Below are 95033 nucleotides of genomic sequence, written 5' to 3'. Positions count from 1 at the left end.
GGTCGGTGACCACGCCCGCCACGGCCGAGGCGGCCACGGTGGCGGGCTAAGCCAGGATTATCTGGGCCTCCTTGCAGCCCATCCGCCCCTTGAAGTTCCGGGTGTCCGGTACTCATCTTCGATGGAATGTCATAATCGGCGCCGGATGACGATCCTCATCTATCGGCGGCTCGGGAGTAGAACCATATGATGGTTCCAGGTAGAAATCACGCTTGCATTGATTGCATAAGACAGGGCTTTCATAATGTGATCCAAGACGTCCTTTTTGGTATACAAAGAGAAGTGGAAGACCGCAGTTGGGGCAATTCCAGGTAACTTTGTCGCCGTCGGCGATCACATCCGTTGGCGCACCGTTCCATTGGAAACGGCACACTTTGCCGTTCACCGGCGAAAAGGTCCAGCCCATCTTATCCCCCTTAGTTAAACGTCTCCCGTGGGTCGGTGACCACGCCGGCCACGGCCGAGGCGGCCACGGTGGCGGGCGAGGCCAGGATTATCTGGGCCTCCTTGCAGCCCATGCGCCCCTTGAAGTTGCGGTTGGCGGTGGAGAGGCAGACCTCGCCGGGCGCCAGGGCCCCCTCGTGGGCCCCCAGGCACGGCCCGCAGCCGGGGTTGAGAATCACCGCACCGGCGTCGTGGAGCGCGGCAAGCGTCCCGTCGGCCAGCGCAGCCGCGTAGACCCGCTCGCTGGCGGGCAGGACGAGGAGCCGTATCCCCGGAGCCACCTGTTTCCCCCGGAGAATCCGCGCCGCCTCGCGCAGGTCCGAGAGGCGCCCGTTGGTGCAGGTGCCGATGAGCCCCTGGTTGAAGGGCCGGCCCGCGATTTCAGCCACCGGGTGGACGTTGTCAACTTGGTGGGGCAGGGCGACTACGGGCACGAGAGCGCCGAGGTCCACCCCGTGCCGCGAGTGGTACTGCGCCCCCTCGTCGGCCCACAGGGCGTCCTCCTCCCTCCAGGAAACGCCGTTCTCCGCCATCCAGGCCCGCGCGACGCCGTCCACGGGGAAGGCGGCGTTCTTGGCCCCCATCTCCGCCGCCAGGTTGCAGACGGTCAGCCGGTCGTCCACGGTCAGGCCCGTGAGCCCCGGTCCGTCGAACTCCACCGAGATGTAATTCGCCCCGGCGGCCCCGATCCGCCCGATGAGGGTCAGGATTAAATCCTTGGCGTAAACGCCCTCGGGGAGCGTACCCGCGAGGTCGAAGCGGATGCTCGCCGGCACCTTGAACCAGGTCTCGTCGGCGATCCACAGCCCCGCCGTCTCCGTGCGGTCAATCCCGCAGGCGAAGGCGCCCAGCGCCCCGTGGGTCGGGGTGTGGGAATCGCTGCCCACGATGAGCCGGCCCGGCCTGGCGAACCCCAGCTCGGGGAGCACCTGGTGGCAGACGCCGCCCCGGCCGATGTCGAAGAAGGCGGCGATACCCTGCTCCGCGACGAAGCGGCGGATTTTGTCGTGGTTCGACGCCTCCTTCTCCCCCGGCGCCGGCACGGTGTGGTCCAGGACGACGACGATGCGCTCCGGCCGGTGGACGCGGGCCTCCTCGCCGGCGATGGCCCGGAAGTTGGCGATGATGGCCGCCGTGTTGTCGTGGGAGAGGACCACATCCGGCGAGGCGGTGACGATTTCCCCGCCAGAAACCTCCCGCCCCAGCCGACGCGAGAAAAACTTCTCGGCGAAGGTCAGAACACCCAAGTCAGTTTCCCGTAGGGTCGCCGTCGAAGGCGCCGTAATCGAAGGGCGGTTTGCCCTTCTTGTTCCCGGGGAGCTTGATCTCCCCGAATTTTTCCTCAAAACCGTTCACCGCCTGCTCGAGCCGCAAGCGCAGGGCCTTGGCGGCGATGGGCGGGAGGATTATCCGGCTGTGGACCAGCACCTTGCCCATCCCCGGCAGCGCCCGGGCGAAGTCAATCACGAACTCACCCGGCGTGACGGAGATGTGGACGGCGTTGGCGTACTTCCCGGCGGCCACCTCCGGGGGAAGGTCAATCTGGACCTTCTTCGGCTTTTCCGGTCCTTCCTGCATCTTCGGGCCTCCCTTTTCGCTCGGTTCGGCGCCAGCGTAGCAAAACCCCGGGCGCAAGGCAAGCCGCTGGGAATCGTTCGGTTAACGCCGCGGTAGTTGGACCCCCGGTTTCAAGGTAAACCGCTAAAGGGGGGTCCGCGGCGGACCCCCTTGCGATAAAACCCACCGAAGGCGCGACTCTACACCCGCAGACCCACACCGCCCGGAGAACGCAGCTCGGCTATCCGCTGGACCAGGTGCCGCGGCGGCGCCATCACGAAGAGGCACCGCTCGCCGCCCATCGCCCGGCAGGAGAGCTCCTCCGCCTTGAGGTCCAGTCCGAAGGCCACGGAGCACCACCCCGTCGAGTATCCGGCGCTCATGAAGCAGACCGGGTGGTTCGTCCTTTGGCCGTGGGCCAGGTAGCTCTCGGCCTCGAAGGAGTAGTGGTGGTAGTAGACCAGGGTGTAGTTCTCGTCGGGGGTGGGTCTGGAGATGGGCAGAATCTCCACCTTGGCCATGCCGGTGAAGGCGAAGTACACGGGTCCGGCGGCCAGGCGGTCAATGGGGTCCTTGGCGCCGGTGTTCTCGCAGAAGCGGATGCAGTCCTGTCGCCCCATCTGGTAGGCCAGCTCGTAGAGGATGAACTGGGCCGCGCCGCCGAACTTGTCCTTGAAGCTCTTTTGGAGGTAGAAGCTGAAATCGGCGGCGAAGATGAGGGAGTACCGGTCGGTGCCCTTGAGCGTGATGGTGCTCCGCTCCGGGTCGAGCTTCAGCGTGGCGAAGTACTCCTCCATCATCCGCTCGGCCTTCGCGAACAGAGGCGCGTACTCGTCGGGCGTGATGACGTACTTCAGCTCGGCCATGCGCGGGCGTCCTTTCACGCAGAAGGTGTGGTTCAGTCAAAGGGTCGGCCCGGGGGTGCCCCGAAAAATCATCATCGGGACCCGCCGCGGTTGGCCTCGTCCCTAAATCATGGTAGAAAGTACCAAATCTTACAGTAATTATCAACCACAATATTCACGGAAAAGGGGCGGGTCAGCCCGCCCCATGCCCGTCTTTTTTTAAAAAAACCGGCTAAAGCCGCGCGGCGACGGCCTCGGCCACTTCCAACGAGCCCGCGGCCCTATCCCGACCCACGACGTCGTAGGTCTTGGGCGCACCGGGGTCGGCGTAGAGCGCGAGGACCGCGTTCCAGATGCGCTCCGCCGCCCGCTCCTCGCCCAGCCACTGGAGCATCAACCGCCCGGCCAGAATCGTCGCCGTGGGGTTGACCACGTACCGGCCCGCGTACTTGGGCGCCGAGCCGTGGTTCGGCTCGAAAACGCCGTAGGAGTCGCCGACGTTCGCGCTGGCCCCGAAGCCCAGCCCCCCCACGAGCTGGCACCCCTCGTCGGAGATGATGTCCCCGAACATGTTCGTCGTGACGATGACCTCGTAGAACTGCGGGTTCTTGATGAACCACATCGCCGTGGCGTCCACGTTCTCCTCGCTCGTCTTAATCTCCGGGTACTCCTCGGCCACCTCCCGGAAGACCTCCAGGAAGAGCCCGTCGGTGGCGCGGATGACGTTGGCCTTGTGGACGGCGGTGACGAGCTTGCGGCCGAACTTCCGGGCGTGCTCGAAGGCGGCGCGGACGATCCGCTCGCACCCCCGGCGGCTGAACACCCGGCAGGAAATCGCCACGTCGTCCAGGTCCGCGAAGCGTTCCAGGTTCGGCAGGATGCCCACCAATTCTTTCGGCATGGGCCGCGCCTCGACCGCAGAGTAAAGCCCCTCCGTGTTCTCGCGGAAGATGACCATGTCTATGTCGTCGCGGTAGTTCAGCGGAACGCCGGGGATGGCCTTGACCGGGCGCATGTTGGCGTAGAGGTCCAGGCGTTGGCGAATCTGGAGGATGGCGCTCTTGAAGCCCTTGACGCCGGGCTTCGAGGTGATGGCGCCGAAGTAGCAGGCGTCGGTGGACTCCAGCGCTTCCCAGGTCTCCGGCGGCACCGTGTTCCCCTTGGCCTCCCACATGCACCAGCCGGCGTCCGCGTCCACCCACTCGATGTCCAGGTCCAGGGCGTCGAAGACTATCATGGCGGCCCGCATCACGTCGTGGCCGGTGTCGTCGCCCGGTATGCGGCATATTTTGTGGCCCACTGAAAGCTCCTTGGGTGAAGGGGGGTCGTTCGAGAACGCGCGGATATTAGCACGGGTTTCTCAACCCGGCAACCATGAAAAAGGGGCGGTGAACCCGCCCCGCTGTGCCGTGACAAAGACCTGAACCGGCCTATTACTTCTCGTAGAGAGCCTTTATCTCGCCCCAGGTGCATTCTTCAATACCAGGAAGGCGCATGTTCGCCTTGTCCCACCACTCGGTGATGACCCACCGACCGTCCACCTTCGTGAACTCCATGTCGAGGTAAGCATTGGCCGGGTAGATTATGTCTTCTTCCTCGACGTGCACGCGGACTTCGTACTCAATATTCTCGACCTTATAGGTCTCCACCCCTTCTTCGGGCTCGGTAACCTCGGAGAGGTCCAGTTGCACGTCCACGTTCTCCGCCCCGACGGCGTTGAAAAGGTTGGTCACCGCCGTTATCTCCTCCGTATAACCCCAGGATGGCGGTATATCATGTCCCCCACCCACGTCCTGAGGGTCGAAGTAGAAGGTAAACTCATCCTCGTCCAGCAGGACTCTATAAGTGTCCATGTCCCCGTCATTCCACACGTCCACGAACAAATTCAACACCCCGAGGACCGTTGTCGTGTCGTAACCGTCGCCGTCGCCGTCCGTGCTGGTGGTGCAAGAAAGGCAGATGAGCAGAGCCGCGGCGGCTATCGAAACGTACTTGCCCATTTCCCACTCCTTAGAAACAGGCCTTTATCGCGCCCCAGGTCGTCTCCGCCACCAACAATCTATAAGGAACCTTATCCCACCAGTCGGTGATGACCCACCCGCCGTCCGCATACATGAGCTCCATGTCGAGCAGACCCACGGCCAGGTAAATAATGTGTTCCTCAGCCTCCACATACACACGAACATGGTAAGGAATATCCCTAGCCGTGTATGTAACCACATCCTCCTCGGGCTCGGTGACGCCTTCGAGGTCCAGCTCCACGTCTATGTTCTCCGCTCCGACGTATTCGAATAAATTAGTGACCGCCGTTATCTCCTCCGTATAACCCCAGGAGGGCGGTATATCATGTTCCCCCCCCATGTCCGAGGGATCGAAGTAGAAGGTGAAGGTGTCCTCGTCCAGCAGGCCCTTGTAAGTATCAATGTCGCAGTCGTTCCAAACATCCAGGAAAAGGTTCAGCGTCCCGAGGACCGTGGTCTGGTCGTGCGGGACGCCCTCTTCGCCACCCGTCCCGGTGGAACAGGATACCAGAAACACCACGGCGGCCAGCGCCGCGAAAACAGACGCGCGCATTTATACCTCCACTACTGGGGCGCCTCGGTCTCCCCCTCCGGCGCGGGTTTCTCCGAATCGCCCGCCAGAGCCTCGTTCACCTTGTCCACCTTCTCGCCGACCTTCTCCAGGTTCTCGTCAATGGTCTCCTGGAGCTCGCCGAGCTTCTCCGCCAGGCCGGTGGTGAGCTCGCCGATTCCCTCCTGGAGGGCGGGTATGAGCTCGGTCATGGCCTTGACGCAGACCGTGCCGAACTCCGCGGCCAGCACGGCCATCTGGAGGCCCATCTCCGCCATCCCCCGGCCGAGAGCCTCGCCCCACTGGGCCCAATCCTCGCCCAGCTCGTCCTTGAGGTAACCTGCCACGGCCCGCTGGCGGTCGGCGTCCTTCTCAAGCGCCTTGCCGTAGTCCTCGAACTGCTCGGGGCTGACGCCGTAGTCCTGAAAAACCTTGTCGGCGTCGGCGCCCTTGAAACCGGCCTTCATGAGGTCCACGGTCAACTTGGCGTAGGTTTGGTCGTCGAGCTCGGTCTCCCCCCCGCAGCCGGCGAGGATGACCGCCAGACAGAGGATGGGGAAAAGGTAGCGCAACTTCATGCCGCCCTCCCGTGAAAAAGATGCATCTCCCGATTTCAGTATAACAGAAAGTCAATCCGCCTTCGACGGCGGCGCCGAAACCGCCTCACACTCCAGGAGGTAGCGCTTGACCTTCTTGGTCGAGGTTTTGGGCAGCTCCTCGTCGCGAAGCACCAAGTCCTTGATGCGCTTGAAGGAGGCGAGCTGCTCGTTGACGCGCCCCACCTCGCGACGCAGGGTCTCGCGGATTTTGTGCTGGTCCAGCGTGTAGCCCTTCTCCCGGGCGCCCAGCTCGAAGTGCTCGTAGTCGGGCACGATGACGACCGACACGTCCTCGCGGCCGGTCTTTTCGTTCCGGCGGCCCAGGACCACGCACTCGGCGACGAAGGGGCTGCGCGACAGCTTCTCCTCGATCTCCTCCGGGTAGACGTTCTTGCCGGCGGCGGTGACGATGACGTTCTTCTTCCGCCCGGCGATGTAAACGTAGCCGTCGGCGTCCAGCCAGCCGATGTCCCCGGTGCGGAACCAGTATTTCCGATGCTCGGGGGGAACCAGGTCCACCCCCGGCCCGGCGGCGTAGAGGAGGCGGTCGCGTAAAATCTTCACCGCCGGCGGGTCGGCCTCGAAGAAGACCGCCGCGTCGGCCTCGGGATTGTCCAGATAGCCGGGCATGATCTGGGGCCCGCGGAAACAGAGCTCCCCCCGCCCCTCCTCGTCGGGCTCCAGGACCATCGCCTCCGTGCCCCACAGGCACGGCCCCACGGAGGCGGGCCGGAGGTCCGGTGTCCCGGCGAAATCCACCGCGTCCACGGGGCTGGTCTCGGTGAGGCCGTAGCCCTGGCAGAGCGGGAACCCCAGGTGGCTGAAGCCGCGGGCGACGTCGGGATCCAGGGCGGAGGCGCCGGACATCATGATCCGCATCTTGCCAAAACCCGCCTTCTCGCGCAGGCCCCGGAAGATGCCCCGGCCCCAATTCACTTTGAGCACCGCCCGCCCGGCCTTTACCACCCCCAGGCTTGCGGAGAAGGCCGCCCGCTTGAGCGCCGGCTGCTTTTTAACGGCGTCGTGGATTCCGGCCAGCAGCTTTTCGTAAAGAAGCGGCACGCCGAGGATGAGGGTGCCCTCCCCGTCGCGAACCGCGGCGATGATGTCGCGGCTCTTGAGGCTGGCGGCGTAAATGACCCGGGCGCCGGAATAGAGCGGCATCAGGAAGCCGCAGGTGCTCTCGAAGGTGTGAAAAAGCGGCAGCACGCTGACGAAGGTGTCCCCGGGGCCTGTGTGGACACGCTGGTAAAGCTGCTTGATGTTGGCGACGACGTTGCGGTGCTCCAGGCGCACCGCCTTGCTCTTGCCCGTGGTGCCTGAGGTGTAGAGGATGGAGCAGGTGTCGGTCGGAGAAGGGCGTGTGGTAGGGGATTCGACGTCGGGGACCGGCCGGCCCGGAACCGCCGGGTCCCACGCGTCGAGGACGATGACGTGCTCCAGGTCGGGGTAGTGGTCCCGCTGCTCGTCCACGTCGAGGCAGACCTTCTGTTCGGCGACCAGGACCCGGGCCCGGCTGGCGCGCAGGATGTGGCCGTACTCCGAGGGGGTCAGGAGCGGGTCTATGGGCACGACCACGGCGCCCGAGTAAACCACGCCGCAGAAAGCGACGCCCCAGCCCGGTTTGTTGGAGGAGAGAAGCGCGACGCGGGTACTCTTCTCCACTCCCAGCCCCCGCAGGTGGGCGTTGGCCGCCAGGACCCGCCGGACAAACTCGCGACCGCCGACGGATTTGAGCCCGCCGGCGAAGTAGCCCAGGAGGAAATCCGCGTCGGGATAGCTCTCCCCGCGACGGTCAACCAGCTCGGCCACCGTGGCGGGGTAAGCCAGAAGGTCCGGCGTGCAGGCGCTTTTGGTCATCAATCCTCCGTCGTCGGAGTTGAAATGGAGACGAGGGGTTTTGCCAGAGGCATAGCTCGCTTCGCTCGGTTAAACCCCTTGCCTCTAAACGTTGTGGTTCGTTCAACGCGCCCCGGCCCACTCGGCGCGGAGGGCCTCCGGCGAGGAGAAGACCCGCTCCACCTCGGCCCAGTCGCCGTCCTGGATTTTTCGGGTCGCCTCGCGCAGTTCCTCCCGGTGCCCCTCCCACCAGCGGGCGTACTCGGCGTCCAGCCCGGCCGCCGCCAGTTGGGCCAGCACGGACTGGCCGCTGCACAGGACCGCCTCGGGGTAGTCGCCGAGCAGGCTTTTACCGTAGTAACCCTCTTCTTCGGTCACGCGCCCCAGGAGGTAGTCCCGGTAATCGGCGAGCTCGCCGGGAACGTAGCGCCCGCCGTCATAGACGAAGACCCGGTCAATGAAGCTCGCCCGGTAGGCCCGTCCGACGACGAAGTCGGGCGCGTAGGCGGTGAAGGAGAAGATTTCGGTGACGCCGTCGGAGTCGGCGTCCAGGGCGAGGGGGGCCAGCATCGGCTCGTAGTAGAGCTCCGTCAGTCCCCCGGGCGTGGGCTCCAGGACGACGAGACCGAAACAGATGAGCGCGTCGTTCCCGCCGGTGTTGGTGGGGATGACCACCTCGGGGCGGCCGTCGCCGGTGTAGTCCTCCAGGCTCAGGCTCTCCCCGTAAAAGTCGGTCTCGTCGGAGTCGGGGTAGACGTCCACCGGCACGCGCCCTTCCCGTGTGCTCCCTTCCAGCCGGTAGAGGCGGACCTCCCCGAAGGGATCGAACCAGCCGAACCTGCGCCGCAGCGCCTCGACTGTATACCCGTCGCCGTCCAGCTCCAGGGGAAGGGAGACGAGGTCCTCGTCGAGCCCCCGGACCACGGTGAAGCCGTCGAGGCCGAATCCCAGGACGACCTCGTCGTTGCCGGCGGTCTCGACCCGCCGGAGGGTGACGACGCACTCCGGCCGGTCGTCCCCGTCAACGTCCTCGAAGCGGGCGTCATAGCCCAGCGGCTCTGAGTACCCCGCGGGGTCGTAGACCCACACCCCGTAGGTGTCCTGCAGGTGCCAGTCCACTCCCGGGGAGAGGCTGTCGTCTATGTAGTGGAGCTCCAGGGCGTCGAAGCGGTTGAGGGGATCGGAGGCTTCCCGGACGGCGTCCACGCGGTAATAGCCGCAGTCCTCGAAGACGGTGTCCGTCTCGAAGGTGGAGGTTTCCGGGGGCGGCGGCTCGGGGTCCTTGAACTCATCCGGCACGGGGAGGGGGTTCGCGGCCGCAGCGAGGGAGAAAACGAGAATGACCAACCCGACCGACCGCATCAGACCACCACCAGCACGGAGCAGTCCAGGTCCTCCATGAGCCGGACGGCCAGGTCGCTCTTCATGATGCGGCCGATGCTCCGCCGCCGGTGCCTTCCGAGGACGATGAGGTCCACCGCCTCGTTGTTGGTCAGGTTGACGATCTCGATGTTGGGCCTGCCGGTGAGCACGTGGCCCGTCGTCCCCACGCCGACCTCCGCCCCGAGCCTGAGGACGTACTCCACGTTCCCCTCGGCGGCCAGGCGCATGTCCCGCTCCACCCGCGCGCGCTCCTTCTCCGACTCGCCGCTGAAATCGCCCAGGACGCCCGCGTCTATCACCGAGAGCACGAGGACCCGGGCGTCGGTCTTCTTCGCCAGGTCGAAGGCGACCTCGGCGGCGCGGACGGAATACTCGCTGCCGTCCGTCGCGATGAGGATTTTCTTGAACAAACCCCACCTCAGCTTTCCATGTTCGGATCGGCATCCACCATAGGCACGAAGAGGACGCCGGTGACCCGACTTTCGGACAGTCCACTCCCGGTGACTTTAAAAAGGACGAGTTCCTGAAAAGGGTAACCGCCGATGGGCGCCGCGATGCTCCCGCCCGGGGCGACCTGACCGCCGATGGCCGGGGGCAGTTCCTGGGGGGAGCAGGTGAGAAGGGCCGCGTCGAAGGGAGCCTCCTCGGGCCAGCCGGAATAGCCGTTTCCCAGCCTCTGGTGAACCGCATCGGCGTATCCGGCGGTCTCCAGGTTCACCCGGGACCAGCGGTGGAGCTGGGGGACCAACTCGATGGAGAACACCTCCGCCCCGCACTCCGCCAGAATGGCCGCCTGATAGCCTGAGCCAGTGCCAATCTCCAGGACCCGCTTCCCCGGCCCCGGCTCCACGAGCTCGGTCATCAGCGCCACGATGTAGGGCTGGCTGATGGTCTGGCCGTGGCCGATGCTCAGGGGGCGGTCGTCGTAAGCCGCCCAGACCTCCGATTTCGGGACGAAGAGCTCCCGGGGCACCTCGCCCATCGCGGCGAGAACCCGCTCATCCCGAATGCCCCGGACGCGGAGCTGCCGCTCGACCATGCGGCTCCGAGCGGCGGCGAGGGAGTTCCGTCGCTCCACCCCTACCCCGAATCGTTGAGAGGGCCGTCGTACACCGTACCGAATTTTAGTGTACCAGAGAATCGGTCCGCTTTCCACGCCGCACCGCGGTGTTGACAGTCCGGGTTCCCCTCTCTATACTGCCCTCGACGCCGGAGAGTCACGGGAGGTTCATCTTGGCCGTAGACCTGCGCGGGCGACACATCCTCTCCCTGAGGGACCTCACCCCCGAGGAGATTTTCCAGCTCGTGGAGACCGGCTACCAGCTCAAGCTGGAGCATCACCGGGGGCAACCCCACCCGCTCCTCGCCGGCAAGACCCTGGCCATGATTTTCCAGAAGCCGTCGCTGCGGACCCGGGTCAGCTTCGAGGTCGGCATGGCCCAGCTCGGCGGCCGGGCCATCTACCTCGGTCCCGACGACATCCAGTTGGGGAAGAGGGAGACCACCGAGGACATTGCCCTGGTCCTCTCCCGGTATGTGGACGGCATCATGGCCCGCGTCTTCGGCCACGAGATCGTGACCGGCCTGGCCCTGCACGCCCAGGTCCCCGTTATCAACGGCCTCTCGCAGTGGGCCCATCCCTGCCAGGTGCTGGGAGATTTCCTGACAGTCTGGGAGAAGAAGCGGCGCTTCGCGGGGTTGAAGTTCGTCTTCCTGGGCGACTTCAACAACGTGGCCCGCAGCCTGATTTTCGGCGGCCTGCAGCTCGGGGTGAACGTCCAAATCGCCTGCCCCTCGGAGATTCTGGACGAAAAGCCGCCAGACGAGTACGACGAGGTCATCGAGTGGGCGATGGAGAACGGCCCCAGGCACGGCGCCGTGCTGACCATCTGCAACCGGCCCCGGGACGCCGTCCAGGACGCCGACGTGGTCTACACCGACGTCTGGGAGTCCATGGGCGAGAAGGGCACGAAGACGAAGGACCTCTTCCGCCCCTTCCAGTTGAACGCCGACCTCTTCCACCTGGCCAAGCCCGACGCCGTCATCCTGCACTGCCTGCCGGCCGTCTATGACGAGGAGCTCACCTACGACGTGAGCCGCCTGCCCAACTCGGCCATCTTCGACCAGGCGGAGAACCGGTTACACGCCCAGAAGGCCGTGCTGGCGATGACGATGCGATAGGACGACCGGACGGCGGGAGGGGGGACGGTGCCGCCGTTCCCCTTGTTTTTTAAAAAAACCTATGAAGGAACCGTACTTCACCCCGAAAAACATCGCCGAGAGGGCCGCCGCCCTTCTCCGGGCCGCCGACGGATACCGGCGGGAGCCCCCCCGAAAACTTTCGGCCGACGAGACCGCCCTTTTGATTCTCGACATGCAGCGCTGTTTCCTGGAGGAGGGCTCCCACGCCTTCGTCCCCGGCGCCCCGGCCATCATTCCGCAAATAAACGCCCTGGCCGCCGCATTCAAAAACGTCGTCCTCACCCGGCACACCAACACGCGGGAAAATGCGGGCGCGATGGGCCGCTGGTGGCGGGACCTCATCGAGGACGGCGACCCGATGGGTGAGCTGGACCCCCGGCTGGACGCGCGGGGACTTGTCATCGTAAAAACCCAGTACGACGCCTTTTACGGGACGGACCTGGAGAAAATTCTCCGGGAGCGGGGCGTGTGCAACGTCGTCGTCTCCGGGGTGATGACCCACCTGTGTTGCGGGACCACCGCCCGCTCGGCCTTCGTGAGGGGCTTCGACGTATACCTCCCCGTGGACGCCACCGCCACCTACACCGAGGCGCTCCACCGCGCCAGCCTCCTGACGCTGTCCCACGGCTTCGCGGTTCCGCTGCTGACGTGCGACCTCCTTCGACTGCCGGGGGTTGATTCGTGAGAACCGCTCGGGCGGCCGTCGTGGGGTGCGGGCCGGCGGGGATCGCCGCCGCGATTCAACTGGCCCGGCACGGCGTCGAATTTTTCCTCTTCGAACGGGGGCGCCCGGGCGGCCTGCTCTGGAACGCCCACCGGGTGGAGAACTATGCCGGCTTCCCCGGGGGCATCCCCGGCCCGGACCTCGCCGAAAAATTCCTGTGTCAGCTCGGGGAGGGCGGGATAGTCCCGATTTCCGAGGAGGTATCCGGGGTGGAGAGGCGCGCCGGCGGTTTCCGCCTCCGAACGACCGGCGGCGGGTACGAGGCGGCGCACGTGGTGCTGGCGACCGGCACCCGCCCAAAGCCCTGGGACGGCCCCCCGGTCTCGCCGGAGTGCGCCGACCGGGTCCACACCGAGGTTTATCCCCTCCGCGGCCTCGCCGGGCGGAAGGTTCTGATAATCGGCGCGGGCGACGCCGCCTTCGATTACGCCCTGGGCCTGGCGCAGTCCAACGACGTGACGATTCTGAACCGGGGCCAGCGGACACGCTGCCTCCCGCTGCTGGAGCGCCGGGCGTCCCGGGAGCCCCGGATCAGCTACCGCGCCCAAACCTCCCCGGTGAAGCTCGCCTTCGCCGACGGCCGCCTTCTGGTACAATGCTCCGCGGGGGACGCGACGGTGGACCTCGAGGCCGACCACCTACTCCTGGCCGTCGGTCGGGAGCCGGACCTGGGCCTCCTGACCCCGGACCTTTCCGATGAAAACGGGCGGCCGGTCGCGGGGCTGCACGTTATCGGCGACGCGGCGGGGGGAAGGTGCCGCCAGGCGGCCATCGCCGTGGGGGACGGCGTCCGGGCGGCGATGACGATCGCCTTCGATTTGGACGAATCGCGATGAGGATAATCGCCACCAGCGGATCGGACGAGGTGGCCCGGGTCTTTCTGGCGGACCTGGGCTCAGGAAGGCTCGTCGAATTCGTGGAATCGGTCCAGCCGCCGCTGCCCCGCGAACAGAAGTGGGTTCTCTTGGTCTCGACCCTCCTGGGTTGCCCGGTGGGCTGCCCGATGTGCGACGCCGGGGGCGATTACCGGGGGGTGCTCTGTGCCGACGAGATTTTCTCGCAGATTGATTTTCTAGTCCTCCGGCGTTTTCCCGACGGGCGGGTCCCGGCGGAGAAGTTCAAGGTCCAGTTCGCCCGCGTGGGCGAGCCGGCGCTCAACCCGGCCGTGCTAGACGTGCTGCGCGGACTGCCGGGGAGGTACGAGGCGCCGGGGCTCCTGCCATCGGTCTCCACCGTGGCCCCGCGGGGAACGGGGGACTTCTTCGAGCGGCTGGCCGAAATCAAGGACGAGCACTATGGCGGCGGCCGCTTCCAGCTCCAGTTCTCCATCCACACCACCGACGCCGCGTTGCGCGACCGGCTGATTCCCGTGAAAAAGTGGGGGTTCTCCGAAATCGCCCGGTACGCCGAAAGGTTTCATCGGGAGGGCGACCGCCGCGTGACCCTCAACTTCGCCCTCGGCCGGGACGCGCCCGTGGACCCCGCGGTGATGCTGGACCACTTCGACCCGGAGCTTTTCCTCTTAAAATTCACGCCGCTCAACCCGACCTACGGCGCGCGGCGGCACGGCCTCGCCTCCTACATCGAGCCGGACGAGCCGGGGAAGCGGTACGAGATTCTCGACCGCCTGGAGGAGGCCGGCTACCGGGTGCTTCTGAGCATCGGGGAGCGGGAGGAGGACCGCATCGGCTCGAACTGCGGCCAGCTCCTCCGGCGCCACCTCGACGCCCGCGAGAAGCTCCGCGACGGCTACACCTACCCCCTCCGAAGGATCGTTTAGCGTGGAGGTCATCCTCGCCCGGGCCGCCGGATTCTGCTACGGGGTGAAGCGCGCCTGCCAGGTGGCCTTCGAGGCCACCCAGACCCACCCCGGAGGCGTGTCCAGCCTGGGACCGATAATCCACAACCCGCAGATGGTGGCCCGGCTGGCCGAAGCGGGACTCGGGGTCATCGAGGACCTCGACGCCGCACGGGTCGGGACGGTGCTCATCCGCAGCCACGGCGTCCCGCCCGAAGTTTTAAAAAAACTGCGGGACCGTGGATTCGAGGTCGTGGACGCCACCTGCCCCCTGGTCCAGCGGGCGCAGAAACTGGCGAAGGGCCTCGCCGCCGAGGGATACCGGGTGGTCGTCATCGGCGAGCCGGAGCACCCCGAGGTCGCCGCTCTCGTCGCCTGGGCCGACTCGGGACGCCGCGAGGGCGCCGAGGGGGCCGTGGTGGTCCAGTCCACCGCCGACGTGGCCCGGCTGAAGCGCGGGCAGAGAATAGGCGTCGTGGCCCAGACCACGCAACTCGAGGAGGATTACGTCCGGCTCGTGGGCGAGCTGTTGAAGATTACCGACGAGCTGAAGGCCCACAACACCATCTGCGACGCCACCGCCCGGCGCCAGGCCGCCATGCTCGAGCTTTTAGACACGGTGGACGGCATGGTCGTCATCGGCGGACGCAACTCGGCCAACACCACCCGCCTCTACGAGCGCTGCCGCGAGAGGGGAAGCAAGGCGTGGCACATCGAGACGGCGGAAGAGCTCGAGCCGGAGTGGTTCGCCGGGATGGAGCGGGTCGGGGTCACCGCCGGCGCCAGCACCCCGGACTGGATAATCGAGGAGGTCGTCGAGCGCCTGCGGAGTTTTTAATCCGCAAGAGCTATATTAATAAACGTGCGGGTGTGGATACACCCCTACGCCCAACGAACACCGGACGTAGGGGCCGACCGACGGCGCGTCTTTCAGGTCGGCCCGCGGGCGGGTCAGGACACCCGCCCCTACGTCAATATTCAGCAAACCCGACCCGTAGGGGCGACCGGTAGGACGAGTCCTCCACGGTCGCCCGCGTTTCCCCTCCCCCCTCTGGGGGGAGGCTCGCCTACGGGTTAGGGAGGGGGGTGCAGTTATCCCCTCTCCCTCCCAGGGAGAGGGCTAGGGTGAGGGTCGGGGTTGGGAATACAGAAAACGCGGCGACCCGCAGGGGATTCATCCCACGGGGCCGCCCTACATCATTGCAGCTCGGGAACGAGGGCTGTATTAAAAAAGCGGCGGGGATTGGAATCCCCGCCCTACGAACATCACCAATCACCGCGCAACCCACCACCCGTCGGGCGCCGACGTCGCCGGCAGTTACGACGGGCGGGCCTCGCTCAGGTACTCGCAGATGTCGCGGACGCGGACGTCGGCCCCGGTGGTCTCGGCGGCCTCGGTGAGGTTGAAGAGGCAGATCGGGCACATGACGGCCACGTCCGACCCGCACGCCGCCAACTGACCGATCCGCTCCCGGGCGACCTCCTTGGACCTCGACGGGAAGAGGGATTCGATGGGCCCGCCGCAGCAGAGGGTGATGGTGCGGGAATAATCCGGCTCGCGCACTTCGGCGCCGGTGCTCCTCAACAGCGCCCGGGGCTGCTCGAGCACGTCCTCGTACCGGGCGTAAACGCACGAGTCGTGAATGACGACCGTTTTGCCCGTCGCCCCGTTCGTCTCCATCCCGCGCCGGGCGAGCACCTCGAGGTAGCTCTCGGCCCCGATGTCGAAGCCCTCGATGAGCTTCGGGTACACGTCACGGAACATGTTCAGCGTGTGCGGGTCCACGGTGATGACCCGACGGACGCCGCGGCGTTTGAGCGCGTCGCGGACGCGCCTGGCGTGGCGCCGGAAGACCTCCATCATGCCGTTGTCGTAAACGAGCGCCCCGGAGTAGAGCTCCTCGTCGGCGAGGTAGCCGAACTCGACTCCCGATTCCAGCAGGAGCTCCGCAATCGCGCGCAACCGCACATCGTAGGCCCGGCGTATTTCGGGTCGGCTGCGGGCCATGAAGAAGGACAGGTTGACGACCTTGTTGGCCAACCGACCGAGGCCCATGAGGTGGCGGATCGGTGAGTTTTCGAACCGACCCATCAGGTTAGCCATGGCCACGATGGACGGCATGAGCTGGTACATCAGGCCGGTGTAGAGCACCGTCTCGCCGCCCCGGGGAAGCTCCAGACCCTCCGCCCAACCGGTCATCTTCCGCTTCGACAGCGGGATGACGCTCTTCCTCAGGCGGAGGTTGTCCACCAAAATACCGATTATCGCACCCGTGGGCAGCGCCATGGTCAGTTCCTCGTGAGCTTGAAGACCTTCCGGTTGATGTAGGCGCGCAGGGTCTTGACGTTCTCGGTGATGTGGACCTCGGCCGGGCAGTTTTCCTCGCACATCCGGCACAGAAGGCAGCTAAAGATGGTCTCGGCGTTCTCGATCACTTTGGACTCGAGGCCGACGACGACGTAACGGAAAATCGCACGGGGGAGAAGCTCCAGGCCGATGGGACACACCGAGGTGCAGATCCCGCAGTTCATGCAGTCCCCGGCGTTGAAGTCGGCTGCCCGGACCTCTTCGATGAACTCCGCGCTGACTCTTGCCATGCCGCCCTCTCACTTTCGACCGCAGAGAAACTCGGTAAACCGCCCCCGCGGCCCGCCCACCCTAAAATCACGGTGGAGAGCTACCCCCCGCTCTCCGGCTTGACCTTCACCCGGTACCGGTAATAACCGTCCTGGCCCGCCTTTCCGGTCTCCTCGACGAGCTTGTAGCTCCACATCGCCATCACCCAGCGAACCACCTCATGGGTTGGGTAACCCAGCTTACCGGCGATTTCAGGGATGGTGAGCGGCTCCGCCGAGAGTATCTCGAGGATGCGGTCCCTGATGGCCATCTCGTCGCGCATGACCTCGGCTGGATTCCGCGTGATACGGTCGCTCACCCGACGACCTCCCGGACCAGAGCCTCGATGGACGCCCGAATCTGGCGGTCGGTGAAGCCCTCGATGTCTATGGCGCCCTCGGGGCAGACGGGCACGCAGGGACCGCCGCCCTTGCACAACGCCGCGATGACGTGGGCGACCTCACGGCCCTCGCAGGTTATCCGATCAATGGCCCCGTAGGGACACACCTCGGCGCACTTGCCGCACCACGTGCACTTCTCGGCGTCCACCACCGCCACCAGTGGCTCGAGGTCCACGTAGCCCTTCATCAACAATCCGCCGGCCTTGGACACCGCCGCCAGGGAGGAGGCGGTGCTCTCCGGCAGATTCTTCGGCCCCTGCGCGGTCCCGGCGATGAAGACGCCGTCCACCAGCGTCTCCACCGGGCGCAGTTTGGGGTGTATCTCGTTGAAGAAGCCCTCGCGGCCCACGGGGAGCTTGAGTGTACCGACCAGCCCGTCGTTGGCGCGCGGTACCATCCCGGTGACCAGCACCACCAGGTCGGCGCCCAACTCGAGCTCCTCGTTCCCGGTGAGCTGGTCCCGGACCCTCACCCGCAGCCGGTCGCCGGCGGGCTCCACCATCGGCGGCTCGGCGTCGTCGTAGCGGAGGAAGACGACCCCCTGCCGCCGGGCCTCTTCGTACAGGGTCTCGTACCAACCGTAGGTGCGCATGTCGCGGAAGAGGTGGTAGCGGTGGATTCCGGGCTTCCGCTCGGCCAGTTTCAACGAGGTGTGGACCGCCGCGGTGCAACAATAACGCGAGCAATAGGTGTGGGGGTTCGGCAGGTCCTCGGAGGCCTTCTGCCGACTCCCGACACAGTGGATGAAGACGACGTCCCCGGCGGTTATCTCCGCCGTCGGATCGGCCAGTCGCTCCTCCAGCTCCGGCAGGGTGACCACCCCGGGCGAGCCGTACCCGAATTCGCCATCGCGCGGCGGGTAGGGGTCGAACCCGGTCGTTACGATGATGGCCCCGACCTCGAGAGACAACGTCTCCCCGCCGGCGCGCACCTTGACCGCGAAATCCCCCAGGGTGCCGCCCTTCTCGATCAGCTCGGCGTCGGTGAAGAGGGTCACGTTCTCCCGCTTTTTCACGCCGTCCACCAGCTCCGCGATGAGCTCTCGGCCGTCCCGGTCGTTGGGGGACATGACCCCCCAGCGGGCGGTCCAGCCCCCCGGCTCCCGCTCGCGCTCGACGAGGAACACCTCGAGCCCCAGGTCGGCCAGAAGCGTCGCCGCGCGCAGACCCGCCACCCCGGCCCCTACCACCAGGACTCGGGGCCGCGTCACGATGCGCAGGGTTTCCAGGGGTCGGCTGTGGAGGGTGCGGGCGATTCCGGCGCGGACCAGCCGGATGCCCTTTTCCGTGGCCGCCTCGCGGTCGCCGCGGTGGACCCAGGAGTCCTGCTCCCGCAGGTTGACCTGTGTGTAGCAGTAGGGGTTGAGCCCCGCGCGCCGGGCCATGCCCTGGAAGGTGTAGGTGTGCAACTTGGGCGAGCAGGAGGCGATCACCAGGCCGTCGAGCTTCTCGTTCTTTATATCCTCGATTATCTCCTGTTGGGCGGCGTCGGAGCAGGTGAACATGTGGGTTCGGGCGACCGCAACCCCGGGCTCACCCTCCACGGCCCGGCGGACCTTCTCCACGTCCACGTAGTCGGAGATGTTGCCCCCGCAGTAGCAGACGTAAACGCCGATCCTTCTCTCTTTCGGGCTCATCGTTTCTTCCGTATCCGTTCCACGTGGGCGGCGGCCAGGGCCGATGCCGCGCCGGCGTGGAGTATGCTGTCGGGTATGTCGCGCGGCGCCGAAGCGGCGCCGGCCACATACACGCCCTCGATGCTGGTTCGACCGGGCTCCAGCTCCGCCTCCACCTCCCGGACGAAGGCGAAGTCGTCCGTCTCCAGGCTCCCCTCCTTGAAGATGGACAGCGCCTCGGGGTTGGGCAGCAGCCCCACCGAGAGAACGACGAGATCGTGCTCCGCCGTTTTCGTACCCCCGGCGCCGGCGAAATCCTCGTAGAAAAGCTTCAGGTTTCCGCCATCCAGGGGCTCGATGCGACCGACCTTGCCCTTGACGAAGTACACCCCCATCCCCCGCGCCTGCTCGTAGAACTCGTCGTACCCCTTCCCGAAGGCGCGGATGTCTATGTAATAGATGGTAACGTCGGCCAGGGGGATGGCTCCCATGATGAGCTGGGCCTGCTTGAGCGAGTACATGCAGCAGACACGGGAGCACAGCGGCGTGCCATCCTGGCGGTCCCGCGAGCCGGTGCACATCACGAAGGCGATGTTGTCGGGCTGCTTGCCGTCGGAGGGTCGGATCACGTGGTTGTAGGGGCGGGTGGGTGAAAGCAGGCGGTCCATCTGCATGGCGGTGATGACGTTCGGGTGTTTCCCGAAGCCGTAGGTGAGCTTACGATGGGGGTCGTAGAGGTTAAAGCCGGTGGAAACGATGACCGAGCCCACCTCGAGGGTCTCCAGCCTTCCCTGACGGGACAGGTCCACGGCGTCGGCGGGGCAGGCCTCGACGCACTCCCGGCACTCGCTGCAACCGCCGCAGTCCAGACAACGGTTGGCGCTGTACCGGGCCTGCTCCTCGGTGAAGGTAAACTGGAACTCGTCGAAACTCCTGATGCGTTCTCGGGCGTCCAGCTCGGGATCGAGAACCGGGTCCCGCCGGGAGACGCCCGCCGTGCGGCGCATCACCACGGAGCTCTCCACCACCGGTAGCCGGGTGTCGAAGGGCACGTCCAGGGACTCCCCGCGCAGGTAGCGGGCGATGTAGAAGGCCGCCCTCCTGCCCTGCCCCATCGCCTCGTTGATCATGGAGGGGCCGGTGACCGCGTCGCCGCCGGCGAAGATACAGGGCTCGCCCGTCTGGAGGGTGCGGCGGTTCACCCGGACCGTCTTGTCGGGGTTCAGAACCAGCTCCCCAGCGAAGGGCGTCGTGTTCGGGAGCAGCCCGACGGAAAGGACCGCCAGCACCGCCATGTCTGTGGGGATCACGGTTTTTTGATTTTCGTCGGTGGTGTACCCGGCCACGCCCCCCCGGGGATTGAACTGGATGGAGTCCACCTTGAGGCATTCCAGCCCCAGGCCGCCTTTTTCCAGGGTGACGACGCGGTTGATCGCCGTGGAATGGTAGACCTTGACGCCGTCGGCCTCCGCCTCGGAAACCTCCCAGGAGTGGGCCGGCATCTTCTCGCGGGGCTCCAGGCAGACCGTGGACACCTGGACCGCCCCCAGACGCAGCGCCGTCCGGGCCACGTCCATCGCCACATTGCCGCCGCCGACGACGACGACCTGACGCCCCACCTCCGGACGTTCGCCGGAGGCCGCCTGGCGCAGGAACGTCATGCAGTCCAGGACATTGATGAACTCCTCCCCCTCGATGCCTATCATCTGCGGCGTACCGGCACCCACGGCTACGAACACGGCGTCGTACCCCTCGTTCTTCAAGGACACCGGGGAATCCACGCGGTGGTCGGTCAGAATTTCCACACCCAGGGCGGTGATGTTCTTGATGTCCCGGTCCAGCACCTCCTTGGACAGCCGGTAGGTGGGGATGGCGTAACGGAGCATCCCGCCGGTCTGCTCCTCGGCCTCGAAGATGGTGACGCGGAACCCGGCCCGTGCCAGGTGGTACGCCGCGGTGAGCCCGGCCGGACCGGAACCGATAACCGCCACCTTTTCCTTCCGCATCTCCTCCGGCGGCCCGTACTCCGGCTCCGGGTGGGCGGCGTAATAGCGGTCCACCATGAAGCGCTTGATGGCCCGGATGGGGACCGGGCCCTCGTACCCGCCGCGGGAGCACGCGGTCTCACAGGGCGAGTAGCAGGCGCGGGAAAGGCTTCCCGGCAGCGGAGCGTCCTCCATGTGCAGATGGAAGGCTTCGTCGTATCTCCCGGCACGGACCAGCGAAACGTAGCCGTGTGCCTTGACCCCCGCGGGGCAGATGTAGGTGCACGGCGAGAGCCCGCGGCGGTCTATGACGGCCTTCTTCGGCACCGCCTGGGGATAGGGGATGTAGGCCGCCCGCCGGGGCGCCAGGCCGAAGTTGAACTCGTCCGAAATGGAAACCGTACAAACCGACGCGCATTCACCGCAACCGGTGCAGGCGTCCTGGTCCACGAAGGTGGACTTGTGGTAGAGACGGGCCAGGAAGCGACCGTCGCCGGAGGGAACTATCTCCTCGACCCGGCTGTACGTGGCCAGGGTGACGTTGGGGTGGTGCGCCGTGGCGGCCATCTTGGGCGTGGAGATACAACTCGCGCAGTCCAGGGTGGGGAAAACCTTGCTGAGAAGGACCATCTTCCCGCCGATGCTGGACTCCTTCTCCACCACGAGCACCCGGTAGCCCATATCCCCCAGGGTCAAGGCGGATTCCATCCCGGCGATACCCGCGCCGACGATTAGAACGTCGTAATCCATCAGATTTTCTATCCGCTTTCCAGGGCGTTCAGGGTCTTGGAAAAGTTCTCGATGTGCGAGACGAAGGACTCGGCGCAGACACTACAGATAGCCGCCATCTTCAGGCGCCGGGGGTCGTACCCCTTCCCCTTGAGGAGCTCCTGGGCCTCGGTAAAGACCTTGGCCGTGCGGTTGGTGCAATCGGCGACGAAGGTGCAGTCCGTCCCGTCGGCGGCGATGAAAACGCCGTCGAAACCCGTCTCGACGGCGAAAAGCACCCAGTCCGGCCGGATGCCGCTGGAGCAGGGGACGTTGAGCACCGCCACCTCGGCGGGGTAGTGCATGTGGGAGCCGCCCGCCAGGTCTATTCCCGGGTCGGAGATGTTGACGGTGGAGAAGACCAGAATCCGCGGTCCTGCGCCGTTTTTAGCTTCCTCAGCGGTCACTACTTACCCCGACGGACGAAGATGCGCCAGAAACCGGCATCCTCAACGGTCCCCAGGTACTCGTGACCTACTTTCTTTGCCCAGAGCGGGAGGTCACTATTGGTGCTCTCATCGGACGAAAGAACCTCCATCACGCCCCCCATGGGCACCGAGGGGATGGCCCGCTTGGCTTCTAAAAGCGGCCCCGGGCACGCGGTTCCGCGCGCGTCAACCTCTTTATCAACTTTCAGGTTCTTGAGCTCGCCGGTATCCATAAATCTCCTTGCCAAAGGGTGAATCGCCGACCTCGGGTAGTGGGGTTTAGAACGTGAGGACGACGTCCGCTTCCTCGGCATCGCTGACGAAGGTCGCCACGCCGCCGAACTCGACGCCTTCGATGAAGTCGTCTTTGGTGACGCCGACGATGGGGAAGGCCGCCGAGCAGGCGATGAACTTGGCGCCGCCGTCCTGCAGCACCTTGATGAACTCGAGCAGCGTCTTGGGCGCACCCGAGAGCTTGATCTTCTCCGCACCGCCCTTACGGATGATGTTCAGGCCGCTCATGGTGAAGAACAGGGTCAGTTCCATCTCCATGGCCAGGGCGCCCGAGCCCAGCATGAACGGGGGGAACGCCTTCTGGGGGTCGTCGGACCCGCAAAAAATCAGCATCTTAGCCATTCACAACCTCCCGTGAGTTGACGGCATACGACAAAGGAACACGTGATTGCGCACGTACCCGGACAAAAGATAAACCCGCTGTATTAAGGAGAACGAAATTTGGAAAGACTAACGGGATTAACTCTCGTCAGCAGGTTCATTGTACCATGCCCATATTCGTATGTAAAGAAATACCAACCCGGAAACAGGTTTTTTCAAACACTACCCCCCGCGCGGCGCCGCGTGGATTTCCCTCTCCCCGTGGGAGCGGCGCGCCGACGGGCTAGGGTGAGGGGCCGGGGTGAGGGGCAAATAAACGGGCAGGTGTGGACACACGCCACTACGCCCAACGAACACCAGACGTAGGGGCCGACCGACGGCGCGCCGTTCAGGTCGGCCCGCGGGCGGGTCTAAAGACCCGCCCCTACATCATCGCAACGTAGGGGCGAAAGTCACCTTTAAAGATGGTACTCCCCGCCCTCCGACCGACGAAAACCGATTTCATGTAAAATACCAGGAAAACGGGAGGGTAATGGCGGCGAAAATCCGAAAGGGCGAGGAGTAAGCGTGAAGGCTGAAACGAGCGCCCGCCGGGCTCCTTGCTGGGAATTGTGTTCCTGGGGCCTGTACGACCTCGCTAACACGATTTTCAGTATGTCCATCATCACCTTCTTCCTGCCCCAGTGGCTCATCAGCGACCAGGGCCTGCCCGACCTCGCCTTTCAGATCCCCTTCTCGCTCTCCATGCTCCTGGTCGGCCTGACCACGCCGTACCTGGGGGCGTTAGCCGACGAGCGGGGGGACCACCTGCGGCCCCTGCGCTGGCTGACGATTCTTTCCGTTTCGGCCACGGCCTTGATGGGCGTGGCGGTCAATCTGGGGCTGGCGCTCTGGGCGCGGGTGGGGCTGGTGATGCTTCTTTTGATCCCGGCCAACTACGGCTTCCAGGCGGCCCAGGTCTTTTACAACAGCCTGCTGCCCTCCCTGGCGCCGAGGGAGCTCCAGGGGAAAATCTCCGGCTTCGGGGTGGCGCTGGGCTATCTGGGCTCCATCGTCGCCTTTTTGTCCATCTTCCCGCTGACGCAGAGCGAGGTCATCCCCGGGTTCACCGGGCGCACCGCCGCCTTCATCCCCACCGCGTTACTCTTCGGGGTCCTGGCTATTCCCTGTCTTTTATGGGTCAAGGATCGGAGCAAGCCCAAGCCGCGACCGAGGGAGGGCGTCTGGAGGCGCTACGTCCAGGTCTTCAAAGATACGGCGGATTACCCCGGCCTCCGGCGATACCTGCTGGCGGCGTTTCTTTTCCTCGAGGCGGTCCACACGGTCATCAGCATGATGATGGTCTACATCCAGATGGTGCTGGGCCTGCCCGACGAGGAGAAGAAGCCGATTCTGGTGGCGGGGATTCTGGCGGCCATCGCGGGGGGGCTCGTGTGGGGGTTGCTGACCGACCGGTTCGGACCCCGGCGGGTGATAATCCTCACGCTCGTGGGCTGGATTGCGGCGATCGGAATCGGGGCCTTCGCGGCTAACCTGACCCTGTTCTACGGGGTGGGGGCGCTGACCGGGTTCCTGATGGCGGGCGTGTGGACGGCGATTCGACCGATGCTCCTACGGCTCGTGCCGGAGGAGAAGGCGGGGGAGTTCTTCGGCCTCATGGCTTTGGCGGGCAAGGCGGCGGCCGTCGTCGGTCCGCTCATCTGGGGCGGGATAACCCTTCTGGGGCGGGGAATCGCCCCCTTGAACTACCGCCTGGCCCTGGCGGCCATGGGGCTTCTCGTGACCGCGGGGCTGGTCGTCTTCCTCGGCGTGGAGAGGGCCCGAAAAAAGGGGTGACCTTTCCGGCCACCCCCGCGGCTGATTTGGCAACGTCATTAATCCAGGTCGTGTACCGCCCCGCAGAAGGGGCACTCGACGGTGGTCCAGGCGGAGTCAATCACGAACTCACCCATGCAGGCGTCGCACATGTACCACTGGAGGTGGTGCCCGCAGTTGGGGCAGGTAATCTCCACGTCGTCCGCCGACGCGGGGATGTTCGCGCCGCAGTTGGGGCACTCCCAGATTTCCTCGGCGGCGTTGAGAACGTCGGCGGCGAAGGCCAGGGCGAGGAGCAGGGCCAGGAGGATGAGGCGTTTCATGGGCGCTCCTTTGGCGAACGTATTACGGCAGTATAGCAGGCTTTGAGCCCGATTCCAAGCCGGGTGGGAAACCGAGAAACCGGTGCAATACAACCCCTCGTCTGGTAAAACACATTGAAGTAGCGCCAAATATTACGATGAAATATAAAAAAGGGCGGTAATAACCGCCCTTTCTTCGATATTTCCGGGTGTTACTCCTTTTTCAGAAGGAGAAACACCACCGCGACGAGGAGCATCGCCAGGATGAGCACCAGGAGAACCGGCACTATCTCGTACACGGTCCTGGTGACCCGCTCCAACTCCGCCGCCGCCTCGGGGCCGAAAACCCGCTGCTCCCCGGAGAAGGGGGCGTAGAGGAGCGTGGGAACCAGGAACACGGCGGTCAACAGCAGGGCGGTCAGGGCCAGGAACAGGCGGACCGTGCCGCGGTGGCGGACCCACGCGGCGATGCCCACCGCCGCGGCGACTGCGGAAAGCGCCACCAGCACCCAGTTGAACGATCCGCTGGAGACCATCGAACCCGAGGCTACTTTTCCTTCATCGTCAGGATGAAGCCGACGATGTAGAGGAGCGGCGCACCTATCAAGGTGATGTAGTAGAGAATATCAACGTTGACACCGAAGATGGGCAGGATGAAATAAACCGACAAGAGTAGCGTCGCGATACCTAACAGGGCGACGTTGAGCTTACCCGTCGAGAGCCAGGCGATGAGGCCGAGGATACCGGCCCCGCCGATAAGAATCGCTATCACCCACTGTAGAACGACTGCCAAGTTAATAATTAACATCTACGCCTCCCCGTCGGTAGTGAGTTTGGTCACCAGGTCGTTTTTTATAAAACCTGTACCCTGCGGGCAGTATAGCAAATTGCTATAATGGGGACAAGCAACGTGTCAGCCGCCGGAGGACCCGTGCTCATCCAGTACCTGCCGAAAATCCTCACCTTCCTCATCGCCGTGGCCGCGGCGCTGGTGTGGTCCAGGAGGCGGGAACCGCCGTTCCTGGTCCTGGCCGCCGGCTGCGCGGCCTGGTTCCTTTCGGAGCTCCTGCCCCTCTTCGATCTCACCAGCCCCACCCTCTACGGCATCTCGGTCTACGTGGGGTGGGCCGGCCTCCTGGCCATCCTGGCCGCGTTACTGCTGATGACGCGCAACGACGGGTGAGTCGGGAAAATCGGCCGAGCGCCAGTCGCCGCCGGTCACCGGCAAGGCGTCGGGCGGGATGGGGCGATCCGAGGGGAAGCGGTAGATCCAGACTGGAACGGTATCTCCACCACAGACGACCTCGACCGCGGAGCGTTCGAAGAGGCCGGGGCAGCCCTCGAGCCGGTCCATCTCCCCCAGGGCCGCGCGCGGATCGGCGAAGCGTAAAAGCTCGCCGTGGACCGGCCCCGGTCCGTCCAGGTAGAGGACGGGGTATCCCGCCGGTATCGGTAGGTGATAAAGGCGTCCCTCTAATAAAACGGCCGGCCCGCGGAAGACCGGCACGATTGAAGCGGCGTTGCGTTCGCCAAACGAAAACGCCGTCGGGATCGGTCATCCGCCCGCTACCGCCCCCCGCCGGCGCAGGCGCAGGCGCACCCGGCGCAGGCGCACGCGCAGGCGCATCCGCCACCCCCGCCCCCGCCGCCGGACCAGTGCCCCGACGAGGTGCTCACCGGAACGGGGTTGGTCACCGAGGTTATATTGCCGGTGAAGGAGCCCACGTCGCCCATGATGGACCCGGCGAAACCGGTCGCCCCCTTGGCCATCTCGTTGGCGAAATGGGAACCGGGGAGGGTCGGGAGCCGATCCGGGGCGCCGCTCGGTACACCGCCCGCCCCGCCCGTGGACGGCGCGCCCGAGTAACCCCCGTACCGACCCCACCAGTACGGGGTGTGCACGATGACCACGTCGTCGAAGACGCGGCGGGTCCGCCCGTCGAAATCATCGTCCATCATCACCCACTCCAGGTCCCGGTCCCAGTTCTCCACCTTGAGATTATCGTCGCCGGCCTCCTCCACCTGCCGCCAGGCCTTGGCGATTATCGCGCGGTAGTAGTCCCGGGTCTCACGCCGCGAGAAGCCCTTCATCTTTTTGTTCACGCCGTTGATGAGGTTTATGAACACCTTGCGGACCTCGGCCTGCTTCAGGGTGCCGATGTCGTCAATGCCGGCGAGGAATTCCACCTCGTAGGGGCGGAGCTTCTCCGGCTCGGCGTCGGCGCCCAGCGGCCGGGGCGCGGGGAGAGCCTTGAGTCGCAGGGGATCGCGACTGGTGACCTCCAGCCTCCCCTTCTTCAACAGGCCGAAGATGATGAGGTTCAGGACGCGGTCGAGCTTGAGCTCCAGCACGATTCCCGCCTCGACGGCGGTCAGGCCGCGCTTGATACCCACCCCCTCCACCGAGGCCGTGGGGGGCAGGTACTTGAACCGCCGACGGCGACGGCCGGTAAAGGAGAATATAGCGGAGAGGACGAAGAAGGCGATGGGTACCAGGCACCAGCCCAGAGTGCTGAAGATGCCGATGATGAATCCCCACAGCCACTTGAAGAATTCCTCGAGCGCGCTGGTCTCGTACACCGCGTCCTCGTCGAGGTATTTGCGCGGGAAGCTGACCCCCACGTTTTCGAGCTGCGACCCGGTCGGCGCCGCCGGGTCGTGCCAGACGAAGACGAGCTGCTGACTCTCCCCCTCGCCCAGGACGCCTGTGTAATCGAACTCGCGCTGGTGGTAAACCGTCTCCTCGGGGGTGACCCCCGCCGGGAAGACGATTTTCAGCGTCAGGTCCTCGGTGCCCTGGACGAAGTCGGCTCCGTACCACGTCGGGGCAAACTCCACCGAGGCGTAGTCCTCTTTTTCCGAATCGGGGTACACGAGGTGGTATAGCCTTATTTGGAAGACGAGCGTCGCCAGCTCGCCATCGTAGATGTACGGGTCCAGGTGTACCTCCACCCCGGGGTCCACGTACTCGCTCGTGTAGATGCCGGAGAGGGGGATGAGCGTCCCCTGAGTCGTGCAGGACTGGGTGTAGGCGTTAACGGCGTCGGGGTCCCGGTAATTTATGGAATCGGAGGCGACGGGCGGTGTTATCCAGGCCGCCGCCGTCTCCAGGTCATAGGTGTCCCGGGGCATCCCGATGTCCACGATGTCTATGGGCTGCACCCAGGAGAGGTTGACGAAGGTGACGGCGTAGTAGAGGTCGCAGGTGCCGTCGCGGTTGACGGCGACCGTGGCCTCCATCCGGGGCAGCTCGAAGGAGTACTGGGCAACGGCCGGTACGGCGAGAAAGGCGAGGATGAAAAGGAACGGGCGACGCACGTTGGAACTCCCGCGTGAGTAGGAAAGGTGATTTTAGCCCAAAGGCCCGCCCGGGGCAAGGGGCGTTGACAAGGGGCGCCGGGTCGCGTAAGGTTGCCCACGGACGATAAGGAGGCGGAATGAAGAAAGTCCTTGCGATTGCCGTAATCGGCGCCCTGGTCGTCCTTCCGGGGTGCGGCGTGAACGACGGCGACGGACCCGAGGATTACCCCGAGCTGAGCCTGGGCTGGGCCCGGCTCCTGGCCGAGGAGGTCCGGGACGCGGAGCTGCCCGGCGGGGAGCAGACCTACGTCTTCGCCGGCTTCGTGGATTCCGACGGGCTCATCGTCGGGGACGAGTCCCTCTACCACTTCTTCTTCGCCGAGCCCGGCGTCCTCGCCGACGCCGACGGCCTGTGGGTTACCGTGTACTTCTCCGGTGACACGGAGCACGCGACGGACGGGTGCGAATTCGAAACGCCCCTGCCGAAATTCTCCGACGCGGCTGCGTGGATCGAGGCGGCGGACGGCGCCCTCGAGGATATCGGCGGCGTAGAGTTCACCCACCGCACCTACGAGGTCCGCGAGGGGCACTACGAGTACGAGCCCCCCGACGCCTTCATCGTCCAGGTGGACTACTGGCTGGAGCCTGACGAGCACAAGGCAAAGGTCATCCTCGACGCCGAGACGAGCGAGATAATCCACGTGGAGGATTTCCGCTAGAGGCGTTGGGGGCAAGCGGCGGTTGAAAGAGGATATTCACCGCTAATGGTCGTTAAATATCGCGCCGCCCTCGTAGGGGCCGACCGACGGCGCGCCGTTTAGGTCGGCCCGCAGTTTATTCAAACACCCAGCCATCGTTGACGTACCTTGACGATATAAAAAAGGGCGACCCCCGGGCCGTCCCTTTTTTACGAGATCGGGACATCGCCGCGATAATCAGACGATGAGCACCCCCAGAACCTCGTTGGTGTCGGCGTCCACAAAAACGAAGGCCACCGGGTAGTAATTCTCGTCCGCGTACATGAAGTAGGCCATGTTCTCCGTCCCCGGGTAATCCCCGGAGTCGTTGGTGAAGACCTCCAGGATGCGGTGCACCCATTCCGCGCCGCCCGCGTCGTCGAGGGCGTCCTGGGCGGCCGTCACCCAAGGCTCGGCGTCTCGGTATCCGGGGATCTCCAGGGAATAGTCCCAAACGTCGGGGTCGTAGCCATGATCCCTCATGTTGTTATCGTCGTAAAAGACCGTCGAGCCGTCGTAAGAGACTTGAACGACGAGGTTCTCCTCCGCCGAGCTCACGTCCAACATACCGTAGAACAGCTCCCAGACGCCGTTCTCATCATTCTCCCCCGTGTCGGTGATGTCCCCGTTGGCGATGCCAATCAGGGAACCGCCAGCGAGCTCGGCGTCGCGGACCGGGTCGGCGATGTCCATGGCCCAGCCGAGGCCGTGGTCGTCGCCGTCACCGTCTCCGTCGCCGTCGCCGTCCCCGTCTGTGTTGCTGGTGCAACCCAGGAGCCCCACTCCGAGGACGAGCGCCAAAACCAAAATCAGCCTGTAAACCAACCTCATCGTGCCACCTCCATGGCTGAAAGGGTATTTATAGAATCTAGCGTAAAGTGGGTAAAATTTCAACCGGCGAGCACCAGGTAGGTCACGAACCCCGCGTAGACGGCGAGGAAAACCGCCCCCTCCCAGCGCGCGATGATTTTCCCGCTCCGGGCGAAGGGCAGTAGAAGGAGCGCCAGTAGAAGCCCCACGCCGGCGTCCACCCAGATGCCGTACCCCATCCCGGCCAGGGAAATCGGCGCCAGGCTCACCGCCCCGCCCAGGGCGAAGAGCAGGTTGAAGATGTTGGAGCCGATGACGTTCCCCACGGCGATGTCCGAGTGGCCCCGGATCATCGCCATCACGCTGGTGGCCAGCTCGGGCAGGGAAGTCCCCACGGCGACGACGGTCAGGCCGATGACCCGCTCGCTCATCCCCAGGATGCGCGCCAGCTCCTTCGAGCCGGAGATGAGCCAGTCGGCGCCGTAGAGGAGCCCGGCGATTCCGGCTCCGCAAAAACCGATGGAAAGGAGCCAGACGCCTGGACCGAGCTTGATTTTTTCCGGGGCGTTCTCGCGCCGCCGGGCCGTTTTCAGGCTCCAGACGGTGAAGGCGATTCCGCCGGCTACGGCCAAAAGACCCTCCCAGCGGGCCAGTACGCCGTCCAGAAAGAAGAGGGGGAAGAGGAGGGCGACGCCGATGAGGAGCGGGGCCTCGCGCTTCACCACGGTGCCCTCGACCTCGATGGGCCGGATGAGCGCCGAGAGGCCGAGCACGAGGCCGATGTTGGCCACGTTGGAGCCGAAGGCGTTGCCCAGGGAAAAGGCGCCCACGCCCCGGATTGCGGCGGTGGCGCTGACGGCGAACTCCGGCGCCGAGGTTCCGTAGGCCACCAGGGTCAGCCCGATGACGAAGGGCGGCACCCCGAAGCCCTTGGCGATTTTCGACGCGCCCCGCACCAAAAAATCGGCCCCGACGACGAGGGCGGCGAAACCGACGAGGATTTCCAACCAGAAAGGCATCCGGGTGATTCTACCCGTTCAGGACGGTAAAGGCAACAAAGGCGGCGTAGAGCGCTATGAGCACGCCGCCCTCCCAGCGTTCCAGCCGGCGACCCGATCGGGCGAAGGGCCAGAGAATCGCGGCGAAGACCAGGGCGACGAGAAAATCGGGCCAGACGCCCGGCCAGCGGACGTCGGCGGCGAAGGGCGCCAGGGTCGCCGCCCCGCCCAGCACGAACAGAAGGTTGAAAATGTTGGAGCCCACGATGTTGCCCACGGCGATGTCCGACTCCCCCTTCACCGCCGCCACCATGGAGGTGGCCAGCTCCGGCAGGGAGGTCCCCACGGCGACGATGGTCAGACCTATCACCCGCTCGCTGACGCCCAGGCGCCCCGCCATCTCCACCGCCCCGGAGACCAGCCACCGACCACCGAAAAACAGACCCGCCAACCCGGCTCCCACGAAAAGCAGGTTCAAAAGCCAGTCCCGCGCGACGAGTTTCTCCCGGACCGGTCGGTCGGCGCCCGAGCGGGCGGAGGCCAGGCTCCACCAGGTGAACCCGATCCCGCCGGCGAAGAGCAGTATCCCCGCCCACCGCTCCAGGACTCCCCCGAGAAAGAGGAGGGGGACGCCGAGTGACAGGAGAATCAGCAGCGGCGCCTCACGTTTAACGAGGGTGCTTTCCACCTCCAGGGGACGCACCAGGGACGCCAGGCCCAGGATCAACCCGATGTTGGCGATGTTGGAGCCGGTGACGTTGCCCAGGGCGATGGCTCCCGCGCCCCTGAGGGAGGCCGCGGTGCTGACGGCGAACTCCGGCGCCGACGTCCCGTAGGCCACCAGTGTCAGCCCGATGACCACGGGCGGCACACCGAATCCGGCGGCGATTTTAGACGAGCCCCGGACCAGGAGGTCAGCGCCCACCACCAGGGCGGCGAAGCCAACGAGGATATTCAGCCAGAAGGGCATGGCCTCGTCCCGTTCAGAACGTCGCCGGAAGGCCGACCCGGACGACGTAAATCGCCCCGATGTTATCACAGCCCGCAAAAAAGGCGGGATCGGTCCCGCCCAAGATAATAAATGTGAGGGGACTAACCCGGGCTCTCCAGCGCCAGTCTCACCGCCTCCTCGGCGCGGCTGACGTAGAGTAGCTCCAGGCCCTCCAGGGTCTCGGTCGGCTCGTCCCGGAAGGCGTCCTGGACCATCGTCCGGTTTCTCTCGGGGAGGACGACGGTTTTGATCCCGGCCCGCCGCGCGGCCAGCAGCTTCTCCTTCAGCCCGCCCACGGGGAGCACGTCGCCCCGCAGGCTCAGTTCCCCGGTCATCGCCAGGTCGTTTTTGACCGGTCGTCCGGAGAGGAGGCTCACCAGCGCCGTGGCCATCGTCACCCCGGCCGAGGGACCGTCCTTGGGCACGGCGCCCGCCGGCACGTGGATGTGGATGTCGGAGTCGGCGTTGAAGTCGGGGGGAATCTTGAACCGCTTCGCCCGGCTGCGGACGAAGCTGACCGCGATCCGGGCGCTCTCCTGCATCACCTCGCCGAGCTGGCCGGTGAGCACCAGACCGCCCTTGCCCTCCATCCGGGCCGCCTCGATGAAGATGATGTCGCCGCCGAAGGGCGTCCAGACGAGCCCCGTGGCCACTCCCACCATGTCGGTCCGCTTCCGCCGCTCGCGCTCGAAAACGGTGGAACCGAGGTAATCCACCAGGTCTGTGACCTTGACGGTGACCTTCCCGCTCTCCTCTCCGGTGGCCACCTTCCGGGCCACCTTGCGGCAGACGCCTCCGATGGCGCGCTCCAGGTTGCGCACGCCGGCCTCGCGGGTGTAGCGGTCGGCGATGACGCGCAAGGTCCCCGCGGGGATGGAGAGTTTTTTCCTCGTCAGGCCGTTGGACTCGAGCTGACGCGGCAGCAGGTAGCGCCGGGCAATCTGCACCTTCTCCTCGAGGGTGTACCCGGCGAGGTTCAGGGTCTCCATCCGGTCCAAAAGCGGCCGCGGGATGGTGGTGGCGGTGTTGGCCGTGGTGATGAAAAACACCTTGGACAGGTCGTAGGCCTCCTCGATGTAGTTGTCCCGAAAACTCCAGTTCTGCTCGGGGTCGAGGACCTCCAGGAGCGCCGAGCTGGGGTCGCCGCGGAAGTCGCTGGCCAGCTTGTCCACCTCGTCGAGCATGAAGACGGGATTGGAGGTGCCGGCGGTCTTTATCCCCTGGATGATCCGGCCCGGGAGGGCGCCGACGTAGGTCCGGCGGTGGCCCCGAATCTCGGCCTCGTCGTGGACGCCGCCCAGGGAGACGCGCACGAACTCCCGTGAGAGCGCCCGGGCGATGCTGCGGCCCAGGGAGGTCTTTCCCGTCCCCGGGGGACCGACCAGGCACAGGATAGGCCCCTTCCCGTCGGGGACCAGGCTCCGCACCGCCAGGAACTCCAGGATGCGGTCCTTTATCTGGACGAGGCCGTAGTGGTCCTCGTCGAGGATGCGGGCGGCCCGCTTCACTTCCAGCTTGTCCTGGGAGTAGTGGCCCCAGGGCAGGTCCAGGAGCCAGGTCAGATAAGTGTGGGAAACGACGTACTCCGCCGAGCCGGCGCTCATCTGGCGCAGCCGCCCGAGCTCACGCTCGGCCTTCGTCCGTATCTCCTCGGGCCAGGCCTTGGCGGTGATACGTTCGGCGAGCTCGTCCAGCTCGACGGACGATTCCTCCCCCTCGCCCAGCTCGCGCTGGATGGCCTGTAGCTGCTGGCGCAGGTAAAACTCGCGCTGCGCCTTGGTCATCTCCTCGGAGATTTCCTGCTGGATGGACTGGCCGATGCGGAGCACCTCCAGCTCCCTGCCCGCCTGCTTCAAGACGGCGTCCAGGCGCTTCTCCACGTTGGGGGTGGCGAGGATGCCCTGCCGTTCCGGGACCTCGAGGTTGAGATTGGTGGCGACGAAGTCGGCCAGGCGGGAGTTTTCCTCGAGGTTGAGGGCGGCCACCGTGAGCTCCTCCGCGCGCCCCGAGAGCTTCACCAGGTTACCGAAAACGTCCAGGATGCTCGACCGCAGCGCCTTGACCCTGACCGTGTCCGGTTCCCGCTCCTCCAGGGGCGCGACCTTCGCCCGGAGAAACTCCCCGTCGGTGAGCACCTCGCCCCGTCTGATCCGCTGCACCCCCTGGACCATCAGCCGCATGGAGTCGTCGGGCATGCGGAGCATCTTCAGGATGATGGCCAGTACGCCGACCTTGAAAAGCTCCCCCGTTTTGGGATTCTTGACGGTGAAGAGGGTGACGAGACGGTCGCCCAGCATCACCCGGTCCACCAGCCTCGTGTCCCGGGCGCCCTCCACCCCGATGGGCAGGAGCATGTAGGGGAAGCAGACCAGGTTCGTCAGGGGGAGAACCGGGAAAACCTTCTCCTCACCCGGCTCGAGCTGAACGTCCCCCTCGGAGCTTTTAAACCTTTCTCGCGCCATCACCTAAGTCCTTTTAAGGATGAAAACCGTTCGTCCCCCGGACCGGCCGGGCGACCGGGTCAATCCTCCACCTCGATGTCTATTTTGAAACTCTCGGTCTGCCGCGGAACCATGACCGATAGCATCCCCTTGGTCCACTGGGCGGTTATCCGGGTTGGGTCCGCGTCGAAGGGCATCAACAGCTCGCGGTGGAACCGGCCGTAAACGAGCTCCATGCGGAGGACCTTCTGCGCCCCAGGCGGGTAGCCGGGGGTCCTCGAGCCCTCGATGACCAGGGCGTCGCCCACCACCCTCACGTTGACCGCCGCGGGGTCCACCCCGGCGAGCTCCACCTGGACCAGGTAGCCGTCGGCCAGCTCGATCACGTCGAGGTAGGGGAAGGGGTGGTACTCGGACCAGCGCCCCTCGGTGTAGAAAGAGATCCGCGGCGTCATGCTCACCCGCCTTTGGTTGGTTCACCGCCGGAAAACGAGGTCATGTCTCCGGTGAATTATAGCGCATTACACGGTCGGGCCTCCACCGCCCGGTGTGCTATACTCCGGGCATGCGCCTCGTCGGCTTGGAACTGGACCACTTCCGCCTTTACGAGCGTCTCCGCTTTGCGACCGAGGCCCGCGAGCTGGCCCTGGTCGGTCCCAACGCCAGCGGAAAGACCAGCCTCCTGGAGGCCGTTTATTATTTGGGCACGGCGCGGAGCTTCCGCTTCGCCGACGACCGGGACCTGGTCCGTCACGGGGCCGGGCATTTCTCCATCCGCGCCCGGCTGGAGCGGGAGGGGGAGAACAACGAGCTGGCCCTCCTCCTCGAACCCGAGGGGAAGTCCGCGGCCGTGGACGGCGAGCGGTGTAAACGGCTGTCGGAGCTTCTGGGCCGGCTGGTCGTCTGCTGCTTCACCGTGGAGGACCTGGACACCGTCCGGGGCAGCGCAGGCCGCCGGCGACGCTTCCTGGACCTCCTCCTGGGCCAGGTCTCCCCATCGTACACCGCCGCCTCGGGCGAGTTCGTAAAAGCCCTTCGCCAGCGGAACGCCTCGCTGCGGGCCGAACAGTACGACCCCGCCGAGGTCCGGGCCTGGGAGACGCCCCTGGCCGCCTCGGCCGCCCGGATTACGGCCCTCCGGCAGAGCGCCGCCGACGAGCTGACCGGCTTCCTCCGACCCGTCTTCGCCGAGCTCACCGAGCGGGAGCACGACCTGCGTCTGGGCTACGAATCCAGCCTGGCCGAGGCCCGCCTGGACGCAGAGCGGCTCGTCGAGCTATTCATGGCCATTTTCGAACGGCACCGGGAGAGGGACAGGCGGCGCGGCCACACCACGGCGGGTCCCCACCGGGACGACCTCCGGCTGAGCCTGGACGGCGTGGACCTCCGACGGTTCGCCAGCCGGGGGCAGTTGCGGCTCTCCACGCTGGCCCTGCGCCTGGCCGAAGCGGAATTCCTCACCCGTCATACCGCCACCCGGCCGGTCTTCCTGTTGGACGACGCGGCCTCGGAGCTGGACGAGCTGACGAACCGCCGCCTGCTGCCCGTCCTGAGGCGGCGCGTGGGGCAGCTAATCGTGACGGCCCTGCCCCAGGACGTGGAGCATCTGGGAATCGAGGGGGAGGTGTACGAGCTGGAGGGCGGCGAGATTCGTCCCGCCGGCGCGGGGGATTAGGGGGTTATGCTCGTGCCGATCCGGGGGTCGTCCACCGCCGCGGCCAGATGCGCCGGGTCGGTGATGATGGCCCTCTTCCCGTCGTTTTTCAAGAACTCGAGGGCCGCCTCCACCTTGGGCCCCATGCTGCCGGGGGGGAAGTGGCCCTCGCTAGCGTACCGGGCCATCTCCGCCGCGGTGACCTGACCGATGTCGCGCTGCTCCGTCCGCCCATAGTGGAGGACCGCGTGACTGACGTCGGTGGAGAGGGCCATTATTTCGGCATCCAGGAGGCGGGCCGCCAGGGCGCTGGCCAGGTCCTTGTCAATGACCGCCTCGATCCCGTGGTAGGTGCCGTCGGCCCGGCGGACGACCGGTATCCCGCCGCCGCCGACCCCGACCACCACGTAGCCCCTCTCCAGAAGGTCGCGGATGGCGCCGATCTCGACGATGTCCACCGGGTGCGGGCTCGGCACCCGCCGCCGCCAGCCGCGACCCGAATCTTCGGCCACGCACCAGTCTCTCTCGCGGGCGTAACCGAGCGCGTCCTCTTCGGAGAAGAACGGCCCCACCGGCTTGGTGGGATTTTGGAAGGCCGGGTCTTCGAGGTCCACCACCACCATCGTGGCCAGGGTTATCACACGGCCGGCGATGTCCCGGCGGCTGAGCTCGTTGGTCACCGAGCTCTGCAGGAGGTAGCCTATGCCGCCCTGGGTGTTGGCCCCCCAGTAGTCCAGGCGCAGCTCGGGCAGGACGTCTTTCGTGTTCTCGGCCATCAGGAGCAGGTTGCCGACCTGGGGTCCGTTCCCGTGGGTGACTAAAATCCGGTGGCCGGCCCGGACCAGGTCGGAGATGGCCACCGCGGTGGACAACACGTTCTTCCACTGCTCGGCCATCGTGCCGCGCTGCCCGGCGCGGATGAGCGAATTCCCCCCCACGGCGACGACGATGCGCATCGGGTGATCGGCCTCCGTTTTTAAAGCGAAAATCACCGGCCGGAGCCGGTTTCTTTACGGGACGGATTATACTAAAATGCCCTTGTTTGTGCAAAACCGCACGGCCCGGAGCTTACCGGTCAACCGCCATGACCCGACCCGAACAGCCCCCCCGGTTCTGGCTGGACTTCCTCGCCTGGCAGGCGGACCAGACCAAAAGGACGAGGCGCTACCTGGCCCGCCGCGCCGCGTTGCGCGAGGGGCTGGCCGTCGAGGTCGCCTGCGGCACCGGCCTGGTTCTCTCGGAGCTCAAGTCCACCCGACCGGGGCTGAAGGCCGTCGGGCTGGATGTTGACCCGCTGATTCTGCGCGAGGCCGACCCCGAAATTTCCCGGGTGGCGGGTTTGGCTGAAGCGCTGCCCTTCGCCGACGGGTGCGCCGCGGCGGTCATCTTCCACCTCGGCCTCATGTGGGTCAGGCCCGCCGAGGCGCTCGCCGAGGCCGAGCGGGTCCTGAAAAGGGGGGGGCATCTGATTCTGGCCGCCGAGCCGGATTACGCCGGGATGCTCATCCATCCGGAACCCGACGGTCGGACGCCCATGGCCGAGAAGTTGGCCCGGGGCATCCAGCGCGCCGGCGGCGACCCCTACATCGGGAGGCGGCTACCCGTCCTGGTGGACTCCGCAGGGCTGAAAATTCTCGAGTACGGCCTCGCCTCCCGGCCCTGGCGGTACGGCCGGGAAGACCTGGAGGAGCTGGACCGGGTGTTCGGATTCCGCCGGGAGATTCACCCCCGTTCGGGCGGCGTCTGGTGGACGAACGCCCGCCGGGCGGCCAGGCACGGCTCCTACGTCGAGTTCCTCCCCGTGTTCTACCTCCTGGCGGTCAAGCGATGACCCCCACCCACGAGCGGGATAACGAAAGCGGGCCGGGACCCGCTTTTTTTCATCAGACCTCCGGGTGCCTCCGCTTCGTCAGGTAGACCACCCCGGGGTACGGCTCATAGCCGCAAGCGGCGAAGGCGTCCCGGGATCCCCTGTTCCACCCCTCGACGAGGCAGGCGTAAATTTCCAACCCCTGCGAGGCGAGCCACTCCTCGGCCGCGACGATGAGCCTGCGCGCCAGCCCCTTTCGCCTGTGGGCCGGGGCCACGGCCAGCCGGTTGATCCAGCCCTTCCGCCCGTCGTGACTGGCCAGAACGCTCCCCAGGAGCTCCCCGTCCCGGAACAGACCGAAGTAGGCGACCATGCCCAGCCCCAGCTGCCGCTCGAAGGCGGGGCGAGAGTCACGTCCGCGGGGCTTGTGCTCGAGACCGGCCGCGGTCCACAGGGAAACGAGGCGGTCGTGATCGGCCGCCTCGAGCCTCTCGAGTATCACCCGATCCGTCGGTGAGGGCATCGGAAACCGACCTTGTGCTCACGGGTCACGGCTTCGCCGTCGCAGATTTACGGCTTCGCCGTCGCAGATTTCAGGAAAATGTAGCGCTTGGCGTCGTCCACGGTGATGCAGCCCTTGTCCTTGAGCTCCTTGACGTACCGACAGACGGTCTCCCGGCTGCACCCGGCCATATCCGCCAGTTCCTGGTGGGTGAGGGACACGGCGAGACGGACGCCGCGGTGGTCGGCAACCCCGTGGGCGTCGCGCAATTTGATGAACATGGACTCGATTTTCTCCCGGCTGGATTTGAACGTGAGGTCTTCGATCTGTGAATCGGCCGCCCGCAGGCGCCGGGAGAGGACGCGGATTATCTTGACCGCTATCGGCGGTATCTCCTCCAACAGCCGCAGGAAGTCGTTCTTGTGCAGGGTGAGGATGGAGACCTCGCCCATCGTCTCCACGGTGGCGCTGCGCGGCATCTCGTCCAGGACACTGAGCTCGCCGAAGAAGGACCCGTCGGAGAGGATGTCGAGGATTTTCTCCCTCCCGTCCAGGCTCTGGCGGGTGACCTTGACCTGCCCGCTCTCGATGAGGTAGATGACGTCGCCCCGTTCGCCCTCCTTGATGACGGCGTGGCCTTTGGGGTATCGGCGGCGTTTGAGGAGCGGGTAAATCCGCTCCAATTCAGACTCCGACAGCTCGCTGAACAGTGGAATCCGCTTCAGACTGAACGGGGGCGTCATCTTCGACCTTCCGTTGCTGCTACTGAATATATTCTACCCGGAGTGGGCCGTTTTTCCCAGGTAGGCCCGTATTTTCCGATCTGACGGCCTTGGCTCGGGCGTCCCCGATAAAAAACCGGCGCCCGCGGGCGCCGGTCGTTTCAACTCTGTCCGTCTTACTTCAGATAGTCGAACTGGGCCAGGTTGGCGTCGTCGTCGTTGCCGGGGTCGAACAGGCGCTTGAGCTCGACCGACCAGACGCAGGTGTTCTCGTCCAGGTTCCCCTTGGCCAATACGTCGCCGGTGGAGCCCAGGGTACTGGCGAGGGAGGCGAACGCCGGAATCTCGTCGCCCTGATGCCAGAACATATCGGGATCTTCGGTCCATAACCAACCGAACTTATCGGGCTGCTGGGCACCCCAGTGGATGTAGCCCATGTAAATCCACTCGGGATTCTCGGGGTAGTACATGTACTTGGGCTGTTCCTGGTGCTTGAAGAGCGGGCGCTCGTAGTACAACCTCGGGGCCATGTGAAAAACGTTCCAGTTGTACCGGTAGCAGGGGAAGCCGGCGTCAATGATGGGGCCGTGGTCGTTGTACAGGGAGTCGGAGGTCTGCCAGTAGTCGTCGGCGTAGCCGTACTCCTGCACCTCGGTGGGCCACCAGTTGTTGGTCTGGGCGGACTTCCACCACCAGAGGTCCAACTGGGGCGCGAGATCGAAATCCTCGTTACCCATGTCGGGGGTGAGCTTGCAGGTCCAGTCGTTGCCGTCCTGTTGCCAGCACACGTCCCAGCCGTTCTCCCAGAAATCGGGGATCGAGGGGACGGGCGGCAGTTCGCCCTCCGGCGGGTCAACGTCGGGGTTGTAGGATCCGTCGGGGTCCTGCCAGCAGTCCCAGACCAGGAGCAGTGTATCGGAGGAGAAGCCGTGGTTGTAAAGCTTGTCGCCCCAGAAATCCGGATCCACGGGCGTGCCGCCGGGGCCTCCATGATCAACGATCGGATCCCAGCCGTTCGACACCTGGCGCATATAATTGATCAAATCCACTTCACCGTGGATATCCCGATAGAAGCGCCAGCGCTTGTAGTAGCGGTCGTCGCTGCCGTAGGGGTCGGTCCACTGGAAGGCCATGTAGAGTGTGCCGACGCCGGCGGCCACGTTGAAGCACGCCGCGACATTGATCTCGTCCACCACGCCCGAGGACGGCGCATTCACGTTGAAACCTTCCGAGTCGAGGTCGTCGCCGTAGCCCGAGGCGTATTCCTTGTGCTCCAGGTCGAAGGTGTGCCACGTGACCGTGCCCAGCTCGGGATTCCAGACCTCGTCGGGCGACAGCACACCGTCAATGGTCGGCAGGTTGGTGATGTACTCGGGAATGATGGCGTTGTCAGCGCTCTGACCGCCGTTGAAGTCGAGGATTAGTTGGGTGCCGCACCAGTTGTCGTACGAGTCGTCGGTGACGAACACGCTGAAGGCCTGATCCATGTACTCGGCGATGGGGAAGGTGGTCTCCTGTTCCTCGGGGGCGCAGGAAACAAGACAGAAGAGCGCCCCAATGAGCGCGCATAAGAATAGGTTACGCACTTTCAACCCCTCCTTCTAAAGAGTGGGGGAGTAAAAGTTTCAGGGAAACGAAGTAACGCTTCTGGCGAAACGCGGTAGCCGCTCCGGTGAATCCTAATTGAGTACCTTAATCGGTTAGAGGCTAACACTAAGAACGACGACGTGTCAAGGTTCAATTTTTTCCCGTTCGTACCCGAATAACGGGGGGAGTTCGGATTTGTGTTGTCGGTGCGCGGACCCTTCGTTTATAATGAGTTGTGAATACTTCGAAAAAAGGTCGGTTATGATGGAGATAAAGGGCCGCACCGCTTGGATTATTACCGTCTCCGCCGTCGCCGCCCTGGCGGTGCTGGTCTGGATTCTGGGCTACACCGAAGTGGATTCCGACCCGGCTTACATCTACGTCGCCCAAAGGGGCCTCGGCGGGGCGGAAACGCTCATGCTGGGCTCGACGGTTTGGCTCTTCCCCCTGGTGGACTCGCTGGTCCCGGTTCCCGCGGGGCTGTACGAGCCGTCCGGTTTCGCACCAATCGTAACCTCTGACGGCGGACTGGAGGTGGAGGTCCGCCTCGAGCTGGACCTCGACCCCGCCGGCGCGGTGCAGGTCGTGGATGCGTGGGGCGCCGACTGGGGCGGGGGGCTCATCCGGGAGATCCTGGACGACGTCGTCGGGGAGAGGACCTTCGACGGGACGACCGCGGAGCTCTACACCACCCGCCGGGGGGAGCTGCTCCGAGAACTCGAACCGGAGTTGCGGAATCACCTGAACGAAAGGGCGCCGGCCCTGCGGGTGGGGCGCATCGCGCTCCCCTCGGTCCGCCTCACCGCCGCACCGGCCGAAGACCCTGGGGTTTTCAAGCCGGTGAAGGTGGTCGTGCTGGGGATGGACGCCCTGGAGGACACCCTCCTGAACGACCTCATAGACATGGGCGAGCTGCCGCACTTCGCGAAAATGCGCGACGAGGGCTACCTGGGGACCCTGCAATCCGAGGCGCCCTACTTCTCCCCCATGATCTGGACCACCTTCGCCACCGGCAAACCGGCGCAGGAGCACGGCATAACCGCCTTCACCCGGACCAACCCCGAGACCGGCCGGCTGGAACCCCTGTCGGCGATGGACCGCAAGGTTTCGACCTTCTGGGAATTTTTGGGCGGATGCGGCCTCTCCAGCATCGTCACCAACTGGTACTACTCCTGGCCCACGGGGGAGATTAAGGGCTTCAACCTGACCAACTATGCCTGGAAACCCAAGTTCGGCAAGGGCTTCATCGGCATCCCCCACTACGACGAGCTCCCGGGCAAGGACTGGCCCGAGGGCGTCACGGAAACGGTGAACGAGGCCATCGCCGACCGACCCTACATCTCCGAGGACGACTACGCGCTGGCCTGGGTCCTACCGTACATCCCGGCGGCCACCACCGACGGGACGCCGCTGAAAGGGGGGCCGCCCCTGCCCCACTACCTGGAGCGGGACGTCCTGGCCGCCAATGCCTGCTTCTGGCTCATGGACCACGAGGACTGGAACATCGCGGCGGTGTACCAGGAATTCCCGGACGTGCTCTGCCATCTCATCTGGCCGGCCCACGCCTACCGGTGGGAAAAGCTGACCGGCAAACCGGCCAACCTGCCGCCCATCCCGCCCTACCGCCGGGAGCTGTCCGAGGAAGCCGGCGACACCATCATCGAGGCGTACCGCTTCGAGGACAAACTCCTGGGCGTGGCCATGGACCGCTGGGGCGACGAGGCGGTCATCGTGGTGGTGAGCGACCACGGCTTCAACACCATCTACCCGCCGAAGACCATTCTCATCGGCGACGACCAGATGCAGACGATGATGTACTGGCACGACCCCACCGGCGTCTTCGGGCTCTGGGGCCGCCACGTCCAGCAGGGGGTGTCGGGCGAGATAACCATCTACGACTTCCTCCCCACAGTCCTGGCCCTCCTCGGCGTACCGGCGGCGCAGGACATGCCGGGGCGGGTGGTGGAGGAGGCCCTCGAGCCGGAGTTCCTCGACCGGATGAAGGCCGGCCCGCTGGCCGAAAGGCCGGCGACCTACGACCCACATGAGCGCGAGGTGGACCGCGACATCGTCAACGTCGTGGGCGAGGCGGAGCTTGAGCGACTGCGCGCGCTGGGGTACCTCCAGTGACCCTGAAGAAAAGCGTCAAAACCGTACTGATTGCGGGCGGGGCCGTCGTCGTCATCGCCCTGGCGGTCTGGCTCACCGGCTACACCGAGGCGCCGTCGGAGCCCGGATGCGGCTACCTCGTCCGCGGCGTCTCGGGGGAGTACCGGGCGGTGGGCGCCGGAGAGACGGTCTGGGTCTTCCCCCTCTTCGGGGAGATCAAATCCTACCGACTGGGGAAAAACGTCCTGCGCAGCCCGGTAGAGCTCGAGGCCGCCGACGGCCCGCTCACCCTGGAGCTGGAAACGGAGCTGGACCTGGACCCGACCGTCGCGCCCGGTTTCTACGACCTCGTGGATGGGGACCCGGAATCTGGACTCGGCGGGCTGGCCGGACGACTCCTGGCCGACACGGCGGGCGGGTTCACGACCGGTGAGCTCTGGTGGGGCCGACGCGGCGAGTTCCGGGCCGCCGCCGAAGGCCTCCTCCGAGAAACACTGACCGACGCGGTGCCGGGGCTGGCGGTTCACCGGGTCTTTTTCCCGGCGATTCTCGACGGGGCCCCGGATCCCCCAGCCGAACGCCGGCTGGTCATTCTGGGCGTGGACGCCCTGGACGACAAACTGCTCGCCGACTTCACCGCCCGTGGCTGGCTGCCGAACTTCTCCCGCCTCCTCGACGGCGGATGTTTCTCCGTTTTGCGCTCCGAGGCGCCCTACTTCTCCCCCGTAATCTGGACCACCATCGCCACGGGGCTGCCGCCCGCGGAGCACGGGCTGACGGACTTCACTTTCCCGACGGGTGACGGAGGCCGCCGCCCGATCACCGCCGGTGACCGTCGGGCGCCGACGTTCTGGGAGATAGCCGCCGCCGGGGGGCTGCCCCCGATAACGGTCAACTGGTACGCCACCTGGCCGGCCCGGGAAATTCCGGTCGGGGTGACGCTGACCAGCTACGCCTGGGAGCCTCGCTTCACGCGGGTTTACACGCCGAACGACGATTTCGCGCAGCTACCCCGGCGGACCTGGCCCGAGGGGATCATGGAGGAGGTGGACCCGGCCATCGCTCGTCGGCCGTACATCGGCGAGGACGACTACCCCGACGTCCGGCGCCTGGAAACCGTGGAGCGCCAGCAGGGCAACCCCCTGGTCCACTACCTCACCCGGGACGCGCTCGCCGCCAACGCCCTGGAGTACCTGATGGACACGCGGGACTGGCGGGTGGCGGCCTGCTACATCGAGGCGGGCGACGTGTCCTGTCACCTCCTGTGGCCCGCCCACGCCCTGTGGTGGGAGCGCCTGAGCGGGGACCCGGCCCTCGTACCACCACGGACCCCCGAGTACATGGAAAAGGCGGAGGCGAACGGCTGGGGCACCGTCATCCGGGATTTCTACGTCTGGGCGGATAAATTCGTCGGCACGGTCCTGGAGCGGCTCGAACCGGGCGACATCCTGATAGTCCTCTCCGATCACGGCTTCGCCAGCGTCTACCCTCCGGCGGACATCCCCGTCGGCGGCGGCGCCGTCCAGCGCATGTCCTACTGGCACGACCCGACCGGGGTGCTGATTCTCTACGGGATGGGCGTCAGGCAGGGCGAGAGGGGTCCCGAGGCCAGCGTGTACGACGTCTGCCCCACCTTCCTGGCCCTCCTGGGGCTTTCACCCGCGGGGGACATGCCCGGCCGGGCGCTCACCGGTAACCTGGAGCCGGCCCTGGCGGAGTCGCTGGAGAATGGCCCACTGTCCAACATCGTCCCGACCTACGGCCGAGAAAAAATCGGGGGGCCGGAGCTCTCGCCGGAGCTCTCCGAGACCGAGTTGGAACGCCTCCGCGCCATCGGCTACCTGCAGTGAAGAGAACAGGCTGAACCTGGAGGACCGGCGCCCGTCCGGTCCCTTTTTTTAATTGCCAAATATTCAACTGCGCCATATTCCACCTCGTTTTGGTTGGCGGTGGGTGGACTACCGTATATCATGGGCATTCAATGAATTACGGCGACTTAAATCGGAGGGTTTTTCCTCGGCTCAATCCCTGTAAATCCGCCCCGGCCCCCGTCGAGAAATGGACACAGCCCCCGTCCCCGGACGCGGAGGTCCCCCCTTCCCCGTCGCCCGATAGAGGTGCGAGAGGTCATCCCCCGGCACCGATGACTTTAACGTGGCATGTACAGGGTGCCTTTTGGTATAATAAAGAGGTTAATCAATTCAATCCGAGTCAACCACCGAAGTGCTCACGCGGCGCGCAACCGGGGGAGCCGTCGCTGCGTAACGGAAGGTAAAGCCGAGACATGTCAGACCCAGCCGGACCCCACACCACACCGGGAGCGACCTTGAACGACACCCTGACGAGATTCCGAGAGGAACGGCTAAAATTCCCCATCACCCGGCGGTACGCCTACCTGAACCACGCCGGGCGCGGCCCCCTCTCGCCTCCCGCGCACGCGGTCATGGGACGCATCACCGAGGAGATGCTCTACGTCCACCCGGACCAGCTCCCCGGGATGATCGAGGACTTACGCCGCACCCGGAGCGCCATCGCGGAACTGATCGGTGCTCCGTCTACCTCCATCGGCCTGGTCCCCAACACCTCCTCGGGAATAGCCATGGCCGCCGGCTCGCTGCCCATCCAGTCGGGCGACAACGTCATCTGCGCCCGGGGGGAGTTCCCGGCCAACGTGTACCCCTGGCTGAACCTCACCCGGCGCGGGGTGGAGGTCCGCTTTCTGGAAAGCCGGCCCGGCGGGGTCACCGTGGACCAGGTCCGGGAGGCGGTGGACGGGCGGACCCGGGTCGTCGCCCTCTCCTGGGTCGGCTTCTCCGACGGGACGAGGATTGACACCGCGGCCGTGGGGGCCCTGTGCGCCGAGCGGGGGATTTTCTTCGTCGTGGACGCCATCCAGGGGGTCGGCGCGCTCCGGGTGGACCTCGAGGGGATGGACATCCTGGTATCGGGCGGCGGGAAGTGGACCCTGGCCCCCCAGGGCTCCGGCTTCGTTTATATCCGCCCCTCCCTGGTGGAGAAGCTCCACCCCGACCGGGTGGGCTGGCTCTCCATCGCCGGCCTGGCGGAGCTAGACGACTTGAACGCCCTGACGGCGTACCGGTTCGAGCTCGTCGGCGACGCCCGGCGCGTAGAGACCGGCAGCAACTCCCTCCTCACCCAGACCGCCCTGGGGGAGAGCTGCCGCTATTTAAAAGAGCTGGGGCCGGCGGCCGTCGAGGAACGGATAATCGCACTCGCCGACTACCTCATCGAGGGGCTCCGGAGAAAGGGCCGCCCCATCGTCACCCCGCTGGTGGAGGGGCGCCGGTCGGGAATCGTCTGCTTCGGGGTCGAGGATGCGGTGAACCTCGCCGAGAGGCTCATCGAGAGGGACGTCATCGTCTCGGCGCGCGAGGGGAACGTCCGGGCGGGCATCCATTTCTACAACGACGAGGACGACGTGGACCGCCTGCTGGCGGAGCTTTAGAGTTTGTACAGAATAAGGCCCATCACCCCCGACCGTCCCGGCGATGAGGAGCTACGGGCTCACCTCGCCAAAACCGGGCAGGAGAGGGATTTCCCGGACCTGCGGGGGGAGGGTGTTTTCGCCTTCGGCGCCTTCGACGGGGCTAAACTGGTCGGCGACATCTCGGTGAAGGTGCAGCCCGTCGCAGTTCCGCCGGGCATCCCGGTGCCCGTCCTGGAGCTGCCGCAAAAAACTTTCAGCGAGGCGGCGGGGCGCGACCTCCTCGAGGGTTTCGTCCAGAGCTTCGCGGTGGAGGAGGCCCACCGGCGGCGGGGGCTCGGCCGGCGTCTGCAACTGGCGGCGCTCGGGGAATGCCGCCGCCGCGGTTTTTACCAGATGCGGTCCTGGTCGTCCCTCGACAAGCCCGCCAACTACGCCCTCAAGCTCGCCCTCGGTTTCGCCGTCCACCCGGGTCACGACTACGTGGCCCGGCTCGGAAAATGGGTTCCGGGCGCCTTTTTCGTGAAAAAGCTGTAATTATGCCCCTCTTCGCCGCGGATTACGACTACGAGCTGCCCCGGGAGCTCATCGCCCAGCGCCCGACCGAGCGGCGCGACGGGTCCCGCCTGATGGTCCTGGTGGGCAACCGGCCGCCGGAGCACCGTCCCTTCACCGACCTGCCGAAGATGCTGCGGGAGGGGGACGTGCTGGTGGCCAACGACAGCCGGGTCATCCCGGCGCGCATCCGGGGGGTCAAGCGGGAGGGCGGGGCCGAGGTCGAGGCCCTCCTCCTGCGGGACCTGGGCGACGGCCGCTGGACCGCCCTGGCCAAGCCGGGCAAGCGGCTGAAGCTGGGGACGAGGATTGATTTCCGCGGGGAGCTGGCCGGGGAGGTGCTGGCCAAGCTGGAGGGGGGGCTCGTGGTCCTGGGACTGGCGGGGGCGCGGCCCATCGGAGAGATTCTTGACGAGTTCGGCGAGGCCCCCCTGCCGCCGTACATCGAAAGACCGACCGGAGCCGATTCCCGCGATTCGCGCCGCTACCAGACGGTCTACTCGCGCCGACCCGGCTCCATCGCGGCGCCCACCGCCGGTTTGCATTTCACACCCGACCTCCTGGAACGGCTCCGGGCGCGGGGGATCGAGTGGCTCACCCTAACCCTCCACGTGGGCTACGGCACCTTCGCCCCGCTCCCCGATGGGGACCTGACCGACCACCGGCTCCACACCGAGAGCTTCTCTCTGGGTAAATCCACGGCGCGCGCCGTCAACCGGGCCCGGCTCGAGGGGCGCCGGGTGATAGCCGTCGGCACCACGACCGCCCGGGTCCTGGAGGCGTCGGCCGACGAGACCGGCATCGTTTCGGCGTCCTCCGGCGAGACGGACATCTTCATCCACCCACCCCACAGGTTCCGCGCCGTGGACGGGCTCCTCACCAATTTTCACCTCCCCCGCTCCAGCCTCCTGATGCTGGTCGCGGCCCTCGCCGGGAGGGAGCGGATTCTCGACGCCTACCGGGAGGCGATGGTGGAGGGTTATCGCTTCTACTCCTACGGCGACGCCACCCTCCTCCTGCCCACGGGATGAAAAAAACGGGCGGGTGTGGACACCCGCCCCTACGGCGGCAAGTTGCAAATCCAATCCGTAGGGGCGACCGCCCACGGTCGCCCGCGGGCGGACCTAAAGGTCCGCCCCTACATCATCGCATCGCGGAGGTGAAGGCATGTCCCCTCCCCCCTTTGGGGGGAGGGCTAGGGAGAGGTGTAGATTGCGGCGGGGACTAAAGTCCCCGCCCTACATTTTGGGTACGGAGTTGAATAACCCAACGGGCGGGTGTGGACACCCGCCGCCTCGGATCAATCCCCCGGCCCCCTGTCCACGACCCGCACCTCCGACCGCCAGGGCAGGACGTCCCGGTAGATGACCAGCTTCCGGCTCGCCAGGTTGGCCACCAGCCCGGCCAGGGTGACCGGGATGAGCACCTCGGGCCCGAATATCTCCAGCATCATCACGATAGTCCCGACGGGCGAGTTGGTCAGGGTGACCAGGACCACGGTGATGCCGGTGGCCACGAGGATGGTCTGCTGAACCGGAATCAGATCGGCCACCCCGGCCCCGACCAGGCTGCCCAACATGAGCGCCGGGGCCAGGAGGCCGACGCTGGCGCCGCTCCCCACGGCGAGGGCCACCAGGGTCGCCTTGAGCACCGTCAGGACAAGGGCGTCGGTCCAGGTGACCGGCGCCGACACGCTCACGGTTCGAATCGTCGTCGCCCCCACCGACAGCACCTTGCCCGCCGCCTCCGGGGCGACCAGGACGATGAGGAGGGCGCTCGCCAGGGCGCCCAGGGCCGGCGAGAGCCACCGGGGCAGCCCGGATCGCTCGCGGAGACGCTCGAGCAGGCGGTAGAGGTAGAAGAATCCCGCGGCCACGGCCAGGCCCACGGCGACGACCGACAGGACCGACCCGACCAGCTCCAGGCTGACCGTGGGCGTCCCGGTGGGGTTGAAGGAGAAGAGCGGCTTGTAGAAACCGGTGAGCCGGGTCAACAGGTGCGCCGTCAGAGCGGCCAGGAGAACGGGGAAGAAACGGCGGTATTCGATGTGCTCGTGGTAGAGCACCTCGCAGGTGAAGATGGCCGCCCCCAGCGGAGCCCCGAGGATGGCCGCCAGGGTGGCCGCCATGCCGCAAAGGCCGGCCGTCCTCACACCGTCGGCGTCGAAACGGAAGGCGCGTCCGATCCAGCCGCCCACACCCATCCCGACGTAGGTCATGGGGCCCATCAGCCCCCCGGAGATGCCGCACCCCAGGCCCACCAGGCTCGCGGAGAGCTTGGCCGGCGTATCGAGCGGTTTCTGGCGGGCCCCGTGTTGGTGGTAGCACTGGAGCGTGTCGTCCAGTCCGGCGCCGGAAATCATCTCCCAGTCGTACTTCCCGATGAGACCGACGGCGAGGCCGCCCAGCGTGAGGGGAACGAGAATCCGCCACCAGGCGAGGGTCCCCCAATCCGCCGGCGGCACGCCGCCGTGAATCACCGCGCCGAACCAGACGATGAACTCCCGGGCGCCGATTGCGGCGATTCCGCCCAGGGCGCCCACGAGCAGCCAGACGGTGAAATTTTTAATCCTGCGCACGAGCCTTCACGCACGGTTACGGTCCAGGCGGGCCATCATACACATACGGGGCGGAAAAACCAAGATGGGAGTCCGTGCAAGCTTCGCAATTCCAGTAAAATAAGGCATGGAGGGAATTCAGGCTTGTCAAGGTGCCCCCGTTGGTGTACCCTTTTCGTGGCCGGCGCCCTCTGCGGGGCCCGTAAGCAGAGCGTAAAAAAGAACCAACAATTGTATGAACGGGACCCTGGCTGGATCGAACGCGGCTCGGGCCTTCGCGGCCTACGGCTGACGACGATCCCAAGGCACCCACTTGGTGCAAAGGTTCTGTTAAAGCGAAACTTACGACCACGCGGTACGCCGGCCGCCACTATCGAGACCAGGACCCTAAGGGGTCCTTTTTTTCAGCCGCGGGGCAGGCCCTAGTAGTAGTGGATCTTTAAGTACCGCAGGAGCTCGGCGGCCAGCTTCTCGCTCATCCCCTTCACCTCGGCTATCCGCTCCGGCCTCGCCGCCCGGATTTTTTTCAGCGAGCCGAAGGCGTCCAAAAGCGCCCTCCTCCTCTTCGGTCCGATGCCGGGGATACGTTCCAGTATGGACTGCAACCCCTCGGAGCGGCGCAGTTGCCTGTGGTAGCGCAGGCCGAAGCGGTGGGCCTCGTCCCTGACCCGCTGGACCAGGTGCAGCGCCGGCGAGTCCGGGGGCAGGCGGACCGGCGTCGAGCGCCCCGGGAGGAACAGCAGTTCCTCCTTCTTCGCCAGCCCGGCCACGGCAAAACGGCCCGCCAGGCCGTCTTCCTTCAACTGGACGACCACCGCGCCGAGCTGGCCCTTCCCCCCGTCCACCAGGATAAGGTCCGGCAGCTCGCCACTCTCGGCCAGTTTGGGATAGCGCCGGTGGGCGACCTCGGCCAGCATGGCGCAGTCGTCCGGGCCGGGGGTCTTCAGCTTGTAGCGGCGGTAGAGGTTCTTGGCGGGCCGCCCGCCCCGGAAGCCTACCACCCCGGCCACCGGCTGCTCCGCCCCGAGGTTGGAGATGTCGAGCCCCTCGATGAGGGTGGGGATGACGGGCAGCCGGAGCTTTTCGGCCAGCTCCAGGGCCGCCTCGGCCTGACCGTGCCGACCGAGTTCGGCCAGCAGCTCCTCCTCGAGGTTCTTCTCCGCGTTTTTACGCGCCAGCTCCAGGAGCTCCCGCCGGGCCCCGCGGCGGGGAACGGCGAGGCGGACCCGGACGCGGCCGGGCTTCTGCTCCGGCTCCTCGGACGGCGACGCGCGCAACAGAGCCCGGGCCACCACCATCGGGGAGCTCTCCGAGCGAAGCCGGGACAGTAAAAGTTCCAGATCTTCCCCGTCTGTGGGCTCCTCGGGCAGCACCACCACCCGGGGCACCCAGTCGGCGCCGGTGTAGTACCGAACGGTGAAGGCGGAGAGTACGTCGGCGTCGCTGGAGCCCCGGGTGTGCTCCAGGGAGAAATGCTCGTCGGCGAGCAGAAAGCCCTCCCGGATTTTCAGAAGCTCCACCACCGTCTCCCCGCGGCGGCGGGCCAGGGCCAGCACGTCCAGGTCCTCCTTCCCGGGGCTGACCACGCGCTGCCTGGTCATCACCGATTCCAGGGCCCGCAGGGAATCGCGCAGCTTCGCCGCCCGCTCGTACTCCCGCTTCTGGCTCGCCTGGAGCATCTCGGACCGGAGGGTCTCGACCACGTCGCCCCGGCGGCCCTGGAGGAAGTCTCTGGCCGCCCGCACGTAACCCGCGTAATTCTCCAGGCTCACAAAGCCGACGCAGGGCGCGCTGCAGCGGTCCATGTTGTAGTGGAGGCAGGGCCGCCAGTCGGGCATGGGCGCCGTGCCGCCCTGTTCCCGCCAGACGTGGATTTCCCGACGACAGACGCGCAGCCGGAAGAGCCGCTGGATCGTCCGGATGGTCCGCCGGATGTCCCCGGCGTTGGAGAAGGGACCGAAGAAGAGGCTGCCCCTGGCCCGGGTGTCGCGGGTGACCACGAGCCGGGGGAACTCCTCCTCCGCGGTCACGCGCACGTAGGGGTAGCGCTTGTCGTCTTTGAGGTTGACGTTGTAGGCGGGCTTGTGGAGCTTGATGAGGGACGACTCCAACAGGAGCGCCTCGACGGGATTGGCCGTGATGGTGACCTCGAAGTCCACCACCCGTTTGAGGAGGGAGCGGATGCGGGGGGGATGGTCGGCCGACGGCTGGAAGTATGAGCGGACCCGATTCGCCAGGTCCTTCGCCTTCCCCACGTAGAGCACCCGGCTCCCGCCGCCCAGCAGGCGGTAGACGCCGGGCTCGTGGGTCAGGTTCTTCAGCTTGAGCTCGAGCCCTGCCGCGTAGCCACCCATGGGAGAAATTATACCAGACCCGGGGAGCCCGATAAACAAACACGCCGCATAGGCGCCGAGCGGGACGTGCGCGCCGCCTTCTAGCGGGCTGTGGAGCGATAAAGGGGCGCCCCCGAACACCAGTCACTTACGGCAAGCGATACTCGTAAATCTGCAACGGCGTATCCCCGTAGGGGCGACCGTCCACGGTCGGCCGCGGGCGGGTGTGGACACCCGCCCCTACGGCTAAGGTGTGAATCGCGCCCCCTTGGACGCCCCAGGTACGAATATTTAATGCTACGACTCGACCGACGGAAAGGCCCTCACCTAATCAAAAGGGCGCCCCCTTGGACGCCCCAGGTACGAATATTTAATGCTACGACTCGACCGACGGAAAGGCCCTCGCCTAATCAAAAGGGCGCCCCCTTGGACGCCCTTTTTCGGGAATGAATCGGTTAGAACGAGGTAGCCTTGATGGCACCCCAGGTCGTTTCCAGAGTATTAGCGTCGGGGAGCCTCGTCGGCTCGATCACGTCCAGCCAGTAGTGGTGGTCGGTGCCGCCGGGGGCGGCGGTGTTCGTGGACTCGGTGTAGCCCCAACCGTCGGTGGCGAAGACCGCTATCTGGTAGTGGTCGCACCAAACCGTATATCTCGAGTCTTCGGCAGAAGTTCTCTCGTACGGAACGACTTCGAGAGTGGAGGTGTCTATTGTATGGCTGGTGCTGGTCGTCAGGTTCTCTAGCTTGAGAAACTCCTCCCAGCCCACCACCACATCGGGGTAAATCAGCCGGTCGGCATCGCGCAAGTCTTCCCAAAGCTCGACCGAATAGGCGATCTGCGAAGATCCGTAGGGGTTGTTCTGGGAGCTGGCGGACCAGGAGAAGGGCCCGTAGGGATCACCCTGCTCGACCTCGTAGGCGCCGTCTGAGTCGGGGTCGCTTCCGCCCGGATCGGGGAAGTCGAAGTTGTCGGGCTGGGCGTACACGAAAACCGCCAGCGCCATCTCGTCGGCCGCGGACAGGTTCACGTCGTCCATGTAGGAGTACATGAACCCGAGGAGCCCCCGCTTGTCCTCGGCGCCGACGGTCGCGCTGCCGCCGTTGTCATGCGCCGTTCCCGGCACCTCGGTGTCATCGTAGTTGACCCTTATCTCGTAGGTGGTCATATCGAGGACGACCTGGAGGCTGACCGTGCCGTCCACCAGGTCCTCGTATCCCCGGATGCCCCAGTCGTTCCAGGAGATGATGAAGAGGTTGCCCACCGATTTGTAGTAGCAATGGCTGTTCTCGAGCTTCACCCCGTCGTCCCAGAAGGGGGCGAAGAACGCGTGGGGGTAGTAGGGGGAACCCTCCGAGGGTAGGGGACGGTTCGCGTAATCGTCGTATGAGCCGTCGTCGTAATACGTGCTCTCGAAACCGATGAGGAAGTTCGTGCTGACGTACACGCGGCTGTATGCGCCGCCGCTGCCGAACTTAGCGTTGTTGTAGAACTCAAAATTGCCGGGCAGGGGCACCGAGGCCGCGCTGTCGTCGGCGCCGTCGAAGTCGATCTCTTCACCGTCGCTGATGTCGTACCAGTTGTAGGACGGACCACCGCTCTGGTCGGGGGCGTTGTCTATGTATGCGTAGTACTCGGGATTTCTCATCGTCTCGAGGCTATCTGAATCCCAGTCGCCGTCGTGCTCGGAGCCGATATCGTCCCCGCCCTGTACCTCATCGGGCCGTTCCAGGAAGCGGTCCAGATTCAGACCGATGAAATCGGGGAGGTGGGTCGAAACACACAACGTCTTATCGGCGCAGATGGCGAAGGGGGTTTCGGCGTGCACCATGCACACCAAGACCAACAAAGAGAGAACCAGCAGGAGTTTCCGCATGAGTCTCCTCCATGTATGGCTGAAAGTTAATCCTTATAAGTGCACAAGAGCGTGACCCTTTGCACCGTAAGGGTGTGCTGAAGAGCTATTATACCTTGGAAACCTTACCACGGCCCCCGAGGGGTGTCAAGGGTTTTCCGGCTTCGCCGGCGCATTTATTCAACCGCGCCGGGAACGCCGCCCTCTCTGCAAGGAGGCGGTCAGAAGGGTGAAACGGTTGATCATCCGGTTGTTCAAGTCCTCGGCCCAGTAGCGCCCCGGCGAACGCAGGCCCAATCTGACCGCCAGGGCGTTCACGCCGTCGGTGAGGTACATGCCCGTCCGGGCCACGGCCAGGGGATTTCGACGGCTCCCCCCCGGCGACGATGTCACGGCGATTCCGTAGGTGTAACCGGCCTCCCGGAGGGCGGTCACGACCCGGGCGTCGAAGCGGCCGAAGGGGTAGCTGAAGGCCTCCGGGACCCGACCCAGCTCCCCGGTTATCGCCGCCCGGGACTCGTAGAACTCCCTCTCTAGCGCGGCGTCGTCCAACGCGGTGAGGTCCCGGTGGGTGACGCCGTGGCTTGCGAAACGGACGAGGCCGTCGGCGGCCATCTCCCGCGCCTGTTCCCAACTCAGGTGGCGGAAGGCGCCGCGAGCCAGGGGCTGGTCCCAGTCGTTCGCCCGCCCCATGTAACCGGTCACCAGAAAAACGGTGGCCGGCAGCCCCAATTTCCGCAACACGGGCCACGCCCCCGTGTACACCGATTCGTAGCCGTCGTCGAAGGTGAGCACAACCCCCCTCCCCGCGTCACCGCCACGCCCGAGGGTGTCCAGGTAATCCGTGAGGTGGAGGAACGGGAGCCCGGAGGAACGGACGAACTCCATCTGCCGCCGGAAGGCTCCCACGGTGAGCCAGGTCCCTCCGAGCTCGGGGCGGTTCTGCACCTTGTGGTAGGTCAGGATGACGACCGGCTCGGGGCGCACCGTCCCGTAGCGCCGCCGGTGGTAAAAACGCAGAAAAACGACGAGTAAAAGAAGCCCCGCCCCGAAGGAGAGGATAAGCCAATCGGGGGTCGTCACGGCGCACCGCCGCGGGATAGGGTGAAGCGCGCCCCCATCCGCCTCTCCTCGCCCGGCGCCAGCCGCACCGACCAGGCCCAGACGAGCTGCAGCCCCTGCCAGCTCCTCTTTATCCCCCCCTCGGTGCCCTCGACGGTGATTAAGGGAGATGACCAGAGGTCCGCGACCGGCTCCGCCTCGCTTTTAACGACGAGGCCCGCCCGGCGGTCGGCCAGCGACCAGGAAGCGACGGACCCGCGCCCGTCGCGCCGGGTGATTTTTTGCGGAACCGGCCCCGAACCCCCCGCGCAACGGAGGGTCAACTTGAGATCACGGGGACCGCTGGGCGGCGAGGGGGAGGAATCCAACGCCAGGGTCAGGGCGACCGGCCTCGGCCCGGGGTTGGAGATACGCACCTCGCAACTCCACCCGCCACGGACCGGTGAGTACACGAGCTCGACCTCGACCTTTCCCCGCCCGAGGGGAACCGACCCGGTATAGCCGATCCATCCCCCGTGCACCTCGGGGCCCGTGAGCTCGGGGAAGAGGGCCTCCCCGGTCCCGGCCAGCAGGCGCTCCTTCGCGGCGTTGCCGGGCATGACGACCAGCCGGCAGAATCCGCGTCGGGCCCGGTCCACGGTGAAACCGCGCTCGCCCCCCCGGTGGTACGGCTCGGCGATGCGGGTGAATCCCCCGGCCAGACCGGCGGGCGGGGCCTTGGACAGCCAGTCCAGCACCGCCCCACCGTGATCCAGAACCACCGTCTGCGCCGAGTCGGAAATTACAACCCCGGGCCGGCCGAGCCTCTCGTAGTCGCACAGGGCGACCCGGCGGCGGGAGCCGCGGTCCAGCCGGGCCAGCACCCCGGCCAGGCAACGGTAGCAGTGGTGGCGGAGGAAGTGGTAGTACACCCCTCCGAAGAGGCCGTGCCAGTAGACGTCGTTCACGGCGGCGGCGTCGAGGAGGTCCAGCAGGCGGTCCGCCTCGGCGGGCTCCAGGGTATCTTCCGAGTCGGCGAGGCGGTCACGGGTGTAGAGGTAAGCCAGGTGCAGGCGGCCGGCCGCGGGGTACTTCACCAGAAAGTTGCGCCAGTGGGTTCCCCGGGCAAACCGTTCCACCTCGAGCCGGAGCTCGGGGGCCAGGCCGGCCTCTTCGAGCCGCCCGGGAAGCGACTCCAGACGGGACCGGGCCTCGGTGGGGAGCGCCCAGACCCCCATCCGGTCGTAGGAGGCCGTGGGGAGGTAGACGAGGCGGCGAGGCGGCTCCAGCTCAAGAATATCCGAAAGGAGCGCCGTATCGAGCCAGGGCGGGGCCGAGAGACCATCCAGGAAACGGGCCATCCACCCCTCGCGGTAGCACAGGTCGTAGGTCGTGCCCCGGCGGGCGGGCCAGAGGCCCATCTTCTCGGCGTCGCTCATCACGACCACGACGGCGCGCCCGTCGGCCTCGTTTCGACGGCAACCCGCCAGGTACTCCACGGTCCGCTCCGGCTTCTCCCACGGGATGAGGTACCGGATGGGCTCGTCTATGGGAAAGACCGCCAGGGCCTCCCCGTCGTGCTCCGTGGAGAAGAGGGCGTGCGCCTCCTCCCGTCGCCAGCCCAAATCGAGGAAGTGCCGGTCGTCCAACAGCGTGTAGCGGTACCCGGCGTGGGCCAGGTCGGCGGCCAGTTCCGGCTCCCAGACCCGCTCGGCCAGCCAGGCACCCAGAGGCCGGCGGCCGAAGACTTCCTCCACGCGGGCGGCCAGGCGGGTGAGCTGCCGGTGGCGGTCTCCGGAGGGGATCATGGGCAGAATCGGCTCGTAGTAGCCTCCCCCCAGAATCTCCAACCGACCGGCGGCGACGAGCGAGCGCAGAAGCTCGATGAATGGGCGCCGGGCCGATAGCAGCCACTCCAGGAGCGCCCCGGAGATGTGGAGGTTGAACTTCAACCCGCTCGCCCTGAGCGCACCGACGAGCGGTGAGTAGCTCCGGTCGAAGGCGTGCTCGAAGGTTCCTGGAAAATTACCGGCGGGCTGGTGCAGGTGAAAAAGGACCGGCACCAACAACCGGCCGGACGAGGGGCTTAAGCCCCGTGCCGGGGACTCGCGCGCGAAGGCTCTCCGGTGGTCGGGCATCAGACGGAACCGCCGGGGGGCTCCGGAGGTCTTTCGCCGGGGCTCTTGGGCAGGGTGAAGATGAAGCGGCTGCCCTCGCCGAGCTCCGACTCGACCCAGATGCGGCCGTGGTGGCGTTCGATGATGGCGCGGGTCACCGCGAGGCCAAGGCCCGTTCCGCCGTAGTGGCGGGTGAGCGTCGAATCAACCTGGTAAAGACGCTCGAAGATGCGCTCGAACTCGATCTCGGGGATGCCGATGCCGGTGTCGGCGATCGTGAAGCGGTAGTGGTCCACGGTCTCGACGCAGGAGACGGTCACCGTGCCCTCGCCGATGGTGAACTTGTTGGCGTTCGAGAGAAGATGGGTGAAGACGGTCCGTATTTTGGGAAGGTCAACATCGGCGATGATGGGCTGTTTGGGGAGCTCGAGGACCAGGCTCATCCGCGGGGTGGCGAGGTACGCCGATTGCTCTACGAAGAACTCCTCCAACATTTTGGTCAGGTTGGCGGTTATGAGCTCCGGGGTGTACTGACCGGTTTCGATTTTCAAGAGGTCCAGGAGCTCGATGATGAGGTGGCTCAGGTGGTCGGATTTTTCGATGATGGTTTCCAGGATGTCCTGCTGCTTCTCGTTGATCTCGCCGATGACGCGACCGGCCATGAGCTGGGCGTAGCCTTTGATGACGGTGACCGGGGTGTTGAGCTCGTGGGAAACCATGGAGACGAAGTCTGACTTCATCTTGTCTACCTTCAGGAGCTCCTCGTTGGCCAGGGCGAGTGCCAGGGCGCGCTCGCGCAGCTCCTGGTAGAGGTTGATGTTGTGTATCGCCTGGGAGAGCTGATCGGCGACCGTCTCCAGGGCCGAGATATCCGCCGGATCGAAGGCTTCGGTTTGCGTCGTTTCGAGGTCGAGCACCCCCTTGACCTCCCCCTCGACGAGGAGGGGGATCGCGAGCTCCGCCCCGATTTCGAAAATGCCGGCGGGCATGATGTAGTGGGGATCCTTCGAGGTGTCGGGGACGTAGCGGGTGACGCCGGACCGTGCCGTCCACCCCACGACGCCTTCGGTGGCGGGGGCCCGGTAACCCCGACCGACCAGCACGTCGAAGATGCCCGATTGGGCCTCCAGGACGAGATCGCCCGCCTCGGCGTCCAGTATGAAGAGGGCGACGTTGTCGTAACCCAGGGACTGGTGGATGGCGTTCACGGTTTTACGGAACAGGGGTTCCAAATCGAAGGAGGACAGCGCCAGCCGTCCGAGGGTGTTGATGATTTTCAGCTGCTCCTGTCGCCGCAGGAGCTCACGCTCGGCCTCCTTCGCGGAGGTGATGTCGCGGAGAGACCCCTGGTAGCGGATGTACCCCCCGTCCACCGCCAGGTCGAGGTCCGTCTTGGGGTCCATCACCTCCCGCAGATCACCGTTGCCCCCGTCGTGGATGGATGAAAACCCCAGCTCCTCGCCGGTCATGTGGCGGGGGAAGGCCTTGGCCTCGACGCTCATGGCGACGATGCGCGATGGTCTGGAGCGCGATTGCAGGTGGAACTCCAGCTCCTGACGCCCCAGGCCCGACCTCACCCTTTCAAAGGCGCGCGTCACCGCGGCCCGCCAGTCGGGCATCACGAGGTCCAGAAAGCTCGTCCCGGCGAAGTCCCCCCCCGGCTCGCCGACCAGGGTGGAGAACTGGCGGTTGAAGGTCATGACCTCCAGCTCCTCGTCGAGGACGAAGAGCGCGTCGGTGGCGTCGCGGAAGAGGTTGCGGTAATCGTTCTGCGAGCGCTCCAATTCCCAACGCAGCTTTGACGTGGTAATCGCCTGGGCCGCCAGGTGGGCGAAGGATTCCAGCGGCTGTATCGTCGCCTCGGTGGGCGCGAGCCCGTCCCGGGGGTCGTCCAACGATATGACCCCCAACATCCCCGTGGGCCCTTCGAGAGGCACGAAGAAGAAGTCGTTGGGGTCCCAGTCTATGAACTCCTCCCGAGCGCGCATCGAGGCCAGCCCCTGCTCTCCGATGGTCCCCCGGACCAGCGCCGCGGGCAGGTAGTACGAGCGGCTGATTTTATTGGCGTTCGCCTTAATCCTCTCCAGGTCCTCCAGGCTGAACGGCCGCCTGTCCAGAAGCTCGGCGATTTCCTCCTGCGTCAGCTTCGAGAACGCCACCCTCCTCATCCCCTCCCCCTCGACGAGGGACAGAACCGCCCGCGAGAATGTCGAGTAAGTGGTGATAGCGTCCACAATCGTCTGCCCTATCTTGTAAAAATTCTTCTGGAGGATGATCTCGGCGCCGATGCGCGAGAAGGCCCTCAACCGACCATACGCCTGGTCCAGCTCCTCGAGCGTTTTCTTCTGGTGCTCGATGTCGCGCGCGCCCTGTATTGCCTGGGCAAGGTTCGCGGCGAAGGTCTCGTAGAGCTCCAGGGGAATCCCTCCCCTGGACGGCAGGAACACCGCCACCCCCTCGAAGTGGTCCTTCGACACCAAGGGGGAGACGATGAGCTCCGCTATCCCGACCCCCCGGGCCGACTTGAGGGCATCGTCCCACAGGAGTTTGAGTTCACCGAGGATCTGTGCACCCCCCCCGTTCTCCCCTGCCTCCCGGGTTTCGTGACCCATACGCAGAGAACACCCCGTCGTCTTCATCCGCTCCACAATGTCGTCCATCACCCGCGGGAGCGATTCGGCAGTGAAGAGGGGGTTGCCGCGGGACTCGACGCCCCCGCCTTTCCGCCGGTTCAAAGCCCGCTTGAGCTCGTCCGAGAAGTGGTTCGCCAGCAGGCGGTACGACACTTCCCGCCCTTCGGCGCGCCGTTCCACCGGCGCGAGAACCTGCAGACCGGCCAGCCCGAGAGCCTCGGAGATCTTCCCGCAAAGGAGGTCCAGGAGCTGCGACAGCTCGAGTTCCCGGGTGAGGGACTGGCTTATCTCCCTTATGCTCGTTATGCCGACCATTTCGAGTTCCCGCGCCTCGCGATCACCCTCCTCCCGCTCTTTTTTCAGGCGGATCAGATTGTGGCGCCAGTAGATGACGCCGCCCGCCACCAAGAGGAGGAAGAATCCTACGAACGTGAAAAAGTACCGCCTCTGGGCGTTCTTCGCCGGCGCGATAACCCCTTCGGAGTCTTTGAGGCTCAGGAGCTCAAAGCGGTGCCCACCGAGCTCGAAGGGGCGCAGGACGCCCACCGCCTCGCGGTGCGTGTCGGCCAGGGTCAGCCGGACGGGACCGCCGTAGCCGTTGGTTACGAAGATGGAAGCGAGCGCCGACCGCGGATCCTCCGCTTCCGCTACGCTGCTCAAACTCCGTAGGCCGCGCCTCCCGGACGCCTGCGCGGGGCCCGCCTCTCCGGCGGGCTGAGCCAAAGCGCCGTAGGTCGCGCCGTAGGCCGCACCTTTCCAGCCGGGCGAGTGGTCGAGACCCTGGAGGATCATGCCCGATCCGTTGAGGACGTAACAGGTCGCGCCCGAGTGGATGACCCCGGAGAGGTAACCGCCATCGTTCCGCCCCGCGGAGAAGGCGCGGGAGAGGTCCAGATAGCCTACGATTCGACCCTGAACGGCCCCGCTGCGCACCGGGATGCTCACGGTTACGAAGCAGCCCTCGTCGGTGAGGCAGGGCTCGGACACGCTCACCCCGTCGGGAGACAAGGGGTTTAAACCCCTTGCCTCTGTGGGTTGTTTATCCGCCGGGACGGACGGTGCGGAAGAACCGGGCGGGTAGACGATGACGGCGCCGCCGGCCTCGTCGTAGAAGGCGATGTGGAGGAAGCTCTTGGAGCCGCGCAACTGGGAATGCTCATAAACGGCCGCCATGGCCGCTCGGAGCTCGGCCGTTCCCCGCGCGACCTCGGGGTGGGCCAGAATCGAGATGGAATTGGAAAGGTCGTTGAAGGCCTCGGTGATGCCGTACACCGCCGAGTGCAGGAGATCCTCCTGCTCCACGGCGAAATTCTGCACCGCCTCCCTCCCGGCCCCAATATCGAACAACAGGGTCAGGGTGGTCAGCGCGACCAGAAGCAGCGAGAGGACGATCCAACTGAACTTGAAGAGTTTTGTCCGCATGTAGTTAAACGGGCGCAGTTTAGAATCAGAACCGAATAATACCACAACCCGCGATGGTGAGGCCGCACCACGTTATCCGCGGAAACGAAGGAAGTAAAGCCCCCGGTAAAACGAAGCGAAGCGAAGTAATGCCCCCGGCAAATCCCGACCTCCACCCTCTAACGCCAACGGGCGTCGGCCAGCGCCAGCTCCGCCAGGAGGAATAGGACGGTCAGCGCCAACAGCACGCGCCACAGGGGGAAGGGGACCGGGACGGCCTCCGGGGTCAGCCGCTCCGACATCAGCACCTCGATCGAGGGGCCGAGCAGCCCGTAATCGCCGGGGTCCAGAACGGTGAGGTCGCCCTCGCCGGTCGGGGCGTTGACGGCGAACATCTGTTCGCCCGCATCCGATTCCAGCCTCCACACCCCCAGACGATCGAGCTCGACGCTCCAGGGCCCGTCCCCGTCCAGGATCGTCTCCCCGCCGTCGGGCGCCGTGAGCCTCCCACCCCTCGAAGTCGGAACGGTCAGGACCCGCCCTGCGGTGTACGCAGCCGACTCGGCCTCACCGTAAGCGCAGAACCGGAGCGCCTGGTTGAAAAGGGAGGGGAAGGCCTCCGTGGCGGCGAAGGTCCCGTCCTGGAGCCGATATGGCAGCAGCCAGAGGAGCAGCCTTCCCGTGGAAAATCCCCGGTACGCCAGCGCCGGCTCACCACCCGAGTAGCGGAGGAGAACCCGCCACTCGTCGCTCAGGGCGCAAGCGGCGATGCGGTCGGCGACCGTGCTCCGGGTCAGCTCGCCGAGGGGACCGGCGAGGGGTCGGGTGACCTCGTTCTCGGGAATCCGGCCCAGCCTGTACCCCGCCGCCGCCTCCCGGCGGACCGCCGACCCGATACCCGTCCAGGGGGGGAAGGCGAGCCCGTCCTCGGGCGGTACGGCGATCATCAGGCCGGCGCCCCCATCCAGCCGGGTCTTCACCAACGTTTCCTGCTCCGCGCTCAGTGGTCGCTGGGCGTTCCAGAGTAACACGTCGGCCCCGGCGGCGTCGGTCGTCCCGGCGGCCAGCCCGGGAGCGGTGTCCAGGGCCGTCCCGAGAAGCCCCGCGTCGCCGAGGGTGAAGACGGCCGGCGCCGGATGCACGAGGACCGCCAGCCGCGCGACGTCGTCCACCCCGAAGGCGTCGGACGGCTCGGCGGTGAGTTGGATGACCGTCCAGCCGGGATCGACGGGTACGACACCCATGTCGAACCGGCCTCCGACCGATTCCCGCAGCGACGCCTCCTGGCCGCCGGTGGACAGCCGGTAATCCCGGGGCGGGCCGGTGACCGAGGCGGTCAGTTCCAGCTCGGCCCCGGCCAGGGGCAGGGGATTCCGGGCTCCGAGCTCCTTGATGCCTCCGTTCCGGGCTGAAATACCGGCGGGGTAGACGAGGAGGGGGTAGGGGAATGCGAGCGGCCCGGTGACGCAGGCGGCGGGGAGATCGCTGAACAGCGCCGCGACGCCTTTACCCCCGGAGGTGCCCAGCCTGGAGGCGGCGAACTCCAGGGCCGAGGCGAGATCTGTGCCCCCCAGCCCCGCCTCGACGCCGCCCAGGGCCGCGAGCGCCTCGATAGGCTCCACGGATTCGGCCGCGGGGCGCGGGTGGTCGTCGAAGGCGACTAAATCCACCGGGGTCCCGGCGGGCAGCAGCTTGAGGTACCGCGCGCAGGCGCTCTTGGCCCTCTCGAACCGCTCCCCGCCCGAGTCCACGGCCGTCATGGAGAGCGAGCGGTCCAGCAGGACCACCACCCTCTCGGGGACGCCGCCCAGGATGCCCTCGGAGCGAACGACGGGTCCCGCCGCCGCCAGAACGAGGCACGCCAGGGCCAGGATGCGCAACAGCAGCAGCAGGATTTCCCGGAGCCGCAGACGACGTGCCTGCTCCGCGGCCGTCTGCCGGACGAGCTGTAGGGAGGGGAAGCGGCGCCGATGCCTCTGCCTGCGCTTCCACCAGTACAACAGGAGCGGCAGGAGCGCCGCCGGCAGGGCGAAGAGCAGCCAGGGGGCGGAAAATTGCAGCAAGGCTACCGTCTCAGGGTTCTACGGCCCACCGCGGCCACGAGGTCGGCCCTCCGGGAGAGGAAGCGGCGGAGTGGGCCGGTGAAGGGCTCGTCGGTGGTCAGGCGGAGGTAATCAATGCCCGCCGAGCGTAGCCGACCGGAGATTTTTTCGAAATGCTCCCGGGCGCGCCGGCGGTAGCGCAGGGCGAGCGCCTCACCATCCACCGGCAGGCGGCTGGAATCCTCGGCGTCCTCCAGCAGCAGGGCCCCCTTGAAATCGGGCTCCAGCTCGTCGGGGTCCAGGATGTGCAGGCAGAGGAGCTCGTGCTTGCGGGCGGCCAGGGCGGCCAGGGACGTACCGAGGGCTTCGGGGTCGCCCCAGAGGTCCGAGATGATGACGAACAGGCCGCGGCGGGTGGTCCGGGCGGCGAGCTCCCGGGCCAGGGCGGCGAAATCCGTCCGGCCTCCGGTCTTCAGCCCGCCGAGCGCGGAGAGGACGATGGAGAGTTGCAGGGGCCCCCTCCGCGGCGGCAGGTAGGGCTCTATCCCCTCGCCGAAGCCGGCCAGCGCCAGGCCGTCCCCCTGACGGACGACGATGTAGGCCAGGGCGGCCGCCAGGCTCACCGCGTAGCCCAGTTTCGTCACGCCGCGCGAACGCCCTCCCGCGTAATCCATCGAGGCCGAGGTGTCCACCGCCAACCAGCAGCGCAGATCGGCCTCCTGCCGGAAATTCTTCACGTACAGCCGGTCGGTCTTGGCCCAGACCCGCCAGTCCACCAGGCGCGGCTCGTCACCGGGCCGGTAGGGGCGGTGCTCGACGAACTCCTGGGCCACGCCGCGCAGGGGCGAGCGGTGCAGACCGGTCAGCAGGCCCTCCACCACCAGGCGCGCCCGGAGGCGGAGGTCCCCGATTTCGGCCACGGCGGCCGGATCGAGCGGGTTGAATGCTTCGACCATCGAGTCCTTTTTTATTCAACACAGGATCGTGAGTACACCCGGCGCCGTCAGCCCCAAGGCCGGGCGACCTCAGCGGACCACGGCCAGGCGTGTGGTCACCGTTTCACCGTCGGCGCTCAGGCGCACCAGGTACACGCCCGGCGGTAACTCGGCCGTGTCCAACCCGAAAGAATGACGACCCCGCGGCAGGAACGCGTCCACCGGCGTCGCCACCCGGCGCCCCGCCACGTCGTAAAGCGCGACGGTCACCCGGGCCTCCTCCGGCAGGTTGAAGGCGAGAACCGCCCCCGCGCCCGCCGGGTTGGGGTAGGGCGTCGAGAGCCAAAGCCCATCCCCGTCCCGGACGTACTCCACCTCGATCGGACCCGCCTCGACGTACCCCCCCGTGTCGTCGTAGGCGCGCAGAGTATAGGCGTAGGTCCCAGAGGCCAATCCCGGATCCAAATAAGCGCCCGCGGCCGGGAGCGGCGAGTCCGAGAGCGGCTCTCCGTCCCGCTGAATATCAACCTCGACGGCCCCCTCTACGCACCAGCGCACGAGAACCCCGTCCGCCGCAGGCTCAGCCTCGAAGGAGACGACCGCTACGCCGGCCTCGGGGTCCACGTACCCGGCGAAGATGTCCCCGCCCGAGCCCATCTGGTTGGCGTGCACCCCCTTGCCGGCGCTGACCACGTACTCCCCCCCGGGGGAGATGTCCACCCCGAAGACGGACCCCGGCGTGTAGAAGCCGAACCAGAGGCCGTCGGGCTTGGAATCCCGCAGAATCTGCACCTCGGGGTTGGCCTTGGTTTGGTCGCCCCAGTAACCGACGACGATCCACTCGCCGTCCCGGGAGAGCTCGATCCAGGCGGGGACGTCCTGGTAATCGCCGCCGCCGGGGTGGGTCTCGTACACCCACAGCGGCTCGGAACCGTCGGAGACGTTGAAGCGGGTGACCCAGTTCTGCAGGTATGTGGTCGAGTACCAGACCAGGACTATCTCCTCGTCGTCCGCGGCCACGTCGGCCACACCCGCGTAGTTTGAGCCGGGGTGGTAGTACGTCCAGAGGTGCTCGTAGCTGGACCCGTTCCACCCTAGCACGTTCATCCCGCCGAAGCCGTAGACCACCACCGAGCCGTCGGGGCTGACGCCGAAGCAGTCCGTGGAGGCGCCCAGGTCGTAGGTGTCCTCCAGGGCGCCCGTGGCCACGTCCACGCGGTAGAGAAAAGCGTGGGCCCGGAAGATGCACTTGGTGCCGTCGGCGGTCAGGCGGAGCTGCCGGGGGCTGTAGGCCAGGCTCTCGTCCTCGTAAATCGAGATGGGCTCCGGGGAATTTTCTGCGAAAAACATCACCGCCAGGGAATCGCCGTCGTTGCCCCCCACGGCCAGGACGCCCCCGTCGGCGGAGCAGGCGACGCGCCCCGGACGGTCCACGCTGTAGGGGGCGTAGCCCGCCGCGTCGCCGTCCCAGGTCCAGTCCGGCTCGGGGGATGAGGCGTGGAACTTGTACACCTCGAAGCTGTCGTCCCGGTCGTCGTGCCAGACGCCGTAGAAGACGTCGGCGTCCTCGGCCGCCGCCACCCCGAATTCGCGCTCCCGGTCAAACTCCCAGAGCGGAACGCCGTCGCCGTCCATCTCGAACATCTTACCCCCGCCGTACCAGCCGCCGCTCCACACGTACCCGTCGTCGCAGCCGATGGCGACGCAGTTGCGCTGCGGCCCGCCGTCATCAATGTGGTACTGCCACAGGACGTCGCAGTCGGGCGGCGGCGGGATGGGGCACCCCGCCGCGGATGGGGAGACGCGGGCGCCGTAATCGAGCTCCTCCACGGTCCCCTCCCCGCCGGTCACGAGGATCAGGCCGGTGTCGGTCCCGCCGGCCGCCACCAGCGCCGGCAGCAGAAAAATCAACCAGATAGCTCTTTTCATCGGCACCCCCTGTATGCTGCGATGATTATAGGCAACCCCCGCCCCACGGTCAAACGCGTGAAAAAAGGGGCGAAAAGCCGACCGCCTCCGGAGCCTGACGGCGGACAGGGGCTCAAGCCCCCCGCCTAAAAAAAGGCCGGAGGAAATAATCCGCTCCGGCCTCGTCCTGCGCTTTATCAGGGGTTCGTCTACCCCTGTACGAACACCTGGATCTGGTGATTCGATGTATCCACGATGTAGACGCCGCCCTGGGAGTCAACGATGACGTCCTGGGGCTGGTTGAACTCGCCCTCGGCGTCTCCCTCGACACCGAACTTGAGCTCATAACCTCCATCGGTGTCGAACCGCTGAACACGGTCGTTGTTGGTGTCGGCGACGAAGACCTTATCGTCACCCGAAACCGCGACGCCCTGCGGATAGCGGAAATCGCCGTTGTCCTCGCCCAGCTCGCCCCACGCGGTCAAATACGTCCCGTCGGAGGCGAACTTCTGGATGCGGCAGTTCATCAGATCGGCCACGTAGATGTCGTCCGCGGAGTCAACGGCCACGGCTGCGGGCCGGTCGAACTCGCCGTCGCCCCCGCCCTGCGTTCCCCAGGAGGCGATGAACCCGCCCTCGCCGTCGAAAACCTGGATGCGATGGTTGTAAGTGTCGGCGACGATAACCCGATCCTGGGAATCAACGGCGATGCCGAAGGGGCGATCCAACTCACCGTCGCCGTTACCGCTTTCACCCCAGGTCCTGAGGAAAGTCCCCGAGGCGTCGAAGACCTGGACGCGATCGTTGAAGGTGTCCGCGACGTAAACATTGGCGCCCGAGTCGAGCGCAACGTCGTTGGGGTACAGGAATTCGCCGTCCCCGGTGCCGAAGCTTCCCCAGGCCAGGAGGAAGACGCCCTCCGAATCGAAGACCTGTATCCGGTTGTTCTCCACATCCGCGACGTAGACGTTCGTCTGGTCACCCTGCGCGATACCGCGCGGGCTTTGGAACTGCCCCTCTTCATCGCCCTCGCTCCCCCAGGCGAAGGAGAACTCGTAACCTTTATCGCCGGGGCCCGTTCCCGTGTCACAGGAAATCACCGTGAGAAGCCCGGCGGCTAAAAGGACCGTGAGAGCCTTTTTATTTTTACCCATGTCCCACCTTTCCGTACGGGCTATCGTCAACGGGCGATGACCAGTCTCTTGACAGTGGCGAAATCACCGGCCCGGAAACGGTAGAGGTAAACACCACTGGGGAGCGGAGCTCCTCCTGCATCGAGACCGCGAAAGACGACCTCGTGCACACCCGCTTCCTGTTCGCCGTCCACCAGTGTACCCACCAGCTGGCCCGCGAGGTTGTAGACGTTCAACCGGACGTACCCCCGGTCGGGCAGGCTGTAGCGGATGGTGGACTCATCGGTGAAGGGATTCGGGAAGTTCTGGGAGAGGGTGCACCTGGCCGGCGCGGTTTCTCCACCGGCCACGGCGTAAACGGGACCGAAGGTGGAAACCGACCCGTCGTTGAAAATCGCCTCCAGCTTGTAGGAGTACGACTCCCCGTCCAAAGCGCCCGTGTCGGTAAAGACGAAGGGTGAGTCGCCGGTCAAGAGCAGACCGTTGAGTAGCCGCCAATCACTCGGCGAGGCCGCCGTACGCGGGTCGGACGGTCGCGACGGTGAGGCGGTGGCGGGGACGATGGTGCAGGTATCCGCCGGAATGCGGCTCCGGCGGAGCACGTTCCAGCCCACGAGGCCCGAGAGGGGAGCGGCGGTGCTCCAGTGAACCTCAACGCCCTCCTCGACGCCGCGGGCGTATAAATCCGTCAATACGATGTCCAGGGCATCCTGGTCCACGTAGAGACGGACGGTGACGTCCCCGACCTGGGCGCAGTTGACCTGATCGTAGTTGGAAAAAACCAGATACCACTTGCCGTTGTCGGGAAGCATGAAGGTAAGCGAGCCGGAGCCGGAGTCCTCGGTTATCCCATAGGCCTCGAAGGACTCACCGGAGACGAACGACTGGTAGTTGGCCTCGTCGCAGAAGAACAGCTCGAAGTTGCCTGTACCAACGTTGTCGTAGCTGTAGGTGGTGCCGTAGACGCTCTCGCCGAACTTGTACTCCCAGGGCAGATTGTAATCCACCTCGAACTTGTACTGGTCGGCGGGGTCCGACGGGGGGTCCGCCTCGCTCACCGGCAACAGCGGCATGATCCCGCCGTTCTCCAGCCGCACGTCCAGCGTGTAGTGCTCCTCCGCCTGGGCGTTGTCAATGATCTTCACCGTGCCGCTGCCTTGGGGATAGCCGCCGCCGAGTTCGGCCGAGAAAACCTTGAGGTTGTAGTCCCTGCCGGCTGGGGGCCCGCAATCCGGGTCGTCGTCGCCGAGGACGAAATAGGCCTTTCCCGTCGAATCGGTTGTATCCCAGGCCGTCCAGCCCTGACCACCGTAGAGGCTGTCCGTGGCTATCTTGCAGAAGGCGCCGTCAACCAGGTTGCCGTCCAGGTCCCGCACGGTGAGGTCCAGGGTGCAGTACTCGGAGTAGCCGCTGTCAATCACCTGGTAGTTGTAGTGGTCGTTGCGCCAGTCCCAGATGCCCGACACCTCCTTGCCGCCGCCCACGTCGGGATCGTAGCAGATGCCGTAGTTGTCTATGTGGGTCGGACCGGGTGAGGGTGGGGAGCCGGCGGGGGCGCCCCAGCTCACCTGGTAGGGGTGCCAGCCTTCGTCCCAGAACTCGCACCAGACGTGGTCCTCGACGATGTCCATCGCCGAGATGCAGGGGATGAGCGCGGTCCTGGTGCCGGCGCACAAGAGGTCCTGCAGCTCGCCGCAGTTGCCGTTGTGATCGGTGATGATCAGGTTAGGCTGGATGGGCCGCGGGTTCGAGGCCTGGTTGGCTACGTGGCGCGACACCCAGTTGCCGATGACGTCCAGCGCCATGTCGTCGTCCGAGAAGGGCCGACCGCCGTCCAGGTTATCGTGCGGCTGTCTATCCCAGACGATCTCGGTCTGCGACAGCAAATCGAAGAGCTCGCGGTTCAGGTAGTCGGGATGGGTGTAATCGAAGAGGAACTCGCGCCAGAACTCGTTGTAGACCTCGGAGTCCATCTTGGGCGCCTCGTCGGAGCACCTGGGATGAACGATGTACCAGTAATAAAATTCCCGCGGCATCTCGATCCAGGTTTTTTGCCCCTCGTCCTCCACGCAGTACTCGACGGTGGAGTAGTAATCACCCGGGGGAGCGCCGTAGTCCACGATGTTCACGTAGTTCAGATACTCGTCGTTGGAGTAGCAAAGCCGGGCGTTCACCTCTAAAAGTGCCTCGTCGAGGGGGATGAAGTTGAAGTAGGAGATGTGGGCCACCTGAAAGGCGACTTCGTCCACGTAGGGGGGGCTCGCCGAGAGGATGGCCTGAGCCGCCCTGTCCTGGATGGTGGTGCCGAATCGGCTGAGATTGGTTGCAAGATCGTCGTAAAGCCATTCCGGCGCGTAATCGAGCGCCTGGTGGGCCAGCTCGGTCAGCGGGTCCTCCGGCGGCACCTCGACCAGGGATTCGCTCGCCCGATCGAAGTACAGGGCGAAGTACTCCGACTCCGGCACCATCCGCCGCCCGTGGTAGACGTCAATGAGCTGCCAGTCGTAGGTCGGCTCCATCTCAGGCGACAGTGCTCCCTCTCCCTCCGAGGTTTCCTCCCGGTCCTCGCCGGTTACAACAACGCCGGTGGCCGCCAGGTTGGTCCCGACGACGGGGCCGGGAGGCAGGCTCCCCTCGGGAAGGACGGTCGTGCATCCAGCGTCTTCGGGAACTTGCTCGGCAAACGCAAGAAGAGGAAGCGCCAGGAAGACGACGACACATGAAGTGAACGGGTAACATCCGCTCCTTCTCCAAAACATGATACCTACCTCCTATGATCTCATTTATGCACCTATTAACTTAATACGAAAACAGTCGGTAGTCAACAACGTACAAAGAGATGGGCCGTTTTTCCCCCTTCTTTCACGCCAAAGCAGCGAAGAAACCCGAACCGCGGCATGAAAAAAGGGCGATCCGGCGCAATCGCCCAGCTTCCAGCTGATGGCGTACTTAAAACACCTCGCCCCCCAGCTCCTCGGGCGGGACCATACCCCTGGGATGACGGATCTTCCAGTCGGTGAGGTCGGCGTCGGACTCGAAGCCCGAGCCGGTGAGGGAGATACCCCCCTTCTCATAGCTCACGGCCCGCTCGGTGAACAGGCGCTGCTGGCGGTTGTCCCACCCGAGCACCTCGGTCTCGAGGACGGCCCCGGCGTCGGAAACGACCACCACTCCGGTCCGGGCCTCCATGTCGTTGGTCAGGAGGTTGACCGTGCCCTCCTCGGCGTTGAGGACGGCCACGTGCTCGCCGTTTTTGTAGAAATCCACCCGGGGGTGCTTGGCCACCGCCTGGTGCGTGTCGTCCCAAACGAAGGCCAGCTCGGCCACCAGCTCCCAGGTAAGCTCGCCGCCCTCGCTCTGCCGGAGGGTGAACTTCTCTATCTCCTGGTCGGGGTCTCCCTCCACCGGGAAGAAATCCACCGGGCGCTCCTCCCCGCAGGCCAGGAGCAGAAGGGCGGTGAAGAAAATTGGAATCGTTTTCATATCACTCGCGCGCAATCCTCCGACCGCCCGCCGGGTCAAAGGCTCTCGAAGAGCGCGGCCGTTTCCGCGGCCAGCCTCGACCGTTCGTACGCGCTCACCCGTTCCCGGGGCGGCGGCTGGGGCGGGTCGTCGAGGAGGAGGCGGAGCGCCCCGGCGATTTTTTCCGAATCGTCGGGGTCGGCCGTCGGCCCCGCGCCCAGGGAGCGGACCAGGTCGGCGGCGTCGCCGGGCGGACAGCAGGCCAGAATGGGCTTACCCAGGCGGAGGTACTCGAAGAGCTTCCCCGTAAGTACGGTCTGCGCTCCGGGCTGGTTCCCCACGACAAGAAGGAGCAGGCGGCAGCGGGCCAGCTCTTCCAACGTCCGCCGGTGGGGCAGGTTCCCCAGGCGGGTGATGAGCTCGGGCCTGCGTTCAACGAAGCGACTTAGGGTATCCTCGGCCTCCAGCCCCGACGTGCCGATTTCGAGGAAGCGCAGGCCGGTCTCCGGCCGCTCGTCGGCGACGGTCTCCAGGGCGGCGAGGAAGGCGTCGGGCCGCCGCGCCCCGTAGAAGGTCCCCGCGTGACCGACCACCGTCCCCGGATGGGGCGTCAAGTCGTCCAGACCGGCGAAATCCGCCTCATCGTAGCCGTTGGTGATGACTTTGATTTTGCGGGCGGAGTCGGGATAGAACCGGCGGTAGAGCTCCCCCATCCGCGGCGTGGCGCAGACCAGGGCGTCCGCCGTCTCCACGACGACCCGCTCCAGCCGCCGCTGCAGGATCCGATGGAAGGACGTCGCGGGGTCGAAGAAGGGGCCGAGGGTCCAGGAATCGCGCAGATCGGCCACCCACTTCAACCCCAGCTCCCGCTTGAGCGCCAGGCCCACCAGGTGGCCGCTCACCGGCGGAGAGGTGGTCCAGACGGTGGAATAGCGCCCCTGGCGGGCCAGCTTGAGCCCCAGGGACCGGGCGGCTCGCGACCAGCCCGCCTGCTGGTCGGGCAGGTTCCCCAGGCGGGCCAGGCCCGTGCGCAACCTCCCCCGCCAAGAAGAACCGGCGGAACCCCTTGAACCGGCCGAGGAACCGCCGCCGACGCCCAGAAGCCGGGCCGCGCTGGGAAAACGCCGGGCGGGCGCCCGGTGGACCGGACAGTCCACCTCCCCCAGGGCACCCTCGTCCCGCAGGTGATACCGGGGGTCGTCCGCGCCAAGCACCTCGGGCTCCCACCCCGCGGCGGGGAGGTACTTTCCCAGTTTCAACGCGCGCAGCATCCCCCCGCCCCCCAGCGGCGGGAAGAAGTAGCTGACCAGCAGCACCCGATGTTCAGCGAGCACGGTCGCCGTCCCAGCGGTCGAGGATTTTTGCGAGCTGCTCCGCGCGGGCCGGAGCGGCGAAGAATCGCCGGGCCGCCACGGGAACGGGCCGGCTCAGCGGACCCGTCCCCTCCAGGGCCCCTTTTAGCGAACGGTACACGCCCTCGTCGTCGTCGTCGTCGTGGGCCGCGCCCAGATCGAAGCGCTCCAGCGTCCGGCGGGCGGCCCGGTTGGCCGAGACCAGAAGTACCGGCCGTCCGGCGCCGACGTAATCCGAGGTGCGCCCCGGCAGCCCGTGGGGGTTGTCCCGGGCGGCGGTGAGGAGGAGCACGTCCGCCGCGCGTTGCTGTCGCAGGCTTTCCCGGTAGGGGACCTGACCCAAAACCTCGGTGAAGGCGCCTGCCCCGTTCTCCCGGGCCACGTCCAGGAAGGGTCGCCCGACGCTGGTCCCCACGTGGCGCAGAACTATTCTGCGCGCGGGATTCTCCCCGGCCAGCCGGGCCAGGGCGCGGCAGACCGTAGGCAGCCCCTCGTCGTCCCGGTGGGTGCCGACCATGGAGACCAGGAACCGGGACGGGTCGCGCTCGACGGGGCCGAGGTCGGCGTCCGGCTCCGGGTCGTAGGAGAGCGGCGCCCAGACGATTTTCCGGGCCGCGGCGGGATAGCGCATCCGTAGATCTTCCGTCTCGACGGGGGAAGCGCAGAGAACCGCCCGCGCGCTCTCCACCGCTCGGGCCTCCCCCCGCAGGGCCACGGGTCGGGCCAGCGGACCCGTCGTTTTCGCCACCCAGCCGTCCACCCACCGGTCGGCCAGGTAGGCCACCCAGGGAATATCGAAACTGCGGGCCAGGCGGTCGGCCAGCCGCAGGTGGCTGAAGGGGGGCGCGATGACCAGGAGCGCATCGAAGCGTCCGCCGCGCCCCAGCCGCCGGCCTTTTGCGTAGAAGAAGGGGACCGACAGCACCTTGGGGTCTGGCTTCAACAGGACGTGCTGGAGGCGGGACAGGGCTCCACCGTGGCGGAAACCGCCGGAGCCGAAGCCAGCCCGGCGCACGCCCGCCAGCCATAGGAGCCGCGCCGGGTCCAGCGAGCCCGCCCGTTGGACCTCGGCGAATTTTGCGAAATCGCGCTCCAGCGCGCGGTCGTAGGCGTAGTAGAGAATCGGCTTGACGGTGAGCACCTCGGGCCGCCAGCCGTAATCCGAGAGAAATTTGACGTAGGGCAGCGGCTCTTTCACGCCGCCCATCCCCAGCGGCGGGTAGTAGTAGGCGATGATTAAAAGCCGCTTCATACCGGTCCCGGCGCCCACGGCTCGCCGACGAATGCCTCGCCCCCGACCAGGGCCTGCAACCGCCGTTCGACCAGGGCCAGGTTATCCTCCAGCCGCCCGACGCGGCGGAAGACCTCGAGGTTGACCCGCCTGTCCTCGTCCGACCGCTCCGGTCCGACCAGCCGTGCGATCAGGCGTTCGGCGAGGGCGGAGGCATTGCCTACGGCATCCCCCACGGGGAAGAGGTCCGCCCGCGCCCCGGCAGCGATTATCTCCCGGTCGGCGGGGATGTCGGTGACGACGGGGTAGGCGCCGCAGGCCAGGGCTTCCAGGAGGGAAATGGACATCCCGTCCACCTCGGAGCAGGAGACGTAGACTGCGGCGTTGCGGAGGTAATCCGCCGTCTGCCTGGAGGCGAGCCTCCCGACGAACTCGCACCGGTCCCGAACGCCGAGCTTTTCGGCCAACCGTTCCAGGGAGCCACGCCGCGGCCCGTCGTTGGCGACGACGACGCGCACGTCGGGGATGCGCCTGACGACGTCGGGCAGGGCCTGAATCAGGGTCTCCACGCGGAGGATGCCCTTGTGCTCGCGGTTGGTGAAGACGAGGCGGGGGTCGCGCTCCCCATCGTCGCCCGGATGGAACATGTCCGGGTTCACCCCCACGTAGGTCGCCGCCACCCGGCGCTCCTCGGCCCCCAACCGGCGGGCGTGGTCCAGGAGGTGCCGGCCGCAGACCAGCGTCAGGTCGGCCCGCTTCAGTATCAGGCCCACGCGCCACCGGTCGTAGGGGTGGCGGTCCACGGCGTAGGGGATGTCCGGGCTCCAGGCCGCCACGGCCAGCGGGTGGCGGTCCACCAGGGCGGCCAGGAAGCCGTGGCTCGGAAGGTACTGGCCGAGAACGACGTCGGGGTCAATCTCCCGGACCAGGCGGCGGGCCCGGCCCACCGAACGGAAGACCTTCCACTGGCTGACGCCGTCCGTCCGGGTGAGGGTGTGCTGGTTGGCGCAGAGCTTTTCTCCGCGCTCGATACTGATGAGGTGCACCTCGTGGCCGCGCCCGGTGAAGAAATCCACCCAGCGGGGGGTGTGCACGTTGGCGGCGCTGGAAAAGAGGGCTATGCGCATCGGCGTCGTCCGTTTCAGTCGCCAATTTTAGCACGGATTGCGCCCTCGTAGGGGCCGACCGACGGCGCGCCGTTCAGGTCGGCCCGCGGGTGGGCCCGAAGGCCCGACCCTACGTCAACGCAATCAACGAGACACTGGTCGGGGTGTGGGCTACCCTCATTAAAAGCGGGCGGGTGTAGACACCCGCCCCTACGAGAATGAGAAGCCGTCCACCGGGGACGACTTCAACGTTTTGCTGGGGTATAACTCGCTTCGCTTCGTTTCCCACGCCCTATTACGCCAAGGTGTCGCAGATTTAGTCAGCCTCCCGCCGCTTCCGGCCCGCGAGGACGACGACCAGAACGATGATGATCGCGGCGCCAAGGCCTATCACGAGCCACAACCACCAGGGCAGGCCCCGGGTGATTTCGGTCCGTGGCACCGCCCCGTCCGGCAAGTATGCGCGCGTGGAAACCAGAAGGACCGCCTCGGCGACACCCCTGTCGAGGGCGACGCCCGCTGAGACGAGAGCATAGTGGTCACCCAGAATCTGCACCACCTCGGGCAGCTCCAGCCCCGGCGTCATGGCCAGAAGCTTGACCAGTTTATCCACGCTGACGAAGCTGACCAATCGGTACCCGGGCAACTGACCCTCGACCAGCCGGTAATCCTCGTTGGAGTAAACCCCCTCGGCCCGCCCCAGGTCCACGTCCCGGATTTTGCCCACCATCCCCGAGTCGCTGGTCAGGATGAGATAGCCGTCGTAGAAGGCCAACGCCGGTTTCAACGGCATAGAAATCGGTCCGCCCACGGTCAGCTCGTCCAGCTCCACATCGCCCTCGGTGCGGCGCTCCAGCGAGACGGCTTCCATCTCGCCCTCGAGGGCCGACACCAGGAGCGGCCGGAGCTTGGAGTCGTAGATGAGCTTGAAGAGCGCCGGGTCGTCCAGCTTGAGCCCGAAGGTGACGCCCGGCATCCAGCCGGCGTCGGTGAGGAAGAGGAAGGAGCCCCCGCCGACGCTCTGGATGAGGCTGACCAGGTTCTCCTCACCCACGGCCGCGATGAACTCCGCCGACTCCGGGATCATGTCGAGCGCGTGGACGAGCATCCCGGCGATACCCTCTTTCTCCTCAAGGGGAACCAGGCCCTCGTCCCCGCCGATGAAGGCGAGGCAGTCCCGGGGCACGGGCAGCTTGTTCTCCGGTTCATTCGAATCGGTAAAGTCGCCGCAGGCCACCGCGGAAAAGCGGAGCCCCTCGGGCTGGATTTTGAGCCCCAGCCCGACGCTCTGGACCTTGGTCAACCAATCCCTGACCACCCCGGGGACCTCCGGGGCCTGGGTCAGGGCCAGGGCCAGGAAACCGCGGATGGAGCTCAGGTCAATGAGGACGCAGGCCGAGTAATCCCCGTAATGCTCCGCCAGGGGGCGGACGCCGTCCCCGGCGAAGAACCGCTTCTCGGGATCGCCCAGGGCGTCCAGGCAGCTCTTCACGAGGGGGAGCGACTCGCTCGCGATGAAGAGGCCGCCGGTTTCGGCGCTGTAAACACCGTTGGAGAGCCTGATTTCGGCCTCCGCGTAGTTTTCGATGGGCTCCGGCTTTTCCTCTTTGATGCTGGAGTAGTAGAAATCGGAGAACGAGGCGGGGTCGTTGAGGGAGACCAGGACGACCGGCTGCGGCTCCGGGAATCCGCCCAGGGCGATGCAGAACGGTTTGTCCACGTCAATCCCCAGGTCCCAGAGCCCCTGGAGGGAGTCCGCGGGGGGCTCCTCGCTATCGAACATCTCCCGGACGAGCTCCTCGATTCTACCCACCACCTCGTCCGCCAGGTTCGGGGCCACCCCGCGCAGTTCGTTGATCAGGCTTTCGGCGCCGTCCCAGAGGCCGGCGAGGTCGGGAACGTAGACCACCTGGAAGACTCCCGTCGGGACGGCCTCGGTGGGGTCGCCCCCCTCGGAGGCGCAACCGGCGAGCCCGAGGAAAAGGCAGGCGGTCAACAGGGGGATTAATAAACGGCGCATCTTCAATCCTTCGGTTGGGGTTCGTTTAAAAGGAGAGTAGGTCGTCCCGGCCGCCCTTCCGCTCGAGGACGGTGTAGAGGGATTCGGCCTCGCCCTTCCGCGCGGTTTCGGAAACGCTCTCGATCCGCACCACCAGGGTACGCGAGTGGAGCCTTATCTCGAGCTCGTCCCCCACGGCGACCTGCTTGGCCGCGTCGGCGACCCGGCCGTTCACCTTGATCCGACCGGCGTCGGCGGCCTGCTTGGCCACGGGGCGGCGCTTGATGATCCGCGAGACTTTTAGAAACTTGTCCAGGCGCATGGCAACCTACGGGTTGGAGTACCGGACGCCGAGAAAGATGCGGAGCAGGTTCAGCTCGTGCATGCGGGCCACCCAGTCCGGCGCTCCGGCGTCGGCGTGGTAATCCGAGAGCGGCGCGGCCTCGATCCAGGACCGCGGCGGTTCGTCTTCCACTTCGAGTGGCACGTCCCGCGGCAGCTCCGCCGGGAGCGAAAGAATCCAGCGGAGATAGCCCAGGGCGTACTCGAGGGCCCTCTTGGCGTGCTCCCCGACGAGGGGGACGCCGTGTCCCGGCACGACGAGCTCCGGCGAGAGCGACCGGGCGAGCTCCAGGGCGCCGATCAACCGCCAGGGGTCCCCCCAGTAGAAGTAGGGGATGGCCGGGTCCTCGGGCCGTTCGCCGGCCAGGAGGTTGTCCCCGGCGACGAGGGTCCTTTGCGCCGGGTCCCACACCATCACCAGGTCGGGGCTGTGCCCGGGGGCGTGGAGGAGCTGGACGGTCCTCCCCCCCAGGCGCAGGTCCAGCCGGCGGTCCACCAGAATCCGCGGCCGAGCCAGGCGTTCGAAGGCGATGCGCACCGGGCCCCGGGAGACCATGTTCCGCTCCAGGGAGATGGTCTCGAAATGGCGCCGGTGGGCGATTAACGGCGTCCCGTCGTCCAGGAAACCGGCGTTGCCCCCGCAGTGGTCCGAGTGCCAATGGGTGTTGACCAGGGCGACCGGCCGGAGACCCTCCCCGTCAACCAGATTACGGCGGATCTGACCGGCCTGGGCGACGGTGGCCGTCGAGTCCACCACCACGGCCTCGCCTTCGCCGACCAGCGCCGCGACGTTGACCTTGAGCGGGCTCCCGGTGAAGACCAGCAGGCCCGGATGCGGTGCGTTAACTGTCAGCTCTGCCACGGTCGTCCGCGGGTGCGGAATGAAATCAGGTTCAGTTTATCCCGCCGGCGGACCGCGGTCAAGTGACGCGCACCACGGACCGACGGTCGCCCAGCACGAGCTCTATTTCACCCACGGGGGGATAACCCAACTCCGCCCGCCAGGCAGTGCTGAGCCCCATCACCCCGCCGATGGGCATGAAATCCGGCCGGGTCCGGGAACCGTCGGGCCAGCGCACCTCGAGGCCGCCCGGGCTCTCCAGTTGCACGAAGAGCCGCGTCCCCGCGGAAACCTCCGCGTCCCCCCGGTCGGGGGTCCAGACGAGGTAGTCCAGGATTACCGGGCGGTCGAGCTCTTCGGGAACCGGGAGCCCGGCGGTCCGGTACGCGGCGGCCAGGTGGGCGCGGAACAGGCGGTCGAACTCGCGTTCCGCCTTGGGCGCCGTCGCCTGATCCGTCCCGTACCACCAGAACCAGTCCGACCCCTCGGCGGCGTACACGTGGAGGAAGACGTCGGGCCGCTCTTCGGCGGTCACCCCGGCCCCGTCCAGCGCGCGGCGCAGGGTCGAGAGGAGCTCCCAGGCCCGGTTCTCCTCGGGCTCGCCGATCCAGGTGCCCAGGTCGTTCCCCGGCGCCGAGCCGAACTCGTCTATCCAGCTCGCGTGGGGGAGGTCCTCTATCACGGGCAATCGTACGCCCCGCCCCTCCAGCTCGGTCAGATACGCGCCGGGGGTCGTCAGTGCGATGTCCTCCGCCCGGAGTAGCTCGTCGTAGAGGGCGAGGAGGAAGTCCCGTCCGTCGCGGGGGTAGGCGCCCCAGGCGTTGTCGCCGTCCAGAATCACGGTGGCGCAGCCGCCCTCCAGCCCGGCGTAGCGGTGCCGCAGGCCCCAGAGGAAATCCCCGGCCGCCTCCCGGGGGGCGAGGCGGCTGTAGTGGAACCCCACGGCGTCGGAGAGCGGGTGGTCACGGAAAAAGACGGGCACCCCGGCGTTCCAGGGTACGGCCAGCTCGGCCGGCGCGGGCTCGCGCCCCAGAACGAGCGCCAGGACCCCCTCGTCGGTGGCCAGCCAGCGAGCCCCGGCGCGCTTGAAAATCTCGACGACGTTCCGGCCGACCGCCCCCTCCGCGGGCCACCAGCCCGAGGGAGCGAAGCCGTACGCCTCGCGGAGCACGTCCAGGCCCAGCTCGATCTGCCCACGGGCGTCGGCGGGGTACGAGAAGCGCGGTGGGTGAACGCTGCCGGCGCGGTCAATGAGCGCCGAGTCCGAGTTCACCAGAATCGGCAGGATGGGGTGGGCGAAGGGGGTCGCGGTCAGCTCCACCTGGCCGCGCTCCGCCAGGGCGCGGTGGAGGGGGATGACGGCCGCCAGTGTGCGCCGCCAGGCCCGCCCGAGCTCGGCCACGTCGCCGGAATCGAAGTCCGCCCCCTTGGCCGCGAGACCGGCCACGGTGAGGGTCTCACCCCGGGGAGTCACCCATTCCCCCTCGCGCAGCTCCACGGGGAACCAGGCCAGGTTGCACCAGAAGGCGAGGTCCACCAGGTCCCGCCGGGGCACATCCATCGCCTCCGCCGCGAGTCGGGACGGAACGCCGTCCTCCGGCCAGAGGTCCAGGTCGGCCAGGGATTGACTCAGGAGTGAGTATCGCTCGAAGAGTTCGGCGTAACGCGGGTGGATGCCGATCTGATGCGAAAAGTCGGCGTCGAAGGCGTCCCGGAGGAGCCGGAGCGTCTCCCCGGGGTCCAGGCCGTCCACGGATTTTTCGGAAAACTCCCACAGCCGGTCCGTGGCCCCCGAGAGGTAATCGTTCAACTGCCGGACCAGAATCGGGGTGAGATTTATGGAACAACGCAGTCCGGGGCGTTCCCAGAGCCTCGCCGCCATACCGAAGTAATCGCGCAGCCCGTGGAGCCGAACCCAGGGCAGGCGGTAGCTCCCGCGGGGGCTTCTGGCGGCCGGGTCGCGGTAGAGCGGCTGGTGCTGGTGCCAGACGAGGCAGAGGTTTAACCTACGGTTCAGCTTGTCGGGAGGCATGGGCGGCTCATTCTAGGGGCGATGCAAAAAGCGCGAACCGATGTCCGCGCAAAAAAACGTCACTCCGCGGCCGGCCGGTTCAGCTCAGGCGCTTGTCCCTGATTCGGGCCGCCTTGCCGATTTTCTGGCGCAGGAAGTAGAGCTTCGACCGGCGGACCTTGCCCTGGCGCACGACGACGACGCCGTCCACGTTGGGGGAGTGGAGGGGAAAGATGCGCTCGACGCCGATGTTTCCGGTCCCGGAAACGCGGCGGACGGTGAAGGTCTCGCGCACACCGCCGTGGTTCTTGGCGATGACGATGCCGGTGAATTTCTGGATGCGCGTCTTGGCACCCTCCGTTATGCGGACCGACACCTCGACGGTGTCGCCCACCTCGAACTCGGGGACGGTCTCGCGCATGTCGTTTTTTTCCAAGCGGTGCAGCCGGAGCATACTGACCTGCCGATGGGGTGACCCGGAAAAGTTTCGCCGGGCGGTGGAGTGTAATAAAGAACGAAAAAAAAGGCAAGGGAAAAAGTGAGCGGCGGGCCGGTTTTACGGCTTCGCCGTCGCAGATTCGGAGTATCCGGCGGGACTGGCGGGGGAAGGCATGTTGCCGTGTGGTGAAAAGTGTACTATATTAATGTCGTGAGTATTGTCCACCCGAGCTAAAAAAGCACACTTTACGCGACACCTCGAAGAAGCTGAGGTGGGCCTCAAATCTGGGAGGAGCCATGCGACGTATAACGGTGGTCATTCTGGTGCTGATCCTCGCTTTGGCCGCTTTCGGCAACCTGCGCCGCCAGAACGACTGGACCGGCGGACCGGGGGATACGGAGCCGGACTCGGTTTGGGGCGCGACTTTCTACGCCAGCTCCAGCATCAACTTCTACTACTTCGAGCAGCTCTGGCTCGCCTTCTCGCCGAACCTGACGCCGACGCAGGAGCACATCGGGGACGTCAACGGGGCGTACTACGTCAAGGCGGGTTACATAGACCTGGACAGCTACATGGACGTGGTGGTCTCATCCTCGGACGCGTCCATCTTCGTGTGGTTCAGGAACCTGGGGGACGGGGTGTTCGATTCGACCCCGCGCTCAATCGTCCCCAACCAGTGGGCCGCCTTCAACATCGTGGACTTGAACGACAACGGCTACGGGGACATCATCATCGGCATAGACACCCCCGGACCGGCGCACCTCTCCTGGCTGGAAAACGACGGCAACGGTAACTTCACCGAGCACGTCGTGGACCCGAACTTCCCCCAGGTGGACCTGCCCGTGGCGGTGGACTTCGATCAGGACGGTGACCTCGACCTCTTCGCCGGGGCGTACCAGTCGTCACCCCTGCGCTGGTACGAAAACCTGGGCGACGAGACCTTCGACATCCACACGCTCGTCCCCTCGGGGCACTACGGCGCCGAAAACATCGGCCTCACCACGGGTGATTTCAACGCCGACGGCTGGACTGACGTGGCCTTCAGCTGCCGCGGCAACGGCGAGGTCGTCTGGTGGGAGTACTTGGAGGACTGGACCGATCCGACCCTGGCCTTCACCGAGCACGTCATCTACACCGGGATGACCGAGGCCTACACCTGTGTCGCCTTCGACATGGACTGGGACCAGGACCGCGACCTGGTGACGAGCTCGCGCAACGGTCGCATAGACTGGTTCGAGAACGACGGGACGGGCACTTTCACCAACCATTCCATTACCTCGAGCTACACGGAATGCCGGGAGGTTTACCCCATAGACGCCGATTACGACGGCGACATTGACATCCTCGGCGCCACGGAGACCGGCGACAGCCTGGACTGGTGGGAAAACGACGGCCAGATGAACTTCACCAAGCGGTCGTGGACCACGAGTTACGACGGCGCCCACGGCGTCCGCACCGGCGACATCACCGACACCAAGGCCCCCATCGCCATCTCCACCGCCCGCATCGAGGACACCGTGGATTGGTGGGCGATAACCGATGGTTTCCGCGACCAGGGCACGCTCGACTCGCGCATCCTGGAATGCGAGTTCGAGAATCCCAACTGGCTCTATCTCTACTGGGAGGGGTTCGAGGAGACGGACTCGGACATCGCCTTTTACGTCCGCGGCGGCGACGACGTGTCCGACCTGCTGGGCTCCTCCTGGAGCGGGCCCTTCTACTCCATGTTCGACGTCGGGGACCAGATAGGAGACGGCACCCGCTACTTCCAGTACAGGGTGGAGCTGACCAGCGACGACCCCGACGTCTCGCCCAGCCTGTACCAGGTGGAAGTGTACTACCAGGACGGCGACGTGGCCGCGGATTCTTTGGCCGTAGAGGCCGAGACCCACGACGAGGGGGTGCTGGTGAGCTGGACCTCCGCAGGTGAGTTCAGCACCTTCGACCTCCTCCGCGCTTCGGCCGGGGACGCCGACCGCCGCGAGCTGTACGTCAAGCTGAACGACCTGCCCTTCCCCTCGTCTTCCGTGAGCCGCTACCTGGATTACGAGGTCGAGGCCGGACGGAGCTACGCCTACCTGATCCGGGCGGTGGACTCCGAAGGTCTCGTCTCCGAGTACGGCCCGGTCGTCGCCGTGGCGGGCGGGGACGCGGAGCGGAACCGACTCGTGCTGGAGCAGAGCCACCCGAACCCGACCACGGGCCTCGCCACCATCGGCTTCAGTCTTCCCGCGGAGGGCCCGGTGGAGCTGGCGGTCTACGACCTCTCCGGCCGGAGGGTGACGACCCTGGTCTCCGGCGAGCTCGCCGCCGGCCGCCACGAGGTGGGATTCGACGCGGCCGCCCTGACCGCGGGGGTTTACATCTACCGTCTGACGGCGGGAGACGGAACCCTGACGCGGCGGATGGTGGTCAGCCGGTAGGATTGGAGCGACAGGCGAATCCCGACGGAGGAGCCGGGAGCATCCCCGGCTCTTACCGTAAAAAAGTTAGACGACGTAAAACGGGCGCCCGGACGCCCGTTTTTGTATGGACGAACTCACCATCAGGCCCTGGCGTCCTTCCTTCAGGCGGGCGAACCGAGCGAAGCGAGCTATGCCCCCGGCAAATCCAGCGCCTGTTGGACGGTCTCCCGGATGCCCTCCCGCGGCGCCTCGTAGCCCCAGAAAATTTCCTTCCCGTTGACGTAGATACCGCGGGAGAGCCCGTACCGGTCGCGGACACCCGCGTCGTGGGCCGGGAACTCGTTCAGCAGCACCCGGTCGCCGAACTCCGCCGCCACCTCGCGCACGCGCTGGGCCTCTATCTCCGAGGTCTGGCACAGGCGGTTCCAGTAGAGGTCTATCACGACCTTTCCGGGGACGGGTGCGTGGCGGTAGGCGTTCTCGAAAAACCGCGGCGGCTCGGCGGAAGAATCGAACACCTTCCACAGGAGCGCCCGCTCGCCCCGGCGCTCCACGACGGCGTAACCCAGCTTCTCGTAGAAGCCGCCGGGCAGGAACCAGAAATCCCAATAGTAGGCCTCGGTACAGACGCCCCTGGATTTCCGCTCCCTCGCCTCCCTCTCCGCCTCGGCCACCAGGCCCCGTCCGGCGCCGACGCCGCGCCCCTTCTCCAGAACCCACAGGCAGGGAATCGCCGTCAGGTCGCGGCCCGCCGGGCCCCAGGGGCTGACCTCGATCGGCATCGAGTAGATGAAGCCCACCGGGCCTGAGTCCAGGAGGGCGACGTGCACCCGGAGGCCCCTTTCGCGCATTTCATTGAGCCAGCCCAGACGCCGCCGTCCGCAGGCGTCTATCTCGGCGCTCTCCCCCACGTGAGAGCAGGTGCCCACGAAGTATTCGGTGGAGGGGTCCATCTCCCTGATTTCGAGTTGAGCCACGATATTACCGCCCTTCTGATTCCACGGCGGGTCCGTCTACGGCGGAGGGTGAATCCCTTACTACGTCGGCAGACAGATGAGAAATCGGGAGGAGTGAAAATGCGGGTAGCCCAAATGTAGGGTGAGGATTTTATCACCCACCGCGGCGGCCCGCAGAGGGGCCGCCCTACGTCGGGCATTCGAGCGGTCCTCCACCCGTCAGCGCCGGACCTTGAACCGCAGGAGCGCCCCGACGCCGTCCAGGCCGTCGAGGGTTTCACTCTTCCCGGGCACGTACTCCACGTGGGCGTCGGTGGATTCGGCGAGGTCGGTCAGGCGCTCCCGCGCGTCGGCGGCGATACCGTCACCGATTAAAAGCACGTCCACCGCGCCCATCTGCAGGGCCAGTTCCGCATCTTCAACACCGGCGACGGCCAGGCCGCCGCGCCGCAGCCCGGCCGTCAGGTGCTCGAGGAGGCTCTTCTCCTGCTCCCTCTCCACCGCCTCCACCAGGGGCTCCATCTTCTCCAACAGCTCGGAGTCCCCCTCCTTCAGGTTCCAGGGAATTTCGCCGATGACCTTCTCCACGAGCGACGGGGGAAGCTCCTCCTTCAGGGCGGCGATCATCCGCGCGTGGCCGGCCAGGACGACGCGGTTGATCCCCTCCTCGCGGAAGATTTCTTCGGCCCGGTCGGCCAGCTCCTTGGCCAGGTGCTTCACCTGCTTCTCGCGGCGGCGCTGGTAGCGCATCTGCGACCAGCCGCCCACCTTGGACCGGTGGTGGATTTTCTCGCGCAGGGAATCCTCCGCCTCGGCCGTCTCACCGGCGGTGACGAGAATCCGCGCCCCGGAGGCGTCCACCAGAATAACCCCCACCGGCTCGTACTCGTCGAGCTGGACCGCCAGCGGAAAGAGGACGGCCCCCGAGTCCACGGCCAGTAGCGGCTCCGGGGGAGCGGGCAGCTCCACGCCCCGGACGTAGTCGGCGCCCAGGTCGGCGAAGAAGGCCAGACCGGGACCGGCGAAACCGTGCATCTTCTTTCTTTTTAGAAAATCGGCCAGAAAGGAGACCGACGCCTCCAGGTACTCCCGCTCCTCGCCGGACACCAGGCGCTCAAGGCGGGAGGATTCCCGCGCGACGAACCCGGTCGCCCTGTCCCACCCCTGCGAGAGGTCCAGGTAAACGGACAGGACGGTGCGGTCGCCCTCGGCGAGGAGGGCGAGCTCGCGCATCAGGGCCTCGGTGATCTGCCGGGGCGTAACTCGCTTCGCATCGTTTTCCATTCGCGTCTCCCGTTGAAGTGCGACTCAGATGAAGGAATGATAACTCATTTAACCAGGGGCGTTATCTCTTTCAGCTCGCTTGCGGCGGGGCGTAGAAGCCCCGCCCTACATTTGGATAAAGAGAGGCCCCCGAAGGGGCCGCCCTCGTTAAAAACCGCGACTCAAGGCTCGCCTGACTCCAGGTAGTTGTCGAGGAGAATCTTCGCCTGGCGGTGGTTGGGGTTTATCTCCAGGGCGCGGCGGAGCTTCTCCAGGGCCTTGGGCATCTGGTAGAGGCAGCTGTAGGCGTAGCCCATGTGGTACATGAGCGCCGGGTCATTGGGGTTGCGCTCCTCGACCTCCCGGAAATTCTCGATGGCCTTGGCGTACTCCCCAAGGGCGTTGCAGACGATCCCGAGGTGGTAGTTGGCGATGCGCGACTCGGGGTGGAGCTTGATGAGCTTCTCGTTGTACTCCTTGGCCCGGGGCAGATCGCCCATGTGGTAGCAGGCGATTCCCAGCCAGTAATAGGCCATGGCGAAGTCGGGGTCACAGTCGAGGCAGCGCTTCAGGGCCTCCACGGCCTTGCCGACGTAACCGCTCCGGTAGTACGCGATGCCGAGGGCGTACCAGGTGAAGCTCTGGTTCTCGAGGAGATCCAGGGAGTGCTTGAGCGTCACGATGGCCCTGTCCGGCTCCCCGTGCAGGTAGTACAGGTCGCCGAGGTTCTTGTATAAGGAAGGGTCGTCCTTGACGAGCTTCGCCGCCTTCTCGTAGGCATTGATGGCGTCGACAATCTTGCCCCGAGAGCGCAGGCGGGCTCCCTCCCGGCGGTAGCACTCGCTGTCATCGGCCCCCAGAATCACGCCGCAGTAAGGACAGAATCTGAAGTCCTCCGCTGATTCCCGGCCGCAGCATGAACAGTTCATCGGTCCCCCTAGGGGAGGTTGGCCGCGATGGCCTTGGCGAATTCGCTGGCCTTGACCGGCCGGACGCCGTCCAACTGCCGGGCGAGGTCGTAAGTCACGACGCGGTCGAGGATGGTCTTCTCGAGGGCGGTCTTGATGGCCTCGGCGGCCTCGTTCCAACCCAGGTACTCCAGGAGCATCACCCCGGATAAAAGGAGCGAGCTGGGGTTGACCTTGTCCAGACCGCGGTACTTGGGGGCGGTGCCGTGGGTGGCCTCGAAGAGGGCGACGTAATCGCCGATGTTGGCGCCGGGGGCTATGCCCAGGCCGCCGACCTGGGCCGCGCACGCGTCGGAGAGGTAGTCCCCGTTGAGGTTGGGCGTCGCCAGGACGTCGTACTCGTCGGGACGCAGGAGCACCTGCTGGAACATCTGGTCGGCGATTCGGTCCTTGACCACCACGCGCCCGCCGGGGTCGCCGGCCGGCTTGCCGCCGCGCAGACCGGCGAAGGCGCCATCCTTAATTGTCGGGGTCACGCCGTCCTCGGCCATCACCTGGTCCCAGAGCTCCACCTCGGTGATGACCTCGTCGCGGAACTCGTCCAGCGCCAGCTCGTAGCCCCAGAGCTTGAAGGCGCCCTCCGTGTACTTCATGATGTTGCCCTTGTGCACGAAGGTGACGGAGGCCAGCTCGTGGTCCACGGCATGTTTTATCGCCTTGCGCGCGAGACGCTTGGAGCCGGTGATCGAGATGGGCTTGATGCCGATGCCGGAGTCGGGGCGGATTTTCTTCCCCAGTTCGTCCCCGATGAAAGCGATGAGCTTCTTGGCCTCCGGGGTCCCCTCCTCCCACTCGATGCCGGCGTAAACGTCCTCGGTATTCTCTCGGTAGATGACCACGTCGAGCTTCTCGGGCTCGCGCATGGGCGAGGGGACACCGCGGTAATACTTGACCGGCCGGACGCAGGCGTAGAGGTCGAGAATCTGCCGGAGGCTGACGTTCAGGCTGCGGAAGCCGCCGCCCACCGGGGTGGTCAGCGGCCCCTTGATGGCGACCACGTACTCGGCGATGTCCTCGATGGTCTCGTCGGGGAGGTAGGAGCCGGTCTTCTCGAAGGCCTTGTCGCCGGCGTAGATTTCCTTCCAGTGGATTTTCCGGCGGCCGCCGTAGAGCTTCTCCACGGCCGCGTTCCACACGTGCATCGAGGCCCGCGTGATGTCGGGGCCGATGCCGTCACCCTCGATGAAGGGGATTACGGGCTGGTCGGGAATCTCCAGCCTCCCGTCCCTCACGGTGATCTTCTCGGGACTCATACTCTCCTTACAGTTTAAAGGTTCCGTGCTTGATGATGTGCTCGGTGAGACCGCCGTCGGCCAACAGAGCACGCATGGAGTCCGGGATCGGGGTGAAGCGGAGCTCGGAGCCCTTGGTCAGGTCCCGGATGACGCCCGAGCCGAGGTTCACCTCGAGCTCGTCCCCATCCTCGATACCGTCGGTGTCACACACCAGGGCTGGCAGCCCCACGTTGAACGAGTTGCGGTAGAAGATGCGGGCGAAGGATTTCGCTAAAACCGCCGAAACGCCGCACACCTTTATCACGCGGGGGGCGTGCTCGCGGGAGGAGCCCAGGCCGAAGTTACGGCCGCCCACCACGAAGTCCCCCGGCTTCACCCGGGAGGCGAAGGTGGGGTCGGCGTCCTCCAGGGTGTGCTCGGCCAGCTTCGGCAGGTCGTTGCGGAGGTGGAAGTAGCGCCCCGGGGCGATGTGGTCGGTGGAGATGTCGTCGCCGAACTTGAACGCCCGGCCCTTCAGTACGTCCACGTGCGATCCTCCTTGACCGCCGGTCCTGGTCTTAAATCCGGCGCGGGTCGGTGATTTCCCCGGCGAGCGCCGAGGCTGCCACCGTCGCCGGGGAGGCGAGGTAGATGAACCCCTCGGGGTTGCCCATGCGGCCGTGGAAGTTGCGGTTCTGGGTGGCGATGCAAACCTCGCCGTCGCCCAGCACACCCTGGTGGATGCCCACGCAGGGCCCGCAGCCCGGGGGCAGCACCGTCGCGCCCGAGTCCACGAAGGTTTCCAAAAGGCCCTCGACCAGGGCGGCCCGGTACACCTTCCGCGAGGCGGGGCAGATCAGGAAACGAACCCCGGCCGCGGCCTTTTTGCCCTTGACGATTCCGGCGGCGATGCGCAGGTCGTCCAGGCGGCCGTTGGTGCAGGTGCCGATGAAGGCCTGGTGGATTTTTATCCCCCCGGCCTCGCCCACGGGCCGCGTGTTGTCCACGGTGTGGGGGAAGCTCACGGTGGGCTCGATCTTTCCCAGATCGAAGGCGAAGGTCTTCTCGTACACCGCGTCGGGGTCGGGGGCGATGGGGGAAAAATCCCCCGGCCGGCCCATCTCGGCCAGGAACTCCCGAGTCTTTTCGTCGGCGGCGAAGATGCCGGCCTTGGCCCCGGCCTCCACCGCCATGTTGGCCAGGGTGAAACGCTCGGACATGGTGAGCCCCGACGCCCCGGGCCCGGTGAAGTCGAGGGACTTGTAGGTCGCCCCGTCGGCGCCGATGTGCCCGATGATGGAGAGCATCAGGTCCTTGGCGTACACCCCGGGGGGGAAGGTGCCGGTGAGCTCTATCTTGAAGCTCTCCGGCACGCGCAGCCAGACCTTCCCCAGCGCGATGGCGAAGGCCACGTCGGTGGAGCCCATGCCGGTGGCGAAGGCCCCCAGGGCGCCCGAGGTGACGGTGTGGGAATCCGCCCCGACGAGGAGGTCGCCGGGGCGGATGTAGTCCTCGACCATGCGCTGGTGACAGACGCCCTCGCCGATCTCGGAGACGATCACGCCGGTCTTGGCGGCGAAGTCCCGCAGGATGGTGTGGGCGTTGGAGAGCTCCTTGCGCGGGCTGGGCGAGGCGTGGTCCAGGAAGATGACCGTCCGTTCGGGGTGGGCGGCCTGGACTTTCCCGGCCTTCTCCAGCTCCCGCACCGACAGGGGGCCGGTGCCGTCCTGAACCAGGGCGGCGTCCACGTCGGCGATGACGAGCTCGCCCGGTGCGGCCGGTCCGCCCGAGTGGGCGGAGATGATTTTCTCGGCGAGTGAGAGTCCCATAGCTCCTACGATGACTGAGACAAGGGGTTTAACCGAGCGAAGCGAGCTATGCCCCTGGCAAAACCCCTTGCCTAAATTTCTACTATTGGGTGTCCTGGACGAAGAAGCCGGTGCGACGCAGCTTGTCCACCTCGTCCTTCATCGTGGGGAACTCCACGGCCACGACCTCGATCATCTCCTGCTGGGAGATGGCCGTGGTGCGACCCTCCTCGTACTGCTTCTCGACCCAGGCGGCGACGCGCGCGACCCGCCCGTCGTTCTTGTCGATTTTGTCGACCCCCTTGGCCCCGGAGAGGAAGGTCTGGATCCAGTAGGCGATGCCGGCGAGGCCGGACTTGTCGGTGATGGCGATTCCGGGCGGGCGGTTCAGAATCTTGGTGGTGTCGAAGATGTTGTAGATTTCCTCGTCCTTGGTGAGCCCGTCGGCGTGGATGCCGGCTCGCGTCGTGTTGAAGCTCGCCCCCACGAAGGGCATGTTCGAAGGTATCTTCTGGTGGGGGAAGTTCATCTGGTAGTAGTCGGTGATGTCGTGGATGGCCACGGTGTCCATCCCGTCCAGGGTCCCCCGCAGGCCGGCGTACTCGAAGACCAGGCCCTCGATGGGTGTGTTGCCGGTGCGCTCGCCGTAGCCCAGGAGGGTTCCGTTGGCGTACATGCAGCCGTAGAGCCATGCCGTGCTGGCGTTGATGAGCACCTTATAGAAGTCGTTGTGGCCGTGCCACTCGATCTGGGATTTGGGCACCCCGGCCTCGTGGTGCAGGCCGTAGACCAGCTTGGGCACGCTGCGCGGCAGCGCGGCACCGGCATAGGGGACACCGTAGCCCATCGTGTCGCACAGGCGGATGGTGATGGGTATCTTGGCCTCTTTGGAGCGTTCCATCAATATCTGGGCGAAGGGGATGACGCACCCGTAGTAGTCGGCGCGGGTGACGTCCTCGAAGTGGCAGCGGATTTCGATGCCCTCGGCGAGCGCCGCGTCCACCACCTTGAGGAAACCGTCCACGGCCTGCTGGCGTGTCTTCTTGAATTTGCGGTAGATGTGGTAGTCGGAGATGGAGGTGAGAACGCCGGTCTCCTTGAGGCCCATGCCCTTGAGCAGATGGAAGTCGTTGATGTTCGCGCGGATCCAGGCCGTTACCTTGGGGTAGGCGTACCCCAGCTCCAGACACTGCCGCACCGCCTCCCGGTCTTTATCCGTGTAGAGGAAGAACTCGGATTTGCGCAGGATGCCCTTCGGGCCCGCGAGCTTGTGCTCGAGCTTGAAGAGGTCAACGGTCTGCTTGACCGAGTAGGGCGGCCTGGCCTGCTGGCCGTCGCGGAAGGTGGTGCTGGTGATGAAAATTTCGTCGGGGGGGTCCATCGGCACGATTTTGCCATCGAAGGGAATCATGGGGGGGGCTGTGTAGGGGAACGCCTCACGGAAAAGTTCCGGCTCGGCTCTGTCGTCAATGAGTATCTTTTTGCCGGTCGGCTCCCGCCAGACGCTCTTTTTTTCCTGGATATGCCAGCTCATCTCATCCTCCCGGTGTTTGCACGTGAAGACCGTCTCATCATGTCTATTCGAGCTTCAAAAAGGGGTTGATATCGAGGAACGCTCGATTGAGGCGACGCGGGGGTGTGGCTGAACGTCGGATGATACCTCAACCAAACGCACACGACAGGATACGGTACAAGGTCGTTACTGTCAAGGGGAAGGGTGGGGTTTGGAGGAAGGCGAATTAAAAGGGGCAATACTAGATTATACAATTAGTTACACAATACCACCCCGCGCATGGGTCGGGGTGGAAAGGGAAGAAGAAAATTTTTACGGCTGCACCGCCGCGGAGCAAGACAAGGTTACAAGCCGAGCTTCTCCGCCGCCAGGTCCCGCCCCGCCACCATGCTCGCGAGTTTGGCGAAGGTCACCTCCCAGGTGCGTGTGCGCAGGCCGCAATCCGGCGCCACGAAGACGCGCCCCGGGTCCCCGATGACCTCGCAGGCAAAGAGGATGCGGTCGCGCACCAGCTCCGGCGGCTCGACGAAATCGGTGTGCACGTCCAGCACGCCCAGCCCCACGACGAAGGCGGTGTCCCTGAGGGAGTCAAGGATGCCGTACCCCACCCGTTTGTCCTTCGAGACGCCGGGCTCCCGGGAGTCGCGGTTGGCGTACTCCAGGTGGACCTCGTCTAGCACCCCCTCGAGCTCGATGAGCCGGGGGAAGAGGAGGTCGTAGTTCGAGAAGCAGATGTGGACGGTGAAGAAAGCCTTCCCCGCCAGGTCGCCGACGCTCTTGCGCGTGGCCTCGATGAACTCCGGTATCTCGTCGCGCTTGGTGGTGGCGGCGGGCTCATCAATCTGCAGGAACCGGGCGCCCGCCTCGTGGAGGGAGCGCAGGTTGGGATGGACGATGTCCACGGCCACGTCGTGGAGGAACCGCCTCCGCGCCTCCTTCCGGGTCCGGCCCACGTCCCGGGCGCCGGGGGCGACGCCCCCCTGGTAGTGCTCGTCGAAGGACCAGTCCACCAGGGTGTAGGCGCCGGTAACCGGAATCTTGATCTCCCGCCGGGCTATGGAGGCGATGGTCCGGTACTCGTCGGTGTGATAGGGCCCCTCGAGCGTGGGCCGGGCGACGCAGGAAGCCTTGCGGTAGTACTTGTCGTCGAAGCTGCGCACGTGGCCCCGGAAGGCGAAGCCACCCATCCGGCGGATCGGGTACTCGTACATCTCCACCCGATGCTGTTCGCCGTCCCATACCAGATCCAGCCCCGCCCGCTCCTGGAGGCGGACACCGTAGAGGGAGGAGAACCGGACGATGCGGTCCTTCTCCTCGGCGGTGAAGCCGTCCCGCTTGGCCAGGAGCTCCAGAAGCTCGTCTTGTCCCTCGACGCCCAGACGCCCGCCCCACTCCCAGGCGTGCTTGAGGTCGCCCTCGTCCAGGGGTTTTCCGCGGAAGGGCTTGACCCGCCAGGGGGGCTTGGCCATGGAGCCGATTTCGTGCGTGAGAAGCGGCCTCACAGTAGCTCCCGAAGATTCGCGACCTTGGCTTCCAGCACGGCCCGGGGGAGGAGCTCCGCCGGCCCGTTGGGCGTCAGGTAGATATTCTCCGACCGCAGCCCGCCGCGCAGGCGTTCCAGGACGCCCCGCAACACGCCGGGGGATTCGACGAGCGTCGAGCCGGTGGCGAGCACCCCCGCCAGCAGGGCCTTGCCCTCCGGGAGGCGATCGAGGACGTCGTCGAGCGGGTTGGCGTAGAGGTCCACCCCGAAGCCGTCCGCCGGCAGACCGAAGAAATATTCCAAATCATCGCCCAGGGGGAAGAAGGCGCTCACCAGGTAAACGGGCGTCGGGGAAAGGGCCTTGAGCCCGGCGATGAATTCCACGCCGACGCGGCGGTCGTCGCCTGAGAAATTCCGGTAGCCGAAGCCGGGCTCGAAGAGGCAGAGGACCTTGTTCGGCAGCCTTAGAAGGGGTTCCGCCGCCCGGATTAAAAGCTCCGCTATCCGCTCCGGTGTACAGCCCCGTGAGAAGTCGCGGAAAACGAAGGGGAAGGGAAGCGTGAAGACCAGCCCCTCCTCTTTTTTAAAAAGACCGTCGGCCAGGAAGTACTTCTCGACCCAGTCGTCCAGGCGTACCCCGTCCACCGCGGCGTCCGGGGGGAGATCGAGGGTGCGCCAGAAGGTGTTGGTCTCGAAGAACCGCGCCAGGCCGCCCGCCGTACAGCCGGGGATTATTTCCGCGAAGGGGCGCAGGAGGTCACCCCAGGTGAACAGACCGGGGGAGAGGTAGGGCAGCCCCTCCTGCAGGCGCCTGAGGTTCAGGGCGTCGGCCCGCCTCGCCTCCTCGAGATCCCGGCGTTCGATCCGCCCCCGCTCGAAATCCCGCGTGGCGCGGACCAGCCCCTCCGAACGCGGCACGATACCCGGCAGGAGAACGTCCATGTCAGCCCAGTCTCCCCAGAATACGGCCCAGAATCCTCTCGGAGAGCTCCAGGTTCGAATACATCACGTGCTCGACGTTGAACCCCAGCTTTATCCCCGTATCTTGCAGGTCCCCGACCGTGAAATCGAAGACCTCACCGATCACCCGCTCGACCACCTCGAAGGTGCGCTCCTCGATGCGCTCCTCCTCCTCCACCAGATAGCCCAGCACCGCCGAGGGGAACTCCACCCCCAGCCAGGTCATGAACTCGATGTCCCGGATGCGCGAGGCCGGGGTGAGGGAGACGTAAACGTCGGGGAAATGGAGTCCCTCTTCCCTGCACCGGCGGTCGAGCTGGGCGAGCACCTGCTTCATGTTGGCCGTCTCGAAGACGATTTGGGAGCAGAAAAAATCAATCCCCGCCTTTATCTTGGCGACGATGCGGTCCGCCTCGCGGGGCCGGGTGAAGATGGTGATGCCGCCCAGCCGCACGTCGGGGTAATTCTCCCGGACGAAGGCCGCCGCCTCCGGAACCGACCAGCCCGGGTACTCGATCCGGTGTGACTCGCCGCCCACCAGGATCAGGTCGCGGACGCCCCCGGCGTGGACCTCCCCGACCCAGTCGCGGAATTTCTCCGGCGGGACGCGGACGCAGATTTTGTTCGGGACGAGAGCCACCCCCGGCGAGACCTCCCGCACCATCTCGCCGAAGCGCACCTGGTCCATCTTCTTCAGGAAGCTAACCGCCCGGCTGCCGTCCCGGGTTTCGCTCACCACCTCTGGGATGTTCAACCGGGTGATGGAGTTGGCCTCCAGAATCCGGGCGACCCGGGAGGCCCAGCCCCGGACCTTGCCCTCCAGCCAGGACTGGGGCGGCGTGATGATTTCGAAGATGATGCCGTTCACCATGATAAACCGCCGTACCCGCCGCCGGTCCCGGTTCGTGATATTCCGCCGTGGATCCAGCCGAAACTGATGCGCACATCACGACCCGCGGCCGATTTGCCGAAGGCATAGCTCGCTGCGCTCTGTTTCGGGAAGGATAGCACACCGGCGCATCGGTCGTCAGGTGGAATTCGCCCTCGCGCCCCAAGCTCAGGCCCGTCCCCATTATACCACCCCGTGTCCCGCCGGCCCCGGCGCGGCGACCGCCCACGGCTCCGCCGGGCGGCGTCAACGCGCGACCGGGCGGGAGGTGAGCCATAACCCTTTTCTCTATGCTTCGATTTCCTTCCGGCGCGGGGACGGGGTATCGGCAAGGAGTGATTGGGTTATCCCCCTGAAGTTCCCGAGCCTGGTAGAGAAAACTATCGAGGCGAGAATGGCGGCGACCCCGCCCGCGAAAATCGTCCACGGCGCGGTTATGAGGTCCGCGAGGCCGCCCACGAGAAGGCTCCCGAAAGGGAGGATTCCCATCAAAGCGGTCGTGTAGAAGGCCATTACCCGACCGCGTTTCGACTCGTCCACGATGTTCTGGATGACCGTGTTCGACGTGGCCAGTTGGGCCATCATCCCGAAACCGGCGACGACCATGAGCAGGAGTGAAACCCAGAGCGTTCTCGAAAAAGAGAAGAGAAGCAGGCCCGTGCCGAAGATGCAAGTGGCGATGGGAATGATGTTCCACAGACCGACAAAGGCCTTGCGCGACGCGAGGAACACCGCGCCGCCCAGCGCACCCACGCCGATGGCGCCCATGAGGAATCCGTAGGTGCTGGCGTCGCCCGCAAGCACGAGCTTCGCCATGACCGGCATGATCGTTATATAGGGCATGGCCGTGAGGCTCAGAAACGAGATCATGAGAAGGATGGACCGTATGGGCGGAGAGCGGAAGGTGTAGGAAAGGCCTTCCTTGAGCTCGGCAAACACCTTTACTGCGCCCCTCTCGGGCCTAGCGTGCTTGATGCGCATGGCAGCGAGCGAGACGATGACCGCGAGGTAACTCACCGCGTTCAACAGAAAACAGAACTTCTCGCCGAATCCGGCGATTACGAACCCCGCGATCAGGGGTCCGACGAGCCTCGCGCCGTTGAACATGGCCGAGTTCATCGCTATGGCCGAGGCCAAATCCTCCCTGCGGTCAACCATCTTTATGACGAACGCCTGCCGCGTGGGCATATCCACGGAGTTCACCAGGCCGATGAAGAGGCCCAGGGCGAATATGTGCCATATCTGGACGACGCCGGTGTAGACGATGATGGTCAGAATGACCGCCTGAAGCGTAGCGAGCCCCTGCGTCCAGAAAAGTATGCGGCGGCGGTCGAGCCTGTCTATGAGAACGCCGGCAAAAGGCATGATTACGAGGGAGGGAATCTGGGTGACGAACCCCACCGCGCCGAGGAACAGGGCCGAGCCCGTGAGCTTATAGACGAGCCAGGACATGGCTATCATCTGCATCCACGTGCCGACGACGGATATGCCCTGACCGAGGAAAAAGAGCCGGTAGTTGCGATACCTGAAGGCCCGCAGCATGTGCTTTAAATCCGAAACGAATTTCGGATGATTTGCCGGCGACGCCTCGGGATGATTTTCTTCTGGGATCATCACGCACCTGTGAGACTGTGTAGGGTATGCGCTAAGGTGGCCGGGTACGTCTGATTCGCTCGACGTGGCTGCGATCGTCGGGGAAGGTCTACCCGTAACTGACGCGCTCGTGGTGAAAGCCGTCGAGAGACGGGCGATTAAGGGCCTTGCGTCCGCCGGCGCCGCGACTCCCGGGATGATTTGCCGAAGGCATAGCTCGCTGCGCTCGGTTTCGGGGAGGACGGCAAGACGGCGCATCTGCCGCCAGTGGGAAGTCATCCCCCTTCACGCTCAAGCCCGGGCCGATTATACCACTCGACCTCCCGACGCCCGCACTCCGGCGGGCGGCGTCAACGCGCGACCGGCCGGGAGGTTAGCCTTGACCGACCCTGCCCTTTTCTTTATACTTTACTTCCTTCTGGCACTTGAAAAGGGACGGTTGTTGCACGAGGACCTATCCAGTGAGGAGCTCCACCGGCTGGTCCAGGCCTACGCCAAGAGCTGGCTGGCCCACGACGGCTGCTGGTTCCTGGCGGTGGAGGAGGGGCGCGGTCTGGAGGAGGCGATTCGGCAGGACGAGCGTTCCTGGTCCCGCTTCGCCCCCCTCGAGGCCCGTCGGGTGATGGAGGCCCGGGGAATCGCCCCGGGAGGCGGTCTCGAGGCCCTCGCCGAGGCGCTCCGTTTCCGGATGTACTCCTTCCTGAACGAGCAGGAGGCCGAACTCGAGGGCGACCGGCTGCGGTTTACCATGACCGAATGCCGCGTCCAGGCGGCCCGGCGCCGCAAGGGCCTTCCCCTCTTCCCCTGCAGGCCGGTGGGGACCACCGAATTTTCCCGCTTCGCCGAGGCGGTTGACCCCCGAATTACCACCCGCTGCATCTATTGCCCCCCCGACGAGCTCCCCGCGGGGGGTTTTTGCTCCTGGGAGTTTCGGATTACAGAAGAATAGCAATATAAATAAGATACTGATGCGCGTCCCGGGGGGCTCAGGTTGACAATCCGGGGCGGCCGTGGTAGAAATAGCCCGTTTAAGAGCCTTACGACCACGGCGGCGGCGCGCCGACGGGCCGGGGTGA

General features: G+C 65.9%; 82 protein-coding genes. 17 read left to right on the top strand and 65 right to left on the bottom strand.

The genetic code is table 11. The features are described from left to right. Window positions 1–112: 112 nt before the first annotated feature. From VM054_02260 to VM054_02205, 12 genes are all read right to left on the bottom strand, one after another. Window positions 113–406 (bottom strand): hypothetical protein, encoded by a 294-nt coding sequence (locus VM054_02260; protein HUT97885.1) that lies wholly within the window; start codon window positions 404–406, stop codon window positions 113–115. A 10-nt stretch (window positions 407–416) separates the two neighbouring features. Then, window positions 417–1691 (bottom strand): 3-isopropylmalate dehydratase large subunit, encoded by a 1275-nt coding sequence (locus VM054_02255; GenBank protein ID HUT97884.1) that lies wholly within the window; start codon window positions 1689–1691, stop codon window positions 417–419. 1 nt (window position 1692) lies between these two features. Continuing rightward, on the bottom strand, window positions 1693–2022 hold the full coding sequence (locus VM054_02250; GenBank protein ID HUT97883.1) for a DUF3467 domain-containing protein: 330 nt from the start codon (window positions 2020–2022) through the stop codon (window positions 1693–1695). 179 nt (window positions 2023–2201) lie between these two features. Further along, the gene (locus tag VM054_02245) at window positions 2202–2867 is read right to left on the bottom strand and encodes a V4R domain-containing protein (GenBank protein HUT97882.1); all 666 of its coding nucleotides are present in this window, start codon (window positions 2865–2867) and stop codon (window positions 2202–2204) included. Window positions 2868–3078: 211 nt separating this feature from the next. Beyond that, on the bottom strand, window positions 3079–4146 hold the full coding sequence (locus tag VM054_02240) for an isocitrate/isopropylmalate dehydrogenase family protein (protein ID HUT97881.1): 1068 nt from the start codon (window positions 4144–4146) through the stop codon (window positions 3079–3081). A gap of 133 nt (window positions 4147–4279) precedes the next feature. Beyond that, entirely contained in the window at window positions 4280–4846 is a 567-nt protein-coding gene (locus VM054_02235; GenBank protein ID HUT97880.1) for a hypothetical protein, read from the bottom strand. Window positions 4847–4856: 10 nt separating this feature from the next. Then, entirely contained in the window at window positions 4857–5420 is a 564-nt protein-coding gene (locus VM054_02230) for a hypothetical protein (GenBank protein ID HUT97879.1), read from the bottom strand. A gap of 11 nt (window positions 5421–5431) precedes the next feature. Next, window positions 5432–5995, bottom strand: a complete 564-nt coding sequence (locus tag VM054_02225; GenBank protein HUT97878.1) for a hypothetical protein — start codon at window positions 5993–5995, stop codon at window positions 5432–5434. 51 nt (window positions 5996–6046) lie between these two features. Beyond that, window positions 6047–7876: an AMP-binding protein gene (locus VM054_02220; GenBank protein HUT97877.1), complete on the bottom strand. Its 1830-nt coding sequence runs from the start codon at window positions 7874–7876 to the stop codon at window positions 6047–6049. 102 nt (window positions 7877–7978) lie between these two features. After that, window positions 7979–9217, bottom strand: a complete 1239-nt coding sequence (locus tag VM054_02215; protein HUT97876.1) for a hypothetical protein — start codon at window positions 9215–9217, stop codon at window positions 7979–7981. Next, a complete protein-coding gene (locus VM054_02210) occupies window positions 9217–9648 on the bottom strand; it encodes a universal stress protein (GenBank protein ID HUT97875.1) in 432 nt (143 codons plus the stop codon). Before VM054_02210 ends, VM054_02215 begins: the two co-directional genes overlap by 1 nt. 8 nt (window positions 9649–9656) lie before the next feature. Further along, entirely contained in the window at window positions 9657–10316 is a 660-nt protein-coding gene (locus VM054_02205; GenBank protein ID HUT97874.1) for a protein-L-isoaspartate(D-aspartate) O-methyltransferase, read from the bottom strand. Between the two features lie 155 nt (window positions 10317–10471). Between VM054_02205 and argF the strand changes: the two genes are divergently transcribed. The 5 genes from argF (at window position 10472) to ispH (ending at window position 14800) form a co-directional block, all read left to right on the top strand. Beyond that, window positions 10472–11419, top strand: a complete 948-nt coding sequence (gene argF / locus VM054_02200) for an ornithine carbamoyltransferase (GenBank protein ID HUT97873.1) — start codon at window positions 10472–10474, stop codon at window positions 11417–11419. Between the two features lie 61 nt (window positions 11420–11480). Continuing rightward, window positions 11481–12125, top strand: a complete 645-nt coding sequence (locus VM054_02195) for an isochorismatase family protein (protein ID HUT97872.1) — start codon at window positions 11481–11483, stop codon at window positions 12123–12125. Then, a complete protein-coding gene (locus VM054_02190) occupies window positions 12122–13000 on the top strand; it encodes an NAD(P)/FAD-dependent oxidoreductase (GenBank protein ID HUT97871.1) in 879 nt (292 codons plus the stop codon). The genes VM054_02195 and VM054_02190 overlap by 4 nt, the downstream gene beginning before the upstream one ends. After that, on the top strand, window positions 12997–13944 hold the full coding sequence (locus tag VM054_02185) for a radical SAM protein (protein HUT97870.1): 948 nt from the start codon (window positions 12997–12999) through the stop codon (window positions 13942–13944). The genes VM054_02190 and VM054_02185 overlap by 4 nt, the downstream gene beginning before the upstream one ends. A 1-nt stretch (window position 13945) precedes the next feature. Then, on the top strand, window positions 13946–14800 hold the full coding sequence (gene ispH / locus VM054_02180; protein HUT97869.1) for a 4-hydroxy-3-methylbut-2-enyl diphosphate reductase: 855 nt from the start codon (window positions 13946–13948) through the stop codon (window positions 14798–14800). A gap of 480 nt (window positions 14801–15280) precedes the next feature. Here the strand turns inward: ispH and VM054_02175 are convergent, their stop codons facing one another. The 8 genes from VM054_02175 to VM054_02140 all read right to left on the bottom strand — a co-directional run bounded on the left by VM054_02175 (window position 15281) and on the right by VM054_02140 (window position 22412). Next, on the bottom strand, window positions 15281–16249 hold the full coding sequence (locus VM054_02175; GenBank protein HUT97868.1) for a (Fe-S)-binding protein: 969 nt from the start codon (window positions 16247–16249) through the stop codon (window positions 15281–15283). Between the two features lie 2 nt (window positions 16250–16251). Beyond that, window positions 16252–16560, bottom strand: coding sequence for a 4Fe-4S dicluster domain-containing protein (locus VM054_02170; protein ID HUT97867.1), 309 nt, complete (start codon window positions 16558–16560; stop codon window positions 16252–16254). An 80-nt stretch (window positions 16561–16640) separates the two neighbouring features. Continuing rightward, on the bottom strand, window positions 16641–16898 hold the full coding sequence (locus VM054_02165) for a MarR family transcriptional regulator (protein ID HUT97866.1): 258 nt from the start codon (window positions 16896–16898) through the stop codon (window positions 16641–16643). Then, window positions 16895–18616: a CoB--CoM heterodisulfide reductase iron-sulfur subunit A family protein gene (locus VM054_02160; GenBank protein HUT97865.1), complete on the bottom strand. Its 1722-nt coding sequence runs from the start codon at window positions 18614–18616 to the stop codon at window positions 16895–16897. Before VM054_02160 ends, VM054_02165 begins: the two co-directional genes overlap by 4 nt. Then, window positions 18613–21330 (bottom strand): FAD-dependent oxidoreductase, encoded by a 2718-nt coding sequence (locus tag VM054_02155; protein HUT97864.1) that lies wholly within the window; start codon window positions 21328–21330, stop codon window positions 18613–18615. Before VM054_02155 ends, VM054_02160 begins: the two co-directional genes overlap by 4 nt. Before the next feature lie 8 nt (window positions 21331–21338). Beyond that, the gene (locus VM054_02150; GenBank protein HUT97863.1) at window positions 21339–21755 is read right to left on the bottom strand and encodes a hydrogenase iron-sulfur subunit; all 417 of its coding nucleotides are present in this window, start codon (window positions 21753–21755) and stop codon (window positions 21339–21341) included. Further along, window positions 21755–22009, bottom strand: a complete 255-nt coding sequence (locus tag VM054_02145) for a sulfurtransferase TusA family protein (protein ID HUT97862.1) — start codon at window positions 22007–22009, stop codon at window positions 21755–21757. Before VM054_02145 ends, VM054_02150 begins: the two co-directional genes overlap by 1 nt. 46 nt (window positions 22010–22055) lie before the next feature. Continuing rightward, a complete protein-coding gene (locus VM054_02140) occupies window positions 22056–22412 on the bottom strand; it encodes a DsrE/DsrF/DrsH-like family protein (protein ID HUT97861.1) in 357 nt (118 codons plus the stop codon). Between the two features lie 546 nt (window positions 22413–22958). Between VM054_02140 and VM054_02135 the strand changes: the two genes are divergently transcribed. Continuing rightward, on the top strand, window positions 22959–24227 hold the full coding sequence (locus tag VM054_02135) for an MFS transporter (protein HUT97860.1): 1269 nt from the start codon (window positions 22959–22961) through the stop codon (window positions 24225–24227). Between the two features lie 38 nt (window positions 24228–24265). On the opposite strand, the gene VM054_02130 is transcribed toward VM054_02135, so the two are convergent. The 3 genes from VM054_02130 to VM054_02120 form a co-directional block, all read right to left on the bottom strand. Continuing rightward, the gene (locus VM054_02130; GenBank protein ID HUT97859.1) at window positions 24266–24529 is read right to left on the bottom strand and encodes a zinc ribbon domain-containing protein; all 264 of its coding nucleotides are present in this window, start codon (window positions 24527–24529) and stop codon (window positions 24266–24268) included. Window positions 24530–24720: 191 nt separating this feature from the next. Next, the gene (locus tag VM054_02125; GenBank protein HUT97858.1) at window positions 24721–25044 is read right to left on the bottom strand and encodes a hypothetical protein; all 324 of its coding nucleotides are present in this window, start codon (window positions 25042–25044) and stop codon (window positions 24721–24723) included. 11 nt (window positions 25045–25055) lie between these two features. Beyond that, window positions 25056–25316, bottom strand: a complete 261-nt coding sequence (locus VM054_02120; GenBank protein HUT97857.1) for a hypothetical protein — start codon at window positions 25314–25316, stop codon at window positions 25056–25058. Window positions 25317–25439: 123 nt separating this feature from the next. On the opposite strand from VM054_02120, the gene VM054_02115 reads away from it, so the two are divergent. Beyond that, window positions 25440–25691 (top strand): hypothetical protein, encoded by a 252-nt coding sequence (locus tag VM054_02115; protein ID HUT97856.1) that lies wholly within the window; start codon window positions 25440–25442, stop codon window positions 25689–25691. Here VM054_02115 and VM054_02110 read toward each other — a convergent pair. Then, entirely contained in the window at window positions 25662–26015 is a 354-nt protein-coding gene (locus tag VM054_02110; GenBank protein ID HUT97855.1) for a gamma-glutamylcyclotransferase family protein, read from the bottom strand. The genes VM054_02115 and VM054_02110 overlap by 30 nt on opposite strands. A gap of 59 nt (window positions 26016–26074) precedes the next feature. Then, window positions 26075–27826, bottom strand: coding sequence for a hypothetical protein (locus VM054_02105; GenBank protein HUT97854.1), 1752 nt, complete (start codon window positions 27824–27826; stop codon window positions 26075–26077). Between the two features lie 119 nt (window positions 27827–27945). On the opposite strand from VM054_02105, the gene VM054_02100 reads away from it, so the two are divergent. Continuing rightward, the gene (locus VM054_02100; GenBank protein ID HUT97853.1) at window positions 27946–28527 is read left to right on the top strand and encodes a hypothetical protein; all 582 of its coding nucleotides are present in this window, start codon (window positions 27946–27948) and stop codon (window positions 28525–28527) included. Between the two features lie 216 nt (window positions 28528–28743). On the opposite strand, the gene VM054_02095 is transcribed toward VM054_02100, so the two are convergent. The 5 genes from VM054_02095 to VM054_02075 all read right to left on the bottom strand — a co-directional run bounded on the left by VM054_02095 (window position 28744) and on the right by VM054_02075 (window position 34240). Next, a complete protein-coding gene (locus tag VM054_02095) occupies window positions 28744–29376 on the bottom strand; it encodes a hypothetical protein (GenBank protein ID HUT97852.1) in 633 nt (210 codons plus the stop codon). Window positions 29377–29435: 59 nt separating this feature from the next. Beyond that, window positions 29436–30374 (bottom strand): calcium/sodium antiporter, encoded by a 939-nt coding sequence (locus VM054_02090; GenBank protein HUT97851.1) that lies wholly within the window; start codon window positions 30372–30374, stop codon window positions 29436–29438. 10 nt (window positions 30375–30384) lie between these two features. After that, window positions 30385–31323 carry a calcium/sodium antiporter gene (locus tag VM054_02085; protein ID HUT97850.1) on the bottom strand — a complete coding sequence of 313 codons (939 nt, stop codon included), beginning with the start codon at window positions 31321–31323 and terminating at the stop codon, window positions 30385–30387. 122 nt (window positions 31324–31445) lie between these two features. Continuing rightward, window positions 31446–33806: an endopeptidase La gene (gene lon, locus VM054_02080; GenBank protein HUT97849.1), complete on the bottom strand. Its 2361-nt coding sequence runs from the start codon at window positions 33804–33806 to the stop codon at window positions 31446–31448. 59 nt (window positions 33807–33865) lie between these two features. Further along, the gene (locus tag VM054_02075) at window positions 33866–34240 is read right to left on the bottom strand and encodes an Hsp20/alpha crystallin family protein (protein HUT97848.1); all 375 of its coding nucleotides are present in this window, start codon (window positions 34238–34240) and stop codon (window positions 33866–33868) included. A gap of 110 nt (window positions 34241–34350) precedes the next feature. Here VM054_02075 and recF point away from each other — a divergent pair, with 110 nt between their 5' ends. After that, window positions 34351–35460 (top strand): DNA replication and repair protein RecF, encoded by a 1110-nt coding sequence (recF, locus tag VM054_02070; protein ID HUT97847.1) that lies wholly within the window; start codon window positions 34351–34353, stop codon window positions 35458–35460. Here recF and VM054_02065 read toward each other — a convergent pair. Then, a complete protein-coding gene (locus VM054_02065; protein ID HUT97846.1) occupies window positions 35457–36395 on the bottom strand; it encodes a carbamate kinase in 939 nt (312 codons plus the stop codon). The genes recF and VM054_02065 overlap by 4 nt on opposite strands. A gap of 128 nt (window positions 36396–36523) precedes the next feature. Between VM054_02065 and VM054_02060 the strand changes: the two genes are divergently transcribed. Continuing rightward, window positions 36524–37270: a methyltransferase domain-containing protein gene (locus VM054_02060; protein ID HUT97845.1), complete on the top strand. Its 747-nt coding sequence runs from the start codon at window positions 36524–36526 to the stop codon at window positions 37268–37270. A gap of 52 nt (window positions 37271–37322) precedes the next feature. Here the strand turns inward: VM054_02060 and VM054_02055 are convergent, their stop codons facing one another. From VM054_02055 to VM054_02045, 3 genes are all read right to left on the bottom strand, one after another. After that, window positions 37323–37772 (bottom strand): GNAT family N-acetyltransferase, encoded by a 450-nt coding sequence (locus tag VM054_02055; protein HUT97844.1) that lies wholly within the window; start codon window positions 37770–37772, stop codon window positions 37323–37325. Between the two features lie 47 nt (window positions 37773–37819). Further along, window positions 37820–38494 carry a Crp/Fnr family transcriptional regulator gene (locus VM054_02050; GenBank protein HUT97843.1) on the bottom strand — a complete coding sequence of 225 codons (675 nt, stop codon included), beginning with the start codon at window positions 38492–38494 and terminating at the stop codon, window positions 37820–37822. A gap of 155 nt (window positions 38495–38649) precedes the next feature. Then, a complete protein-coding gene (locus VM054_02045) occupies window positions 38650–40059 on the bottom strand; it encodes a hypothetical protein (protein ID HUT97842.1) in 1410 nt (469 codons plus the stop codon). Between the two features lie 262 nt (window positions 40060–40321). Between VM054_02045 and VM054_02040 the strand changes: the two genes are divergently transcribed. The 5 genes from VM054_02040 (at window position 40322) to queA (ending at window position 47200) form a co-directional block, all read left to right on the top strand. Next, complete coding sequence (locus VM054_02040) at window positions 40322–42190, top strand: alkaline phosphatase family protein (protein HUT97841.1); 1869 nt, start codon at window positions 40322–40324, stop codon at window positions 42188–42190. Continuing rightward, complete coding sequence (locus tag VM054_02035; protein HUT97840.1) at window positions 42187–44019, top strand: alkaline phosphatase family protein; 1833 nt, start codon at window positions 42187–42189, stop codon at window positions 44017–44019. The genes VM054_02040 and VM054_02035 overlap by 4 nt, the downstream gene beginning before the upstream one ends. Before the next feature lie 476 nt (window positions 44020–44495). Further along, complete coding sequence (locus VM054_02030; GenBank protein ID HUT97839.1) at window positions 44496–45635, top strand: aminotransferase class V-fold PLP-dependent enzyme; 1140 nt, start codon at window positions 44496–44498, stop codon at window positions 45633–45635. 3 nt (window positions 45636–45638) lie between these two features. Beyond that, window positions 45639–46151 (top strand): GNAT family N-acetyltransferase, encoded by a 513-nt coding sequence (locus VM054_02025; GenBank protein HUT97838.1) that lies wholly within the window; start codon window positions 45639–45641, stop codon window positions 46149–46151. Window positions 46152–46153: 2 nt separating this feature from the next. Next, entirely contained in the window at window positions 46154–47200 is a 1047-nt protein-coding gene (gene queA / locus VM054_02020) for a tRNA preQ1(34) S-adenosylmethionine ribosyltransferase-isomerase QueA (protein ID HUT97837.1), read from the top strand. Window positions 47201–47469: 269 nt separating this feature from the next. On the opposite strand, the gene VM054_02015 is transcribed toward queA, so the two are convergent. From VM054_02015 to rplS, 20 genes are all read right to left on the bottom strand, one after another. Further along, window positions 47470–48747, bottom strand: coding sequence for a chloride channel protein (locus VM054_02015; GenBank protein HUT97836.1), 1278 nt, complete (start codon window positions 48745–48747; stop codon window positions 47470–47472). A 401-nt stretch (window positions 48748–49148) separates the two neighbouring features. Then, complete coding sequence (gene uvrC, locus VM054_02010; protein HUT97835.1) at window positions 49149–51080, bottom strand: excinuclease ABC subunit UvrC; 1932 nt, start codon at window positions 51078–51080, stop codon at window positions 49149–49151. Window positions 51081–51514: 434 nt separating this feature from the next. Continuing rightward, window positions 51515–52933 (bottom strand): hypothetical protein, encoded by a 1419-nt coding sequence (locus VM054_02005; protein HUT97834.1) that lies wholly within the window; start codon window positions 52931–52933, stop codon window positions 51515–51517. A gap of 159 nt (window positions 52934–53092) precedes the next feature. Further along, a complete protein-coding gene (locus VM054_02000) occupies window positions 53093–53995 on the bottom strand; it encodes a polysaccharide deacetylase family protein (GenBank protein ID HUT97833.1) in 903 nt (300 codons plus the stop codon). Next, complete coding sequence (locus VM054_01995; GenBank protein ID HUT97832.1) at window positions 53992–56016, bottom strand: alpha-amylase/4-alpha-glucanotransferase domain-containing protein; 2025 nt, start codon at window positions 56014–56016, stop codon at window positions 53992–53994. Before VM054_01995 ends, VM054_02000 begins: the two co-directional genes overlap by 4 nt. A 74-nt stretch (window positions 56017–56090) precedes the next feature. Continuing rightward, window positions 56091–60125: an ATP-binding protein gene (locus tag VM054_01990; protein ID HUT97831.1), complete on the bottom strand. Its 4035-nt coding sequence runs from the start codon at window positions 60123–60125 to the stop codon at window positions 56091–56093. 158 nt (window positions 60126–60283) lie between these two features. Beyond that, window positions 60284–62167: a VWA domain-containing protein gene (locus VM054_01985; GenBank protein HUT97830.1), complete on the bottom strand. Its 1884-nt coding sequence runs from the start codon at window positions 62165–62167 to the stop codon at window positions 60284–60286. Window positions 62168–62169: 2 nt separating this feature from the next. Next, complete coding sequence (locus tag VM054_01980) at window positions 62170–63102, bottom strand: DUF58 domain-containing protein (protein ID HUT97829.1); 933 nt, start codon at window positions 63100–63102, stop codon at window positions 62170–62172. Window positions 63103–63171: 69 nt separating this feature from the next. After that, window positions 63172–65010 carry a T9SS type A sorting domain-containing protein gene (locus tag VM054_01975; GenBank protein HUT97828.1) on the bottom strand — a complete coding sequence of 613 codons (1839 nt, stop codon included), beginning with the start codon at window positions 65008–65010 and terminating at the stop codon, window positions 63172–63174. A 188-nt stretch (window positions 65011–65198) separates the two neighbouring features. Further along, complete coding sequence (locus tag VM054_01970) at window positions 65199–66143, bottom strand: 6-bladed beta-propeller (protein HUT97827.1); 945 nt, start codon at window positions 66141–66143, stop codon at window positions 65199–65201. 26 nt (window positions 66144–66169) lie between these two features. Continuing rightward, complete coding sequence (locus tag VM054_01965) at window positions 66170–68881, bottom strand: FlgD immunoglobulin-like domain containing protein (GenBank protein ID HUT97826.1); 2712 nt, start codon at window positions 68879–68881, stop codon at window positions 66170–66172. Window positions 68882–69071: 190 nt separating this feature from the next. Continuing rightward, complete coding sequence (gene lptC, locus VM054_01960) at window positions 69072–69605, bottom strand: LPS export ABC transporter periplasmic protein LptC (protein HUT97825.1); 534 nt, start codon at window positions 69603–69605, stop codon at window positions 69072–69074. 35 nt (window positions 69606–69640) lie between these two features. Then, complete coding sequence (locus VM054_01955; protein HUT97824.1) at window positions 69641–70918, bottom strand: glycosyltransferase; 1278 nt, start codon at window positions 70916–70918, stop codon at window positions 69641–69643. Next, complete coding sequence (locus VM054_01950; protein HUT97823.1) at window positions 70908–72188, bottom strand: hypothetical protein; 1281 nt, start codon at window positions 72186–72188, stop codon at window positions 70908–70910. Before VM054_01950 ends, VM054_01955 begins: the two co-directional genes overlap by 11 nt. Next, window positions 72185–73294 carry a glycosyltransferase gene (locus VM054_01945; protein HUT97822.1) on the bottom strand — a complete coding sequence of 370 codons (1110 nt, stop codon included), beginning with the start codon at window positions 73292–73294 and terminating at the stop codon, window positions 72185–72187. The genes VM054_01950 and VM054_01945 overlap by 4 nt, the downstream gene beginning before the upstream one ends. Before the next feature lie 295 nt (window positions 73295–73589). After that, window positions 73590–75293, bottom strand: a complete 1704-nt coding sequence (locus tag VM054_01940; protein ID HUT97821.1) for a hypothetical protein — start codon at window positions 75291–75293, stop codon at window positions 73590–73592. 25 nt (window positions 75294–75318) lie between these two features. Beyond that, complete coding sequence (locus VM054_01935; protein ID HUT97820.1) at window positions 75319–75594, bottom strand: RNA-binding S4 domain-containing protein; 276 nt, start codon at window positions 75592–75594, stop codon at window positions 75319–75321. 6 nt (window positions 75595–75600) lie between these two features. Then, window positions 75601–76476: an MBL fold metallo-hydrolase gene (locus VM054_01930; GenBank protein HUT97819.1), complete on the bottom strand. Its 876-nt coding sequence runs from the start codon at window positions 76474–76476 to the stop codon at window positions 75601–75603. Between the two features lie 58 nt (window positions 76477–76534). Next, on the bottom strand, window positions 76535–78487 hold the full coding sequence (locus VM054_01925) for a glycoside hydrolase family 57 protein (protein HUT97818.1): 1953 nt from the start codon (window positions 78485–78487) through the stop codon (window positions 76535–76537). A gap of 79 nt (window positions 78488–78566) precedes the next feature. Further along, window positions 78567–78920 carry a 50S ribosomal protein L19 gene (gene rplS / locus VM054_01920; protein HUT97817.1) on the bottom strand — a complete coding sequence of 118 codons (354 nt, stop codon included), beginning with the start codon at window positions 78918–78920 and terminating at the stop codon, window positions 78567–78569. A gap of 281 nt (window positions 78921–79201) precedes the next feature. Between rplS and VM054_01915 the strand changes: the two genes are divergently transcribed. Beyond that, entirely contained in the window at window positions 79202–81328 is a 2127-nt protein-coding gene (locus VM054_01915) for a T9SS type A sorting domain-containing protein (GenBank protein HUT97816.1), read from the top strand. A gap of 170 nt (window positions 81329–81498) precedes the next feature. Here the strand turns inward: VM054_01915 and VM054_01910 are convergent, their stop codons facing one another. The 11 genes from VM054_01910 to VM054_01860 form a co-directional block, all read right to left on the bottom strand. Continuing rightward, entirely contained in the window at window positions 81499–82287 is a 789-nt protein-coding gene (locus tag VM054_01910) for a GNAT family N-acetyltransferase (GenBank protein ID HUT97815.1), read from the bottom strand. Between the two features lie 198 nt (window positions 82288–82485). Beyond that, entirely contained in the window at window positions 82486–83550 is a 1065-nt protein-coding gene (locus VM054_01905; GenBank protein HUT97814.1) for a Vms1/Ankzf1 family peptidyl-tRNA hydrolase, read from the bottom strand. A gap of 161 nt (window positions 83551–83711) precedes the next feature. Next, window positions 83712–84458, bottom strand: coding sequence for a tetratricopeptide repeat protein (locus VM054_01900; GenBank protein HUT97813.1), 747 nt, complete (start codon window positions 84456–84458; stop codon window positions 83712–83714). Window positions 84459–84466: 8 nt separating this feature from the next. Then, window positions 84467–85750 carry an isocitrate dehydrogenase (NADP(+)) gene (icd, locus tag VM054_01895; protein ID HUT97812.1) on the bottom strand — a complete coding sequence of 428 codons (1284 nt, stop codon included), beginning with the start codon at window positions 85748–85750 and terminating at the stop codon, window positions 84467–84469. A gap of 7 nt (window positions 85751–85757) precedes the next feature. After that, the gene (locus VM054_01890) at window positions 85758–86258 is read right to left on the bottom strand and encodes a 3-isopropylmalate dehydratase small subunit (GenBank protein ID HUT97811.1); all 501 of its coding nucleotides are present in this window, start codon (window positions 86256–86258) and stop codon (window positions 85758–85760) included. A 31-nt stretch (window positions 86259–86289) separates the two neighbouring features. Next, window positions 86290–87540, bottom strand: a complete 1251-nt coding sequence (locus VM054_01885) for a 3-isopropylmalate dehydratase large subunit (GenBank protein HUT97810.1) — start codon at window positions 87538–87540, stop codon at window positions 86290–86292. A gap of 82 nt (window positions 87541–87622) precedes the next feature. Beyond that, window positions 87623–89053, bottom strand: a complete 1431-nt coding sequence (locus VM054_01880; protein ID HUT97809.1) for a 2-isopropylmalate synthase — start codon at window positions 89051–89053, stop codon at window positions 87623–87625. A 323-nt stretch (window positions 89054–89376) separates the two neighbouring features. Then, complete coding sequence (locus VM054_01875) at window positions 89377–90534, bottom strand: hypothetical protein (GenBank protein ID HUT97808.1); 1158 nt, start codon at window positions 90532–90534, stop codon at window positions 89377–89379. Next, a complete protein-coding gene (locus tag VM054_01870) occupies window positions 90531–91457 on the bottom strand; it encodes a hypothetical protein (protein HUT97807.1) in 927 nt (308 codons plus the stop codon). The genes VM054_01875 and VM054_01870 overlap by 4 nt, the downstream gene beginning before the upstream one ends. Window position 91458: 1 nt before the next feature. After that, window positions 91459–92346 carry a hypothetical protein gene (locus VM054_01865; GenBank protein ID HUT97806.1) on the bottom strand — a complete coding sequence of 296 codons (888 nt, stop codon included), beginning with the start codon at window positions 92344–92346 and terminating at the stop codon, window positions 91459–91461. Between the two features lie 306 nt (window positions 92347–92652). Next, window positions 92653–93906 carry an MFS transporter gene (locus tag VM054_01860; protein HUT97805.1) on the bottom strand — a complete coding sequence of 418 codons (1254 nt, stop codon included), beginning with the start codon at window positions 93904–93906 and terminating at the stop codon, window positions 92653–92655. A 493-nt stretch (window positions 93907–94399) separates the two neighbouring features. On the opposite strand from VM054_01860, the gene VM054_01855 reads away from it, so the two are divergent. Next, window positions 94400–94906, top strand: coding sequence for a DUF6125 family protein (locus VM054_01855; GenBank protein ID HUT97804.1), 507 nt, complete (start codon window positions 94400–94402; stop codon window positions 94904–94906). Window positions 94907–95033: the final 127 nt, after the last annotated feature.

Source organism: bacterium (genome assembly GCA_035528375.1).
In the GTDB taxonomy this organism is placed as follows: Bacteria; RBG-13-66-14; RBG-13-66-14; order RBG-13-66-14; family RBG-13-66-14; genus RBG-13-66-14.
The sequence above is the reverse complement of the archived record's forward strand: the minus strand, read 5'-3'. Positions and strand labels throughout refer to the sequence as shown.

Bases quoted from the DNA above. Each gene is read 5' to 3' on its own strand.
- VM054_02050 (HUT97843.1), bottom strand. From the start codon at position 38,494: ATGACGCCCCCGTTCAGTCTGAAGCGGATTCCACTGTTCAGCGAGCTG.
- queA (HUT97837.1), top strand. From the start codon at position 46,154: ATGCCCCTCTTCGCCGCGGATTACGACTACGAGCTGCCCCGGGAGCTC.
- VM054_02160 (HUT97865.1), bottom strand. From the start codon at position 18,616: ATGAGCCCGAAAGAGAGAAGGATCGGCGTTTACGTCTGCTACTGCGGG.
- VM054_01950 (HUT97823.1), bottom strand. From the start codon at position 72,188: ATGAAGCGGCTTTTAATCATCGCCTACTACTACCCGCCGCTGGGGATG.
- VM054_02145 (HUT97862.1), bottom strand. From the start codon at position 22,009: ATGGATACCGGCGAGCTCAAGAACCTGAAAGTTGATAAAGAGGTTGAC.
- uvrC (HUT97835.1), bottom strand. From the start codon at position 51,080: ATGGGTGGCTACGCGGCAGGGCTCGAGCTCAAGCTGAAGAACCTGACC.
- VM054_02245 (HUT97882.1), bottom strand. From the start codon at position 2,867: ATGGCCGAGCTGAAGTACGTCATCACGCCCGACGAGTACGCGCCTCTG.
- VM054_02175 (HUT97868.1), bottom strand. From the start codon at position 16,249: ATGGCGCTGCCCACGGGTGCGATAATCGGTATTTTGGTGGACAACCTC.
- lon (HUT97849.1), bottom strand. From the start codon at position 33,806: ATGGCGCGAGAAAGGTTTAAAAGCTCCGAGGGGGACGTTCAGCTCGAG.
- VM054_02060 (HUT97845.1), top strand. From the start codon at position 36,524: ATGACCCGACCCGAACAGCCCCCCCGGTTCTGGCTGGACTTCCTCGCC.
- VM054_01900 (HUT97813.1), bottom strand. From the start codon at position 84,458: ATGAACTGTTCATGCTGCGGCCGGGAATCAGCGGAGGACTTCAGATTC.
- VM054_02090 (HUT97851.1), bottom strand. From the start codon at position 30,374: ATGCCTTTCTGGTTGGAAATCCTCGTCGGTTTCGCCGCCCTCGTCGTC.
- VM054_02130 (HUT97859.1), bottom strand. From the start codon at position 24,529: ATGAAACGCCTCATCCTCCTGGCCCTGCTCCTCGCCCTGGCCTTCGCC.
- VM054_01905 (HUT97814.1), bottom strand. From the start codon at position 83,550: ATGGAAAACGATGCGAAGCGAGTTACGCCCCGGCAGATCACCGAGGCC.
- VM054_02225 (HUT97878.1), bottom strand. From the start codon at position 5,995: ATGAAGTTGCGCTACCTTTTCCCCATCCTCTGTCTGGCGGTCATCCTC.
- VM054_02235 (HUT97880.1), bottom strand. From the start codon at position 4,846: ATGGGCAAGTACGTTTCGATAGCCGCCGCGGCTCTGCTCATCTGCCTT.
- VM054_02065 (HUT97846.1), bottom strand. From the start codon at position 36,395: ATGCGCATCGTCGTCGCCGTGGGGGGGAATTCGCTCATCCGCGCCGGG.
- VM054_02125 (HUT97858.1), bottom strand. From the start codon at position 25,044: ATGGTCTCCAGCGGATCGTTCAACTGGGTGCTGGTGGCGCTTTCCGCA.
- VM054_02120 (HUT97857.1), bottom strand. From the start codon at position 25,316: ATGTTAATTATTAACTTGGCAGTCGTTCTACAGTGGGTGATAGCGATT.
- VM054_02260 (HUT97885.1), bottom strand. From the start codon at position 406: ATGGGCTGGACCTTTTCGCCGGTGAACGGCAAAGTGTGCCGTTTCCAA.
- VM054_02140 (HUT97861.1), bottom strand. From the start codon at position 22,412: ATGGCTAAGATGCTGATTTTTTGCGGGTCCGACGACCCCCAGAAGGCG.
- VM054_02155 (HUT97864.1), bottom strand. From the start codon at position 21,330: ATGGATTACGACGTTCTAATCGTCGGCGCGGGTATCGCCGGGATGGAA.
- VM054_01945 (HUT97822.1), bottom strand. From the start codon at position 73,294: ATGCGCATAGCCCTCTTTTCCAGCGCCGCCAACGTGCACACCCCCCGC.
- VM054_02005 (HUT97834.1), bottom strand. From the start codon at position 52,933: ATGCGGAAACTCCTGCTGGTTCTCTCTTTGTTGGTCTTGGTGTGCATG.
- VM054_01935 (HUT97820.1), bottom strand. From the start codon at position 75,594: ATGCGCCTGGACAAGTTTCTAAAAGTCTCGCGGATCATCAAGCGCCGC.
- VM054_02055 (HUT97844.1), bottom strand. From the start codon at position 37,772: ATGCCCTCACCGACGGATCGGGTGATACTCGAGAGGCTCGAGGCGGCC.
- VM054_02195 (HUT97872.1), top strand. From the start codon at position 11,481: ATGAAGGAACCGTACTTCACCCCGAAAAACATCGCCGAGAGGGCCGCC.
- VM054_02085 (HUT97850.1), bottom strand. From the start codon at position 31,323: ATGCCCTTCTGGCTGAATATCCTCGTTGGCTTCGCCGCCCTGGTGGTG.
- icd (HUT97812.1), bottom strand. From the start codon at position 85,750: ATGAGTCCCGAGAAGATCACCGTGAGGGACGGGAGGCTGGAGATTCCC.
- VM054_01990 (HUT97831.1), bottom strand. From the start codon at position 60,125: ATGCGGACAAAACTCTTCAAGTTCAGTTGGATCGTCCTCTCGCTGCTT.
- VM054_02170 (HUT97867.1), bottom strand. From the start codon at position 16,560: ATGGCAAGAGTCAGCGCGGAGTTCATCGAAGAGGTCCGGGCAGCCGAC.
- VM054_02100 (HUT97853.1), top strand. From the start codon at position 27,946: ATGAAGAAAGTCCTTGCGATTGCCGTAATCGGCGCCCTGGTCGTCCTT.
- VM054_01915 (HUT97816.1), top strand. From the start codon at position 79,202: ATGCGACGTATAACGGTGGTCATTCTGGTGCTGATCCTCGCTTTGGCC.
- VM054_02215 (HUT97876.1), bottom strand. From the start codon at position 9,217: ATGCGGTCGGTCGGGTTGGTCATTCTCGTTTTCTCCCTCGCTGCGGCC.
- VM054_02095 (HUT97852.1), bottom strand. From the start codon at position 29,376: ATGAGGTTGGTTTACAGGCTGATTTTGGTTTTGGCGCTCGTCCTCGGA.
- VM054_02220 (HUT97877.1), bottom strand. From the start codon at position 7,876: ATGACCAAAAGCGCCTGCACGCCGGACCTTCTGGCTTACCCCGCCACG.
- lptC (HUT97825.1), bottom strand. From the start codon at position 69,605: ATGAAAACGATTCCAATTTTCTTCACCGCCCTTCTGCTCCTGGCCTGC.
- VM054_02075 (HUT97848.1), bottom strand. From the start codon at position 34,240: ATGACGCCGCGGATCTCTTTCTACACCGAGGGGCGCTGGTCCGAGTAC.
- VM054_01925 (HUT97818.1), bottom strand. From the start codon at position 78,487: ATGCCTCCCGACAAGCTGAACCGTAGGTTAAACCTCTGCCTCGTCTGG.
- VM054_01965 (HUT97826.1), bottom strand. From the start codon at position 68,881: ATGTTTTGGAGAAGGAGCGGATGTTACCCGTTCACTTCATGTGTCGTC.
- VM054_01970 (HUT97827.1), bottom strand. From the start codon at position 66,143: ATGGGTAAAAATAAAAAGGCTCTCACGGTCCTTTTAGCCGCCGGGCTT.
- VM054_01940 (HUT97821.1), bottom strand. From the start codon at position 75,293: ATGCGCCGTTTATTAATCCCCCTGTTGACCGCCTGCCTTTTCCTCGGG.
- VM054_01865 (HUT97806.1), bottom strand. From the start codon at position 92,346: ATGGTGAACGGCATCATCTTCGAAATCATCACGCCGCCCCAGTCCTGG.
- VM054_01860 (HUT97805.1), bottom strand. From the start codon at position 93,906: ATGCTGCGGGCCTTCAGGTATCGCAACTACCGGCTCTTTTTCCTCGGT.
- VM054_01870 (HUT97807.1), bottom strand. From the start codon at position 91,457: ATGGACGTTCTCCTGCCGGGTATCGTGCCGCGTTCGGAGGGGCTGGTC.
- VM054_01975 (HUT97828.1), bottom strand. From the start codon at position 65,010: ATGAAAAGAGCTATCTGGTTGATTTTTCTGCTGCCGGCGCTGGTGGCG.
- VM054_01885 (HUT97810.1), bottom strand. From the start codon at position 87,540: ATGGGACTCTCACTCGCCGAGAAAATCATCTCCGCCCACTCGGGCGGA.
- recF (HUT97847.1), top strand. From the start codon at position 34,351: ATGCGCCTCGTCGGCTTGGAACTGGACCACTTCCGCCTTTACGAGCGT.
- VM054_02250 (HUT97883.1), bottom strand. From the start codon at position 2,022: ATGCAGGAAGGACCGGAAAAGCCGAAGAAGGTCCAGATTGACCTTCCC.
- VM054_02040 (HUT97841.1), top strand. From the start codon at position 40,322: ATGATGGAGATAAAGGGCCGCACCGCTTGGATTATTACCGTCTCCGCC.
- VM054_01980 (HUT97829.1), bottom strand. From the start codon at position 63,102: ATGGTCGAAGCATTCAACCCGCTCGATCCGGCCGCCGTGGCCGAAATC.
- VM054_02185 (HUT97870.1), top strand. From the start codon at position 12,997: ATGAGGATAATCGCCACCAGCGGATCGGACGAGGTGGCCCGGGTCTTT.
- rplS (HUT97817.1), bottom strand. From the start codon at position 78,920: ATGCTCCGGCTGCACCGCTTGGAAAAAAACGACATGCGCGAGACCGTC.
- VM054_02230 (HUT97879.1), bottom strand. From the start codon at position 5,420: ATGCGCGCGTCTGTTTTCGCGGCGCTGGCCGCCGTGGTGTTTCTGGTA.
- VM054_01880 (HUT97809.1), bottom strand. From the start codon at position 89,053: ATGAGCTGGCATATCCAGGAAAAAAAGAGCGTCTGGCGGGAGCCGACC.